Source organism: Isoptericola sp. NPDC056573 (assembly GCF_042793335.1).
GTDB lineage: Bacteria > Actinomycetota > Actinomycetes > Actinomycetales > Cellulomonadaceae > Isoptericola.
On the sequence record NZ_JBHTUY010000002.1, the window covers coordinates 294,744 to 406,315 of the forward strand.

Sequence of the window (111,572 nt, forward strand, 5' to 3'; positions counted from 1 at the left end):
GGGGTCGAGGTCGAGGCGCACCTCGCGCAGCATGCCCAGGTCGGGCCGGAAGCCGGTCGCGTCGACGATCGCGTGCACCTCGAGGGCCAGGGGCTCGTCCTTGGCGGTGCCGAGCACCTGCACGGCGTCCGCCCCGGGGACCAGCTGCTCGATCGACACCCGGGTCAGCAGGCGCAACCGGCCGGCGTCGACGGCCTCGCGCAGCCGGGTGCCGAGGAGCCCGCGGGCGGGCAGCTCGTCGTCGGCGCCGCCGCCGAACAGACGGCGCGCGGAGCCGCCGCGGATCGCCCACGTGACGGTCGTCCCGGGCTCGGACTCGGAGAGCTCCACGAGGCTCAGCAGGGTGTTCGCCGCGGAGTGGCCCATCCCGACGACCAGCGCGTGCCGCCCGGCGAAGCGGGCGCGGTCGGCGCCCAGGACGTCGGGCAGCGGACCGGTGACGAACGGCGCGGCGTCGGCCTCGCCGGCCGCGGGCAGGCCGCTGACGCCGAGCGGGTTCGACGTCGAGAAGGTGCCGGAGGCGTCGACGACGGCGCGGGCCAGGACGTCGGCGACGCGGCCCGTGGCGTCCACGGTCCGCACCCGGTAGCCGCGGCGCTCACGGCCGAGCGAGCGGGTCTTGTCCGCCCCGTCCCGGGCGACGGCGAGCACGCGCGTGCCGGTGCGCAGCCGGGACGCGATCTGCGGGGTCGCGGCCAGCGGGGCGAGGTAGCCCTCGACGAGCTCGCCGCCGGTCGGCAGGGCGTCGGGGTCGGGCGAGGTCCACCCGGTGGGCTCCAGGAGCCGCCGGGCCGCGGCGTCGACGTCGTACCGCCACGGCGAGAAGAGCCGCACGTGCCCCCACGAGGCGACGGCCGCGCCGGCGCTCTCGCCGGACTCCAGCACCAGGGGTTCGAGGCCGCGCTCCAGCAGGTGCGCCGCCGCCGCCAGGCCCACCGGGCCCGCGCCGATCACGACCACCGGGAGCTCGCTCCGCACCGTCTCGACCATCTCGCACTCCCTCGTATCGATGAACTTCGATGACTGAACGGGGACAACGTATCCACATTCTTCGATGCGTGGCAAGATGGAGGCATGACGACGATCGACCTGCCGCTGACGCCCGTGTCCACCGACGGCGGCTGCTGCGGCACGGCCGCTCCCCCGGTGGACGTCGCCGAGGCGCGCGACCTCGCCCGCACGTTCAAGGCGCTCGCCGACCCGACGCGCGTGCAGCTGCTGTCGATCGTGACCGCCCACGAGGGCCACGAGGCGTGCGTCTGCGACCTCACCGAGCCGGTCGGCCTGGCGCAGCCGACCGTCAGCCACCACCTCAAGATCCTCGTCGAGGCGGGCCTGCTCGAGCGCGAGCAGCGCGGGCGCTGGGCGTACTACCGCGCGGTGCCGGGCGCCGTCGCGGGCCTCGCCGGCTCGCTCTCCGCGCTCACGCCGACGCCCGCGACGGCCTCCGCGTGAGGAACAGCACCGGGATCAGCAGCAGCGACAGGACGCCGCCGCCGAGGGCCAGCGTGGCGTAGCTCGATCCGGCCATCACGACCCCTGACATCGCACCCCCGCCGGCTCCGGCGAGGGCGATGAGCACGTCGACCGTGCCCTGGGTACGGGCCCGGGTGGCGGGCGTCGTCGCGTCGACGATGAGCGCCGTGCCCGCGATGAGGCCGAAGTTCCACCCCAGCCCGAGCAGCGCGAGCGACAGCACGAGCAGTGCCATCGAGTCACCCGGCGCCACGGCTCCGGTGATCCCCGCGAGCAGCAGGGTCACGCCCGACGCGACCGCCATCGGCAACCGCCCGACCTTGTCGACCAGCACTCCCGTGACCAGCGACGGCAGGAACATCGCGGCCACGTGGATGCCGATGACGAGGCCGACGTCGCTCAGGTCGTGGCCGTGACCGCGCATGTGCACGGGAGTCATCGTCATGATCGCGACCATCGCGATCTGCGTCAGCACCATGACCGTGGCACCCACGACGACGCCGGCGGGCACGCGCCGCGCGGGGCGCGGCGACCCGTCGTCCGCCCCCGCGGGCTCGGTGACGCCCGCGCGCGCCAGCGCCTTGGCGACGAGGAACGGGTCGGGCCGCAGGAAGGCGAACAGCGTGCCGCCGGCGGCGAGGAACGCGACGGCCGCGAGGAGGAACGGTCCGGCGAGCGCGGGCAGCCCCAGCGACGTCGCCAGCCCGCCCAGCGGCTCCACGAGGTTCGGCCCCGCCACCGCACCGAGCGTCGTGGACACCATCGCGACGCTCGCCGCCGTCGCGCGGCGGTCCGGTGCGGCGAGATCGGTGCCGGCGTACCGGGCCTGGAGGTTGGTGGACGTGCCCGCACCGTAGACGAACAGCGACACCAGCAGCAGCGGGACGGCGCCGAGGGCCGCCGCCACGACCACGCCGACCGCGCCCAGACCGCCGGCCGCGAAGCCCAGCCCCAGGCCGACGCGGCGGCCGGCGCGCTGGGTGATCCGCCCGACGAGGAAGGCCGCCAGCGCCGAACCGAGCGTGAACAGCATCGTGGGCACCCCGGCGAGGCGGTCCGTGCCCAGCATGTCCTGCGCGAGCAGCGCGCCGACCGTGACGCCCGCCGCCAGCCCCGCGCCACCGAGCACCTGGCTCGCGACGACGACGGTCAGCGTGCGGCGCTGCAACGTGCGCAGCTCGTCGGGCGACGGCAGCACGGGCACCTCCGGGGGCGCGAGGACGGGCAACGGCAGCGTAGCCGTCGGCGGCGGTCAGACGGCGGTGACAGCGTCCGGCGGGCGAGCGCCGTCGGCCCAGGCGATGCCGAGCCGCCGGGTGGTGCGCGGCTCCAGCGGCACGTACACCGGGTCGGCGGCGTCGGGCCGCTCGGGCCGGGGCAGCACGGCCACGCCCATCCCCGCGGCGACGAGGCCGCGGATCGTGTCGACCTCGCTGGACTCGAACGCGACCTCCACCTCGACCCCGGCGGCGCCGAGCATGCCCTCGACGACGCCGCGCAGCTCGGTCGTGCGGGAGAAGGCGACGAACCGCTCCCCCGCCAGCTCGCCGACGCCCACGCCCGTGCGCCCCGCCAGCCGGTGCCCGGGCGGGACGGCGACGCACAGCACCTGCTCGTGCAGCAGCCGCCAGCCCGTGGTGCGGGCGGGCGGCGGGGGCGTGACGAGCGCGAGGTCGAGCACGTCGTCGTCGAGCCAGCCGAACAGGTCCTGCGCGAACCCCTGGCGCAGCTCGAAGCGGCGGTCCGGGTCGTCACGACGCAGCTCGGTCACGACGCGCGGCACCAGCCACCGCGCCACGGACTGGAGGAAGCCGAGGCGCACCGTGCGCGCGCCGAGCGCCTCCTGGCGCACGTGCCGGCGCGCCACCTCGATCTCGTCGAGCACCCGCGCGGCGTCGCCGCGGAAGCTCACGCCGGCCCGGTTGAGCGCGATCCGGCGCCCGTGCCGGCGGAACAGCTCGACGCCGAGCCCCGCCTCCAGCCGGGCGAGCGTGCGCGAGACCGTCGACTGGTCCACGCGCAGCAGCGCCGCCGTGTCGCGCGTGCTCTCCGTCTCGCACAGCGACAGGAACACCCGCAGGGTCTGCTCGTCCACGTCACCTCCCGTGACTCACGTCCCGCAATCTGATGCGATTCTGTCATCACGACCAGCGTCAGGATCATTTGGCGCATCGGAACGGCGGGCGCATCGTGGACCGGTGACCACCGCCCCGCCCGCGCCGACCGCTCCGACGTCGACGCCCACCACCGCACCCCTGGAGGGCCACCGCCCCGGGTCGCGGGCGTACCGCCGCACCCTGCTGGGGCTTGCCGCGGGCGGGCTCGCGAACTTCTCCCTGCTCTACTACGTGCAGCCGCTGCTGCCGCAGGTCGCCGCCCACTACGAGGTCTCGGCGGGCGCGTCGGCCCAGGTGCTGTCGGTGACGACGGCGGCGATGGCGGTCGCCCTGCTCGCGGTCGGCCCCGTCGCGGACCGGTTCGGGCGGGCCGAGGTGATGCGCTGGTCGCTGCTCGCCTCGGGCGTGCTGGGGCTCGCGAGCGCCTTCGCCCCCACCTGGGGCAGCCTGCTGGTGCTGCGCGGCCTCGCCGGCGTGGCGCTGGCCGGCCTGCCCGCCGTCGCGCTCGCCTACCTGCGCGAGGAGATGCACCCCGGCGCGCACGCCCGCGCCAACGCCGCCTACATCGCGGGCACGGCGGTGGGCGGCGCCGTCGGCCGGCTCGTGCCCGGCCCGCTCGCCGCGCTCGGCGGGTGGCCGCTGGCCACCGAGGTGCTGAGCGTCACGACGCTCCTCGCCGCCGTCGCCCTGTGGGCGCTCGTGCCGCGCTCGGCGCGCTTCACGCCGCGCCCGCTGCGGCTCGGCAGCGTGCTGACGGGGACGGCGTCGGCTTTCCGCGACCCGGTCGTGGCGCTGCTGTGCGCCGTCGGCTTCGCGAGCATGGGGACGTTCGTCGGCGTCTACAACGCGGTCGCGTTCCGGCTGGAGGCGCCGCCGTTCTCCCTCGGGCACGCGGTGACGCTCGTGTACCTGGCGTACCCGGTCGGCATCGTCACGCCGTCCGTCGCGCAGCTCCTGGCCCGACGGCGCGGGCGCGGCCCGGCCGTCGTCGCCGGCCTCGTGCTGCTCGCCGTCGGGGTCGCGGTGACCGTGCCGCCCTCCGTCGTGGCCGTCGTCGCCGGGCTGGGGATCCTCACGGTCGGCTTCTTCTGCGCGCACTCGCTGGTCAGCGGCTGGGCCGTGGACCGGGCGCACCGCCAGGGCCGCGGCATCGCCCAGGCGTCGAGCGCGTACCTCTTCGCGTACTACGTGGGCAGCGCCGTCATGGGTGCGGTCGCGACGCACGTCTGGGAGGACGCCGGCTGGGCGGGGGTGGTCGGGCTGGCGACCGTCACCACCGCCGTCGCCGTCACCGCCGCCGCGGTCGCCGCGCGCCTCGACCGGCGCCCTACGCTGTGACCGTGCCGCACGCGATCGCCGACGACGCCGCCGAGATCGCCTATCAGGTGCGGGGCGACGGGCCGCCGCTGGTGCTGCTGGCCGGGCAGGCGAACTCGCACCGCTGGTGGGACCCGGTGCGCGCCGGGCTCGGCGCCGGGCGCCGCACGATCACCCTGGACTGGCGCGGCACCGGAGCGTCCGGCCCGACCGACCGCGAGCTCACGACCCGGCGTCTCGCGGGCGACGTCGCCGCCGTCCTCGACGACCTGCGCGTCGAGCGGGCGGACGTCTACGGCACGTCGATGGGCGGCCGCGTGGCGCAGTGGTTCGCCGTCGACCACCCACACCGGCTGGGGCGGCTCGTGCTGGGCTGCACGACGCCCGGCGGCGCGCACGCCGTCGAGCGCTCGCTCGAGGTGCGCCGCGCGATGGTGCAGCCCGACCGCCGCGCGGCCCGGCGCGCCCTGCTGGACCTCATGTACACGCCCGCATGGCTGGCCGCGCACCCCGGCCCGACGACCGTCGAGGGCGACCCCTCCATGTCGCCGCAGGCGCGGCGCGACCACCTGCGCGCCAGCGACGGCCACGACGCGTGGGAGGCCCTGCCCCGGGTGCTGGCGCCCACGCTGGTGCTGCACGGCGCGGACGACGTGCTCGCCCCCGCGGTGAACGCGGACCTGCTGGGGCAGCGGATCCCCGGCGCCCGCGTCGAGGTGCTGCCGGGCCTGCGGCACGCGTACTTCCACGAGGGCGAGGCCGTCGCGACGCCGCTGGTGCGCGAGTTCCTCGGGTGATCCCTCCGGTGAACCCCTGAGCCGGCCCTGAGCCCGCCGTCCTCCCGTGGTCGTACGCGTCGCCGGCGAGGTTCCCCTCCGAGGCCGACGACGCCGCCACCTGCGCGTTCGTAGCGTCGAGGACATGACGCAGCACGAGAACCACCACGACCACCACAGCACCCACCGCGCCGACCGCGCCGACGTCTCGGCGGTCACCACGTCCCCCGTGCGCCGCTACCGCGGCGTCGGCGTGCTGGCCCTCGCCTCCGTCGTCGCCGTCACGACGACGGCGTGCGGCGCGATCACGGAGGCCCTGAGCGAGCGCGGCTCCGGCCACACCAAGGCGTTCGCGTACGACAGCGGCGCGGACGGCAAGGCCGACGAGGGGCTGCCCTCCTGGGTGCCGGACGACGCCTCCAACGTCCAGGGCGTCTTCCGCACCACCGGCGACGAGGTGATCCTCACGATGGACGCCGACGTGACGTCCCTGCCGTCCGACTGCACGTCCGTCGACGCCGACCACCCGCTCGTCGCGAAGCCCGCGCGCGGCACCCTCACCGCCGACGACTACCGCACCGGCTCGACGCTCAAGGCGGACTGGTGGGCCACCGGCCAGGAGCAGGACGCGACGCTGCAGTGCGGCGGCTGGTGGGTGGGCACCCAGGACGGCGGCCTGTTCGCCTTCACCCCGGAGCTCAAGGCCGTGCAGATCGAGGACCAGCCCGACCCGGCGTGACGACACCCACGCCGCCCGCACCATTTCACCCGCACCATCTTGGCCGGGCAGCGGCGTGGCGCCGCCGACGGACGGATCCTGGAGGGGTCCGGCACCCTCGTGGCGGCTCCCCACGCCCGGGGACCGGCGGTCACAAGGGAGTGGATCGGCGATGGTCACGACTCGGCGCGGATTCTCCAGCTTCTCGGTGGACGACCTCGACGCGGCACGCAGCTTCTACGCGGACACCCTCGGGCTCCGCGTCACGACCCTGGACGACGGCATGGGTCTGGTGCTCCACCTCGACACGAGCTCCCCGGTGTTCGTGTACCCGAAGGAGGACCACACCCCGGCGGCGTTCACCGTCTTCCACCTGGCGGTGGACGACGTCGACCCGGTGGTGGACGACCTCGTCGCGAAGGGCGTGAGCCTGGAGCGCTACGACGGCTTCGACCAGGACGAGAAGGGCGTCGCCCGCGGCTTCATGGAGGGCGGCGACGGCGCCTGGTTCACCGACCCGGCGGGCAACGTCATCGGCCTGATGGACGGCGAGGGGGTGCGGCAGCTCCTCGACGAGGTCGGTGGCTGACCTCCAGCGCGAGCCGCCGCACCTCCCCCGCCGCCGCCGTCACTCGACGGTGACGGACTTCGCGAGGTTGCGCGGCCGGTCCACGTCCTCGCCGAGGGCGACGGCCGCGTGGTAGCCGAGCAGCTGGGTGGGGATGGTCAGCAGGATCGGGTCCAGCTCCACCTCGTTGCGCGGCACCTCGATGCGCGCGGTCGCGGCGTCGCCGAGCTCGACGCCCGGGTGCGTGATCGCGACGACGGCGCCCCCGCGGGCACGGATCTCCTGCGCGGCGGTGATGTTGCGCTCCAGCAGGTCGTCGGCGGGCATGATCGCGACGGTCGGCAGCTCGGGGCTGATGAGGGCGAGCGGGCCGTGCTTGAGCTCGCTGGTCGGGTACGCCTCGGCGTGCCGGTAGGTGATCTCCTTGAACTTCTGCGCGCCCTCGCGCGCCACGGGGTAGCCCCGCACGCGGCCGATGAAGAACAGGCTCGGCGCCTCGGAGAGCTCCTTCGCCGCCGCGGCGAGGTCCTCCTCGTCGCCCAGGATCTGCGCGATCTGCCCGGGGATCGCCCGCAGGCCGGCGATGATCCGCTTGCCGTCCGCGAAGGACAGGTCGCGCACGCGGCCCAGCGCGAGCGCGAGCAGCGCGAACCCGACGCCCATGTGCGTGAGGGCCTTGGTCGACGCGACCGCCACCTCGGGACCGGCGTGCAGGTAGATGCCGCCGTCCACCTCGCGGGCGATGGACGACCCGACGGCGTTGACGAGCCCGACGACGGTGCCGCCCTTGCGCTGCACCTCGCGGACGGCGAAGAGCGTGTCGGCGGTCTCGCCGGACTGGCTCACCACCACGTAGAGGGTGGACGGCTCGATGATCGGGTTGCGGTAGCGGAACTCGCTCGCGGGCTCGGCGTCGGCGGGGATGCGCGCCAGGTCCTCGATCATCGACGCCCCGAGCTGGCCCACGTAGTACGCGGAGCCGCAGCCGAGGATCTTCACGCGGGTGAACCGGCGCAGCTGGCGCGGGTCGAGGTTGAGGCCGTCGAGCTTGGCGGTGCCGAACCGGTCGTCGAGGCGGCCGGACAGCATCCGCTCCACCGTCTCCGGCTGCTCGTGGATCTCCTTGTGCATGAAGTGGGCGTGGCCGCCAAGCTCCAGCTCCTCGACGGTGAGGTCGATGGTGACGGCGTCGCGCGCCGTGTGCTCCTCGTCGTTCGTGAAGGTGCGGAACCCGTCGGCCGTCACGGAGGCGAAGTCGCCGTCGTCGAGCAGCACGACCTGGCTGGTGTGGCGCACGATCGCCGCGGCGTCGGAGGCCACGAACATCTCGCCGTCGCCGACGCCGAGCAGCAGCGGCGAGCCGTTGCGCGCGACGACGATCCGGTCCGGGTTCTGCACGTCGGTCACCGCGAGCGCGTAGGTGCCGTCGATCTGCGCGACGGCGGCGCGCACGGCGTCCTCGAAGGCCAGCCCGCCGGCGAGCTCGCGCGCCACGAGGTGCGCGATGACCTCGGTGTCCGTGTCGGAGGTGAGCTCGACGCCCTCGGCGGTGAGGCGCGAGCGCAGCGCGTGGAAGTTGTCGATGATGCCGTTGTGCACCACGTGCACGCGGCCGTCGTAGGAGGTGTGCGGGTGGGCGTTGCGCTCGCTCGGCTCGCCGTGGGTCGCCCAGCGCGTGTGGCCGATGCCGACCGTGCCGGCGAGACGCGCGGGCAGGGCGGCCTCGAGGTCGCGCACGCGGCCCTTGGCCCGCACGACGCGCGACGGGTGCGCGCTGGAGCGCGGGTTGAGCACGGCGATGCCGGCCGAGTCGTAGCCGCGGTACTCCAGGCGCGTGAGTCCCTCGACGAGGACGGGTGCTGCCTGCTGGGGGCCGACGTAGCCGACGATTCCGCACATGGGTCTGGTTGCTCCTTGCCGTGGGGGTCTAGCCGTAGATGGTGCGACGGACCTGGCGCTCGCTGAGTTCCGGGGCGGCCACGAGGCGCTCGCGCAGCTCGGCGGCGATCTGCGCGTAGATCTCCTCGTTGCGGCGCCCGTAGGTGCGCAGCGACGCGTGCCGGCGACGGACGTACTCCTCGACCGGTTCGCGGTACCAGGCGAGGACGTCCTCGACGACGCGCTCCGCCTCCGCCGGGGACAGGCCCGTGGAGGTCGCGATGCGGGCGACGAGATCGGCGTCGGTCACCGGGACATCATGCGCCCCTCGTTCCCGACATGCCAGATCCTGCCCGAAATCGGGCAGGATCTGGAATTGCCGGCGGCATCGGCGTCAGGGCGCCGGCACCTCGCCCGCCGACCGCACGGCCTCCTCGGGCGTCACCGACCCCGGCGGAGCGCAGACCACGCAGTACAGCCGCCGCCCCGGCAGCCGGGTCAGGGTCGGGTTGCCCGGCGTCTGTTCGTGCATCACGGCCGCGCCGACCCTCGTGTGCTCCAGGCAGGCCGCGGCCCCGCACGTGGAGCAGCTCGCCAGCGCCACCCTCTCCCGCCGGTCGCGCGTGGCGCACTCGTAGCAGTTCATCGCATCCTCCTTCCCCACGGGTCACGGCCTGCCCTGCGGGCGCCGGTCGAGGAGGCTCGGCGGGCGTCGGCGCCGGGCCGTCGTCGGCCCCGCGGTGATCCATCCGTCGCCTCCAACGTAGGACGGCACCCGCTCGCTCGCGGTGACGTGGGTCACACCCTGGCGCCCGGCGCTACGGCTCGCGGACCGCGTCGCCATAGGCGTCCGCGAACCGGGCGAACAGCTCGAGGAAGGTGTCGACGTCGTCACCGAGGGCGGCGAGACCGTCGGCGTACGCGCCGAGCGCCTGGCTCGTCGCCTCCTCGAATCGCGCGCGACCCTCCTCGGTCGGCTCGACGAGCCGCGCGGACCGGCCGGCCTCGGTGAACCGGCGCAGGAGACCGGCCGCGAGCGCCCCGTTGACCTGGCGGTTCACCGTGGACTGCTCGAGCCGGAGCGCCTCGGCGATCTCCCGCAGGGTGCGCGGACGACCGTCGGAGAGCAGCCACAGCAGCCGCCCGTCCGCGACGCCGATCGCGCTGCGGTGCTCGGCGAGGCGCCGGTAGACGTCGAGGCGCGCGAGGAGCGACGCGACGCGCCGGTCGGCGGGCAGGTCGGCACCGGACGGGACGGGGCCTTCGGGCAGGTCGGGGACGACGGGCGACGTCGCGGACGACGGTGTCACGGGCGGCATCGGATTCCCTCCAGGGTTGACGCGGGTCAATATGCAGGTAGCATACACACGGTCATATGTACTTTACACATCTCGAGGTGTGCCGTGAGTTCTTCCCCGTCCCCCGACGCCGCCACGGCGTCACGGTCCTCCGCCCGCGCGGTGGCCGTCATCGTCGTGCTGGGCTTCAGCAGCCTGTGCGCCGCCCTCATGCAGTCGCTGGTCATCCCCATCCAGAGCGAGCTGCCCGAGCTGCTCGGCACCACCGCCAGCAACGCGTCCTGGGTGGTGACCGCCACGCTCCTCGGCGGCGCCGTCGCCATGCCGGTCACCGGGCGGCTCGCCGACCTCTACGGCAAGAAGCCGGTCCTGGCCGTGTCCGCCGCGATCCTCGTCGTGGGCTCGCTGGTCTGCGCCCTGTCCGACGCCGTCGGCCCGATGATCGTGGGCCGCGTGCTCCAGGGCGTGGCCATGGGCTACATCCCCGTCGCGATCAGCATGGTGCGTGAGGCGGCGCCCGAGCACCTGCGCAACACCGCGGTCGCCGGCATCAGCGCCACGCTCGGCGTCGGCGGTGCGCTCGGCCTGCCCCTGGCCGCGTGGATCGCCCAGGACTTCGACTGGCACGTCCTGTTCTGGGTCTCGGCCGTCCTCGCCGCGGTCATGACGATCGGCACCCTCGTCGTCGTTCCGCACCTGCGCAACGCCCACCCCGGCCGCCTCGACGTGGTGGGCGCCCTCGGGCTCGCCGTCGGCCTCGTCGGCGTGCTGGTCGGCGTCTCCAAGGGCAACGACTGGGGCTGGGGCGCCGCGAGCACCCTCGGCATGATCGTGGGCGGCGTCGTCGTCCTGCTGCTGTGGGGCTGGTACGAGCTGCGCCACCACGACCCCCTGGTCGACCTGCGCACCACCGCCCGCCGGCCCGTGCTGCTCACCAACGTGGCCGCCGTCCTCATCGGCTTCGGCATGATGGCGCAGTCGATCGTGGTGCCGCAGCTGCTCCAGATGCCCACGGCCACCGGCTACGGCCTGGGCCAGACCATCCTCCAGGCGGGCCTGTGGATGGCCCCGGCCGGCCTCATGATGATGCTCTTCACGCCGGTCTCGTCCCGGCTGCTCACCCGGCTCGGCGGTCGCACCACCCTGGCGATCGGCGCGGGCGTCCTCGCGCTCGGCTACGTGGTGGCGGTCTTCCTCATGGACGCGCCGTGGCAGCTCATGCTCGCCTCGTGCGTGGCGTCCGCGGGCGTCGGGATCGGCTACGCCGCGATGCCCACCCTCATCCTCACCAACGTGCCCGCCGCCGAGTCCGCGGCGAGCGTGGGGCTGAACAGCCTCATGCGCTCCATGGGCACCACGGTGGCGGGGGCGGTCATGGCCATCGTGCTGACCAGCCACACCACCGTGCTGGCCCCGGGCACCCCGGCCGTCCCGACGGGGGGCGCGTTCCAGCTCTGCTTCGTCATCGGCGCCGCCGCCGCGGCCGTCGGCGCGGCGATCGTCCTGTGCATCCCGCGGCAGCGCGCCGGGCAGGAGGAGGGCCGGCACCTGGCCGCCGTCCCCGACGCCGACGACGAGCCGGCTCTCGTGGGCTGACACCGCGCGTCGGCCGGCTCGTCCGGACGGCGGGCCGGCACGAGCACCGCCCGGGCCTCCTCGAGCGCCCGGGCGGTGAGCGGCGCGGGGAGCGCGTCCGGCGTTGTTGACTTTGAGGTACAAAACGGGGGTAGAGTGTCGCCCATGGCACGACCCAGGACGTTCGACCCGGACACCGCCGTCGACCAGGCGATGGAGGTGTTCTGGCGCCAGGGATACGGCGCCACGACCCCTCAGGACCTGGTGGACGCGATCGGCATCGGGAAGGGGAGCCTCTACCACGCGTTCGGCAGCAAGCACGCGCTCTTCGAGCGGGCGCTCCGCCGGTACCGAGACACGCAGACGGCGGCGCTCGTGGAGGCCCTCGAGAGGCCCGGGCCCGTGCGGGAGCGGCTCGGCAGCGCCCTGCGGGCCCTGGCCGCCATGGACCTGGCCGACCCTGACCACCGCGGCTGCATGGCGGTGAACGCCGCCGCGGAGCTCGCCGGCGTCGACCCCGAGGCCGTGGCGCACGTGCGCCGCATGCTCGATCGCACGGAGCTCGCGTTCCGCGCCCTGATCGAGGAGGGTCAGCGAACCGGCGAGGTCGCCGCGGACAGGGACCCTGCGGCGCTCGGCAGCCTGCTCATGAACACCGTCGTGGGGATGCGGGTCGTCGCTCGCGTCTCCGACGGACCCGACCGGCTCGACCGCGTGATCGACGCGACCCTCGCCATCATCTGAGTCCCCGCCCGGGGATGTCGAGCCGCTCGTCCTACCTCAGTTGTGTACCTACAGTTCAAGAAAGGTCATCGTCATGGAGCTCAACCTCACCCACAAGACGGCCGTCGTCACCGGCGCGAGCCGGGGAGTCGGACTGGCGACCGTGCGTGCCCTCGTCGCCGAGGGCGTGCGCGTCGCCGGCGCGGCCCGCACCATCACGCCCGAGCTCAAGGAGACCGGGGCCGTCGCCGTCGCTGCCGACCTGAGCACGGCGGACGGAGTCGACGCCTTCATGCGCGAGGCCTCCCTCGCGCTGGGCGGCATCGACCTCCTCGTCAACAACGTCGGGGCCGGCGACGACGTCCACCTGGGCGACTTCCTCGACACCGACGACGCCCGGTGGACGAGGGTCTTCGACCTCAACCTCCTGAGCGCGGTCCGTGCCACCCGGGCCGCGCTACCGAGCCTCGTCGAGCGACGCGGGGCGATCGTCAACGTCTCCTCCATGAACTCCAAGCTGCCGGCCGCCGCTCCCGTCGCCTACAGCGCGGCCAAGGCCGCCCTGACGGCGGTCGGCAAGTCCCTGGCGGAGGAGTTCGGGCCCCAGGGCGTGCGCGTCAACACCGTCTCGCCCGGGGTCGTGCGCACGGCGATCTGGGAGGACCCCGAGGGGTTCGGCGGGACGGTCGCCGCCGCGTCGGGCGTGGACCACGCCACGTTCCTGCAGGCGATCCCCGAGGCCTTCGGCATCACCACCGGGCGCATGACCGAACCGCACGAGGTCGCGGCGCTGATCGCCTTCCTCCTGTCCGACGCGGCGGGCAACATCACCGGCGCCGACTACTTCATCGACGGAGGCTCGGTGAAGGCGCTCTGACCCGGCCGGCGGACCGGATCGACCGTCGCGTCGGACCCGCCTAGAGGCCCGCCACCGCGACGACGGTCACCAGGACCACCACGAGGGCGATGCCCGCCGCCGCCACGACGTGCACCGCGGGGCGGCGGCGGAGCACCGCGACGAACTCGCGCAGGTACGCGCTGGGGAAGAAGTAGCCCGCCGTCGGGGCGCCCACCGCGTGCACGTCGAGGCCGAGGTCCATCGCCTCCATGGCGGCGCGCGGCGCGTGGTAGTTGTTCGTCGCGACGAGGTACGGGCCCGGCGTGCCGTGCTCCCGCAGGACGGCGACGCCGAGGGTGAGGTTCTCCCGGGTGGTGCGCGCCCGGTCCTCCACGAGCACGCGGTCGGCGGGCACGCCGTGGTCGACGAGCCACTCCCCCATCGCGACGCCCTCCGGTCGGTCCTCGTCCGCGCCCTGCCCGCCGGACGGGACGATCGGCACCGGGACGCCGTCGGACCCCAGCCGGTCCGCGGCGTCCCGCCCCGCCGTGAGGCGGGCCGCGAGGAGCGGCGGCACCCGGCCGCCCACCACCTTGGAGCCCAGCACGACGACGCCGTGCGCGGGCACCCGGGCCGCGTACCGACGGTAGAGCAGCGTCTGGGTCACGAAGCCCAGGAAGACGAAGCCGAGCCACGCCGTGCCCATCAGCAGGCCCACCACCAGCCCCATGGTCCAGGGCACCTGCAGCACGAACGGCGCGACGACGACGAACGGCGCGGCGAGCATCGCCACCCCGACCAGCAGCGACAGGAGGTTGCCGAGGCTGCGGCGCTCGCGGCGCACCATCGTCAGCCCGTTGACCACGAGGAAGACCGGCAGCGCGAGCAGACCCAGGCCGAGGACGCCGAAGAGCAGGAACGTGAGCCACCCCATGGCGGTCGTGCCGCCGGGCACCAGCGCGACGAGCTGCCCCACCAGCCCCACGCCCGTGTAGACGACGGCGAGGGCGAGGAACCCGTTGCGCAGGCGGCGGCGGTCCACCCGCAGCGAGTGCACCAACCAGGCCACCCACAGGCCGCAGATCACCGCCGAGACGACGACGGACCAGACGGTGGCGTTGACCTCGGCACTCACGCCCGCAGGATAGGTGGGCGCGGACGAAAATGCCGGGACCGCCGGGCGTCGTCGTGGTGCGATGCGGGGATGACCTCACGCATCTCGCACACGACGTTCGACTGCCGCGACGCCTATGCGCAGTCCGAGTGGTGGAAGCAGGTGCTCGGCTACGTCGACGTGCCGGGCGACCCCAACCTCCCCGGCCACGAGGAGTGCATGATCGTGCCGCCGGCCGGCCACGACGCGCCCGCCGAGAGCCACGGCCGGCTGCTGTTCATCGAGGTGACCGAGCCCAAGACGGTGAAGAACCGCGGGCACCTCGACCTGCGCCCCACGGACCGCACGCAGGCGGAGGAGGTGGAGCGCCTGCTCGCGCTCGGCGCCACGCAGGTGGCCGACCTGCGCAGCCCGGACGGCCAGGGCGGCTGGGTGGTGCTCGCCGACCCGGAGGGCAACGAGTTCTGCATCCTGCTCAGCGACGCCGAGCGGGCTGCGGTGCTCGCTGCTCGGGAGGCGTGACCCGGGGGCGGGGCGCGGCCGCGCGGGCCGCGAAGACCGCCACGACGAGCAGCACGACGACGGCGAGCATCGCGAGCCGCAGCCCCAGGTGCTCGCCGAGGAAGCCGAGCAGCGGCGGGCCCACCAGGAACGCGAGGTACCCGCTGGTGGCGACGGCGCTCACCCGCTCGGCGCCGCGCTCCGGGTCGTCGCCCGCCGCCGAGATGGCGACCGGGAACCCGAGCGACGCGCCCAGGCCCCACAGCGCGACCGCGACGCCGGCCACCACCGGGCTCGGCGCGAACACCACGGCGAGGATGCCGGCGATGGCGCACACGGCGCTCACGGACAGCACCGCGGCGCGCCCGAACCGCTCGACCACCGGCCCGCCGGAGAACCGGCCCACCGTCATCGCCGCGGCGAAGCCGGCGTAGACCAGCGAGCCGTGCGTGGCCGACATCCCGTGGCCGTCGACCATGAGCAGGGGCAGCCAGTCGTTCGCGGCGCCCTCGGCGAACGCCATCGCGAGCACGACGACGCCGATGAGCACGAGGCGCCCGTCGCGCCACACGCTGGGGCGGCGCTCGCGCGGGGCGCCGGCCTCCGGCGCCTCCCGCGCCTCCTCCCGGCCCGTGCCCGCCGGGATCCCGGGCATCGCCCAGGCCACGAGCGCGGCCATGACGGCCGCCATGGCGAGGAGGTGCCAGACGACGGGGAAGTCGAGCGCCGTGAGCGCGATGCCCACGAGGGCGCCGACGACGGTGCCGAGGCTGAAGCTGCCGTGCAGCGCGGGCAGCACCGGCCGCCCGGACTCGACCTCCAGGGCCGCGCCCTCGATGTTGAGGCCGATCTCGCCGAGCCCGCCGCCCAGCCCGACGAGCAGCAGCCCCGCGAACGCCCCCGCCGCGAGGCCCGCGGCCGCGGCCAGGCCGATGACCCCGACGCCGGCCACCACCAGCAGGGAGCCGACCAGGATCACCGGGCGGGCTCCCCGGCGGCGCACGATCGGCCCCGCCGACAGCACGCCGGTCATCGAACCGACGGACAGCCCGAAGAGGACGAGCCCCATCCCCGCGGTGGACGCGCCGAGCGCGTCCCGGACGTCGGGCGTGCGGGTGATCCACGACGACATGCCGAGCCCCACGAGCAGCGTCAGCGAGAAGAGCGACAGGCGTCGGCGGAACTGGTCGGGCATGCGGTGCATCGTATCCGCGATTCTCGTATCGATTCGACGCGCCGATTCGACGCGCCGCTCAGGCGCCGTCCTCCGCGATGCTGCGCACCACCCGGGCGGGGTTGCCGACGGCGATCACGTTCGCGGGCACGTCGCGCGTGACGACGGAGCCGGCACCGATCACGGAGTTGTCACCGATCGTGACGCCGGGGCAGACGATGACACCGCCGCCCAGCCACACGTTGTCGCCGAGCGTGATGGGCTTCGCGGCCTCGAGCTTGTCGCGCCGCGGGGTCGGCTCGACCGGGTGGGTGGGGGTCAGGAGCTGCACGTTCGGGCCGATCTGGCAGTCCGCGCCGATGACGATCGGCGCCACGTCCAGCGCGGTGAGGTGGTAGTTGACGAACGTCCGCGGCCCGACGTGCAGGTTCTCGCCGTAGTCGACGTACAGCGGCGGCCGGATCGCCGCGCCCTCACCGAGGGTGCCGAGCAGCTCCTCGAGCACCGGGCGGGCGCCCGCCGGGTCGTGGGGCGCCGTGCGCGCGTACTCGTCCTGCAGCCGCGCGGCCCGCAGGGCGCGGCGCTCGATCTCCGGGTCGTCCGCGATGTACAGGTCGCCCGCGAGCATCCGCTCGTGGTTCGTGCGCGGGTCTCCGGCGAAGTGGTCCGTGGTCATGCCGAGGAGCGTAGCGGGCATGTGTACGGACGTACATATCGCGCGCGGCCCCACCGGACTGCTCCCCGACCCCCGTTCCGCTACGTTCGGCGCATGTCTCCCACGTTCGTGCTGGTCCACGGCGCTTTCGCCAGCTCCTTCTCCTTCGCGCCGCTGCAGGCCGAGCTCGCCCTGCGCGGGCACCGGTCCCTCGCCGTCGACCTTCCCGGCCACGGGTTCGCGGCCACGTTCCCGGTGGAGTACCAGGCGCCGCAGGACCTCGCCGGGCTCGCGTCGGCACCCGGGGCGATCAAGGGCGTGACCCTCGCGGACAACGCCGCGCACGTGATCGAGGTCCTTGAGCGGGCGCGCGAGCACGGGCCGGTGGTCCTGGTCGGCCACAGCCGCGGCGGCGTCACCGTGACCGCGGTCGCGAACGCCCGCCCCGACCTCGTCGACCGCCTCGTGTACGTGTCGGCGTGGGCGCCGGTGGACCTCGACGTGGGCGACTACTACGCCGAGCCGGAGATGGCGACGTTCGACGCGACCGCGGTCGCGGGCGCCGCGGCGGCGAACCCCGCCGACGTCGGCCTGCTGCGGTGCAACTTCCGCACGGCCGACCCGGACGTGCTCGCGGGCCTCAAGGCCGCGTTCCTCGCCGACGGCACCGACGACGAGTTCCGCGGCTTCCTCAACACCTTCCAGCCCGACGAGAACCTCGACGCCGGCACCCCGGACGACCGGGCGCAGGCCGCGACCTGGGGCACGGTGCCCCGCGCCTACGTGCGGCTGAGCGAGGACGCCAGCATGCCGCTCGCGATGCAGGACCGGCTGATCCGCGAGGGCGACGCCCTCACCCCCGACAACCCCTACGCGGTGCGCACGCTCGCATCGAGCCACCTCAGCTGGCTGGTGCGCCCCGCCGCGGCCGCCGACGTGCTCGCGGAGCTCGCGGCTCGCTGAGCGGCGGGTGCAGCACCAGCACCACGACGACCGCCACCATGATCACCGCGGTGAGCGTGACGGGGACCGGGATCACCGGGTCGAGCAGCACCAGCAGCGCGCCCACCGGGACCACCGTGTCGACCACCCGGTCGGCGTTGTCGCGGATCGCGATCCACCAGACGCCCAGCACGAAGACGGCGATCGGGACGGTGACCGTGAACGACGCCCCCACGTCGGACAGCGCGGTGTGCCCGGTGATCGCGTCGACCTCCACCTCGATACCGGCGGAGAACGCGCCCGCGGCGGCGAAGACGAAGTAGTGCGCGTAGCCGTACCGCAGCGAGCGCGACAGCCGACCCTCGTGGCCGAGGGCGCGATGGTGGGGCGGCCAGAAGTAGACCCACCAGAGGGCGGCGGTCACGACGACGGTCAGCACGGCGACGGAGACCAGGGAGGCGAGGTCCTGCTCGTCGTGCAGCGCCTCGATGATGGCGTTGGACGACGCGAGGAGGCTCTCGCCGAGCAGGATCAGCGTGAACAGGCCGTACCGCTCGGTGATGTGGTGCGGGTGCCACGGCGTGCGGCCGCGGGTCTCCGCCGCCACCGGGACCGCCAGCTCGGCGGCGGCGAGGACCACCCAGGCCGCCCCCTGCACGGACTCGGGCAGCGCGAGGAGCGCGAGCCAGCACACCTGGACGACGGCGATGCCCGCCGCGTACGCCCGCGTCGCTCCGCGCGTCGGCCCGGCCGTGCCCGACGCGCGGAGCCACTGCGCGATCATCGCCACGCGCATCACGACGTACCCGGCGATGACGACGGTGAAGTCGCGCTCGGTGAACACCGACTCGATCCCCGCCGCGAGCACCAGCACGCCCGACATCTGCACGATCGTCAGCACGCGATAGAGCCAGTCGTCGGTGTCGAACGACGTGGCGAACCAGGTGAAGTTCATCCACGCCCACCAGATCGCGAAGAACACCATGCCGTACGACGCCAGCCCGCTCCCGACGTGCCCCTCGGTGAGCGCGTGGTGCAGCTGCACGGACGCGACGCTCACCGCGACCACGAACACGAGGTCGAAGAACAGCTCCAGCGTGCTCGCGGTGCGGCCGGGCTCGTGCGGGTCGCGTGCGGACATGCGCACCAGGCGCGACCGTGCGAGGTTCTCGGGCGGGCTCACGCGAGTCATCGTGCACCCGTCGCGCCCGACGGGCCACGGGTCCCGGGCCCGGGTACGCTGCCCGGGATGTTCTCGGACCGTAGACGTCGGCGCGCCGCGCGACGGATCAGGCCCGGGGACGGGCACGCCCTCCAGCGCTTCCGGTGGTGGCAGCCCCTGTCGCGGGCACTGTTCCACCTGGACCTCGTGCACGGCGGCGCACCTGAGCGGTGGTCGGTCGACGTGCGGCTCTGGGGCGACTCCGACGACGGCGACGTGCGGGCGCGGCTCTACCGCGACGGCGTGCACCTCGCGACGTCGAAGCTCCCGGCCGAGCTCCCCGTCACCGGCGGCGCCGTCCAGGTGGCCACCAGCAGCTACGGGCTGCGCCGCTGCCATTACGTCACCCCGGACGGGCACGAGCGCCAGCTCGAGCCCGACCCCGCGTCCGCCGAGGGGCGCCGCGCCCGGCTGGAGCGTGAGCGCCCCGGCCTGAGCCGCGGGATCGGGGCGGTCTCCTGGGTCGTGCTCGCCGTCGCGCTGGTGCTCGGCGCCCCGCAGATCGTCGAGCAGATCTCCCAGATCCCGCCCGTCGCCGAGCACCTCGGCACGTTCACGTCGCCGGTCCGGCTGCCCGCGGGCCTCAACGTCGCCCTCGTCGTCGCCGCCGCGCTGGCCAGCACCGAGCGCGCGCTGCGCCTGCGCTACCACTGGCTGCTCGACGGCGGGCTGTTCGAGGGCGACGACTAGAACCCGCCCGGCCGGTCGCAAGGACCACACCTGTCTGACCTGTGACTATGGTGCCACCATGCTCGCCAGGACCCCCGGGATCACCCCTCGCGTCGCGCTGGTCTGCGGGGCGTTCATCGCCATGACCGCGGTGTCCGGATGCTCGACCGCCGAACCGCCCATTCGCGTCGCCATCGTGGACTCCGGGGTTGCGGCAGACCTGGACGCCTTCAAGGCCTACACCATCGCCTCGCCCACGGAAACCGTCATCGGCGGGCACGGCACGATGATGGCCTCCGTCGCCTTGGGTACGAACGGCAACGGCGCGGAGCCCGTGGACCCCGAGCTGGTCGAAGTTCTGAGCATCAATATCGACGGGCGCTCCGGTGACGGCGAGGCACTGGCCGAGGGGATCGTCGCCGCAGTCGACGACGGCGCTGACATCATCCTGGTGAGTCGAGGAGTCCGGCGCGACACCGCAGCCCTTCGATCTGCCGTCGAGCGCGCCGGCGACGCCGGCTCGGTCGTCGTGGCGGCGGCCGGGAACGTGCGCTTCTTGCCGGCCGACTATCCAGCACGCTATCCCGATGTCATCTCCGTCGGGGCTGCCACGAGGGACGGGCAACCCTGGTCCCACTCCGCGAAGGAGCCGGTGGATACCTTTGCGCTGGGCGTCGACGTCTCGGTGCTTGATGAGCATGGCGCCGAACGAGTCGAGTCGGGCACCTCGGTGGCTGCCGCACTCGTCGTCCGCGACCTTCTGGGCCGGCTCGCTGACGAGACGATCCCAGACCCCTCGCGATACGAACCACCGAAGGTCGTCCAACCTGCAACATGACCCCCACGACTGGGCGCTCGCGGCCAGACCGAAGGCGTCAGCGCGCGCCTGACCTGCACAGAGGATCGTTTGATGTCATAGTTCCGCAGTACGAACCCGATAGCCAGCAAGTTCCCAGTCAACATCCGGTCTCATGCGCGCCCTTGCGGCAGCGGTGGCTGGGGCCATGCTCGTCACCACGGCCGTCGGCACCTCTGCTTCCGCCGCCTCGGAGGCCACCACGGGGGCGGACGTCGCCCCCGGCGCGCCCGTGGCACACGACGCCCTGGGGTTCGACCCGGAGAACATGACCGGCGAGGAGGTCGTCACCAAGGGCCTTGAGCAGTACGGGCTCGACGTCGATGCGGTCGAGGTCGATCTCGACCAGATCCAGATCGGCGCCGAGGCCGAGAGCCCCCAGGGCCAGTTCGCCTTCGTGCTCCAGCTCGACACCGACACCGCTACGGGTACCTACACCGTCACCGACGAGATCCAGGGCGAGACCGTCGCCACCGCGTACGACGTAGCGGTGCAGACCTCGACCCCCGAACGCGCGGTCTTCACCCTCACCAACCCCGTCACGGAGGAGACGTACCACTACGACTCGACCACGGCGAACGAGTCGGTGGCGTTCGTGATCCCCGTTGCGTTCGCCGCCATCTCGCTCAGCACCGCGCTGTACTACCTCGCTATCGGCGCCGCGATCGTCATCGGTGGCGTCCTCGCCGTCGAAGCGGCGAAGTCGATCAGCAAGATCATTGCCGAGAACAACAAGCGCCCGAAAAGCAAGAAGCGCTATCACTATCCGGCAGACGTGAAGGGTGACAAGGTCTACATCAGCCCCAAGGGCCTGACGTCCTCCGCAGCCGTCACCCGCGGAAAGAAGGGTCACGACGTCTGGTCGACCAGCAAGGCCGGCGCCAAGACCATCGCGACCAAGATCAAGGGCAGCAAGAAGCCTGTCGGCCCGGAGATCCACGGCGGCGGCAAGCCTGGGTACATGTGGCACTATCACCCGTACAACCGGACCCCGAAGATGCACTCGTTCTACGGCCACGCCCGCACGTAGCGATGCTGAGGAGCGCAGCGATCTTGACCTCATCCCGCTACACGGAACTCCTTGCCCAGGCACGCCAGGAGCTCGGAGTACCCGAGGCCGCGGGCATCACGGATGTCGTTGCACTCCTCGGTGCATGGGGCGCGACACCCATGCCCGTGGGCTCCTTCGACACGAACCTCTGCGACGAGTACGTCGACGAGGCACTCGTCGTGTACCAGGCGAGCATCGACGACGTGCACCTGATCGCGGAGCATCTCACCGACGACGAGCGCGAGGGTTTCTCACCGGACGACTCCGACGAGGGCTCGGACGACCTGGAGGCCACCAACACCGGCGCGACGGACGACTGGTCGGAGGTCTCGGACGATCTCGATGCCGGCCGGCGGGTCATTGTTCTCCTCGAACGGGACCGCGCGGACTCGACGCAGGTCGGAAACTTCAGGGTCCATGGCGCAGGCCAATGGATCCGCGAGCGCCTGTGGGCGGCGACGGGTGTGCTGCCCCGCGACCCAGGGAGCAGCGGCTCCGACTTCTATTCCCAGGCGCTCGACCTTGCACGCCCCGGGCGTCCCGACGTACCAACGGCTCTTTACGACAGGCTGCCCGGTTGGCTTTGGAGCGCCTACGTGGCGTTCATGCGTCCCCGCTGGCGTCGGGCCCGCGACCGACGCCTCGGGGCCGACGTTGAGGATTGACACCTCGACCCCGGGTGAGAACGCCGCGACGCGCACGAGAACGACGCCCCGTCGCACAGTGAGGGCGGACCTGGCCACCGCGCTTGCCACCAAGGAGGTCCACGTCGCGTCACTGGGTGAAGCCTGGCTGGCGCTGGTGTGGTGGGTTCCGTTCCACCTCGTTCGACAGCCCGCCCTCTGGGTGTTGGTGGCGGGCGGCGGGCTCCTCGTCTGGGCGGCCGACGCACTGATCGTTTCGCAGGTCCTTCCGGAACTGAGCGCCTGGCCAGCTCTCGGCTGGACAGCCCTCGGCGCCGCGGTTGCCTACCTCCTCCTCACGACCGTGGCTTCGTTCGTCGTCACCGGTGCCCGTCACTGGGTCCTCTTTTCAGACGCCGAGCGCACCGCTGTCATCGGTGCGCGAGTGCGACAGGACGCCGGTCGCACGTCGGTGATCGTGAACAACCATGTCGCTCGCCGCATCGGCGCCGGGACCGGACGTCGCCTACGGATCGAGATGAGGCAGGGACTGCGCGAGTTCATGGTCAGCCACCCTGACGCATCGCTCCGGTTCACCGCCCAGAACGACCGCCTGGCACGGGCCTATCTGGTTGACCTCGGCGAGGCACTGCCGGTGAGCGAGGGGTGGCACCACCACGTCGTAGGGCGTCGGGCATCGATCAGTCGCGAACCAAGCCGACATCGAGCCGAGACTCGCCGCGAAGGTTCTGCGAAGACGTCGTGACACGATGGATATCTATTGACTTTCGATAGGTGAGGCACCACGCTCGTCGGCATGTCCCGCACCCAGCGCCTCGTCGGACCGCTCCGCGGCCTGCTCGTCGCCGTCTTCGCCGCCCTCGTCGCCACCCAGGCCGCCGTGCTGCCCGCCGCGTTCGCGCGGATGGCCGACGAGTCCCCCGACCTGGCACCGCTGCGCTGGCCGCTCCTCGTGCTCGCCGTCGTCGGCCTGGTCTGCGTCGAGGCGGTCATCGTGTGCACCTGGCGGCTGCTGACGATGGTGCGCGACGACCGGATCTTCTCCGACCACGCCCTCGTGTGGGTCAACGGCATCGTGGCAGCCGTCGCGGGCGCGTGGCTGCTCGTGCTCGTCGCGTTCGCGATGCTCGTCGCCGCCGAAGGGCTCGTCGGACTCGCCGCGCTGCTCCTGCTGGTGCTGCTCGTGGGGGCCGCCGTCGGGCTGCTGATGGTGGTGCTGCGCGCGCTGCTGCGGCAGGCCACCGAGCTGCGCACCGACCTCGACGGGGTGATCTGATGCCGATCGTCGTCCGCCTCGACGTGGAGCTCGCCCGGCGCAAGATGAGCGTCGGCGAGTTCGCCGAGCGCGTGGGGCTCACGCCCGCCAACGTCGCCGTCCTCAAGAACGGCCGGGCCAAGGCCGTCCGCTTCGCGACCCTCGAGGCCATGTGCCGCGTGCTCGGCTGCCAGCCCGGCGACCTGCTGGAGTGGGTCGACGACGCCGACGGGAGCGCCGGCGATGAGGGCTGACGTGCTCGTCGTCGGTGCCGGCCTCGCCGGGCTGTGGACGGCGACGGAGCTCGCGTGGCGCGGGCACGACGTCGTCCTCGCGGACCGGCGCAGCCGCCTCGACACCACCGTGCGCACCACCGGCATCTTCGTGCGGCGCACGCTGGAGGACTTCGACCTGCCGCCCGAGCACCTCGGCCCGCCGATCCGGCGGATGGTGCTGTACCCGCCGTCGCACCGGGACCCGGTCACGCTCGACAGCAGGCACGACGAGTTCCGCGTGGGCGACATGGCCGCGCTGTACCTGGAGCTGGCCACGCGCGCCGGGACCGCGGGCGTGCGGCTCGAGCTCGGCACCCGCTACCTCGGCTCGCGCGGCGGCGTGCACCAGCTGCACGGTCCCGGGGGCCCGGTCGAGGCGCGCGCGACCTTCGTCGTCGGGGCCGACGGCGCCCGGTCCGCCGTCGCACGGGAGCTGGGCCTCGACCGCAACCGCGAGCTCCTGGTCGGCGCCGAGGAGGTCTTCGAGGTGCCGCGGCGCGACAGCCGGCCCGACACCGTGCCGGCCTTCCACTGCGTGCTCGACCCGCGCCTCGCGCCCGGCTACCTGGCCTGGGTGCTCGACGACGGGCAGCACGCGCACGTGGGGGTCGCCGGGTACCCCGACCGGTACCCGCACGGCCTGCGCGACGCGCTGCGGCGATTCGCCGCCACCGCGCCCGGCCTCGCGGGCGTGCCCGTGCCGGACGCCGTCGAGAGGCGCGCCGGCCCCATCCCCGTCGGCGGGCTGCTGCGCCGCGTCGCCGGGCCGCGCGGCCTGCTCGTAGGCGACGCCGCGGGCGCCGTCTCGCCCCTCACCGCGGGCGGGCTCGACCCGTGCCTGCGGCTGTCCGCCCACGCGGCCGACGTCCTCGACCGCGCCCTGCGCACCGGCGACCGGCGCGAGCTCGCCGCGTACGACGGCGCGGCCCTGCGCGCCCGGTTCCGCGGGCGGCTCGCCCTGCGCCGCGGCCTGTCGCAGGTGCGCACACCTGCCGTGGCGGCCGCCGGCGTCGCCGCGCTGCGCACGCCGCCCGGTCGTGTCGCCGCCCGGCGCATCCTCTTCGGGCACGGGTCGTTCCCGGACCCCCGCCCCGGCAACTCGAGCCGCGACCGACCGCGACCGGCCGCGACGTTCGTGTGACCACCGACGAGCCGGCCACAGCGCCGCCAGCCACTCCGCGCGTGGTCGCCGGCACGGGGCTTCTCCTCGTGGGCCTCGTCGCGGGAGCCGCGGCGCTCGCACTCGCCTCCGCCGCACCGCGCACGCTGGTGCTGCTGGGCGACGTCGTCCTGAGCCGCCGGCCGGCGTTGTGGGTCGCGCTGCCCCTCTCGGCGGCCGTCGCCGCCGCGGGCTGGGTGGTACGACGTCGCCGGACCAGGCCGGGGGCGGCCGAGCGGGGTGTCCTCGTGGGCCTGCTGCTGACCCCGGTCCTGGGCGCCCTGCTCGCCCCCTTCGCGTTCGTCGCCGTCCTGGCCGTCGCCGGCGTGCAGCGCGCCGTGGCGGCCTCACCGTCCGCGCAGGTGGCGCTGCTGCTCCTCGGTGCCGTGGCGGTATCGGCTCACCGGGGATCGACCCGTGGACGCAGCGAGCGGCTCCGCCGGGCCTGTGCCCGGCTGACGTCCGGTCTCGCGGCGGTCGTCACCGTCGTCGCGCTCGTGAGCGTCGTCGCGGCAGGCGTCCTCGCCGAGGCGACCGACGTCGTCGTGCGCCCGTCGGCGGGCTGCGTGGTCCTCCTGCACGAGGAACAGTTCTTCTTTGCCGGCTCGCTCACCGTCTTCACCGGTCAGGGTGGTGACGGGCCCCTGCTCGTCCGTGCCGGTGCGCAGTTCCCCCTGGAGGAGAACTTTCCCGTCCGCGCCGGGGAGTACGCGGTCGAGGCCTCGTCCACGGCCGTCCGCATCAGGTTCGACGACGGGCTCGGCGGGGTGGACAGCGCCGTGCCCTGCGCGTGACACCCGACCGGGTACGGCAGGCGGGGGTTCTCGGCGCCCCGGTGCAGGGCTAGATTTCCCCTGTGCCGCCAGTGGACTCGCTCCTCGCCTTCACCCTCGCCTCGGTCGTGCTCATCGCGATCCCGGGGCCGAGCGTGCTGTTCGTCGTCGGCCGGTCGCTGTCGCTCGGTCGGCGGGGCGGGCTGCTGAGCGTCGTCGGCAACGAGCTCGGGTCCCTGGTGCCGATCACCCTGGTGGCCCTCGGCGTCGGCTCGCTCGTGGCGCAGTCGGTCGCCGTGTTCACCGTGGTCAAGCTGCTCGGCGCCGCCTACCTGGGGTATCTCGGGATCCAGGCGATCCGGCACCGCCGCGAGGGCACCGACGTCCCCGCCGACCCGCGGGCGCGCCCCGCGTCGTCGTGGACCACGCTGCGGCAGGGCTTCGTCGTCGGAGCGACCAACCCCAAGACGATCGTGTTCTTCGTGGCCGCGCTCCCCCAGTTCGTCGACTTCCACGCCGGCGCCGTGCCGCTGCAGATGCTCGTGCTGGGCCTGGTGTTCACGCTGATCGCGCTGGTGCTCGACGGCACCTGGGCGGTCCTGGCCGGCACGGCGCGCGCGTGGTTCGCGCGGTCGCCGCGCCGGCTGTCCGCCGTCCGCGCCACCGGCGGCGGGATGATGCTCGGCCTCGCCGGCACGCTGGTGCTCACGCCCGCGAAGGCCTGAGCGCCGGCCGGCTCAGACGGTGAGCAGCACCTTGGTGGCGCGTCGCTCGTCCATCGCCCGGTAGCCCTCCGCCGCCTTCTCGAGGGGCAGCGTGAGGTCGAAGACCTGGCCCGGGTCGATCTCCCGGTCCCAGACGAGCCGGATCAGCTCGGGAAGGAAGCGGCGCACGGGGGCGGGGCCGCCGTGCAGGTGGATGCCGGCCATGAACAGGTCGTCGCCGGGCAGGGCGACGTCGTGCGAGACGCCGACGAAGCCCACGTGGCCGCCGGGCCGGGCGGAGTGCACGGCCTGCATCATCGACTCCTGCGTGCCGACGGCCTCGATCACCGAGTGCGCGCCGAACCCGCCGGTCAGCTCCTTGATGCGGGCCACGCCCGCGTCGCCCCGCTCCTCGACGATGTCGGTGGCGCCGAACCGGCGGGCCAGCGCCTGCCGGTCGGCGTGCCGGGACATCGCGATGATGCGCTCGGCGCCGAGCTGCTTCGCGGCGAGGACGCCGAGCAGCCCGACCGCGCCGTCGCCCACCACGGCGACCGTCTTGCCGGGGCCTGCCTCGGCGGCGACGGCGGCGAACCAGCCGGTGCCCAGGACGTCCGAGGCGGCGAGCAGCGACGGCACGAGGTCGTCGTCGGGCATGCCGGGCGTCGCGACGAGCGTGCCGTCGGCCAGCGGGATGCGCGCCCGCTCCGACTGGGTGCCGAGGGTGCCCATGAGCACCCGGTGCACGCAGTAGGCCTGGTAGCCGGACGCGCAGATCTCGCAGGTGTTGTCCGACGCCCAGAACGAGCCGACGACGAAGTCGCCGACCTTGACGGTCCGCACGTCGGCGCCGATCTCCTCGACGACGCCCACGTACTCGTGGCCCATGACGGCGTCGTGGACGTCCTCGACGCCGCGGTACGGCCAGAGGTCGGACCCGCAGATGCAGGTGGCGGTGACCCGGATGATCGCGTCGGTGGGCTGGATGATCCGGGGGTCCTCGCGCTCGATGACGCGCACGTCGCCGGGGGCGTGCAGGACGACTCCACGCATGGTGGTGCTCCGTTCGTTGGTGTTCTCAGTAGCGGATCGGGGTGCGCCGACGGACGGCGGTGGCGGCGACGGCCGCGGCGAGCGCGACGGCGACGACGGTGACGAGGCCCAGGGGCAGGATCGTCGCCGCGCCGGCGAGGCCGACCAGCGGCGCGGCCACGCCGCCGAAGCCGAAGCGGACCATCCCGAGCAGGGACGACGCCGTGCCCGCGAGCCGCGGGTAGCCGACGAGGGCGAGCGTCGTCGCGGGCGGGGACGTGGTGGCCACGCCGCTCGCCAGGGCCAGCAGCGACACGACGACGACCCACAGCGGCGTCGTCGCCAGCCCGGACACCAGCAGCCCGACGGCACCCAGCCCCGCGAGGCCGGTGCCGACGGCGAGGGTGCCGGGCACGCTCCAGCGCTCCGCGGCCCGGCCGGCGAGGAACCCGCAGACCATGAAACCGGCGGAGTTCAGGCCGAAGGCGAGCGCGTACCCCTGCGGGGACAGGCCGTAGACGCCCTGGAGCACGAACGTCGCGCCGGACAGGTACGCGAACAGCGCGGCGTACATGAACCCCTGGTGCAGGATCGCGCCGACGAAGACCCGGTCGGACAAGAGCACGCGGAGGTCGCGACCCGTCTGGGCGAAGCCGCCGGCGGTGCGGCGGTCGGCGGGCAGCGTCTCGGGGAACGCGACGAGCGCGGCGACGAGGATGGCCGCGCCCGCGGCCGCGAGGAAGACGAAGAGGCCGCGCCAGTCGGTGACCGCGCTCAGCTGCCCGCCGAGCAGCGGCCCGACGATCGCCGCGAGCCCGCCGACCACGGTGAGGCGGCCGTAGAAGCGAATGAGGGCGCCGCCGTCGTAGACGTCACGCCCCGCGGCCTGCGCGATGACGATGCCGACGCCGCCCGCGAGGCCCTGCACGAAGCGGGCGCCGACCAGCAGCTCCACGGTGGGGCTGATCGCGCACAGGGCCGACGTCGCGACGTAGGCCACGACGCCGACCAGCAGGACGCCGCGCCGCCCGTACCGGTCGGACAGCGGGCCCGCGACCAGCTGCCCGACGGCGAGCCCCACGAGGCAGGCCGTGACGGTGAGCTGCGCGACCGACGTCGCCGCCCCGAGGTCCGCGGTGAGCGCGGGCAGCGCCGGGAGGTACAGGTCCATCGAGATCGGGCCGAACACGGTGAGCAGGAGCAGCAGCGCCGGCAGCAGCCGGGCGAACCGGTGCGACGCGGGAACGTCCGTGGCGGGCAGGGCAGGGGCGGGCATGTCATCCAGCGTCCGTCCCGCGGCCGCGCGGCGGGAGTCCCTGACGAACCGTGTACCGCCAGTACACCCCTCGCGGGCGCCGCCGCGTCGGTGCCGTGCCTAGCCTGGACGGCATGGACAACCGAGCCGAGGTGCGCGAATTCCTCATGTCGCGACGCGCCAAGGTCACCCCCGACGAGGCCGGACTGCCCGGGGGGTCGAACCGCCGGGTGCCCGGCCTGCGGCGCAGCGAGGTCGCGATGCTGGCCGGGGTGAGCGTCGAGTACTACGCGAAGCTCGAGCGGGGCGCGATCGCCGGCGCGAGCGCGTCGGTGCTCGACGCCGTGTCCCGCGCCCTCCGGCTGGACGACGCCGAGCGCTCGCACCTCCTCGACCTCGCACGGGCGGCGGACGGCATCCCCACGTCGGGGCGCTCGCGCGGCCGCGCCGCCCGGCCCGCGGAGCCGCGCCCGAGCCTGCAGTGGGCGCTGGAGGCGGTCACCGACGCCGTCGCGTTCGTCCGCGACCCGCGGCAGAACCTGCTCGCGACCAACGCGCTGGGCCGCGCGTTCTACGCCCCCGTCATCGGCGACGGCGGTCGCACCCCCAACCTCGCGCGCTTCCAGTTCCTCGACCCGGCGGCCCGGGACTTCTACCCCGAGTGGGACGTCATGGCGGAGATGTGCGTGGGCGTGATGCGCGCCGAGGCAGGGCGCAACCCTCATGACAAGGCCTTCCAGGACCTGGTGGGCGAGCTGTCCACGCGCAGCGAGACCTTCCGCACGCTCTGGGCCGCGCACGACGTCCGCATCCACGGCACCGGCACCAAGCACTTCCGCCACCCCGTGGTCGGCGACCTGACCCTCGCCTACGAGGAGCTCGCCATCACCGCCGAGCCCGGGCAGGTGCTGCTCGTGTACACCGCGGAGCCCGGTTCGCCGTCGGCCGAGCGGCTGCGGCTGCTGGCGTCGTGGGGTGCCGACGAGGACGCCCGCGGCGTCGCGGCGGGCCGGGCGGGCTGAGTTCACCCGGCCCCGCCCGTGGTGACGGCGACGGTGCGGGATACCTTCCCGCCATGCGCATGAATGCCGTCTGGGCGCCGGTGATGGAACCCGTGCGGGGGCGTGCGGTGGCCCCCGTCGCGTGGACGCTGGCCTGGACGAACGCTCCCGCCCGGGCCCGCAGGGCCGGGGCGGCGGTGACGTGGCCGCTGTGGGTGGCGATCGTCGTGGTCCTCGACGGGTTCGTGCACCACGACGGCACGGTCGTGGTGCGCCTGACGCGCACGAACCCGTGGCCGGCGACGGGGATGTTCGCCCGCGGGACGGGGTCGGCCCTCCTGGTGGGCGCCGTGCTCGGCACGACCGCGGGTCAGGCGTCGTTCGCGCCGACCGTCGCGTCCGTCGGTGTCGCCGTGGTGATCCACGGGTGGTGCGCCGCGGCGGTCCTGCTCCTCGCGGTCGCGGCGGCCCGCACGGGGCTCGCCGTGGCCCGCGCCCAGCGCACCGCCCTGAGGGCCGCGTCGCGGGAGCAGCGCCGCGCCGACGTCGCGAGGTTCCGGGCGGCGGACTGGACGGTCGACTCCGTCGCGTCGCGGGAGCGCGGCGGCGCGCTCGCGCTGATCTCCCGGCACGTCGGCGAGGTGGTCGGCCCGCACGAGACGGTGCGGACCCTGGCCGCCACGACCCGGCACGCCGCGGTCTACCGGCGCTTCGGCCTCGAGCCGCTGCCGAGCCGGCCCCTGATGCTCGTGGGGGCCGCGCCCGCACACTGACGCGTCCCCGCCCGCGTGGCCTGGCAGGATGGCCGGCACTCCCCACGAAGGACGGACATCCGATGGCCTACTTCCGCCGCACCGGCGCGACGACGTTCCAGCCCACCGAGCACGTCGGCGGCGCCTGGAGGACCGACGAGCAGCACGTGGCCCCCACGCTCGGGCTGCTCACCCACCTGGTGGAGCAGGACCGCGAGAAGCGGGGCCGCGAGGACCTGGCCGCCACACGGCTGACGTTCGACATCTGGGGCCCCTACCGCCTGGAGGAGATGACCACCGACGTCCGCGTGCTGCGGCCCGGGCGCGGCGTCGAGCTGGTCGAGGCGTCCGTGGCCTGCGCCGGCCGCACGGTGGTGACGCTGCGCGCCTGGCTCACCGCCGTCGGCGACACGCGCCCGCTCGCGGGCGGCGCGCCCACGCCGCTGCCCGGGCCCGACGCGACCCCGGCCTGGGACCCCGCGGCGGACTGGCCGGGCGGGTTCGTCGAGTCGATCGACGTCCGCCGCGACCTGGCCGGGCCGGGCCGCGGGCACGTCTGGGTGCGCACCGGCCACCCGCTCGTCGAGGACGAGGACGTGAGCGGCCTCGCCCGCACCGTCGGGCTGTTCGACCTCGCGAACGGGATGACGGTGCGCGCCGACCCGCGACGCGTCGCCTTCCCCAACGTCGACCTCTCGGCGCACCTGCACCGCGCGCCCCAGGGCGAGTGGCTGGGCCTGGACACGACCGTCGTCTTCGGCGCGACCGGCGCCGGCCTCACCTCCAGCGTGCTGCACGACGAGCGCGGCGCTTTCGGCGCGCTCGCGCAGGGGCTGGTGGTCCGGGCCTTCGACGCGCCGTGACCCCCGACAACCTGCGGAACGCGGCGGCCCGACCGGCAGCCGGGTCCTACCAGTCGTGCACCGTGCCGTCGTGCAGGCGGTTGGTGGGCAGGTAGGCCGGCACGTACGGGTGCGCCGCGGCGAGGTCCTCGTCGAGCTCCACCCCGATGCCGGGCGCCTCGCCCGGGTGCAGGTAGCCGTCGTCGAAGGTGTACGCGTGGCGGAACACCTCGTTCGTCAGCGCCGTGTGGCCCGAGTACTCCTGGATGCCGAAGTTGTGGATCGCGAGGTCGAGGTGCACGGCGGCGGCCATGCCCACCGGGGAGATGTCCTCGGGTCCGTGGATGGCGCTCTTGATCTGGCGCTGCGCGGCATAGTCGAACAGCTTGCGCATCGGCGTCACGCCGCCGAAGTGCGTGACGGCCGAGCGGACGTAGTCGATGAGCTGCTCGTCGATCAGCGTCTGGTAGTCGAAGACGGTGTTGAACACCTCGCCGATCGCCAGGGGCGTCGTGGTGTGCTCGCGCACGAGCCGCAGGCCCTGCTGGTTCTCCGCCGGGGTGCAGTCCTCGAGCCAGAAGAGGTCGTACTGCTCGATCTCCCGCCCGAGCCGGGCCGCCTGCTGGGGCGTGAGCCGGTGGTGGGCGTCGTGGAGGAGCGGCAGGTCCGGACCGAACTCGTTGCGCACGGCCTCGAGCACCTTCGGCAGATGCCTCAGGTAGGCGCCCGTGTCCCAGTCCTCGACGACCGGGAGGGTGCGCTGGTCGAGCCGCGTGCCCGCGGCGTCCGGAGCGATCGCCGTGCCGGCGTGCACGCCGTACACGGCTTGCAGGCCCGGGACGCCCGTCTGCACGCGGACGCTCTTGTAGCCCTCGTCGAGCCGGGCGCGCACGGAGTCCAGCAGCTCCGGGATGTCGCGCCCGTTGGCGTGCCCGTAGGTGCGGACGCGGTCGCGGGACGCCCCGCCGAGGAGCTGGTACAACGGCAGCCCGGCCACCTTGGCCTTGATGTCCCACAGCGCGACGTCGACCGCGGCGATCGCCGCCATCGTGACGGGCCCGCGCCGCCAGTAGGCGCCGCGGTACAGCGACTGCCAGGTGTCCTCGATCCGGTGCGGGTCGCTGCCGAGCAGCAGCGGCGCGACGTGTTCGCGCAGGTAGGACACGACGGCGAGCTCCCGACCGTTCAGCGTCGCGTCGCCGAGGCCGGTCACGCCCTCGTCGGTGGTGAGCTTGAGCGTGACGAAGTTGCGGCCCGGGCTGGTCACGATGACCTGGGCGTCGATGATCTTCATGTCTGCTTCCTGTAGGTGGTGCGTACCGTGCGGGCGGAGGGTGTCGAGAGGTCAGCCCTTGGTCGCGCCCGCGGTGAGCCCGGCGACCAGGTACTTCTGCCCCAGCACGGCGGCGAGGAGCACCGGGATCGTCATGAGCGTGGCGGCGGCCATGAGCCCGCCCCAGTCGGTGCTCGCGTAAGAGATGAAGTTGAACAGCGTGACCGGCATCGTCTTGGTCGACTCGTCCGAGAGGATCAGCGCGAACATGAAGTTGTTCCAGCTGAAGATGAATGCCAGCACGCACGCCGTCGCGGTGCCGGGCGCCGCGAGCGGGAGCGCGATCTTGCGGAACGCGCCGAAGGCGCTTAGGCCGTCGGTCCGGGCCGCCTCCTCGAGCTCGACGGGCAGCCCCTCGAAGAAGCCGATCATGATCCACAGGATCAGCGGCACCGAGACGAACATGTGGCTCAGGACGAGCACCGTGTACGAGCCGACGAGGCCGAGCTGCGCGAAGAGGTAGTACCAGGGCACGAGGAGCGAGATCGCCGGCACGATGCGCGCCACCAGCACGAGCGACCCGGTGCGGTGCATCCGGAACCGGCCCACGGCCCACGCCGCCGGCACGGCGATGACCGCTGACAGGATCGTCGACACGACACCCACGTAGGCCGAGTTGCCCAGCGAGCGCACGATCTCGCCGTCCGCGAGCACATTGCGGAAGTTCTCGAGCGTCGGCGAGAAGATCAGCCCGACGGTCGGGTCGGTCACCTGCACGTTGGTCTTGAACGCGGCGGCGATCATCCACACCACCGGCATCGCGATGACGAGGCAGACCACCACGATGGCGAGCGCTCGCAGCCAGGCCCAGCCCGACCGACGAGGCCGCCGCCGGACGGCAGGGGGCCGGGGCGAGGGCCGGACCCCTGGGCCCGCCGCGGTGGTGAGGCTCATGCGGAGTTCCTTCCCGAACGGCGCCGCAGCAGCACGACGACGCCGATGATGAACAGGGTGAACAGGACGAGGACGGCGGACGCGAGGCCGTACTCCTGGTAGTCGAAGGTGAGCCCGTAGGCGTAGACGTTCAGCGTTTCCACCTCGAAGTCGGACCCCCCGCCCGGGCCCTTGGTGGCGTAGAGGATGTCGAACGTCTTGAGGGCGTCGACGGCGCGGAGCACCAGGGCGGTGAGGATCGTCGTGGCCAGCATCGGCAGGACGATGTGCCGGAATCGCTGCCACGCGTTGGCGCCGTCGACCCGGGCCGCCTCCTCCGGCTCCTCCGGCAGCGTCGACAGGCCGGCCAGGAGCAGCAGGGTCATCATCGGCGTCCACTGCCACACATCGATCAGCATGAGGAGCGGCAGCGACTGCGAGACGGAGCCCAGGAACTCCTGCGGCGGGATCCCGACCATGCCCAGCAGGTGGTTGGCGATGCCGTTCGTCGGGTCGAGGATGAGCAGCCACAGGATGCCGATGGCGACCGGCGTCGCCAGCAGCGGGACCATGAGGATCGACCGCACGACGCGCATCCCGCGGAAGGCCTGGCGCAGGAGCATCGCGATCGCGAGCCCGAGGACGGTCTCGAGGACGACGGCGCCGACGGTGAAGTACACGGTGCGCCAGACCGCCGGCCAGAAGCGCCGGGTGTCGGTGACGGCGTCGAGGTAGTTCTGACCGCCGTTGTACTGGTGGCCCGCGTTGACGGCGCCGAACGCGTCCGTGAAGGACAGGTTCACCGTGAACAGCAGCGGGAACACGATCATCAGGCCGACGAAGCCGAGCGCGGGCGCGAGCATCATCCAGCGCAGGCGGCGGTTCGACTGCTCGAACGTCAGCTGCTTCGCCCCGGGCCGCGGGCGGCGGGCCGGGGAACCGTGGGCCTGCCGGCCGGCCGGGACGGCGACCGGGGGTGCGTCCGTGCGCGTCATCAGAACTCCTGCTGGCGGTTGTCGCGGACGAGGAAGTCGGTGAACTCGGCATGCGCGTCCTGCGCGACCGGGGGCACAGGCTGCCCGAGGATCCCCGCCACGAGCGGGCGCCCGACGATGTCGCGCGCCCTCCCCACCTGGATCACCTCCGGCCGGTCGTGGCCCAGGCCGTTCTCCGCGTTCACGCGCATCGCTTCCGCCAGGTCCTCCGGGAAGGCGGCGAGCGTCGTCGGGTCCTCCCACGCGGAGGTACGCGCGCCGGGGATCCCGTCGGCCTGGAGCTGCGTCACCATCTCGGTGCCGGACACCCAGCGGATGAAGGCCCAGGCGTCGTCCTGCAGCCGCGAGAACTTGTTGATCCCCACGCTCCACGACGGGATGTTGTGCGGCCGGGACCCCGCCGGCCCCTCGGGGAACGGAGCGAAGCCCACGGTGTCCTGCACCGTCGAGATCGAGGGGTCGAGGAAGTTCGAGTAGATGGCGTCGGCGTCGATGTAGAACGCCGCCTTGCCCTGCGCGAAGATCGGCATCGCCTGCTCGAGGCTCATGTTCGTCACGCCGGGCGGACCGGTGCGGTCCAGCAGCTTCCCGTAGTACTCGTACGCCGCGACGGCCTCGGGCGTCCCGATCCCGGACCCGCCCTCGGGCGTCGTGAAGTCGCCGCCGAAGGAGTAGAGGAAGCTCGACCACTGGCTGACGGCCCCGTTGCGCTGCCCTCGTCCGACGTAGCCGAAGCGGCCCGCCGACGCGTCGGTCAGCTCCTGCGCGACCGCGTACAGGTCGTCGAGCGTGCGCGGTGCGCCGCCGTGGTCCTCGACCAGGTCCTTGCGGTAGTAGAGCGCGGGGCGCTCGGTGACGACCGGGACGCTCAGCACGCGGCCGTGCGTCACGGACCGCTCGCGCGGCGCGTCCTGGAAGTCCGCCCAGGCGAACTCCGGGTCCTCGACGAGGCCGCTCAGGTCGGCCAGCCAGTCGTTGCGCGCGAAGAGCAGCTGCTCCTGCAGCGCGCGGACCATCATCACGTCCACGTCCGAGGAGGAGGCGTTGAGCTTGACGTTGTAGCTGTTCGACAGCTGGTCCGACGTCAGGAGCTGCATCGCCACCCGGCGGCCGATCAGGTCCTCGAACTCCCCGATCCGCTCACGCACCGCCTGCGACCAGACGTGGTTCACGGCGGCCACCCGCAACGGTGCGCTCGCGCTGCTGGTCCCCGTGCTGCGTGGCGAGCACGCCGCGAGGACGGCCGCGCCTGCTCCTGCCGCCAGGAGGCCGCCGAAGGCACGCCTCGTCAGCCCTTCCCTGGCCCGTGATCCGCCGGACTTCATCGTCTTCGTGCCTCCATGGTCGCGACGCCGCGCTGGTCCAACTGGTAGGACCAGTTGGACCGTAGCAGGCGGAGATGGCGGGACCAAATGCTTCTAGCCGGCCACGGACTGGCGCAGGAGGGTGTCGAGATGGCGCGTCGCCATGACGTCCAGCCGCTCGTCCAGGTCGGCGCCGTAGGTGCGCAGGCCGAGCGCGAGGTGCTCACGCATCCGCGATCGCGCCAGCTCGACGTCGTGCTGCTGGAGCGCCTCGAGGATCTCGGCGTGGTGCGGGACGCCGGGCTCGCCGATCGCCGGGTCGGAGTTCGAGCGCAGCATCATCTCGAACATCATCCCGCCGATGGACGAGAGCATGACGCGCAGCACGGGGTTGCCGCTGGCCGCGGCGATGGCGTCGTGGAAGTCGAGGTCGGCCCGAGCCTTGACCACGACGTCGGGCGCCTCGAGCACCCGGACGTGCGCGTGCTCGATCACGGCAAGCTCCGTGTCGTCCGCACGCTCGGCCGCCAGCCCCGCGATCTCGACCTCGAGGGACATGCGCGCCTCGATGAGCTGGCGCACGGTCGGCCGGCCCGCGCGATAGACGGCGTCGTAGCCGCGCACGCTCCCGGACGAGCGCTCGCTGACGAACGACCCACGCCCCGGCTCGACGTCGATGAGATCCTGCGCCTCCAGGCGCCGCAGCACCTCCCGGACCACGTTGCGGCTCGCACCGAACTGCTGGGCGAGCTCGCGCTCGGAAGGCAGCTTGGCGCCGACGGCGAGCGCCCCCTTGCGGATGTCGCCCTCGAGCTGGCGTGCGAGCCGTTCCGTCAGGAGCCCGCGCACCGCCGGGCGCGCCCGGCCCTCCGGGGGTGTGCCGGGCTGGGCGTCGGAGGTCGCAGCAGACATGCCACGAGGATACGAGCACGCACCTCCCCGGCGTCGCCCCGTCAGGCCGGGGCGTCCTCGCGGGCGTCGTCGACCTTGCGCCGCACGAGCTCGACGATGCGCCCGACGTTGACCGTCCAGCCCACACCGAAGACGTGCGGGCTCAGCAGGTGCGCGCCCTCCGGGTCCCAGACGCGCTCGCGGACGCGCTCGACGGTCGGGATGCGGAACTCGTAGGGGACGAACCCGGCGACGGTGCCGTGCCAGGTACGGTCCTCCTTGTCCTTCTGGAGCTCCTTGGTGACGGCCGCGACGACCAGGCCCACCATGATCAGCTGGAACAGGCCCGGCCCCCGCTTCCGGCCGCCGCTCGCCTTCCCGTGCTGGATCTCCTGCTTCGTGCCCATCTCGGCCTCCGCTCGTCGGGTGTCGGTGTCCCCACCATCGTGCACCAGGTGCGCGCCCCAGGTCAGCGGGAGGGCCGGGTGACCAGGACGGCGGCCGCCGCGACCACGCACACGACGGCCGTGGTCAGCAGCCCCACGGAGAACGACGTGCCCGCCGCGATGAACCCGACGACGAGGGACCCGAGCCCGGTGCCGGCGTCGAACCCGATGTTCCACACGGCGCTGGCGGTGCTGTGCTGCCGCGCGGGCACGGCCGCGAACGCGGCGACGAGGGTGAGGTTCTGCAGGCTGCCGTAGGAGACGCCGACCATCGTCATCCCCAGCACGAGGAGCACCGGCCGGGGGCCGCCGTCGGCGATCGCCCCGGCGCACACCGCCAGGCCGGCGGCGCAGAACGCGAGCAGCGGAGCGAGGAAGACGCGCGGCCCGAACCGGTCGGCGAGACCGCCCACGCCCCAGCGGGACAGCGCCGTCGCGGCCGTGAAGCCGAGCAGCCCCGCCACCGCCGCGCCTGCTCCCCCGGCGAACTGCGGCGCGAACGTCAGCAGCGCGCCGCCCGGCGTCGTCACCGCGAGCAGCACGAGCGACGGCATCACCAGCGCGAGCAGGACGCGACCGCGCCCCGGACCGCCGGCGTCGACGGGCTGTCCGGCGCGGTCGTCGACGGCGTCGAGGCACCGGCCGAGCAGGACGGCGAACGGCACCGCGAGCACGGGCAGCGCGCCGAGCGCGAAGACCACGCGGAAGTCGAGCGTCTCGGCGATCCACGCGGCGCTGGGGACCAGCACCAGCTGCGGGAACGCGATCGACAGCCCGTACAGCCCGATCGCGCGGCCGTGCCGCGGCCCGTCCACGAGGGCGGCCACGGCGCTCGACCCGCACACGGTCAGCACGGCGAACCCCATGCCTCGCACCGCCGAGAGCGCGAGCAGCCACCCGAGCTGGTCCGTGGCCATGAACAGCAGCGACGGCGCGCCGAGCAGCACCACGCCCACCGTCATCGTGAGCCGCCAGCCCACCCGGCGCAGCAGCCACGGCACGGTGGTCTGCGTGAGCACGGTGGCGAGCATGAGCACCGCGTTGACGAGCCCGGCGCCGCCCTCGCTCGCGCCGCCGTGCACGGCCCACAGGGGCGCCGCCGGCAGCAGCAGCGCGTACCCCGAGAAGCCCAGCGCCGACATCGCCAGCAGCGGCCGGAACCCCGGCACGCGCGCGAGGGACGACGAGGGCTGGGGAGCGGGACGACGCATCGTGCGAACCTATCGCGCCTTGGCCCTCCTGGGATATCCTGGCGATATATACAAGGAGGCACGCATGCGCACGACCGTCTTCCGCAACAACCGCACGCAGGCCGTCCGGCTCCCGAAGGCGGTCGCGCTCCCGGACGACGTCCACGAGGTCACCATCCGGGTCGTCGGGCGCGCGCGCGTGATCGAGCCGGTCGGGTCGGGGTGGGACACCTGGTTCGAGCACGGGTTGCGCGCCGAGCCGGACTTCCTGGAAGAGCGCGACCAGGGTGTCGCCGACGAGCGGAAGAGCCTGTGAGCAGCCTCTACATGCTCGACACGAACATCCTCATCGCGTTGCTCCGCGACGAGGGCGACACGGCACGGCCGCGACTTCGGGACGCCGAGGGGCGCATCGCCGTGTCGGCGATCAGCGAGATGGAGCTGGAGTACGGGATCGAGCGGTCCCGGGATCCCGGACGCAACCGTCAGGCCGTCGACGAGCTCCTGTCCCTCGTCGAGGTCGTACCCTTCGAGACCACCGCTGCCATGCACGCCGGGCGGATCCGCGCCGTGCTCGCCGGCCGAGGCACGCCCATCGGCCCCTACGACGCCCTCCTCGCGGGCCACGCCCGCTCCCTCGGGATGGTCGTCGTCACCCACAACGTGCGCGAGTTCGCCCGCGTGCCGGGCCTGGAGGTCGAAGACTGGCTCTCCACGACCCACTGACCTCGGGCGCCGTCAGCCCCCGACCAGCGCCTCGCCCAGCGGCGTGCGCTCGTGCAGCACGCGCGGGCCGTCGCGGCGCGAGTCGACGAGCCGCGACGCGCGCAGCAGCGCCAGGTGGTGCGACGCCGTCGACACGGCGAGCCCGCCCGCCGCGGCGACCTCGCTCGTGGACAGCGGGCCGCGCAGCGCGAGCAGCACGCCCGCCCGTCCCGCCCCGAGCAGGTCCGCGAGCGCCCCGGACGCGTCGGGGACGTCGTCGGCCCAGCGCTCGGAGATCCCCAGCGCCGGGTAGAAGAGCGTGGGCTGCGCGGGCGGCTCGGTCACTACCGAGCAGCGCGGCGCCATCACGGACGGCACCAGCACCAGGCCGCTGCCCGCGCAGTTGAGCACCTCGCCGTGCAGCCGCAGTCGCACGTGCACCGCGTCGGGGGCCCAGGCCACGGCCTCGTGCAGGGTCTCGACCATCGTGCCCAGGCCGTGCGTCGTGACGCGGCGGGAGCGGGCCCCGATGTCGGCGCGCAGGATCCGCTCGAGCTGCGGCCACGACGGCGCGAGCACCGCGTCCCACACCTGCCGCCATGCGTCGACGGCGAGGTCGCGGGCGTGCGGCGGGTCGTCGGCGAGGGCCTGCAGCAGCCGCCGGTCGGCGCCGGCGGTGCGGTCCACCCGCTTGAGCAGGTCGACCCGCAGCGGGCCGAGGTCCGCCTCCCGCAGGCGCTCGAGCTCCTCGTCCGGCCCGAGGTCCCAGCCGGGCGTGGAGGTGAGGAAGTCCGGGAGGTATCCGTCCGCGCCGACCAGCAGGGTCAGCAGCGCGAGGGGACGCGCCGGGGCGCGGCCCCGCGCCGCGCGGAGCCACCCCCACTGCAGCGGGTGGTACGCCGGCTGGGCGAGCACGCGCACCGCGTGCGCCAGCTCGTGGCCCGGCGAGACGCCGAACCGGATCGCCGAGACGTCGTCGGGGGCGAGGCGGAACTCCACGGTGCGGTCACGGCGGGGGCGGGGCACGACGCCACGGTAGCCGCGTGCCCCGCCGCCCCTTACTTCAGCAGGCCGTTGATCCGGTCGTTCACCTCCGTGAGCGTGGAAGCGTCCCGGTCGCCGATGTAGATCTCGTCCATCATCGGCGTCATGAGGGCGTCGATCGCGCCGAACTCCTCGGTCACCGGGAAGAAGAGGGTCTGCTTCTTCTCCACCATGTCCGTGAAGACGGAGGCGTCCAGGCCCCGGTCGCCGAAGGCCTCGACCGCCGCCTCCGTGCCCGCGGGCCGGGCCGGGAAGACCACGCCGGCCTCGCCCACGATGCGCTGGCAGTCGTCCGACCCGAGGAACTCGACCCACCGGGCCGCCTCCTCCGGGTCCGGGGACTGCGCGCTGATCGAGTCCGCGAGGCCGTTGTACATCGACACCGGGTGCCCGACGGGCCCGCTGGGCGGGGGTGCGATGCCCAGGTCCACGCCCGCCAGGTTGGCGTAGGTGCCGAGCATCCAGGAACCGTTCGCCGAGAGCGCCGCGCGACCCGAGCCGAGGGCCTGCTGCGGGTTCGGCTCGGTGCCGACCTCCTCGTACGGGGCCATGTAGCCCTTGTCGACGAGGCCGAACAGCCAGTCCAGGGTGTCCTGCACCCGCGGGTCGTCGAAGTGGTACTCCGTGCCCCACACGTCCTTGTCGGTGAACGTCCAGCCGGTCGTCCCCGCCAGCCAGGACCACGTCGTCTGGCCGGACATGCCGCCCGAGCCGTTCGACGCCAGGCCGTAGACGGCCACGTTCTCGGGGTCGAAGCCGTCCTCGTCGCCGCGGACGCCGTTCTCGTCCACGGTGAGGTGCGCGATCGCCTCCTCGAAGCTGCCGCCGTCGTCCGGGTTCCAGTCGAGGTCCGCGAGGTCGTCCGGGGTCAGGCCGGCCTCGGCGACCATGTTCTGGTCGTAGAACAGCGCGACGGTGTCGAAGTCCTTGGGCATGCCGTACTGGGCGCCCTCCTGGCCCACCCACAGGTCCGCCAGGCCCTCCTGGAACCCGCCGTAGTCGACGTCGGCCGTCGCCTCGAGGTCGTTCAGGTCCAGCAGCAGGCCCCGCTGTGCGAAGCCGGGGTACTGGGTGAGGTGGTCGGTGAACACGTCCGGCCCGGCGCCCGCCACGAACCCGGCGGTGAGCTTGCGCCAGTAGTCGTTCCAGCCGTACTGGCTGACGCGCACCTGCAGGTCGGGGTTCTGCCGCTCGAACTCGTCCGCGCAGCGCTGGTACGCGGGCAGCTGGTTCGCGTCCCAGAGCCAGTAGTCCAGGACGACGGAGTCGTCCGCCGACGCGGTGCCCGGCCCGGCGCAGCCCGCCAGGGCGAGGGTGCCGGCGGCCACGGCCGCGGCGAGGGTCGCTGTCGTACGACGTGCGTGGTGCACGGTCCGCCTCCTCACTTGATCCCGCTGAAGCCGATGGAGTTGACGATCCGCCTCGCGAAGACGACGAAGAGCAGGATCATCGGCAGCGCGGCCACCAGGGTCGCGGCCATCAGCCCCGCCCAGTCCGGCCCCGTCTGCGGCGTCTGCGCGTTGAAGTTCCCCAGCGCCACGGTGAGCACCCGCGAGTCGTCGGTGTAGGACACCATCAACGGCCAGAAGTAGTCGTTCCACGACCCGATGTACGTGAGGATCGAGATCGTCGCGATCGGCCCCACCGACATCGGGATGATGATCGAGAAGAACACCCGGACCTTGCTGGCGCCGTCGATCAGCGCGGCCTCCTCCACCTCGGTGGAGACGTTCATGAAGAACTGCCGCAGGAAGAAGATCGCGAACGGTGTCATGAACAGCCCCGGCAGCATGATGCCGAGCAGCGTGTCGATCAGCCCGAGCTCCCGGACCAGCACGAAGTTCGGCAGCAGCGTGAAGATCACCGGCACCATCAGCGACAGCAGGAAGACGGCGAACACGGCGTTGCGCCACCGCCAGCGCAGCCGCGAGAACGCGTATGCGGCCATCGCGGAGAAGAACACCTGGCACGCCGTGACGACCGTGGCCACCACCACGGAGTTGCGCAGGTAGAGCCAGAAGTCGATGGAGGCCCCGGAGCCGCCCTGGGCGATGGCCTCCTCCGTGGACTGCAGCCCGAAGACGCGCTCGAACCCGCCCCAGCTGAAGTCGACCGGCAGCAGGGACGTCGAGTTGGCGTAGAGGGCCCCGTTGCTGGACAGCGCCGTGCGCAGCATCCAGTAGAAGGGGAACAGCGTGACGAGCAGGACGAGGATCATCACCGCCCAGGCCAGCACGCGGCCGGGGGTGACCCGTCGTCGACGACGCGGGGGCGCCGCGCGGTGCGCGTCAGGGGCGGGGGCGGTCGTGGGTGCGGCAGGTGCCGTCGTGGTCTCGATCATGGTCGCCTCCTCCTAGTTCAGGTCCGTCTGGCCGGCCCGCGTCATGCGGTACTGGAAGAAGGTGACGACCACCAGGATCAGCAGCATGGCCACGCTCAGCGCCGACGCGTAGCCGAAGTCGAACTGCCCGAACGCCTTGTCGTAGATGTAGAGCTGCAGCACGCGGCTGGCGTCCACGGGGCCGCCGTTCGTGGTGACCGCGACGGTGTCGAACACCTGGAACGAGCCGATCACCGAGATGATCAGCACGAGGCCGAGGATGGGGCGCAGCAGCGGCAGCGTGATGCCGAAGAACGTGCGCACCTCCGACGCGCCGTCGACCCGCGCCGCCTCGTACGTGGTGGGCGGGATGGCCTGCAAGCCCGCGAAGATCAGCAGCGCCGTGTAGCCCATGTGCCGCCAGACGTTGACCATCGCGATGGTGGGGATGGCCCAGGCCTCGGAGGTGAAGAACCCGATCCGTTCCAGGCCGACCCACTCCAGCACCTGGTTCCCGATCCCCAGCTGGAAGTCGAGGATCCACAGGAACACCAGGGCCGCGACCACGTTCGAGACGAGGTACGGGGCGAGCACCAGCGAGCGCAGCAGCGTCGACCGGCTGAGCCGCTGCATCAGCACCGCGATCACCAGGGCCACGACGGTCTGCAGGCCGATGTTGATCACGACGTAGAGCAGCGTGACCCGGACGGCGTTCCAGAACACCGGGTCGGCCACCATCGCGCGGTAGTTGTCGAGGCCCACGAACTGCGCCGGGCTGAGCAGGTCCCAGGACGTGAAGCTCAGCCAGATGCCGCGGACCAGCGGCCAGAAGTAGAAGACGACCAGCCCGATGCTGGCCGGCAGGATGAAGAGCAGGGCGAGCCGGGTGTCGTCCCGGCGGCCCGACCGTCGTCCACGGACGGTCGGTACGGGTGGAGCGGTCGGTGCAGCCATCAGGTTCCTCCTTGCGTCGTTGCAAGCAGTGCTCGGACAGTGCGGCGCGGTGCGGCCCGGCGTCGTGGACGACGCCGGGCCGCGTGCGCGGGCGGTGGTGCTCAGTCGTGCGCGGGCCGGCTCCCGAAGTCCGGGATCGGCAGCCGCTCGCCGCCGGCCAGCGCCGAGGCGTGCGCCACGATGCCGGGCGCGGTGAACTTCGCGGAGAGCCAGGCGTCCACGGGCGCGTGCTCGCCCGTGACCACGGCGCGCACGAAGTCGTCGGCGAGGAAGTGGTGGGAGCCCTCGTGCCCGTTCGGCGCGTCGGCGTAGGTGGCGGGCAGCCGCGTCCGGTCGTGGACCGGCGCCGAGCCGGAGGTGAACGCCTCGCGCAGCGCCGGGTCGACGTCGGCGAGGTCGGCGTCGTCGCCCCCGCCCCGGACCGGGACGAAGTCGGCGGAGACGTCCGTGGACGTCTCCTTGTCGTTCCACACGCTCTGGTGGGCGAGCTGCTCGAAGCTGGCCTCGGTGCCAAAGAAGCGGAACCGCGACTCGCGGATGTGCGAGGGGTAGCCCACCCGGCGCATCTCGTTGGTGCGCATCGCGCCGCCGTCGGCCAGCTCGAACAGCGCCGTCGCGTTCGAGAAGCTGTTACCGAACTGGCTGACCTCCCGGTCGAAGACGCCGTCGCCGCGCCGGTCCTCCACGCCGAGGCAGCTCACGCTCACCGCCCGGGTCGGCAGCGCGCCGAGCACGCCCCCGATCGCGTGCGTCGGGTAGAGCATGGGCGGGTAGCTCGCCGTGGCCTTCCAGTTCTCCCCGCCGCTGTACTGGTACGCGGCGTAGAAGCCGAGGTCCATGTCGTGCACGTAGTCGCCCTCGGCGTAGAAGACCTGGCCGAGCGCGCCCTCACGGACCTTCTCGCGGACGAAGACGGTGGCCGGGTTGTAGTAGCTCGTCTCGCCCATCATGTAGGTAAGCCCGGTGCGCCGGACGGCGGCGATGATCTCCTCGATGTCGGTGAGCTCGGTGGCCATCGGCACCGCCGAGTACACGTGCTTGCCGGCCTCCAGCGCCGCCAGCACCAGCGGCGCGTGGGTCCACCGCTGGGTGAAGATCGCGACGGCGTCGACGTCCGAGTCGAGCATCTCCTCGAAGCTGTCGACAACGGTGGCCCGGTCGTAACGGTCCGCCAGCGCCTTGGCGCGCTCCGGGACGAGGTCGGTGATCGTGAGCCGGTCGACGTTCGGGTGCCGGTCCCAGAGCGTCGCGAAGCTGCGCGAGAACTGGCCTGCGCCGACGATGCCGACGCTGATCGAGCCGGCGTCCTCGGCGAGCGGGGCGGTCGGGTCGAGGGGAAGTGCGGACAACGGTGCCTCCTGCGGGTGTGTCGGGTCAGGCCGGGTCGGTGCGGTGCGGCGGCGGGTCGACGAGCATCCACTGGCACGCGACGACCGCCGCGCCGCGCGCCCACTCGTCGAAGCCGGAGGAGAACGCCACCACGGTGGGCCGGGTGGCGTGGGGGTCGAGGTGGTCGGCGAGCGCGGCGTCGAGCGCCGGCCGCCCGTGGGCGAGCATGCCGAGGCCGTCGCCGGCGAGGATCACGGCGGGCAGGCCGAGCGTGTTCGCGAGCTGGGCGATCAGCACGCCAAGGGCGTGGCCGGCGTCGGCGAACACGCGCAGCGCGACCGGGTCGCCGTCGGCCGCCAGCGCGAGGGCGGCGTCCAGGTCCAGGTCGGCCCGCCCGCGCGGCACCCCGATGCCCTGGGTGATGGCCGCCGTGGTGAGGAACGCCGACGCGCAGCCGCGGTGCCCGCGCTCGCACGCCGGGCCGGAGTCCGCGACCCGCATGTGCCCGATCCGGCCGACCCGGCCCGACGGGCCGGCGAGCACCCGGTCCTCGATGACGATGCCCAGCCCGACGCCGACGCCGACCGTCAGCACTGCGAGGTCGCTCATGCCGCGGCCGGGACCGGACCACTGCACCCCGGCGGTCAGCGCGCGGGCGTCCTCGCTGAGGACGGTGGGGATGCCGGTCGCCTGCTCCAGCACCCGTGCCAGGGGGACCTGGTCCCAGCCGAGGAACGGGTTGGCGCGCACGGTGTCGTCGAAGCGGGACATCCGCCCGGCCAGGCCGACGCCGAGCGCCTGGATCTCGCCTGCGCCCCGTAGTTCATTCACCAGTTCAAGGATCTGCGCGACGACGGTCGACTCCTCGACGTCGGGCAGGCGCCGGTGCCCGGCGGCCTCCACCTGGCCGGCGGCGTCCGTCCGGACCGCGTAGACCTCGTCGGCGGTGACCTTGACCCCGATGAACCGGTGCAGGGCCGCCTGCAGCACGAGCGGGGCGCCGGGACGACCCCGGCTCTCGGCCGACTGGGCCACATCTTCCCTGATCAGGCCGGAGGTGACCAAGGGCTGGGTGGTCTTGGTGATGCTCGCCGGCGAGCGCTCCAGGCGCCGGGCGAGCTCCGCCCGGGACAGCGGCCCCGCGAGCAGCAGCGTGCGGACCACCGCTCGGGCGGAGGGCCCGAGCGAACCGAGGCGGGGAACGTCTGCGCGTCGTTGCACCCCGACACTCTGATCCCCTTTCCTTCAGCGTGTCAACGAAAGACGCGAAACTCGTCGGGCCGTCGGCGCTGCGCGACCACCTTTCGACCAGGACCGAAACCCTCGTGGACCCGGAAGCGGCGCCCCAGGCTGGGGACACGTCGCCGGCACCGGGTCCGACGACGCCCCGACCTCACGAAGGAGCCACCATGGCCGCCGTCGTCCCCGCCGACACCCTCCGCCTCCCCGGCTCGCGCACGCTGCGCTTCGAGGGCCACCACCACGGCTCCGGCGTGTCGTTCTTCCTCGTCACGAACGACCCCGGCCAGGGCCCGGAACTGCACCGTCACCCCTACACGGAGACCTGGTCGGTGCTGGAGGGCGAGGCGACGATCCGCGTCGGCGCCGAGACCGTCGTCGCCCGTGCCGGGGACACCGCGGTCGTCGGGCCCGACGTCTGGCACGGGTTCACCAACACCGGCACCGGCGTGCTGCGCATGATGTGCATCCACGCCTCCGCCACGATGATCCAGGAGAACAAGAGCGAGGAGCACCGCTGATGTCGTTCCAGGCCTACCTCGACACCGTCGAGACGAAGACCGGGCTCACGCCCCGCCAGATCGTCGCCGCCGCCGCGGAGCAGGGCTTCGGCCCCGAGAGCAGGACCACGCCCGTCGTCGCGTGGCTCAAGGAGACGTACGGGATCGGCCACGGGCACGCCCAGGCGGTGGCGCACGTGATCGTCAAGGGCGACCGGATCAGCACCAAGCACGTCGGCACGACCGGCACGCACCGCGACTCCAGCGACCGGCTGTGGCTCGACGGCAAGGACTCCCGGCCCGCGGACTGGTGAGGGGCGGGCCGGGCGCAGGTCAGCCGTCGGGCTCCAGGAGACGTTCCGTGGCGACGCACGACACGAGGCACCGTTCCTTGCGGTCGCCGAGCAGCCGCGCGGTCCAGGTGGTGAGGCCGCCGTCGCCGAGCTCGGCCGCGTCGTCGGTGGTGAGGCGCAGGGCGACGCCCTCGTAGTACGACCGGCCGCGCTCCCGGGCCTGGTCCACCACCACGGGCACGACGTCGTCCCGGACCGCGGGCAGCACCGTGTCCGCGACGCGCTCGGCCACCCCGCCGTCGTCCCACACCGTGAGCGCGACCCGTGGCCGCCGGTGCGGGACCGTGGCGCTCAGCAGACGCTGCCACGCGCGCACGTGGGTGACGAGCAGGCCCGCCTCGGTCCGCCCGGAGCCGGTCGCTCGGGCGCTCGACACCAGCACGAGGAGGCGGAAGTGCGCGGCCGCGCCCGGGCCGAACACCTGGGCCCGCAGCTGGCGCTGGACCGCGGCGACGTGCACGGGCTCGTCGCGGGGGCGGGACGAACGGCGGTCCGCCGCCTCGACGGCGAGCACGTTGCTGGAGTCGCTCACCACCTCGGTGAGCCGCGTCGTCGTGACGACGCGCTGCTGGCTCACCCCGCCGAGCGCCGCGGCCGTGGCGAGCGGCGCGACGGGCGCGGGCTCGACGGCGGCGAACTCTTCCGGCAGCTCCGCCCACAGGCGCGCCTCCAGCGGCCAGAGGCGCCGCGGGTCGACGTCCGTCGGCCGCACCATGCGGTCACGACGCCACTGCGCGAGGACGTCGGCGGGCCGCGTCGCGGCGGCGCGCGCGGCCGCGACGTCGAGCAGCAGGGTGCGCAGGTCGGCCCCGGGCAGGCCGGTCTCGAGCAGCGGCCTCGCCTCGTGGGGCAGCCGCCGCCACACCCGGTCGGCGGGGCGGGGCCCGTCGGTGGTCATCGGGTCAGTCGCCCGGCCACTCCCCGGTCCAGCGCTCGAACGCCCGGGCGCCGCCACGGTCGATGGCCGCCTTCACGACGGCGAAGATCGCGCCCTGCAGCAGCGACGCGAGCAGGATCTCCCGCATCCGGTACTCGGACTGCAGGGGCGTGGGCGCGTCGTCCGGGTGCCCGGGCGCGACCCGCTTGTAGACCTGCTTGAAGACCTGCCCCGCCACGATGCCGCCGACGATCGAGCTGACGATCCCCACCGGCCGGTACAGGATCTTCGCGGCCTTGCCGCCCGACTTCTCGGTCCGGTCCACGTCGTTGTCCTCGCTCATCCCCCGACGCTAGGCCGGGCCCGGGCGTCCCGCACGGGGCACCGCGCCCGCGCGGTGGTTACAGTGCCAGGGTCGCCCGCCGGCACCCGCCGCGAACACCCCCGAAGGAGGACGCATGATCCGCACCGTGCGCCCCCTGCTGACGGGCCGTCGCGGGCGCCTGGCCGGGGTGCTGCTCGTGCTCGCGGTCGTCGTGGGCGTCGTCCTCATGCACGCCATGAGCGGCTCCGCGACCCGGCACGCCGAGCACCACGCCCCCGTCGCCGTCGTGGCCCAGGCGCAGAGCGACCCGGGCACGACGTCGCACGCCGACGCCCCGGTCGTCCACGACGCCGGCACCCCCTCCGGCTGTGGCGCCGACGGCTGCGGCGGCCACGAGATGGTCACGGCGATGTGCCTCATGATCCTCGCGGTGCTGCTCTCGCTCGCCGGGCCGGGGGCACGCGCCCTGCTGCGGGCCGAGGGCCCGCGCGTCGCGGCGTGGCTCCCGCTCCCGGTCGCCGCCCGCCCGGCGGCCGGTCCCCGCCTGCACACCCTCGGGATCTCTCGGACGTAGGACCGCACGGGCCCGCCCCCGTCCGGGGGCGCCGGCCCGCCGCGGATCCCACCGAGAACCTCGAGAAAGGCCCCATCCTCATGACGCACCGATTCCTGACGCGCGCCCGCGTGCCCGCGCTCGTCCTCGCCGTCGGCCTCGCGCTCGCCGCGTGCGCCGCGGACGACGCCGGCCACGACATGGACGGCACGACCGGCACGGGCGGCTCCTCGCCGTCGTCCGACGCACCGTCGGGCACCGCGACCGACGCCCCGTTCAACGCCGCCGACGTGATGTTCGCGCAGATGATGCTCCCCCACCACGAGCAGGCGATCGAGATGTCGGACGCCCTGCTCGCCAAGGACGGCGTCAGCCCCGAGCTCGTCGACCTGGCGGAGCAGGTCAAGGCCGCCCAGGGGCCCGAGATCGACACCCTCACCGGCTGGCTGGACGACTGGGGCGCCGACGCCGGGGCCGGAGCCGACGCGGGCCACGGCGATCACGGCGATCACGGCATGGCCGGCATGATGTCGGCCGAGGACCTGCAGGCCCTCGAGGACGCGACCGGGACGGATGCCGAGCGGTTGTTCCTCGAGCAGATGGTCGCGCACCACGAGGGCGCGGTCGAGATGGCGCAGGCCGAGGTGTCCGCCGGCGAGCACGCCGGCGCCGTCGAGATGGCGCGGTCCGTCGTCGACTCCCAGACGGCCGAGATCCAGCAGATGCGGGACCTCCTGGCGTCCCGGTGACGCTCCGGTGACGCTCCGGTGACCCGGGTCCCCGCGGCCCGGGTCGCCGCCGCCATACCACCTCGTGATCGTTTCGTGACATTCCACCCGCCGGTGCGGTACGTTCCTCCGGGCCGGTGGTTCAGGCAGCAGGAGAGGTCGCATGACAACGCACGTTCACAGGAGCACCGCGCACCGCGGCGCATCCGCTCTGCCCGACGCCTCGGCGCTGGCCGCCCGATGACGCAGACGCAGCCCGCACCGGCCCCCACCCGCACCTACCCGAGCCGACGCGACCCCGGCCGTGGCGGGCGCAGCCGTCCCGCCACCGCCGTGCGGCACGTCCCGGAGCCCGTCCACCAGGCCGACGCGGCGCCGGCCGCACCCGCGGCTCCCGTGCACGTCCACGCTCCGACGCCGGCCGCACCCGCGGCTCGCGTGCACGTCCACGCTCCGGCGCCTGCGGCGCCCGCCGTCGTGCACGTGCACGTGTTCGACCCCGTCCGCCCGGCCGCCGGGCACGAGACGCCCCGCAGCCAGAAGCCCCGCTCCGAGACCGCCCGCCCCGAGACGACCCGCTCCGAGACGACCCGCTCCGAGCGCCGTCCGGTGCGCAAGTCGGCACGCAAGCGCGTCCCCGGCCGCCTGGCGGGACTGGGCGTCGGGCTGACCGTCGCCGTCGCCACCACCACGACGCTCACCGCCATCGCACCCCAGGCCGCGGCACCGGAGCCCGACGACCAGCCGACGACCGGGTCGCTCGAGTCGATCACGGCCGCGGCCGCCGCCGCCGTCGACGACCGCGCCGGCGGTGCCTCGCGCAGCGGCGCCCGGGCGGGGGTCGCGCAGGCCTCGGCCGTGAAGCAGACCGCGGGCGGCGCGACCGTCACGGTGTCGAACAAGGCGAAGATGTCGGTCGAGACGCTCGACCGGGGCGAGATCGAGGCCGCGCCGCCGGTGCTCCCCGGGTGCGAGGGGTTCGCCTCCGGGAGCGGGTCCAACGGGCAGATCCCGTCGAGCGAGCTGTGCACGCTGTGGGACGGGCGCACGCAGGTCCGCGCCGACGCGGCCGTGAAGCTCGCCGAGCTCAACGAGGCGTACAAGGCCGCGTGGGGCGAGTCGATGTGCATCACCGACGGCTTCCGCAGCTACGCGCAGCAGGTCGCGACCAAGGCCGCCAAGGGGTACCTCGCGGCCGTGCCCGGCACGTCGAACCACGGCTGGGGCCTCGCCGTCGACATCTGCCCCGACACGTACTCCGGTTCCCGGTGGGCCTGGCTCGCCGCGAACGCCCCGGCCTACGGCTGGGACAACCCCGACTGGGCCCGGCCCGGCGGCTCCAAGTACGAGCCGTGGCACTGGGAGTACACCGCGGGCGTCACGCAGATGGGCGGCTACTGACCGGTCCCGGCCTCCGCACCTGAGCCCGGGCCCGCGAGCCGGCGCACCGCGTCGAGCACGTCCACCCCGTCCGGCGGTTCGGTGTCGAGGGCGCGGTGGATGGTCATGCCCTCCACGAACGCGTCGAGCACGCGGCAGGTCGCCGGGTCGAAGTGCCGGCCGAGGGCCGCGCGGCTGCGGCGCATCCAGTCGTTCGTCAGGTCGCGGAACGCGGGGTCGCGCGCGGCGAGCGTGTAGAGCTCGTGGGACAGCACGAGGTCGCGCTGGGTGGCGAAGACGTCGAGCGTGATGAGCCGGACGACGGCGCGCAGCGCGGCGTCACGGTCCGGCGCCTCGGCCATGCGCCGGTCGAACTGCGCGGACGCCTGACGGGTGAAGCGTCCGAACGCCTCCCGCAGCAGCTCGTCCCGCCCGGCGAAGTGGTAGGTCATGGAGCCCAGCGGCACGTCCGCGGCCGCGGCGACGCGGCGCTGCGAGGTGCCCGCGACGCCGTGGGCGGCGACGACGTCGAGGCAGGCGTCGATGATGCGGTCGCGGCGCTCGGGGTCGTAGCGGCGCGGTCGGGTGCCGTCGGTCATGACCCCATGATGGCGTCCGCGGGCTGCGGGGCGGCTGTCGCGGGCCGGGCCGGGCGACGACCGGAGAGGACTCCCGCGGCGAGCACGACGACCACGCCGGCGAGCGGCAGCACCAGGAGACCGGTGCGCAGGCTCGTGGCGTCGGCGACCAGCCCGACGACCGGGGGCGAGAGCAGGAACCCGAGGCGCATCAGCCACGACACGACGGTGAGCCCGGTGCCGGCCCGCAGGCCCGGCAGCTCGTCGGCCTCGTGCATCGCCGCGGGCACGAGCGTCGCGACGCCGAAGCCGGCGCAGGCGAACCCGGCGATCGTCCCCGGGACCGACGGGAACGCCAGCGCGAGGCCGGTGCCCACCGCGACGAGCAGGCCGCCCGCACGCGCCACCGCCCGCTGGCCGAACCGGTCCACGAACCGGTCGCCGAGCATCCGCCCGACGAACTGCGCCCCGGTGAGCGCGATGTAGCCGGTCGCCGCCACGGCCGCGGCCGCGCCCAGGCTGCCCGACAGGTACACGGCGGCCCAGGAGTTCCCGGCGTCCTCCACGAGGGTGCCCGCGAACGCGACCAGCACCAGGGCCGCGAGCACCAGCACCGTGCGGCCCCGCGACCGCGAGGCGGCGCCGGCGTCCGCGGCGGGTGCGGGGTCGCCGTCCTGCACGGCGCCGTCGAGCCCGGGCAGGCAGAACCGCAGCGCGACGAGCGCGACGGCGGAGAACAGGACGGCCGACACCCCCAGGTGGACGCCGCGGGGCACGTCGAGCGCGATCGCCACGGCGGCCATCGAGCCGCCGAGCACGGCGCCGATCGACCACACCGCGTGGAACGAGTTGAGGATCGAGCGCCCGTACCGGCGCTGCACCCGCAGGCCGTGCGCGTTCTGGGCCACGTCGGTGCAGGCGTCCATCGCGCCGCCGAGGAAGAGGGCCGCGACGAGCAGCCCGAGGCCGGGCGCGACGCCGGCCGCGAGCACCCCCAGGCTCGTGAGGACGGTGCCGGCCACGGCCACGCGCGCGGACCCGAACCGCCGGACCAGGAGCCCGGCGGCCAGGCCCGCGGCGATGGCGCCCGCGGGGAACGCGGCGACGGCGAGGCCGTAGGTCGCGTTGCTGATCTGCAGGTCGGCCTTGATCTCCGGGTAGCGCGGGATGAGGTTGGCGAACAGCGCCCCGTTGGTGAGGAACAGCGCCGCGACGGCGGCGCGGGCACGGCGGTCGGCGAGGGCGGGGCCGAGGTCGGGACGGGGCATGCGTACGATCGTACATAGCGATCAGCCGATTGCCTACCGGATGGTAGTCATTTGTCGAGGACTCGGTTAACCTCCTGGGCAGACCGCGTGGGAGCGTTCCCACGGATGACCGACCGATGATGACGGACCAGCGGCGACCGAGGAGCGACGACACGTGGAGAGCATCACCAAGAACCGGCAGTCGACGGCGACGCTGCGGGCGATGATCGAGCGGGCCTACGGGCCGCAGCAGGTGCCGGACGGCGAGGACTTCGCGACCGAGCTGTCCTACGGGTTCTTCAACGCCCTGTACCGGCTCCGGCTGCGCGACGGGCAGCAGGTCGTGCTCAAGATCGCGCCGCCGGCGGACGTGGCCCTGATGGCCCGCGAGCACGGGATGATGCGCAACGAGCTCGCCGCCATGGAGCTGGTCCGCGAGCGCTCGGACGTGCCCGTCCCGCGGCTCGACTTCGTCGACCTGACGGGCGGGCTGATCGACGCCGACTGGTTCGTCATGGAGTACGTCGACGCCCCGTGCTTCGGCATCGCCGCCGAGGCGGGCGAGCTCACCCCCGAGGAGGTCGAGGTCGGGTTCGAGGCCCTCGGCGCCGCGAACCGGCGGCTCACCGAGATCGTCGGCCCGCACTTCGGCCCGCTCGAGGGTCCCGGGTTCGCCACCTGGCGCGACGCCGCGACCGCGTGGTTCGAGGACGTCCTCGCCGACGGCGAGCGGGCCGCCGTCGACCTGGGGTGGAAGTACGACGACGTCCGGGAGGCCTGGGCCGGGCACGCCGGCGTGCTCGACGACGTCACCGAGCCGCGGTTCGTCGAGGTGGACCTGTGGGCCAAGAACTCGATGCTCCGCGACGGCCGCGTCGTCGCCGTCATCGACCACGAGCGGGCGATGTACGGCGACCCGCTCATCGAGGCCGGGCTCACCGGCCTGGACCTGACCGTCTTCCCCGACCCCGCGCCGTTCCTGCGCGGCTTCGGGCTGGGCGAGCTCACGGCCTCCCAGCGCTCGCGCCGGCGCCTGTACACGCTCTGGCTCGCCGTGACGATGCTCGTCGAGACCACCTACCGCGGACAGACGGCCGAGCAGTACCGGTGGGCGTGCGAGCAGCTCGACGTCGCGATGGGCCTGCTCGGCCGCACGAGGTGACGGTGGCACGGAGGACGGCGCCCGACACCACGGCGCAGGCCGACCGGCTCGGCTCCCGCCCGGTCGGGCGGCTGCTGTGGCACACCTGCTCCCAGACCACCCTGTCCGTCGGGGTGTACGGCATCTACGCCCTGACCAACGCCTGGTTCGTCGCGCGCGGCGTCGGGCCGACGGCGATGGCGGGCGTCAACCTCGTCGCGCCGGTGCTGCTCGGCCTGGGCGCCGTGTCCACCACGGTCGGCGTGGGCGGGGCGTCGCTGGTGTCCCGCAGCCTCGGCACCGGCGACCCGGCGCGGGCGGCCCGCGCGGCCGGGAACGCGTTCGTCGTGTTCTGGGCGGCCGCCGTCGTCACCACCGTGGCCGGGCTCGTGTTCCTCGGGCCGCTCCTGACGGCGCTCGGCGCCACCGGCGCGACGCTCGGGTACGCCCGCGACTACGCCGTGGTCATCCTGGCGGGCGCGCTGGTGTCCACCGGCTTCTCGGCGCTCGTGCGCGCCGAGGGCCGGATGCTCTTCTCCACGATGCTCTGGCTCGTACCGGTCCTGGTGCAGATCACGCTCGACCCGATCCTCATCTTCGGTCTCGACCTGGGCGTGCGCGGCGCGGCGCTCGGCACCGTCGGCGGGCAGGCCGTGTCGGCCGCCATGAGCATCTGGTTCTTCTTCGTGCAGCGCCGCCGGCCCTACCGCATCGGCTGGGCCGACCTGCGGCCGCGCGCGCGGACGGTCGGCGCCCTGATCGGGATCGGCGCGCCGTCGTTCCTCGCGGGGCTCGGCACCACCGTGCTCGCCGTGCTCGTCAACCTGTCCCTCGCGCGCGACGACGCCGCGGGCGCCGGAGCCGCGGCCGGCGGGGCCGTCGCCCTCGCGGCCTACGCCATCTGCGCCCGCGTCCAGACGTTCGTCACCATGCCCCAGACCGGCATCAGCCAGGGCCTCCAGCCGATCGTCGGGTACAACGCCGGGGCGCGGCTCGACGAGCGCGTGGCCCGCGCCCGGACCCTCGCGCTGCGCGCCACCGTCGCGTACGGGATCGGGGCCGCGACCGTGGTCGCGCTGCTCGCGGAGCCGCTCGTGCGCCTCTTCGTCGACGAGCCGGACGTCGTGCGGACCGCCACCGACGCGCTGCGCATCATCGCGGTCGGCGTCGCCCTGGCCGGCGTGACGCCCCTGGTCTCGGCGTACTTCCAGGCCCTGGGCCGGGCGCGGCCGTCCTACGTGCTCTCCGTCGGCACGCTGCTCGTGCTCAAGGTGCCGCTGGTGCTCGCCCTCGGGCCGCAGGGACCGACGGGCACCTGGGTCGCCCTCGCCGCCGGCGAGGTCCTCTCGGCCGCCTGCGCCTTCGTGGTGCTGCACCGTGCCGGCCGGGCCGAGCCCGCACCCGGGCGTACAGTCGGCCGGGACCGTCCCGGCCAGCGAGGACGTCGACGACGTCGACGACGATGGAGGAACCCATGACCTTCACGCACCCCCAGGGCACGCGCGGGGCGCGGCAGCCGCGCGGCCCGCTCCTCGCGTGGATCAACCGGCGGATGGCGCACCGGATCCGGCGGAGGAGCGGCCGGACCGGGGCGGGGGACACGATCGTGCTGACCACGCTCGGCCGCAGGAGCGGCGAGGAGCGGCCGGTGCCGGTCGCGTCGTTCCCGGGCGGCGACGGGTCCTGGTACGTCGTCGCCTCCGCCGCCGGCGCGGCGAAGAACCCGGCCTGGTACCTGAACCTGGCCGCCGCGCCCGACCGCGCGACCGTCGAGACGGGCGGCGAGAAGATCCCCGTCTCCGCCACCGAGCTGCACGGCGACGAGCGGGCCGAGGTGTGGCGGACCATCACCGCCACCGCGCCCGGGTTCGCGCGGTACGGGGAGCGGACGGACCGCGAGCTCCCGGTCATCCGCCTGACGCGGCGCTGACCGTCGTGCCTGCCGCCGAGGGGCCCGGCCCGCCGGCACGCGGCAGTCGACCGTGGCTGCGCCGCACGGGACGCGCGGTCACGGCCGTCGTGGTCGGCGCGCTCCTCGCGCTGGGCTGGTACCAGGTCTCCGTGCAGCCGGGCGCGGCGATGCTGCGGGCGCTGTTCGACTCCGGTCCCGGCGTCACGGCACCGCCGGACGTCGAGGCCGCGCGGGCGGCGGTCGCGGCCCCGCGGACCGTGCCGGTCCCGACCCCGGACGCCCCCGACGCGAGCGCCGTCGTGTACATGCCACGGTCCGAGGGGCCGCACCCCGTGGTGCTGTGGGTGCACGGCGGCGGCTACGTCTCGGGCTCCCCGGCCACCGTCGAGGACTTCTCCTTCCTGCTCGCGAGCCGCGGCTACACGGTCGTCAGCCTGGACTACACCCTGGCCCCGGAGGCCCGGTACCCCGTGCCGGTGCGGCAGGGCAACGCCGCGCTCGCCGTCGTCCAGAAGCGGATCGCGGAGCTCGGCGGCGACCCCGCGCGCATCGTCCTGGGCGGCGACTCCGCCGGGGCGCAGATCGCGAGCCAGCTCGCCGCCGTCCAGACGAACCCGCGGCTCGCGGACGACCTCGGCCTCACGCCGGGCGTCCCGGCGGACCGCCTGCGCGCCGTCGTCCTGTACTGCGGCGCGTACGACCTGGACACCCTGGCCGCGACCGGGTTCCCGGGCCTGCAGACGTTCCTCTGGGCGTACACCGGCCACCGCGACTGGGCGGACGCCCCGTTCGCCGACGAGCTCTCCACGACCGAGCAGGCGACGGCGGACTACCCGCCGACGTACCTCACCGTCGGCGACGCGGACCCGTTCGAGAGCCAGAGCCGGGAGCTGGCGGCGGCGCTCGAGGAGCGCGGCGTCCCTACCGAGACGCTGTTCTGGGACGGCGACGACCTGCCCCACGAGTACCAGTTCCACTTCGACCGCCCGCAGGCCGCCCGGTCCTTCGACGCCACGCTCGACTTCCTCGAGGACCGGACCGGATGACGGCGCACGCGCCCCGCCCCGGGCGCGCCCGACGCGCCGTGGGCTGGACCGCCCTGGCCCTGCTGACGGCGGCGTCGGCCGTCGTCGCCTACGCCGTCCTCGTCCTGCTCGGGCGCTGATCGCCGCGACGCCGGGCGTCGCGGTGGTCGGCCTCCCGGACCGGCCCTAGGGTGGCGAGCGCGATCCAGCACCCGTCGGGAGAGGGCGAGGCACGGTGACCGGTGACGGCGGCGACGAGGCACCGCGGGCGGCCCCGCCGGCGCGACGGTGGCCCCGGCACCTGCACCTGGGCCAGTTCTCCCTGCGGCGCCGGTCGCTCGAGGCGGAGCCGGTGGTGGACGAGGCGTCCGAGCGGCTGCAGGAGTTCCTGGTGCTGCTCGGCGGCGCGCTGCTCACCGTCGGCACGGCCGCCACCGACATCCAGCACACGCTCAAGCGGGTGGCCGTCGCGCTCGGGTCGCCGCAGACCACGCTGTTCGTGTTCCCGACGCTGATCCTCATCCGGATGCCCGGCGACACGGAGACGCGGTTCGACGTCGCGGAGTCGGCCGGCGGCGAGGTCCGCTTCGACCGCGCCGCGCAGGTCTACGCCATCGTCGACGACGCCGTCGCGGGCCGGGTCGACGCGTCCGAGGGGGTCGAGCGGCTGCGGGAGGTCCGGGACGCGCACCCGCGGTTCCCGGTCTGGGTGCGCACCGCCGGCCACGGGCTGGCGGCGGCGGGCCTCGGGCTCGTGCTGCTCGGCGGCAACCCCCTCAGCCTGCTGTACGCGTTCGTGCTCGGCGTGCTGGTGGGCGCCGTCAAGCTGACCGTGCGGCCCGGCACGTACGCCGCGACCCTGCTGCCCGTCGTCACCGCGTTCGTGCTGGCGCTGCTCGTCTTCGGGCTCGCGGACACCGCCGTCGTGAGCGAGCCGCTGCAGGTGCTGGTACCCCCGCTGGTCACGCTGCTGCCGGGGGCCGCGCTGACCACCGGCGTGCAGGAGCTCGCCGCCGGCGACATGGTCGCCGGGGCCAGCCGGCTCGTGTCCGGCATGGCGCAGCTGCTGTTCCTCGCGTTCGGGATCCTCGCGGCCCTGGCGATCACCGCCGTGCCCAGCGCCGACGCGCTGGCCTCCTCCCCCACGACGCTCGGCGCGTTCCAGCCGTGGATCGGCGTGCTCCTCTTCTCGCTCGGCATCTTCCTGTACCACTGCGGGCCGCCCCGGTCGCTCTTCTTCCTCACGGTCGTCCTGCTGGTGGCGTACGGCGGTCAGGTCGTCGGAGCGACCGTCACCAGCGGCATCTACAGCGGCTTCCTCGGCGCCGCGGCACTGACGCTGTGCGCGTATCTCGTGCAGACCGTCCGAGGCGCCCCGCCCGCCGTCGTGTGCTTCCTGCCCGCGTTCTGGCTGCTCGTGCCGGGCGCGACCGGGCTGATCGGGCTCACCCAGACCGCCAGCGGCGACGCCGTCAGCTCCACGAACCTGCCGACCATCGCGGGGTCGATCGTCGCCATCGCGCTCGGCGTCCTCGTCGGCACCGCGCTGTACCGGCAGATCTACACGATGGCGCCCGCACGCTGGGGCCTGCGCCCGACCTGACGCGCCGGCGCGTCAGAGCAGCAGGAGGTTGAGGGCCGCGAGCGCCACGAGCACGGTGACGAGTCGCTCGAAGAGCTGCTGGTCCACGTGTCCGATGACGCGCCGGCCGATCCAGGTCCCGACCAGCACGACCGGCGCGAGGACGGCCCACAGCCCGACGGTGTCGGCGCCGACGATCCCGACGCCGACGGCGACCGGCAGCTTGATGACGTTCACCGTGAAGAAGAACCACGCCGTCGTGCCGAGGAACCGCCACTTCTCGTAGCGCGCGGCGAGCAGGTAGAGGCTCATCGGCGGACCGCCGGCGTTCGCGACCATCGTCGTGAAGCCGGCCAGGCCGCCGTATCCGAGCGTCGCGGCGCGCGTGTCCACGCGCAGCCGGTCGCGCCAGAGGTTCAGCACCAGCAGCGCCAGCAGGATGCCGCCGATCGTGCGGCGCATGACGTCGTCGCTGACGACGGTGAGGAAGGCCGCGCCGAGCGCCACGCCCGCGAGCACCGGTGCGAGCAGGCGCCCGATCACCCGGAAGTCCGCGTACCTGCGGTAGGCCCAGATGGCGACCAGGTCGCCCGTGATCAGGAGCAGCAGCACCGCGCCGGTCGACTCCTTGGCCGGGACGACGAGCGCCATCAGCGCCGCGGCGATCATCCCCAGCCCGCCCAGCGCCGTCTTGGAGAAGCCCACGAGCAGCGCGACGAGGACGACGACGGCCCACCCGGTCCACGGCAGTCCGGCGATCAGCGGGGCGGGTTCGAGCACCGGGGCAGCGTAGTGGCGGGCGGGCCGTCGTCGCGTGCGGGTCCGTCAGGTGTCAGCGCGAGGCGCGGAAGCTCAGGCCGTCGAAGTCCACGAAGCTGTGGATGTCGTTGGCCGGGAAGTGCAGCGCGTGCCCGCTGCAGTCGGGGGTGGCGTAGACGTCGATGCCCACCGAGCCCGCGTTGTACTCGGCGTGGGCGACGAACGGGAGCGTGGTGCAGTCGTCCGTGACCGGGAGCGTGGCCGACTCCCCCGTGAACCACTCGCTCGCCCAGAAGGTGACGTCGCCGGCCGGCTCCGCGGCCACCGCGGACGACGCGGAGGCCACGAGCCCGGCGGCGAGCCCGAGACCGGCGGCGGCGGTGAGGATCTTCCTGGTGGTGCCCATGGGCGGTGCTCTCCTTCGAGTCCGGGACGGCGCCCGGCGGCGCCGGTCGTGCCGTCACCGTACCCGGTCGTAGACCGCGGCAACCTCCCCCTGCGCGCCCACGACCTGCGAGGACAGCGTCCAGGTGGAGCCCGGCGAGCCGTCGTCGAACAGTTGCGGCCCGCCGCCGACGACCACGGGGACGATCAGCAGGTACAGGCGGTCGACCAGGTCCGCGGCGAGCAGCGCCTTGATGACGCTCGCGCTGCTGTTGACGAGGATCTCTCCCGCGCCGGAGCCCCGGAGGCTGCGCACGACGTCGCTCGCGGGGGCGTTCACCACGCGGGTCCCCGGCCACGACGCCGTGGTGAGGGTGCGCGAGAGCACCACCTTCTCCTGTCTCCGTCGGTCTCGTGGCGTGCCGTCCGTCGGCACGCACCCCGGGGACGGAGCCGCGGGCGGGTTCTCGACATCCGCCCGCGGCGACGACGCCGACCGCGGTGCTCAGGCCCCCGGCGCTCAGGCCCCCGCGGCCACGCGCTCGGGCTCGCCGGTCCGCGTCTTGACGCCGTCGTACCGGCCCTCCACGACGTCCGCGACCCGCACGGGCTCGCCGAGAGTCGCGGACAGATAGACCGCCCGGACGGTCGCCAGCGCCCGCAGGCCGTCGTCCAGCGTCACCCAGGGCGATCGGCCCTCGCGGACGGCGCCGACGACGTCGGCCCACTGGGCGCCGTGCGAGCTGCCGTACTGCGCGACGTGCGACTCCTGCGGGTCGAGGGCGCCGCGGGCTCCGCCGGACGCGGCCTCGACCTGGTTCGCCGACCACTCGCCGCCCTCCGCGTCCCGGGCGTGGAAGTACGTGAGCTCGTCGGCCTCGATGACCGCCGACCCGTCCGTGCCGTGGACCTGCAGCCGCACCCCGAGGTCGGGGTACGCCGTGGTGGTGGCGTGCACGGTGGCGAGCGCGCCGGAGGCGAAGCGGACGATCGCGACGGCGACGTCCTCCACCTCGATCCGCTCGTGGCCGAGGCGCGCGGTGTAGGCGACGACCTCGACCGGCTCGCCGAGGTACCAGAGCAGCAGGTCGAGGGTGTGCACACCCTGGTTCATCAGAGCACCGCCTCCGTCGAGGGCCCAGGTGCCGCGCCACGCTCCGGAGTCGTAGTACTCCTGCGTGCGGTACCAGTCGACGTTCGCGACGGCGGAGGTCACCCGGCCGAGGCGGCCCGCGTCGAGCGCGCGGCGGACGCCGAGCGCCGACTCGTCGTGCCGGTGCTGGGAGATGACGGCGACGACCTGGTCCGGGCGCGCCGCCGCGGCGTCCCGCAACCGGCGCGCGGGCTCGATCGCGACGTCGAGCGGCTTCTCGACGACCACGTGCGTCCCGGCCTCCAGGGCCTGGACCGCGAGGCCGGCGTGCTCGCCGCTGGGCGTGCAGACGCTCACGACGTCGATGCCGCCTACGGCGAGGGCTTCCCCGAGGGCGGCGTACACCTCGGGCGCGGGCCGGCCCGCGGTCACGAGCTGCTCGGACACGACCGCCGCACGGTCGGTGCGCGGGTCGACGAGGGCGACGACGGCGAGGTCGGGGCTCGCGGCCGCGACCTCCGCGTGCAGGCGGCCGATGACGCCGCAGCCGACGATGGCGAGGCGCAGCGGTGCGCCGGTGCTGTTGGTCATGGCGGCGATGGTAGGCACGTGATCGCCCAGGTGAACAGAGGTCTTGACTAATTAACACTCATGGTTTTAATGTCTCGACCGCAGGCTCGGTCCCACCACCCGAGCCCCGACCCGAGGAGTTTCAATGAGGAAACTGTCGCTGCGGCTCGCCGTCGCAGTCGGAACGACCGGAGCCCTCGTCGCGCTGACGGCGTGCTCCAACGGCGGCGGAACCGCCGGGGGCCAGGACGCCGCGCTCGACCCCGAGGCCGACGTGACCATCTCCGTGGGGGACCAGCCCACGGCGGACAAGCCCGAGGAGCAGGCCGCCTTCCAGAAGCGGATCGACGAGTTCGAGTCGGAGAACCCGAACATCACCATCGAGCCCACCACGGAGGTGTGGGACGCGCAGACGTTCCAGGCCAAGCTCGCGGGTGGCACGCTGCCCACCGTGATGGGTGTCTCGCTCACCTACAGCCACGAGCTGATCGCGAACGGGCAGCTGCCCGACATGACTCCGTACCTCGAAGAGCTCGACATGGTCGACGACCTGAACCCGCTCGCGCTCGACAAGGTCAAGGACGACGAGGGGCACATCTACACGATCCCCACCGGCCTGTTCTCCGTGGGCCTGGCCTACAACCGCGACGTCTTCGAGCAGGCGGGCCTCGACCCCGACAAGCCGCCGGCCGACTGGGACGAGGTGCGCGAGTACGCCAAGACCATCGCCGAGAAGGTGCCCGGGGTCGCCGGCTACGCCCAGATGACGACCAACAACACCGGCGGCTGGATGCTCACCACGATGACCTACAGCAAGGGCGGCGAGGTCCAGGACGCCGGCGGCACGAAGGCCACCATGGGCGACGCCACCGCCGACTCGCTCCAGGCGCTGCACGACATGCGCTGGGAGGACGACTCGATGGGCAAGGAGTTCCTCTACGACCAGGAGTCCGTCCGCCAGGCGTTCGCGGCCGGGAAGATCGGCATGGTGCTCCAGGCGCCGGACGCGTACGACACGGTCGTGAAGACGTACGGCTTCGACCCCGAGGCCTTCGGCATCACGGCGCTGCCGCAGACCGGCGGCGACCACGGCACGCTCACCGGCGGCTCCCTCAAGCTGTTCAACGCCAAGGCCACCCCGAACGAGCTGCTCGCCGCCGCCAAGTGGGTCAAGTATTACGAGTTCGACAAGTACTACGACGAGGACGTCGCAGTCGACGAGGCCAAGACCAACGCCGGCGAGGACAAGCCCGTCGGCCTGCCCGGGCTGCCGCCCGTGTCCCAGGAGGTCTACGACCGGTATCTCGGCTGGATCGAGCCCTACATCAACGTGCCGCTGGAGAACTTCTCGGGCTACACCGACTCCGGGCTCCAGCTCGTCCCCGAGCCGCCGACGGGCACCCAGCAGACGTACGCCGCGCTCGACCCGGTCGTGCAGAAGGTGCTCACCGACAAGAACGCCGACATCGGCTCCACCGTCGACGAGGCGAACAAGACCGTCGACGGCATCATCGCGCAGGCCGCGCGCTAGCCGAACGTCGACCGGCCGGGCGCGCGACGCGCCCGGCCGGTCCCCCGAAGGGAGGCATCGCCTTGTCCAAGACCCTCGCGGCGCCGGCCGCCGTGCCGCGCGTGCGACCGCGCCCCGGCATCACCCGCTGGTACCGGGGCGGCGGTCTGCACGCCGTGCTGTTCGCGATCCCTGTCGTCCTCGTCTTCGCGTACTTCAGCTGGGGCCCGGTCATCCAGGGCCTGGTGCTGAGCCTGCAGAAGACCAACCTCATCGCCCCCGCCCAGTGGGTGGGGCTCAGCAACTTCGAGTACGTGCTGTCCGACCCAGGGTTGGCGCAGGCCGCGCTCAACACGGCCTACTTCGCGCTGCTCGCGATGGTGATCGGCTTCCCGATCCCGATCTTTCTCGCCGTGATGATCAACGAGCTGCGCAAGCACGACGGCCTGTACAACGCGCTGGCATATCTGCCCGCCATCGTGCCGCCCGTGGCCGCGATCCTGCTGTGGAAGTTCTTCTTCGACCCGTCGTCCGCCGGCATGTTCAACACCATGCTCGGGTGGATCGGACTGGGCCCGTACCCCTGGCTGAACTCCGAGGCGATGGCCATGCCGTCGATCGTCCTCTACGCCACCTGGGCGGGCGCCGGCTCGACGGCGATCATCTACATCGCCGCGCTGGCCACCGTGCAGACCGAGCTGTACGAGGCCGCCGAGATCGACGGTGCCGGTATCTGGCGCCGCGTCTGGCACATCACGATCCCCCAGCTGCGCGGCGTCATCCTCGTGATGCTCCTGCTGCAGCTCATCGGCACCTTCCAGATCTTCACGGAGCCGTTCCTGTTCACCGGCGGGGGACCCAACAACGCCACCCAGACCATCCTGCTGAAGATCTACAACTACGCCTTCGTCAACGGGGACTTCGGCGCCGCGACGGCCCTGAGCGTGCTCCTGGCCGCCTTCCTCGGCCTGCTCTCCGTCGTCTACTACTACGCGACCAAGAGGTGGAGCCAGTCATGAGCGTCGTCGACGCCTCGCGGGCCACGACCACCGTGCCCGCCCCCGATCCCGCGGCCGCGCCGCCGCCCCGGGCATCCCGCCGCCGACGGCGGGCCCCGGAGGAGCCCAAGACCCGCGGCCTCATCTCTGCCGGCGACCGCAAGCGCCGCAGCGTCCGGTTCTGGCTCACGCTCATCCAGGGCGTGCTGCTGGTCGGCCTGATCGTCGCCTGCCTCGGCCCCCTCCTGTGGTCCGCCAAGGCGTCCGTCTCCAGCAGCCAGGCGATCGTGTCCGACCCGATGGGGATCTGGTTCACGCCGAACGAGTGGGGCAACCTCGCCCTCGCCTGGAAGGGCGCCCAGATCGGGCAGTCCCTCGGCAACACCGTCATGCTCGCGGTGGGCTCGACCGTCGCGACCCTGGTCGTCAGCGTCGCGGCCGCGTTCCTGCTCAGCGTGCTGCGACCGAAGTGGGGCCCGTGGCTCACCGGCGCCATCCTGGCCACGCTGTTCCTGCCCGGCGTCATCTCGCTCGTGCCGCTGTACCTCACCGTGCTCGACATGCCGCTGCTGCACATCCGGCTCCAGGACACGTTCTGGGCCGTGTGGCTGCCGTCCGCCGCGAGCGCCTTCAACGTCATCGTGCTCAAGCGGTTCTTCGACTCGATCCCCCGGGAGTACCTCGAGGCCGCCAAGATCGACGGCGCCGGACCGCTGCGGATCCTGTCCATGGTCATCCTGCCGCTGTCGCGGCCCATCATCGGCGTGGTCGCGCTGCTGTCCGTCGTCGGCGCGTGGAAGGAGTTCCTGTGGCCGATGCTGGTGCTGTCCAACCCCGACCTGCAGCCGGTGTCGGTGATGCTGCCGAAGCTGGCCGCCGGGACGGCGCCCCTGTCGGTGCAGATGGCGGCCGTCTTCCTCACGATCATCATCCCCGTCGTGCTGTTCGTGATCTTCCAGAAGCAGTTCCTGCGCGGGGTCGGCACGGCTGGAGGGATCAAGGGATGAGCACGGTCGAAGGCACGAAGATCCTCGTCACCGGCGCGTCGGGGCGGATCGGCAGCGTCGTCACCCGGCGGCTGCGGGCCGCCGGGGCGTGGGTGACGGCGCTGTCCATCGACGACGCGCCGTCGCTCGAGGCGGACCGGGTCCTGGTCGGCGACACCACCTCGCAGGACGACGTCGCAGACGCGCTCGACGGCGTCTCCGCGGTGGTGCACCTCGCCGCCCTCGCGCACCGGGACATCGCCCCGCCGTACGACGTCTACTCGACGAACGTGGTCTCCACGTTCAACGTGCTCGCCCAGGCGGGGGCGCTCGGTATCTCCCGGGCCGTCGTCGCCGGCAGCATCAACGCGTGCGGGCTGCCGCAGAACGTGCACGAGGTGTGGCCGGCGTACGTCCCGTACGACACCCACCTGCCCGTCGACATCGCCGACTGGTACTCGCTGTCCAAGCACCAGGACGAGAGCACGGCCCGGATGGCGTGGCGGCACTGGGGCATCGACGTCGTCACGCTGCGCTTCCCGCACGTGAACTCCGCGGAGGCGCTTCGCGCCCAGGCCCGCCAGCTCACCGACGACCCGCGCCCCGGCGTGCTCGAGGGCTGGTCGTACCTCACCACCGACGACGCCGCGCGCGCGGTCGAGCTGTCCCTCACGGCGGCCACCACCGGCGCGCACGCGTTCTTCCTCGCCGCCGACCGCACCCTCGCGCCGTACCGGACGGAGGACCTGCTCGACGCGTACGCGCCCCAGGTCCCCCGCACCCGCAGGTTCGTCGGGCGCGAGGTGCCGATCGACCTCACCCCTGCTCGCGAGCTCATCGGCTTCCGCGCGGAACAGGAGATCGACCTCCCCACGCTCGACCTGCCCGGCACCGCCCCTCGCACGACCTCCGGCACCATCGCCAGCAAGGAGCACTGATCCCCGCCATGCCGCACGACCTGCCGCTCGACACCTTCGCCAACCCCTGGCCGCCCCGGGAGGACATCCGGATCACGTCCGTCCGCGCCATCACGACCGCCCCCGAGGGCACGGCGCTGGTCGTGGTGCGGATCGACACGAACGTGCCCGGCCTGTACGGCCTGGGATGCGCCACGTTCACGCAGCGCTGGAAGGCGGTGCGCACGTTCGTCGACGAGCACCTGGCGCGGCTGCTCGTGGGCCGCTACCCCGGCGACATCGGCGACCTCACCCGGCTCGCCGCGTTCTCCGGCTACTGGCGCGGCGGCCCGGTGACGAACAACGCGATCTCCGGCGTCGACCAGGCCCTGTGGGACATCGCCGGCAAGCGGGCAGGCATGCCGGTGCACGAGCTGCTGGGCGGGAAGGTCCGCGCGGCGGCCGACACCTACATCCACGCGGCGGGGCGCACGGCGGCGGAGGTCGTCGAGCAGGCGCAGGGCTTCGTGGAGGCCGGGTGGCGGCACGTGCGCATCCAGCTCTCGACGCCGGGCGGTGGCGGGTACGGGGCGCCCGCGGTGCCGACCGAGTACCCGGACGCCCCGTACCCGAACGGCTGGAGCGCGCGGGACTACCTGCGGCGCGTGCCCGGCCTGTTCGAGGCGGTGCGCGAGGCCCTCGACGACCGCGTCGAGCTGCTGCACGACGTGCACTCGCGCCTCACCCCGAAGGACGCCGTCTGGCTGGCGCGCGCCGTCGAGCCGTACCGCCCGTACTTCCTCGAGGACGTGCTGCCGCCCGAGCACTGGGACCGGCTGCCCGAGGTGCGGGCCGCCAGCCCGGTGCCGATCGCGGTCGGCGAGCTCACGACGTCCCTGACGGACGCCGTCAGGCTCGTGCGCGACGGCGGGGTGGACTTCATCCGCTCGCACGTCTCCGACATCGGCGGCCTGACGCCGGCGCGCAAGCTCGCGGACCTCGCCGAGCTCTGCGGGGTGAAGACGGCGTGGCACGGCCCGGGCGACACGTCGCCGATCGGCGCGGCCGCCAACGTGGCCCTCGACGTGACCTCCGCGGCCTTCGGCATCCAGGAGGGCCACCTCTACAATGAGGCGACCCACGAGGTCTTCCCGGGGACCCTGCGTATCCAGGACGGCTGGCTGGTCCCGAACGACGCGCCGGGCTGGGGGATCGACGTCGACGAGGAGGCGGCGGCCCGTTTTCCCGCCGAGCTCTCCGGACACGACGCCTGGGCCGCGGGCGTCCGCCGACCCGACGGAGCGCTGGAGGCGCCGTGACCGAGCTGACCGACCGTTCGAGGCAGCGCCAGGGCGACGTCCGGCCCTACGCCTCGCGCCGCCCGCGGCCGGCGGGCGACCGGAGCCAGCCGGGCGCCAACCAGTACGACCTCGGGTCCTTCAACGAGGCGACGATCATCGAGACCATCCGGATCGCGGGCACCATCTCGCGGACGGAGATCGCGCAGCAGACCGGCCTCACGCAGCAGTCCGTGTCCCGGATCCTGCGCGGGCTGCTGGAGCGCGGCCTGCTCGCCGAGGGCGCCGCCGAGCGGACCGAGCGGCTCGGCAAGCCGCGCACCCCCGTGCGGCTGCGGGCCGAGGCAGCGCACGCGGCGGGCGTGCTCGTCGACCCGGAGCTGGTGTCGGTCGTGCTGACCGACCTGGACGGGGCGGTGCTCGAGCGTCGCACGGTCCCGTTGGACGCCGAGGTCGCGCCCGAGACGCTCGTGGAGATCGTCGCGGACGCCGTCGACGACGTCGTGGTCGCGTCCGGGATCGACGCAGCGACGTTCCTCGGTGTCGGCGTCGCCGCGCCCGGGCCGATCACGATCGACGGCCAGCTGCTCGACCTGCCCCTGTCGCACGCCTGGCGCAACGTGCCGCTGCGCAGCATGCTCGCGGAGCGGCTCGACTGCCCCGTCGTCCTCGAGAAGGACGGCGCGGCGGCCGCCGTGGGCGAGCGGTGGATCGGCCGGACGGAGCGCGCCGGCGACTTCGTCTACCTCTACGTGGGCACCGGCATGGGCTCGGGTCTCGTCCTCAACGGCGAGACCTATCGGGGCGGCAGCGCGAACGCCGGCGAGTTCGGCCAGCTGTGCGCGATCCGGCTCGGGCTCGTCGACGAGGACGGCGGCCCGCAGCTCGTCCGCGAGTGCAACCCGACCGTCGCGCTGCCCGAGATCGCCCGCGAGCTCGGGTACGCGGGCGCGGCGCGCAGCTTCCGCGAGATGTGCGCGGAGGTCGGCGCGGGCGACCCCGCCGCCGTCGCGGCCGCGCAGCAGATCGCGGACGTCATCGCCCTCGGCGCCGTGGCGCTCATCGACCTGCTCGACCTGCCGCTGCTGGTGGTGGGCGGCCCGGCGTTCGCGCCCGAGCTGCAGCCGTTCCTCGTGGACACCATCGACCGCGCCGTGAACAGCCTCCCGACGGCGCACCACGCGCGGCACGTCGTCGTCGAGCGGTCTCTCGTCCAGGACGAGGCGGGCGCCGTGGGCGCCGCCTCGACGATCTTCCACGCCTCGTTCGCCCCTTCGGTGCGGCGCACGCGGCAGTACTCGATCTCGTGACGGCGGTCGCCACGACCGGGGGACGCCTGCGACTGCGCTCCCCCGGCGGCGAGCACGCCGTCGAGGTCGAGCCGACCGGGGCGCGCGTCGCGTCCCTCGTGCACACGCCCACCGGCACGGAGCTGCTGCTGCGGCTGCCCTGGGAGGGCGAGGACTGGTCGGGCGCGTTCCCGTCGGCGAGCTCGAACGAGGAGTGGCACCGCCGGTACGCGGGCGGCTGGCACACGCTCGTGCCGCACGCTGGCGACGCCCGCACCGTCGACGGGGTGCAGCACCCGTTCCACGGCGAGGCCGCGTGGCGGCGCTGGCGGGTGCTGGCGCACGACGCCGGCTCCTGCACGCTCGAGGTCGTGCTGCGCACCGTCCCGCTGACCGTGCGGCGCACGGTGCGCGCCACCGCGGCCGGCCTCGAGGTGGAGCAGCGCGTCGCCAACCACGCGCCTCGGCCCGTCGCCTTCACCTGGACGGAGCACCCGGCGTTCGGCGGCGCCCTCGCGGGCCCCGGCTCGACCGTGACCCTCGGCGGCGACCCGGTCGAGGCCGCGTTCCCGCGCGACGGAGAGCCCTCGGCCGGCTTCCAGTCCCTGCGTGCCAAGGGGCGCGGCGACGTCGAGCTGCGCAACGACGCCGCCGGGGTCGCCGTCGTGCTCCGCTTCGACCCCGACCTGTTCCCCCACGTGCACGTGTGGCAGGAGCACCGCGCAACCGCCGGCTTCCCCTGGTGGGGCGCGGTCGACGCCGTCGCGCTCGAGCCCGCGTGCCGCCCCTACGACCCCGACGACGACGCGCTCGGGCCGCTCGTGCTCGCGGGCGGCGCAGAGCTCGCCGCCCGGTTCGAGATCGCGGCCACGGTGCGCGGCACCCACCCCACCCCCCACCCCATGGCGAAGGAGCCCCGGTGACCAGGATCGGCGTCCAGACGATGATGCTGCGCGACGAGTTCGCGAAGCGCGGCATCCTCGAGACCTTCCGCGAGGTGCGCGACCTCGGGTACCGGGCCGCGGAGATCTCCGCGGTCGAGATGAGCCCGCAGAACGTCGCCGAGCTCGCCAAGGTCCGCGACGACCTCGGCGTGGAGATCGCGTCGATCTCGGGCGGGCTCACGGCCCCGCCGGGCGCGCCGTCTCTGAGCACGGATCTCGACGCGTTCGTGGCCGACGCGCGGATGCTCGGCGCCAGGATGATCCGCATCGGCATGCTCCCCGCCGCGGCGATGGCGACGACGGCGCGGGTCGAGGAGTTCGCCGACCGGTGCAACGACGTCGCGGCCGCGCTGGCCGAGCACGGCATCCGGCTCTACTACCACAACCACCACGTCGACTTCGCGAGGTACGACGGGCGGCACCTGCTCGACGTCGTCGCCGAGCGCTCGCCGCTCGTCGGCTTCGAGATCGACGTGCACTGGGTGCAGCGCGGCGGCCTGGAGCCCGTGCGCACGCTGCGCCGGTACGCGGGCCGGGTCGCGATGGTGCACCTCAAGGACTACCGGATCGGGCACCTCTCCCCCGCCGTGTACGAGGCGCTCGACGCCGGTGACCAGGGCCCGTGGCAGGAGGAGCTGCGGCAGATCGTGCAGTTCGCCGAGGTGGGCGAGGGGAACCTCGACTTCCCGTCGATCGTCGAGACCAGCCTGGACGTCGGGGCCGAGTACCTGCTCGTGGAGCAGGACGAGTTCTACGGCCGCACCGCGCTGGAGTGCCTGCGCACCTCCCACGACAACCTCGTCGCGATGGGGTACGGCGGCCTGTTCTGACCTACCCGGCCGACCGGTCCGGGGTCGACGTCGAGCCACGCACGACGAGCGTGGTGGCGAGCTCCTCGCGCGGCGCGTCCGTCGGCGGCTGCGCGGAGGGCTCGTCGCCGAGGCGCAGCAGCATCCGGAGCGCGGCGGCGCCCATCTGCGCGATGGGCTGGCGCACGGTCGTCAGGCCGGGGTGGACCCACTCCCCCTCGGGAAGGTCGTCGAAGCCGACGACGGCGAGGTCCTCCGGCACCCGGAGACCGGCGGCGGACGCGGCGTCGTACACCCCGAGCGCCATCGTGTCCGAGCAGGCGAAGACGGCGGTCGGGCGGCCGCGGCCGGCGAGTAACCCGCCCGCGAGCGCAGCGCTGCCGGCCCGCGTCCAGTCGCCGTGCACGACGCGGTCGTCGGGCAGCTCGGCGCCCGCCTCGGCGGCCGCGGAGCGGAAGCCGTCCACGCGGGCCTGGCTGTACAGGTGCCGGCGCCGGCCCGCGAGGACCGCGAGCCGCCGGTGGCCCAGGCCCAGCAGGTGCTCGGCGGCCGCCCGGCCGCCGGCCCAGTTGGTGGCGCCGACGCTCGCGACGGTCCGCGGCGGCTGGGTCACCGGGTCGAGCAGGACGACGGGGACGCGCGCCGCGGTGAGCGTGGCCAGCTGCTCGCGCGTCGTGTCGACGAGCGCGACGACGGCACCGCGCGAGTGGCGCGCGAGCAGCCGCGTGAGCCACGCGTCGTCCGAAGGTCGGGCCACCGAGACGACGATGTCGAGGCCGGCCGCGGTGGCCGCCTGCTCCACGCCGCTCAGGGCACGGTTGGCCCAGGTCCCGTCGACGCCGCTGAGCACGAGGTCCACCAGCGGCGGCCGCTCCCCCCGCGGCGCGACGCCCCGGCCCGCCCGGCCCCGGTAGCCGAGGTCGTCGACCGCGGCCATCACGCGGGCGCGCGTCGCGGCGGAGACGTCGGAGCGGCCGCGCAGCACCTTGGAGACCGTGGGGACGGTGGTCCCGGCGGCGGCGGCGACGTCGGCGAGCGTGGCGGGGCGGTCGGCGGGCACGTCCGGACTCTAGCGACGCCCACAGAAGTTGCGCAACTATCTGGCCCAGATGGATCGTCTCTCACCCCTTGAAGGGCGAACTTCCCTCATGGAAGACTCATCGGGCACAGTCGAGAGCCACCATGCAGTTGCGCAACAACGGGAGTTGCAGATGACAGACCGCAGACAGCGACGAGCGCTGGTCGTGAGGGGCGGGTGGGACGGGCACCAGCCGGTGGAGACCACCGACTCGTTCGTCCCGTTCCTCACCGGGCAGGGCTACGAGGTGCACGTCGAGGACGAGACCACCGTCTATGCCGACGCCGACTACATGGCCGGTGTGGACGTCGTGGTGCAGACCGTCACGATGAGCACGATCGCCGACGACGAGCTGCGCGGCCTCACCGCCGCGGTCCGGGCGGGCACCGGCCTCGCGGGCTGGCACGGCGGGATCGCCGACTCGTACCGCAACAGCTCGGACTACCTGCACCTGATCGGCGGGCAGTTCGCCACGCACCCGGCCAAGGCACCGCGCGAGGAGCTGCCGGGCGACGGCACGGACTGCTTCGTGCGGTACACGGTCGACGTCGTGCCGGAGAAGGCCGACCACCCGATCGTCGCCGGGATCTCCGACTTCGAGCTCACCACCGAGCAGTACTGGGTGCTCAGCGACGAGTACAACGACGTCCTGGCGACCACCACGATCGCCGCGCCCGACTACCACCCGTGGCACCGGCCCGTGACCTGCCCGGCCGTGTGGACCCGGCAGTGGGGCGACGGCCGAGTCTTCGTCTCGACGCCCGGGCACAACCTGGACGTCGTGAACGACCCGAACGTCCGCACCATCATCGAGAGGGGCATCCTGTGGGCCAGCCGCTGAGGATCGGCATCGTGGGCGTCGGGGCGATCTCCGGCCAGTACCTGAGCACGTTCGAGCGGCTCGGGACGCTGGGGAGCGGGGCGGTGCGGCTCGTCGCCGTCGCGGACCTCGACGCCGATCGCGCGGCCGCCGTCGCCGCCGAGCAGGGCGTCCGCGCCCTCACCGTCGACGAGCTCGTCACCGACCCCGAGGTCGACGCCGTGCTCAACCTGACGATCCCCGCCGCGCACGCCGAGGTCGCCCTCAAGGCGATCGCGGCGGGCAAGGATGTGTACGGCGAGAAGCCGCTCGCCGCCACGACCGACGACGCGCGCGCCATCGTCGAGGCCGCCCGCGCCGCCGGCGTGCGCGTGGGCTGCGCGCCGGACACCGTGCTGGGCACGGGGGTACAGACGGCGCGGAAGGCGATCGACGACGGCCTGGTCGGCACGCCCGTCGCCGCGACGGCGACGATGGTGACCCCCGGCCACGAGCGCTGGCACCCGAACCCGGACTTCTACTACCAGCCCGGTGGCGGCCCGCTGCTGGACATGGGCCCGTACTACGTGACCGCGCTGGTCACGCTGCTCGGCCCGGTGGAGTCCGTGGTCGGCAGCGCCAGCCGCGCGCGGGCCACCCGCACCATCGGCTCCGGGCCCCGCGAGGGCGATCAGGTGCCGGTCGACGTCGACACCCACGTCACGGGCGTGCTGCGGCACGAGTCCGGCGCCCTGTCGACGCTCGTCATAAGCTTCGACGCCGTCGCGACGCGCGCGTCGTGCATCGAGGTGCACGGGGACCAGGGCTCGCTCGTCGTGCCGGACCCCAACGGCTTCGACGGCACCGTCGAGCTGCACCGGCTCGGCGGCACGTGGGAGGACCTCCCCGTGAGCGCCGGGTATCGCGACGCCGGCCGCGGCTACGGTCTCGCCGACCTGGCCGCCACCCCGCCCGGCGCCACCGCCCGGGCGAACGGCGACCTGGCGTACCACGTGCTCGACGTCATGACGTCGCTGCTCACCGCCGTCGAGAAGGGGACGTCCGTCTCCGTCGCGAGCGCCTGCGAGCGACCCGCGGCCGTGCCTCTGTCCGACGCCCCGCGCATCTGACGGACGCCCGACCAGCACGGACGCCGCCCGGGACCGGGTCCTCAGGCCCGCCCCGGGCGGCGTCCACCTCGTGGGACACCCTCTGGGCGACCTCTCAACACCGGCGGGGGCGGGTGGAACGGCTCCCGGGCCGGGGTGCAGATCGGCTCGCTCGGGCCCGGCGTCCTCGTCGACCGGTACCACCACGACCTGACCTTCCGCGGCAACACCATCGAGGGACCCGCGGGCGACGGCGTCACCGTGCGGAGCGAGGTCGCCGGGACCCCCCGGATCACCCGCACCCGCCTCGACGGGCTGCGTGCCGGCCAGGTCCCGCTCCGCAACGACTCCCCGGAGACGTTCGCCGTGGTCCAGACTGGCAATTCCTGGCAGGAGTAGGCGGGGCGACGGCGCCCCTGCGGAGTTCGCCCGGTCGGGACTCGCCGCCTCCGCCACGGTGTCGTGGGCGCAGAGTCCAGTTCCGGAGCCGTCGCGGCTCAGGCGGCCCCACCGAGCGCGCGGAAGGCGACGACGAACAGCGCCGCGACCACGGCGGTGCCGGCGACGGCCGTCGCGACGGCGAGCGCGCCGCGGAGGCTGCGCGCGAGCATGCTCGCGAGCAGGACGACCGCGACGACGCCGATCGCCACCCAGTACGTCGCGCCCGTCGTGTCCGCGACGGTGGTGAGGCCGTAGACCCCGTCGCCGACGCCGACGCCCGCGAGCAGCGCCGTGCCGAGCGCGGCGCGGGTCCCCGGGCGGCGGAGCCATGCGGCGGCGACCCCGACGATCGGGCCGACGACCACCCCCACCACGCTGAACAGCAACGGCCGGTACACGAAGCCGCGCAGGTCCGCCGCGAACGTGTAGCCCAGGACGAGGAGGACGAAGCTCGCGGCCCCCAGGGCCGCGGCCTGCCACGTGCGGGCCCCTGTCGCCGCCGCCCACCAGAAGACCAGGGCCGCGGAGACCAGGGTCCAGCCGCTCGCCGAGTTCGCGACCGGGACGACCGCAGCCGGCAGGGCGCCCTGCGCGAACGACGTCAGGCCGCCGAGGAGCAGGCTCGCCACGAGGACGACGACCCCGCGCGTCCACGGCCGTCCCCACGGCGCAGGCGTCGGCGCAGGGCCGGCGGGGCGGGGTGACGACGGGGCGACCGCACGGTCGCGGGACGGTGTCGTGTCGGGCACGTCCTGAACCTAGGGGTGGTGGCGAGGCACGGGCGTCCGCCCGTGGTCGGACGCCCGTGCGCCGGTCGTCCCCCTCCGGCACGACGACGGTCCGAAGGCCGGGGTGCCGCCGACGTCCCCGCGACGGTGCACGTCGCCTGCGCACCGTGCTGCAGCAGGCGCGCGGGGAACGGCTGGACTCTCACCCCGTCCAGCTCGCCACCCGGCTGGTCGTGCGGGAGCCGACCGCAGCCCCGGCGGACCGAGCGGTCCGTCAGAGCGTCGTCGTGAGGACGCCTCCGTCGGCGCGCAGGGCGGCGCCGTTGGTGGCCGAGGAGACCGTGCCCGCCAGGTAGGCGACGAGGTGCGCGATCTCGGCCGGCTCGATGAACCGCTGCAGGAGCGACGTCCGGTTCGCCGCCTCGATCGCACTCCGCACCTGGTCCGCGGGGACGCCCTGGGCCCGAGAGAGGTCCTCGACGGCCCGGGCGACGCCGTCGGAGTACGTCGGACCGCCGAGGACCGAGTTGACCGTGACGCCCGTCCCTCGGGTGAGCTTGGCCAAGCCGTTGGCCAGGGCCAGCGCCCCGGCCTTCGTCGTCCCGTAGTGGGTCATGTCGGCGGGCACGTTCACGCCGGACTCGCTGCTCACGAAGACGACGCGGCCCCAGCCACGGCTCAGCATGCCGGGCAGCACGTGCCGGGACAGGCGGACGCCGCTCATGACGTTGATGTCGAAGTACCGCTGCCACGCGTCGTCGGTGACCTCCTGGAACGCCTGGACGTCGAAGACGCCCACGTTGTTCACCAGGACGTCCACCTCGCCCAGCGTCTCGCTCAGCCGCAGGACCTGGTCGGGCTCCGCGAAGTCCGCCGCGATCCCGGAGACCGCCGCGCCGGGCACCGTCTCCTCCAGCCTTCGCACCGCCGCCGCGACGCCGTCCTCGGTCCGCCCGTTGACGACCACCGATGCCCGTTCGGTGAGCAGCGCCTCGGCCACGGCGAAGCCGATGCCCTGCGTCGACCCGCTCACGAACGCCCTCTTGCCTGCCAGCCCCAGGTCCACCTGCTGCCCTCCCGTCGTCGTCTGCCTGGTTCACTTGCCCAGGCAAGTGCAGACTAGGCAGGGATGACTTTCCTGAGCAAGTCACTGCTGGCCGGGCCGATACCCGTACGCTGGCGGTCATGCAGGACCCTGAGACGCGCGCCGCCGCCCCCGAGGAGCTCACGGGCGAGGAGCTGGAGACCTGGGCCGCCCTGGCGACCGTGCTGGAGTGGCTGCCCCCCGCGCTGGACGCCCAGCTCCAGCGCGACGCACAGCTGTCCCACTTCGAGTACGGCGTGCTGTACGCCCTGGCCCAGGCACCCGAGGACACCCTCCGGATGAGCGTCCTGGCGGGCTACGCGAACAGCACGCTCTCGCGGCTCTCGCGGGCAGCCTCGCGGCTGGAGACGCAGGGATGGATGCGGCGCACGCCCGACCCCTCGGACGGGCGTTACACCCTGGCCGTCCTCACCGAGCCCGGACGGGCGAAGGTCCGGGACGCGACCCCCGGCCACGTGCGCCTCGTCCACCAGCTCGTGCTGGACCGACTGACGACCCCGCAGACCCGGCAGCTGCGGGAGATCAGCAGGCGGATCGGACGCGCCGTCCGGGAGGACGGCGGCTGGCAGCCGCGCTGACGCGCCCTTGCTCCGGCCCGGCGCGCCGGCGACGCTCAGCCGAGCAGGTGGCGCAGGTAGCGGCCCGGCGCGTCGAGGAACGCGCGCCAGTGCTGGACCAGCTCGAGATCGTCCCACGTCGTCGGGCGCAGGCCCCACGGCCCGACCTCCAGGATCGTCGCGCCGGGCAGCGCCGCCAGCACGGGCGAGTGCGTCGCGCAGAGGATCTGGCCACCGCGCCCGGCCAGGTCCTCGAGCACGCTCATGAGGCTCAGCGTGGAGGAGAAGCTCAGCGCCGCCTCCGGCTCGTCGAGGCAGTACAGGCCCGGCCGGTCGAACCGCGACTCGAGGACCGCGAGGAAGGACTCGCCGTGGCTCATCTCGTGGAACACCGGGTCCCTCGGCCCCGGGTGCTCCTCGAGGAACGTGTACCAGCCGTGCATCGTCTCCGCGCGCAGGAAGAAGCCCCACCGCCCCGACCCGACGCCGCGCTGCAGCCGGACGGCCCGGTGCAGCGGCGACTCGGACTCACGGGTCGAGTGCCGGCCGTACGCCGTGCCGCCCTCCGGAGACAGTCCGTAGGCGACCGCCACGGCCTCGACGAGCGTCGACTTGCCGCTGCCGTTCTCCCCCACCAGGAACGTCACGCCCGGCGCGAGCTCCAGCCCGTCGCGCAGCACCTGCTCGACGGCGGGGACGGTGCGCGGCCAGGCGCCCGCGGGAAGCGGGTGCTCGGCGTCCGGCGCGACCCGCACCACCGGCGGCTGCGAGAAGTCCACGGGGGCATCATGCCCCGGGAGACGCCCGACCAGCAGGCACGGTGGCCACGTCGATCGCGACTTCACCACCTCGTGCGACCACGGCGCCCCCGCGCGAAGATCGACGTCAGTGCGTCGCTCGCACTCCACCACCGAAGGAGACATCGTGAGCAGCTCAGAGGACTCCGATCCCGCCGCACCGACGAGTCCCGGCAATCCCACCGACCCAGTCACACGTCGCTCCGACGAGCCCCTCGACGAGCCCAAGAGCCCCGGCCCGCCGGCTCGTCGGGGGACGCCGGACTCCTCGACCGACGCCCTCGACGAGCCGAAGAGCCCCGGCCCGCCCCCGGGCTCGATCCCCGGAGAATCGGACTAGCTTGCGGTTCTGCCACGCCCACCCGGCCAGGTATCGCCCTCTGGAGCGATGCGAGGCGGGTGGCGGGGCTGTTCCGGGCCTATCCCCAGACCGGATCCTGGGCTTCCTTCCGACACTCCGACCACGGGACGGCTCGGAGCCCATGGTCGCGGAGGACGGCCTCTCACCCCCTGCGCGCGACCTGTGGTGAAAGGCCACGCGGCACGACATGACGGCGGCGGATACGGTCAGGACTGCATGTCGACAAACCGCGAGTAGTGGCCCTGGAACGCCACGGTGATGGTGTCCGTCGGGCCGTTACGGTGCTTGGCGACGATCAGGTCCGCCTCGCCGGCACGCGGCGACTCCTTCTCGTAGGCGTCCTCGCGGTGCAGCAGGATCACCATGTCGGCGTCCTGCTCGATCGAGCCTGACTCACGCAAATCAGACATAGCAGGCTTCTTGTCCTGCCGCTGCTCGGGACCACGGTTCAACTGCGACAGCGCGATGACCGGGACGCCGATCTCCTTCGCCAGGAGCTTGAGCGCACGGGAGAACTCGGAGACCTCCTGCTGTCGGGACTCGACCTTCTTGCCGGAGGTCATGAGCTGCAGGTAGTCGATCACGACGAGCTTCAGGTCGTGCTTCTGCTTGAGCCGCCGGCACTTGGCGCGGATCTCGGTGAGCGACATGTTCGGCGAGTCGTCGATGAACATCGGCGCCTCGGAGACCCGGCCCATCACCTTGGCGACCTTCTGCCAGTCGTCCTCGCCCATGGAGCCGTTGCGCAGCTTCTGCAGGTGGACCCGCGCCTCCGCGGACAGCAGACGCATCGTGATCTCGTTGCGGCTCATCTCCAGCGAGAAGACCACGGACGACTGCCCGTGCTTGATCGACGCCGCCCGCGCGATGTCGATGGCCAGGGTCGAGTTGTGCGTCGGGATCATCGCCCGGCTCGCGAGGTACAGGTGCGACGGGTGCTCGATCTCGACGCACCGCACGGGCACCGACCGGACGGCGACGACATCGACGATCTTCCACGCGGCGCCGGGGCGGGAGACGGTGTGCGCAGCCCCGGAACGCATCGAGGTCACGATGCTCTCCGTGGTCCGGATCGTGGCGTCGGCGGGGCTCCCGGACAAGCTCGTCGACCACTCGTGCTGGGCGTCGGCGACGATGGTGGTGCCGTCGTCGAAGACGACCTCGTAGCAGGGTCGGTCGGTCATGACCTCGGTCGCTCGGACGACGCGCGTGGGTGTCCCGTCCGCCGCGATGAGCTCGTCGCCCACGGCAACGTCGCCCATGGTCGTCCAGCCGTGCGGCGTGGGCAGCGGGGTGTCGAGCGCCAGGGCCTTGCCCATAGCCGGCCGGGCGGCGATGACGATCATCTGCCCAGGGTGCAGACCGTTGGTCAGCCGGTCGAGGTCGGCGAAGCCGGTGGGGACGCCGACCATGCCCTCGCCGCGGTTCCCGGCGGCCTCGATCTCGTCCATGGTGCCGCCGATGATCTCGGCGAGCGGCAGGTAGTCCTCGGAGGTCTTGCGCTCGGTGACGGCGTAGATCTCGGCCTGCGCGGTGTTGACGATGCCCTCGACGTCGCCGCCGTCGGTGGCATAGCCGAGCTGCACGATCTTGGTGCCGGCCTCGACCAGGCGGCGCAGCACGGCGCGCTCCTGCACGATGCGCGCGTAGTAGCCGGCGTTGGCGGCTGTGGGGACGCCGGCCATGAGGTCGTGGATGTACGGGGCGCCGCCGACGCGAGCGAGCTCGCCACGCTTGGTGAGCTCGGCGACGACCGTGATGGCGTCGGCGGGCTCGCCGCGGCCGTACAGGTCGATGATGGCGTCGTAGACCGCCTCGTGCGCGGGGCGGTAGAAGTCGTTGCCGCGGATCTGCTCGACGACGTCGGCGATGGCGTCCTTGGAGAGCAGCATGCCGCCCAGCACGCTCATCTCGGCGGCGACGTCCTGAGGAGGTGTGCGGTCGAAGGTGGCGCCGGGCGCCCCCTGATATCCCGCCTCGAGCTCCTCGATCGACATGCTCACCCCGCTCCCCCGCCGTCGCCGGCGTCCGGTCCGTCACCGGACATCGACTCCCGCTGTCAGGTCCACGTTCTACCGTGGCCCTCTGACACCGCGGACGACGCTAGGCGCGCCCGCGACCGTGCGCAATCGACGGTGTGGACTCAGGTGTGGACGAGCCTGTGGATATGCGCCTCAGGCTGTGCACGGGCGGTGGACAGGCATGTGCACAACTGGGGATATCGGCTGTGTACAACTTTTGGCAGGCCCGTGACCTGCGACGACATTACGCTCAGGCTGTGGAGGAGAAAAAAGTTGGGTGAGGTGCACCGCACCCCGGATCCAGACGGCGGACACCCCGGCGCCACCCCTCCTTCACCGACGCCGCCGGAGGGTCACCCGGCCGCCGCGTCCGCCCACAAGGTTGTCCACAGGGGCGACCGCCGCCGCATCGACCGCGACATCCTCGCCCTCGCGCTGCCCGCGCTGGGCGCCCTCGTCGCCGAGCCGCTGTTCGTGCTCGTCGACAGCGCCGTCGTCGGGCACCTCGGCACCGCGCAGCTCGCCGGCCTGTCCGTCGCGTCCACGCTGCTCGTCACGCTGGTCGGGCTGTGCGTGTTCCTCGCCTACGCCACCACGGCCGCCGTCGCCCGCCTGGTCGGCGCGGGCCGCACCCGCGACGCCCTGCAGTCCGGCATCGACGGCATGTGGCTCGCCCTCGGGCTGGGCGTCGTACTGGCCGCGGTGCTCGCCGTCGGGGCGCACTGGGCGGTCGGGGCGATGGGCGCCGGCGCGGACATCGCGGGCTATGCGGCCACCTACCTGCGCTGGTCGCTGCTCGGCCTGCCGGGGATGCTCGTGGTCCTGGCCTCCACGGGCGTGCTGCGCGGCCTGCAGGACACGCGCACCCCCCTGTGGGTGGCGTCGACGGGCGCCGTCGTGAACGCCATCCTGTCCGTCGTCCTGGTGTACGGCGCTGGGCTCGGGATCGCGGGCTCGGCCATCGGCACCGCCGCCACCCAGCTCGGCATGGGAGCGGTCCTCACGGTCGTCGTGGTGCGCGGCGCCCGCCGCCACCACGCGTCGCTGCGGCCGCACCACGCGGGCATCTGGGCCAACGCCCGGGCCGGCGCGCCGCTGTTCGTCCGGACGGCGTCGCTGCGACTCGCCATCCTGCTCACCGTCGCGGTCGCGACCAGCCTGGGCGCGACGGCGCTGGCCGGCTACCAGGTCGTCAACAGCCTGTGGGGGCTCGCGGCGTTCGCCCTCGACGCGCTCGCCATCGCCGGGCAGGCGCTGGTGGGCCACGGCCTCGGAGCGGGCGACGTCGGGCGGGTGCGCGCCGTGCTGCGCCGCTCGCTCCAGTGGGGCGTCGGCGCCGGCGTCGCCATCGGCGTCGTGTTCGCCGTCTCCGGGTGGTGGATCGCTCCGCTGTTCTCGTCCGACCACGACGTGCGCGTCGCGATCACCGCGGGCCTGGTCGTCACCGGCGTGCTCATGCCGATGGCGGGCTGGGTCTTCGTGCTCGACGGCGTCCTCATCGGCGCCGGGGACGGCCGCTTCCTCGCGTGGGCGGGGATGCTGACCCTCGTCGTCTACGTGCCCTTCGCCCTCGCGGTCCGCGCCTGGGCGCCCGACGGCGCGATCGGGCTGGCGTGGCTGTGGGGCGCGTTCGCGGGCGTGTTCATGCTCGCCCGCGCCCTCACGACCGGCCTGCGCGCCCGCGGCGACCGCTGGATGGTCACGGGCGCGTGACGCCGACGGACCGTCCGGTGAACGCGGTGTGACATCGGCGGCGCGGCGCCGTCACGAGGGCACCACGAGCCGGTAGCCGATGCCGCGCACCGACGACACCCGGAGCTCCGGCAGCACGCGCAGCCGCTTGCGCAGCCGCTTCACGGCGGAGACCACCGGGTCCGGGTCACCCAGGTAGCCGGTGCGCCAGACGGTGCTGGTCAGCTCGGCGAACGACCACACGCGGTCCGGCGCGGACGCGAGTGCGACCAGCAGGTCGAACTCCCGGATCGACAGGTGCACCGGCACGCCCCGCGCGGTGACCTCCCGGGCCGCGAGGTCGACCTCGAGCGCTCCGAGCACGATCCGCCGCGCCCGGACGTCGGCCGCCGCGACGGCGACGACCGGGATCTCGCCCGACGGCGCGGCGGGGGCGCGCGCGTGCACCTCGAGCGTGTGCGGGGCCTCGTCGTCGGGCACCACCGCGGGCGGGGGCTGGCCGAGGAGCGTCCGCGCGCCGTCGGTGTCCGCCGTGGCGATCACCGCCGCCCGTCCGCGGAGCAGGCGGGCGACCTCGCCCACCCGTTGCAGCGGCAGCCCGATGCAGAGCACGTAACCGCCGACCGGCTCGACCACGTTCTTGGGGGGCATCTGCCGTCCTCCGTCCGACGCGCGCTCCTGGCAGGGTCGCGGACATCGTTTACCCAGGTGCCTATCAGAGTTCAGACCGAACCGCCCGCCGACGGCGCCCGGAACCGACCCGGACCTGCCCCCGGGTTGACCGGAAACTGGCCGCCGGCCGTCCTTGTCCGCCGGAGGATCGCCGGATGGGCTGGGGGGCGGGCCCCGACCGGGCGCCCGTCACGACGCCCCCGCACCCGGGGGCTCCCTCACCTGGAGGAAGCGTGCACTCACCGATCCGCACGAGATCGATGCGAACCAAGTCGACGGGGACGTCGACCGGCCGCAGGAGGGGGTGGGTCGCGACGAGCGCGGCCGTCGCCCTCCTCGCCACGTCCGCGGTCGGGGTCGCGCCGGCGTTCGCCGCCGACGACGACCCGCCGCTCGCCCCGTCCGTCGACGTCCCCGACCCCGCGGACAAGATCGGGACCGCCGTCGAGAAGGACCTCGCCGCCGGTCCCGCCGACTTCTGGCTCGAGCTCGCCGACACGGCCGACCTGCGCGCGGCGAAGGACATCGCCGACTGGGACGACCGCGGGAAGTACGTCTACGACACCCTGACCGCCGTCGCGGGCGACGCGCAGGCCGACCTCGTGAAGGAGCTCGACGCCGCCGGCGTCGACCACGAGTCCTTCTGGATCTCCAACCGCATCCTGGTCCGCGACGGCGACGCCGCCCTCGCGACCTCGCTCGCGGCGTCCCCCGAGGTCGAGGCGATCTCCGCGCCGCAGAAGTTCGACCTGGTCGAGCCGGTCGAGCGCACCAAGTCCCCCGTCCGCGGCACGCAGGCCGTCGAGTGGGGGCTGCAGGCCATCAACGCCGACGACGCGTGGGCCCTCGGGTACACGGGCGAGGGCGTCACCGTGGCCAACATCGACTCGGGCGTGCAGGGCGACCACCCCGCGCTCGCACCGCACTACCGCGGGCTGCAGGCCGACGGCAGCATCGTGAACGACTACAACTGGTTCGACTCGTCGAACGCCTGCGCCGGTGGCTCCCCCTGCGACACCGACGGCCACGGCAGCCACACGATGGGCACCATGGTGGGCGACGACGGCGCCGGCAACCAGATCGGCGTCGCGCCCGGCGCGGACTGGATCGCGGCCAACGGCTGCTCCACCTGCTCCGACGCGGACCTGCTCGAGTCGGGGCAGTGGGTGCTCGCGCCCACCAAGGTCGACGGCAGCGACCCCGACCCGAGCAAGCGTCCCCAGGTGGTGAACAACTCGTGGGGCCTGGACGCGTCGGGCGCGATCGACGACTTCATGGCTGAGGAGATCACCGCGTGGGAGGCCGCCGGCATCTTCGGCACCTGGTCGGCGGGCAACGAGGGTCCGGGATGCCGGTCCACGTCGTCGCCGGGCGCCAACGAGGCCACGTACTCCGTCGGCGCGTTCGACTCGTCGGGCGCCATCGCGGCGTTCTCGTCGCGCGGCACCGGGGAGAACGGCGGGACCAAGCCGAACATCTCGGCCCCCGGCGTCAACGTGCGCTCGTCCGTGCCGGGCGACGGCTACGCCTCCTACAACGGCACGTCGATGGCGGCCCCGCACCTCGCGGGCGCGGTCGCGCTGCTGTGGAGCGCGGCGCCGAGCCTCGTCGGCCAGATCGAGGAGACGCAGGCCCTGCTCGACGGCGCCGCGGTCGACGTCGACGACACGACGTGCGGCGGCACCGCCGCGGACAACAACGTGTGGGGCGAGGGCAAGCTCGACGTCACGGCCCTGCTCGACGCCGCGCCCGTGGGCGACACCGGCCTCGTCACCGGCACCGTGACCGCCGCCGACGGCGCCCCCGTCGCGGGCGCCGAGGTGACGTTCGACGGGGACCGCGACCGCACCGTCGCGACCGGCGACGACGGCGCGTTCACCGCCGAGCTGGCCGTGGGCGACTACGCCGTGAGCGCGCGGGCCTTCGGGTTCCTCGCCTCGGCGCCGGCCGACGTCGCCGTCGCCGTGGACGAGACCGTCACCCTGCCGATCACGCTGGAGCGGGCACCCACCCGCACCGTCTCCGGCACGGTCACCGAGAAGGACGGGTCGCCCACCCCGGGCGCCGTCGTCACCCTCTCCGGCCCCCTGGACCCGGTCACGACCGGGGCCGACGGCACGTACGCCATCTCGGGCGTGCCGGACGGCACCTACACCCTGGGCGTCTCGGCGGGCACGTGCGCGGCGCCGTTCAGCACGGAGGTCGTGGTGGACGGCGACGAGTCCGTCGACGCCACCCTCAAGCGGCTGATCGACTCCTACGGGTACTACTGCTCCACCGGCACCGCCGGGGTCGCGACGGGCGACACGCTGCTGGCGCTCACCGGCGACGACAAGGCGGCTTCCGTCGACCTGCCGTTCGGCTTCCCGTTCTACGGCGAGACGTACGACACCGCGTACGTGTCGACCAACGGGTTCCTGAACTTCCTCACCTCGTCGACGAGCCTGACGAACGGCGCGCTCCCGAGCGCGGCCGCGCCCAACGCCGCGGTCTACCCTTTCTGGGACGACCTCAACGTCGATGCGGAGTCGTCCGTCCACACCGCCACGACGACGGTGGACGGCGTCGACGCGTTCGTCGTCGAGTGGCGCAACGTGCGCAAGTACCGGCCCGAGACCGACCGGGTCAACTTCTCCGCCACCCTCCTCGCCGACGGCCGGGTCACCCTCGGCTACGGCTCCGTCACCGACACCACCACGGCGCGCGGCGACTCCGCCACGATCGGCATCGAGGACGCGGCGGGCGCGGTCGCCTCGCAGTTCTCGTACAACGCGCCGGTCGTCGCCGACGGCCTGTCCGTCACGTACGACGTCGCGGGCATGGGCTCCGTGGCCGGCACGGTGACCGACGGGAACACGAACGAGCCGCTCGAGGACGCCACCGTCACGATCACGTCGAAGGACGACGGCGACGAGACGGTCGTGACCACCGGCGCCGACGGCGCCTACGCGGCCCGGCTCCCGCTGGAGCGGTACGGCATCACCTACGCGAAGGACGCGTACGCGGGCGCGACCCGCAACGCGGCCCTCACGGAGGACGGCCAGGTCGTGACGCGGAACGTCGCGCTCGGCGCCGGCCGGCTCGAGGTCAACAAGGAGAGCGTCTCCGCCTCGATCGGGATGGGCGCCACCGCGAGCCGCGCGTTCCGCGTGACGAACACCGGCACGGAGCCGGTGGACGTCTCCCTCGGCGCCGGCCAGGGCGGCTTCGAGCTGCTCGGTGCGAAGGGCGGCGACGGCGCGGTGATCAGCCACGTCGCCGGTGACGCCACCGTGCCGAGGTCGACGACACCGGCCGGGTCCGGGCTGGGCACGTCGGACGGGAAGAAGGGCGGCCTCGCGACGTCCGGGGCGAAGGCGGGCACCGTCTCCCCCGACCTGTCGGCCGTCCCCCTCGACGAGACGACCCTGACCCACTCGGCGTCGCAGGACGTCGTGGCCAACAACTCGGTGGCGTGCACCAACCAGGTGACCACCCAGGACAACGGCTACCTGCGCACGTTCACGCTGAGCGACTTCGGCATCGACGGCTCGTTCGACGTGAAGAGCGTGTCGTTCGCCGTCGAGGCCGCCCGGGTCGCGCAGCCGCTGACCGTGAACCTGTACACGCTGGACGGGGCACTGACCTACGCCAACATGACGAAGATCGGCAGCGCCGAGGCGACGGCCGGCACCAGCGCCGGCGGCACGGTCGTCTCGGTGCCGGTCGAGGGCGAGGTGCCGAAGGACGGCACGCTGGTCGTCGAGATCGACGTCCCGGCCGGCGGCTGGTTCTTCATCGGGTCCAACGACGCCGGCCAGACGGCGCCGTCGTACCTGCGGTCGGAGTCCTGCTCCATCCCGGAGCCGACCGACACCGCCGACATCGGCTACCCCGGCATGCACATCGTCATGAACGTGTCGGGCGAGACGTCGGGAAGCGGGGGCGGCCTCGAGTGGCTGGACGTCCAGCCGCCCGAGCTCACCCTCGCACCGGGGGCGTCCGTGCAGGCCGCGGTGACCCTCACCGCCACGGTCGAGCAGCCCGGGGCGTACTCGGCCACGATCACGGCGGCCGGGAACACCCCGTACGAGGCACCCACCGTCGCGGCGCTGATGACGGTGAAGGCGCCGACCGGCTGGGGCAAGGTCACCGGCACGGTGACCGGCGGCGGCGGCCCGCTCGACGGCGCCGTCGTGCACCTCGACGGGAAGGCGTACGACAAGACCCTCGTCACGGGGGCCGACGGCACCTACGGGTACTGGATGCCCAAGGCCAACGGGCCGCTCCAGCTCGTCGTCGCGGCGAACGGGTTCGTCCCGGCCGTCCGCACCGCCCCGATCGTGGCCGGGCAGACCACGGTCTACGACGTCGCCCTGAAGCCGCTGCCCTGATCGCCTGACAGGAGGAACGACGAAGGTCCCGGTCCCCTCGCGGGGGCCGGGACCTTCGTGCGTCAGGCGTCAGGCGTTCAGCCGGCGACGACCTTGACGGCGATCTTCGCGGAGACCTCGGGGTGCAGGCGCACCGACACGGTGTACTCACCGGTCGTCTTGATCGGCTGGCCGATCTCGATCTTGCGCTTGTCGACCTGCGGGCCCTCGGCGGCCACGACCGCGTCGGCGATGTCACCGGTGGTGACGGCACCGAACAGGCGGCCGGACTCACCGGCGTGCGCCGTGACGACGACCGTCTTGGCGGCGAGCGAGTCGGCCACCGCCTTGGCCTCGTCCAGCGTGGCGATCTCGCGGGCCTTGCGGGCCTTGCGGATCGCGGAGACCTGGGACTCGGCGCCCTTGGTCCAGGGGGTGGCCAGACGGCGCGGGATGAGGAAGTTCCGGGCGTACCCGTCCTTCACCTCGACGACGTCGCCAGGCTCACCGAGACCGGTGACCTCGTGGGTCAGGATCAGCTTCGACATGATTCAGTGATCCTTCCGGTCAGCGGGCCGAGGACGAGTACGGCAGCAGCGCCATCTCACGGGCGTTCTTCACCGCACGGGCGATCTGGCGCTGCTCCTGGACGGAGACGCCGGTCACGCGACGCGCGCGGATCTTGCCGCGGTCGGAGATGAACTTGCGCAGCAGCGCGGTGTCCTTGTAGTCGACGGACTCGATCTTGGCCGTCTTGAGCGGGTTGGCCTTCTTCTTGGGCTTGCGCACCACAGGCTTCGCCATGGTGTTGCTCCTTCACAGGTGCTGTCCTCACGAGGCGCCGGCCGGGGCCGGCGTCGGAGGACGGGTGATCTGGGGACTGGCGCCGATCAGAACGGGGGCTCGTCCGAGAACCCGCCACCGGAGGAGGCGGGACCGGCCGTGGCCCACGGGTCGTTGCTCTGACCGCCGCCGGAAGAACCGAAGCCTCCGCCGGGCTGGCCGCCACCCTGGGGGCCGCCGTAGCCGCCCCCCTGGTTGCCGCCGCCGCCGCCGAAGCCGCCACCGCCACCGGAACGCTGGGCGCGGGTGACCTTCGCCGAGGCGTACCTCAGCGACGGGCCGACCTCGTCGACCTGCAGCTCCATGACCGTGCGCTTCTCCCCCTCGCGGGTCTCGTACGAGCGCTGAGTCAGACGGCCCTGCACGACGACGCGCATGCCCTTCGTCAGCGACTCGGCGACGTTCTCCGCGGCCTCGCGCCAGACCGAGCAGGACAGGAACAGCGCTTCGCCGTCCTTCCACTCGTTGGTCTGGCGGTCGAACGTGCGCGGCGTGGACGCGATGCGGAAGTTGGCGACGGCAGCCCCTGACGGGGTGAAGCGCAGCTCCGGGTCCGCGACCAGGTTTCCGACGACCGTGATGACGGTCTCACCAGCCATGCCATGCTCCTTCGTTCGTCCGAGAGTCGTGAGGGGATCCCATCACGGGGCTGTGACATCCACGATGTCGACGTCCACAGGCTGGGCCGGGACGCCGCCCGCGACGGGGGCAGAGTTTCGGTTCAGGTCTCAGCGGGCGTCGGTGCGCAGGATCTTGGTCCGCAGCACGGCCTCGTTCAGGCCGAGCTGGCGGTCCAGCTCCTTCGCGGTGGCCGGCGTCGAGGTGAAGTCGACGACGGCGTAGATGCCCTCGGAACGCTTGGAGATCTCGTACGCCATGCGGCGACGGCCCCAGATGTCGACCTTGTCGACGGAACCACCCTCGGTCGAGATGACCGACAGGTACTTGTCCAGCGACGGGGCCACCGTGCGCTCCTCGACCTCCGGGTCCAGGATCACCATCAGCTCGTACTGACGCATGTGTTCAACCCACCTCCTCTGGTCTCAGCGGTCACGGTCGTTCCGTGACAGGAGGGTTCTTGCGTGCGTCGGCCGCGCGCCATCCCGGAACGGTCCGGGGTGGTGGGCACAGCCAGTCGACCAGGATACCCGCCGGGGCGGGTGTCCCGGAAATCGTCATTCCTCGGCGCCGTCCAGCGGCCAGTCGACGCCCGGACTCTCGCTCTCCTCCGGGTCGGGCGACGGTGAGTTGCCGTTCCCGTTGCCGTTGCCGTTCCCGTTGCCGTTGCCCGGCTCCGGACCCTTCGAGACGATCAGCGTCACGGTCGAGCCCTGATCGACGCTGCTGCCCTGGCCGGGGTCCGTGTCGATCACGATGCCGACCGGCTGGTCGCTGAACTCCTCGCGCACCGCCGGCTGGAGGGCGTCGCCGTAGATCATCTGCTCGGCCGTGGTCCGCGGCTGCCCGACGACGTTCGGCACCACGACCTGCTCGGGCTTGTCCGGCTGGCCGGTGGAGACCACGAGGGTGACGGTCGTGCCCACGGGTACCTCCTGCCCCGCTCCGGACACCTGCAGCACCGTGCCCTTGCGCTCGTCGCCGTTCTGCGCCCTCGTGCTCACCACGAGCTGCAGCTTCTCCAGCTCCCTGGTGGCCTTCGCGATGTCCCAGCCGGTGACGTCCGGCACGGTGACCGTCTCCTCCTCCGTCTCGGACGGGGTGGGCGAGGGCGAGAAGGTCGGCTGCGCCGGCACGTACTCGGGGAAGCTCTCCTCGTCCATGCCCTCGGTCGCGACCTGCATGAAGTCGGTCCACGCGCGCACCGGCCAGGTACCGCCGGTGATCTCCGGCCACTCGCCGAAGCCGTCGATGTCGTCCTGCCCGGCGATCTTGCCCGCCTCGAGGTCGAGCGTCTTGTACTGGCGCAGGCCGACGACGGTCGTGAGCTGCGGCACGAAGCCCGCGAACCACGCCGACTTGTTGTCGTTCGAGGTACCGGTCTTGCCCGCCACGGGGCGGCCCAGCTCCTGCGCGACCCGGCCGGAGCCGGTCGGGTCCTCGACGACCTTCGTCATCGCGTAGGTGGCCGCCGTGGTGACGTCCGCGTCGAACTCCTTCTCCTGCTCCTGCGGGGCCTCGTAGAGCACCGTGCCGTCGAGCGTCTCGACCTTCGACACGATGTGCGGCGTCGTGCGGTAGCCGCCCGACGCGATGGTCGAGTAGGCCCGCGCGAGGTCGATCGGTCGCACGGAGTCGACGCCGAGCACGTTCGACAGCCCCGCCGTCAGCGGGTAGTTCTCGTCCTTGCGGATCCCTGCGCGCTCGGCCACCTCACGCGTCTTCTCCGGCCCGATCTCCTCGTTGAGCTGCACGTACGCGGTGTTGACCGAGTGCGCGGTCGCCGTGGTGAGGTCGATGCTGCCGCCGTAGTTGGCGCCACCGAAGTTGGGGACCGTCCAGTCCTCGCCGTTGTTCGCCGCGGGGAAGACCTTCCCCGACTGACCGTCGAACCGGTCCTCGAGCGTGACGTCGTTCTCGAGCCCCGCCATGAGCGTGAACGGCTTGAACGTCGAGCCGGCCTGGACGACGTCCTGCGTGGCGGTGTTGAGCGACTGCTTCACGTAGTCGGGCCCGCCGTAGAGCGCCTTCACCGCGCCGGTCTTCGGGTCCATCGACACCAGCGACATGCGCACGTTCTTGTTCGCCTTGCCGTACTGGCCGTCCTCGTGCAGCGTCTTCTCGACCTCGACGGCCGCCTTCTGCAGCTTCTGGTCGATCGTCGTGGTGATCTTGAGGCCGCGCGTCTCCAGCTCCTGCTCGGACTCGAGCGGGCCGTCGGGGTTGCTGTCCGACCTGACGAGCTCCTTGCGCACCTGGGCCATGAGGTAGCCCTTCTGGCCGCCCCAGGTGTTGGTGGCTTCCTTCTTCTTCTTGAACTTCGGGAACTCCGCCTTCGCCCGCTCGTCCTTGGTGATGTACCCCTGCTGGTACATCCGGTTGATGCTGCGCTCCCAGCGCTCCTGGGCCCGCTCCGGGTTGACCGACGGATCCCAGTTGTTGGGCGACGGGATGATCCCCGACAGCATCGCGGCCTCGGACGGCGTGAGGTCCTTGGCGTCCTTGCCGAAGAACTCCTGCGACGCGGCCTGGATGCCGTAGGTGTTCCGGCCCCAGTAGATGGTGTTGAGGTAGCTCTCGAGCACCTGCTGCTTGGGCTGGCTCTGCGCCACCTTGAGCGCGATGATCGCCTCGCGGGCCTTGCCCGCGTACGAGTCCTCGGTGTTGAGGTAGTACCGCTCGACGTACTGCTGCGTCAGCGTGGACGCGCCCTGCCGGCCACCGCCCGTGACGTTGTTGTACGCCGCGCGCGCGATGCCCTTGACGTCGATGCCGTTGTTGGTCCAGAACGTGTCGTCCTCGGACGCGACGACCGCGTTCCCGACGTACGCCGGCAGGTCGTCGAGCTTGACGAGCTCCCGCTTCTGCTCGGCGAACTGGCCGATCGGCTTGCCGCTCGACCAGTAGACGGTCGTGGCCTGGTTGTTCACCTCGTCGAGGTTCTTGGGGATCGTCGTCGTGCTCCACGCGGCCACGAACAGACCGGCGCCCAGCGCCGTCCCGGTGAGCAGGGTGCCGACGACGATGCGCCAGGACGGCAGCCAGCGCTGCACCGGGCCCTTGCGCGGGCGCGGGTAGTTCCAGAAGCGACGTCTCCTCGCCACGTCAAGCCTTTCGTCGTGCGGGACCGGCGTCGTGCTCGTACAGTGCGCCGGCCTGCGGACCACAGGGAACACTAGGCGATGCGGTAGGGCCGACGGGAGCCTCGGGCGCCCAGGGCGACGGTTCGACCCCAGGCGTCCGCAGCCCTCTGGCCTGCGCTCCGCGGAACCTTCACAACTGCCCGGACGCCCGTGGCGGGCGCTTCCCGTTGCACGACCATGTCGGCGAGTCCTATTCTCGCGATGTATCGACTCGATACGTCGTGACGACGGGTCGGCAGCGACATCGGGACAGGACGGGAAGGGGAACCCTCGTGCGCAGCAGGTCTGTGGTGCTCGAGACGGCCATCCTCGGCCTGCTCAACTCCGCCCCGCTGCACGGGTACGAGCTGCGCAAGCGGCTCAACCTGCTGCTCGGCTCGTTCCGCGCGTTCTCCTACGGCACCCTCTACCCGGCCCTCAAGTCCCTCGTCGCCCGCGGCCTCATCGAGACCACGGAGCGCGAGGCCCCGGCCCCCGCGGGTCGGGCGTCGGGCACCCGCCAGGCCGGCGCCAAGCCCTCGGGCAAGGCGCCGCTGTCGGGCCGGCGCGGGCGGATCGTGTACCGGCTGACGGCGGACGGGAAGGAGCACCTCCAGACCGTCCTCGCGTCGTCCGGCCCGGCCGCCTGGGAGGACGAGAACTTCGACGTCCGCTTCGCGTTCTTCGCGCAGACGGACGCCGAGACCCGCATCCGTATCCTCGAGGGCCGGCGCACCCGGCTCACCGAGCGGCTGGAGGCGGTCCGAGAGTCTGCCGCACGCACCCGCGAGCGGCTCGACGAGTACACCCTCGAGCTGCAGCGCCACGGGCTCGAACAGGTCGAGCGCGAGGTGCGTTGGCTCGACGGACTCATCACCACGGAACGCGACCGTGCTCTCGGCCGCGCCCGCGACCACAGCGCCGGGGTGCAGGACGCCCCGGCCCAGAGAAACAAGGAGCGAGGATGACCTCCGTCCGCGTTGCCATCGTCGGTGTCGGAAACTGTGCATCGTCCCTGATCCAGGGCGTGCACTACTACCGCGACGCCGCCCCGACCGACACCGTCCCCGGCCTCATGCACGTGCAGCTCGGCGACTACCACGTGAGTGACCTGGAGTTCGTCGCGGCGTTCGACGTCGACGCGAAGAAGGTCGGCTTCGACCTCGCCGAGGCGATCCACGCGTCCGAGAACAACACGATCAAGTTCGCCGACGTGCCGCCCACCGGCGTCACCGTCCAGCGCGGCCACACCCTCGACGGCCTCGGCGACTACTACTCCGCCACGATCGACGAGTCGGACGCCGAGCCGGTCGACGTCGTGCAGGCGCTGAAGGACGCGAAGGTCGACGTCCTCGTCTCCTACCTGCCCGTCGGCTCCGAGGCGGCGGACAAGTTCTACGCGCAGGCCGCGATCGACGCGAAGGTCGCCTTCGTCAACGCGCTGCCCGTCTTCATCGCGTCCGACCCCGAGTGGGCGAAGAAGTTCGAGGACGCCGGCGTGCCGATCGTCGGCGACGACATCAAGTCGCAGGTCGGCGCCACGATCACGCACCGCGTGCTCGCCAAGCTGTTCGAGGACCGCGGCGTCGTGCTCGACCGCACGTACCAGCTCAACGTCGGCGGCAACATGGACTTCAAGAACATGCTGCAGCGCGACCGCCTCGAGTCGAAGAAGGTCTCCAAGACGCAGGCGGTGACCTCGAACCTCGAGGGCCCGCTCGGCGGCAAGAAGGAGGACCGCAACGTCCACATCGGCCCGTCGGACTACGTCGCCTGGCTCGACGACCGCAAGTGGGCGTACGTGCGCCTCGAGGGCCGCGCGTTCGGCGAGGTGCCCCTGAACCTGGAGTACAAGCTCGAGGTGTGGGACTCCCCCAACTCGGCCGGCATCATCATCGACGCGGTGCGCGCCGCCAAGATCGCGCTCGACCGCGGCATCGGCGGCCCGATCCTCTCGGCGTCGACGTACTTCATGAAGTCCCCGCCCGTGCAGATGGAGGACACCGCGGGCCGCGCCCAGCTCGAGGCGTTCATCCGCGGCGAGGTCGAGCGCTGACGACCACCGCGTGAGGACGAAGGCCGGGGCACGGACGTGCCCCGGCCTCGTCACGTCATGCCCCCGGCCGCACCACCGCACCGCCCTCGGCGGCCGAACGCTGCGCCGCGGCGACGACGCGCAGCGTGCGCAGCCCCACCTGCCCGTCCGGTCCCGGCGCCTCCCCCGTGCGGACGCACCCCAGGAAGTGCTCGAGCATCAGCGCGTCCAGGTTCTCGCCGAACCCGAGCCACGCCTGCCGCGTCCCCTGCACCACGAGCCCGCCGACGTGCGCCGCGAACGGGTCGATCTCGACCGTGCCGCCGGTGCCGACCACCTGCAGCGTGAGGCCGCCCCACGTGGGTGCGCCGTCGGGCACGGACCACGAGCAGTCGACGACGATCTCCGCGCCGCCCGCGTAGGTGAGGCTCACCAGCGCGCCGGTCTCGGCGCGCACCTGCGGGTCGTCCCCGTGCAGGACCCGGTTGCTCACGGCGCGCACCGCGACCGGCTCCTCCCCGAGCAGCGCGTCGAGCAGGTCGGCCAGGTGGACCACGTGGTCCGCGAGCGCCCCGCCCCCCGCCAGCTCGGGGTCGGTGAACCAGGCACGGCCCGCGGGCACCTTGCCGTTGTTCGTCCCCGTCCCGCCGAGCACCGTGCCGAGCGCGCCCGACGCCACCAGTCCGCGCAGCGTGCCGAACTCGGGGCTGAACCGCACCGGGTAGGCCGTCATGAGGCGCACCCCGGCGGCGTCGCACGCCGCCACCATCTCCTCCGCGTCCTCGACCCGGGTCGCGAGCGGCTTCTCGCACAGCACGTGCGCGCCGGCCGCCGCGGCGGCGAGCACGACGTCCCGGTGCCGGGAGTTCTCGCTGCACACGATGACGGCGTCGGCCCGCCAGGCGAGCGCCTCCGCATAGGTGTCCACGTAGGCGGCGCCGTGCTCCGCGGCGAACGCGGCCCCGCGCAGCTCGCCGGCGGGGGCCGTGGCGGCGTCGGGGTCGGCGGTGAGGAGCTCGACGTCGGGCCGGCCACGCAGCAGCGCGACGTACGACGCGGCATGCACGTGCGCGAACGACAGGATCGCGACCCGCAGCGGGGCCGGGGTGGGCGTCATGCTCGGCTCCCGGTGGTCTCGAGGTCGGCCAGGGCGCGGGCCCGGGCGGCCGTGTCCAGGGCGACGGGCTCCCCGGACGCGATGGAGGCGAGCGCCGCCTCGGCGATCTCGACGGCGATCACGCCGTCGACGGCGCTCACCCGCGGGTGGTGCGGGTCGTCGGGCGCCAACGACGTCGGGGACGCCGCGAACGCCCGGGCGACCTCCCGGATCTCCGTGAGGTACGGGCTCTCGCCGGCGGCGGGGGCCGGCCGGTCCTGTCCGCCGGCCGGGACCGGCGGGAGGTCCGACCGCACCCCCGCGGCCTCGGCCGAGTCGAACCGCAGCGTCCCGGCGGCCCCGGCGACGTGGAACGACGTCCGGAAGGTGGTGTGCGGCGCCCCCCACAGCCCTCGCACGTGACTGATCGCGCCGCCGGCGTGGGTGAGCACGGCGTGCGCGAGCGTGTGCGGGGCCCCGCCCTCCTCGAGGGACCGTCGGGTGGCGTGCACGCTCGTGACCTCGCCCGCGACCCACCGGGCGAGGTCGAGGTCGTGGATCATGAGGTCCAGCACCACGCCGCCCGACTGGGCGTCGTCCGCGAACCACGGGGACCAGGCGGGGAACATCCCGCCGCGCGCGAACCGCAGGACGGCCGGCGCCCCGATCTCCCCGGACCGCACGGCCCGGCGCATCAGGGCGTACTCCGGGAAGAACCGCACGACGTGCCCCGGGTAGAGCTGCCGGTCCGCGGCGCGGGCCGCCTCGAGCATCGCGACGGCGTCGCGCGACGCGCGGCCCAGCGGCTTCTCGCACAGGACGTGGCGCCCGGCCGCGAGGGCGGCCGTCGCCACCTCGAGGTGGGTGGGCGTCGGGGTCACGACGTCGACGACGTCCGCGACGTCGAGCAGCTCGTCGAGCCCGGCGACGACCCGTCCGCCGTGCGCGGCCGCGAGCTCGGCGGCGCCGTCCGTCGAGTGGACGACGAGGTCCGCGCCGAGCGCGCGCCACGCCGGCGCGTGGGCCCGGGCGATGCCGCCCGCGCCGACGAGGCCGACCGTGAGGGCGGGGGAAGGCTCTGCAGCAGTCATCGTGCTCCCTACTTGAGTCCGGAATGGGCGAGACCGTCGATCACACGGCGCTGCATGACGACGAAGAGCAGGAGGATGGGCGCCATGGCGAGCGCGCTGGCCGCCATCATCACCGTGTAGTCGGTGGTGGTGCGCCCCGCGAACGTCGCGATGCCGGCCGCGAGCGGCATGCTCTCGGCGCGGGTCGAGACGACGAGCGGCCACAGGAGGTCGTTCCAGGACCACAGGACGGTGATGATCGTCAGGGCGCCGAGGCTGGGCCCGGCGAGCGGCAGCATGACCCGCCAGAAGACCTGGAACGGGTTGGCGCCGTCGAGCCGCGCGGCCTCCTCGAGCGAGTCGGGCACGCCCCTGAAGAACTGCATCATGAGGAAGGTGCCGAACGCGCTGAAGATCCCCGGGGCGGCGATGCCGGCCACGGTGTTCAGCCAGCCGAGCCCGTTGATGATCTGGTACTGCGGGATGAGGTACACCTGCGACGGCACCATGAGGTTGGACAGCACCAGCGCGAGCAGCACGCCCCGCAGCGGGAACCGCATGCGCGCGAACGCGTAGCCGGCCATCGAGCACAGCACGAGCTGGCCCGCCGTGCGCGCCACGGTGATCGAGACCGAGACCCAGAACTCCTGGAGGAACGGGAGCTTGGAGAACACCTCGGCGTAGTTGCCCCACTGCAGCTCCCCCGGCCAGAACACCGGGGGCACGCTCATCACCTGGGCGTTCGTGGACAGCGACGTGAGCAGCTGCCACACGAACGGGAACACCATCACCACGCCGCCGACGGCGAGCACCACGTGCGCCCAGGCGTTGGACCCGTGGCGCGACGTGCGGCGGCGGGGCACCGGCGGTCGCCCGGCGAGCGCGGGAGCGGTCGTCGTGAGGGTCGCGTCAGGCATAGGTGACCCACCTCCTCTGCATGCGGAACTGGAGCAGCGTGACGGCGCCGACGATCAGCAGGATCACCATCGCGATGGCGGCGGCGAAGCCCTTGTCGTTGCGCAGGAAGGCCTCGTTGTAGAAGAGGTAGACGAGGGACTGCGTCTGCTGCATCGCCGGGTTGGCCTGGCCCATGAGGGCGTACAGCAGGTCGAACAGCTGGAAGCCGTTGATGACCGTGATGACGGTGACGAAGAAGACGCTGGGGGTCAGCAGCGGGACGGTGACGGAGCGGAACTGCCGCCAGGCCGACGCGCCGTCGAGCGACGCCGCCTCGTAGAGCTCCGGGGGGATGGTCCGCAGCCCGGCGGACAGGATGATGATCGCGAAGCCGAGCGACGTCCACAGGCCGACGACGGACACCGCGACGAGCGCGAAGCCCGGCGTCGAGGTCCACGACGGGCCGTCGATGCCGACCACGGCGAGCGCCTGGTTGAGGATCCCGAAGTCGCCGTTGAAGATCAGGCGCCACACCATCGCCACGGCCGTCGGCATCGCGACGTAGGGCATGAAGTACAGCACCCGGTAGAACGCCGTGAACCGCATCCCGGGCCGGTGCAGCAGGCTCGCGACGAACATCGCGATCGGGATGCCGAGCAGCACGATCGCCGTGTAGACCAGCGTGTTGACGACGGCGGTCCCCAGGTCGGGGTCGCGGGCGAGCCGCTGGTAGTTCTCGAGGCCCACCCACGTCTGGCCGCCGAAGGCGCCCCACTCGGTGAGGCTGAAGTAGCCCGTCTGGACGATCGGCCACAGGTAGAACAGGACGACGCCGACCATCGTGGGCAGCACGAAGAGGACGGGCCACCAGCCGTCGTACCCGTGCCGGGGCCCCCGGGGCGCGGTGCCCCCGGCCACGGTGCGCGGGGCGGAGCCCCGGGCGGGCGCGACGACGCCCGCCCGGGGGGATCGGTCGACGGAGGTCATTCCTTCGCGAGCTCCTCGTTCATGGCGTCGGCCAGCTCCTGGGCGACCTCCTCGACGGGGCGCTCCCCGGAGAGCGCCTGCGGCAGCAGCTCGGTCTCGAGCGCGTTCCACGCCGCCGTGTTCTGCGAGATCGGGTACGGGAAGGCCATGTCCTCGGCCGAGTCGATGAAGACGTCGATGCCGAAGCTCGGGACCGAGTCGACGAACGCCTGCTGCGTCCCGGAGTAGGCCGGGTTCGCCACGCCCATCTCCGCCTGCGTGCGCTGCGCCTCCTCGGAGCCGAGGTAGGCCAGGAAGGCGTTGGCGGCCGCCTTGTTCTCGCTGTCCGCGGCGACGACGTTCCCGACGCCGTGGATGACGGTGGCGCGCCGCTCGGGCCCGGCGGGGAGCCGGACGATGCCGAAGTCGTCCTTGTTCGGCGAGTCCTTCATCTCCGCGACCGACCAGTTGCCGGACCAGAACATCGCCGCCTTGCCCGAGCCGAACCACACGTTCGGCTTGGTGTCGGACATCTGCTGGAGGGTCGGCGCGGCCCCGTCGGCGATGAGGTCGACCCACAGCTGGAGCCCCTCGGCGGCCTCGGGGCTGTCGTACCCGGACGTCGTGCCGTCGTCCGAGATGATCTCTCCGCCGGCCTGGAGGATCGTGTTGTAGTAGCTGCTCTGTCCGATGCCGTTGATCTCGGAGACCACCCCGTAGACGCCCTCGTCGGAGAGCTCGTCGGAGATCTTGCCGGCCGCGTCCTGGAACTCGTCCCACGTCCAGTCGTCGGTGGGGAGGTCGACGCCGGCCTTCTCGAAGAGCGCCTTGTTGTACCAGAGGGCGACGGTGTCGAAGTCCTTGGGGACGCCGTACTGCGTGTCCTCGAACGAGTAGAGCTGGTTGAGGGCGTCGGGGTACTTCGACGGGTCGATCTCGCCGGCGTCCACGAGGCCCGTGACCGGCTGGAGCAGGTCGTTCGCGGCGTAGAGCTGGACGTTCGGGCCGTTCATCCAGAACACGTCGGGCAGCGTCCGCGACTCCCCCTGCGTCTGCAGCTTGGTGAAGTACTGCTGGAACGGGGTCAGGTCCACGGTGACCTTGATGTTCGGGTAGGTCTCGTTGAAGTCCTTGATGTTCTGGTCGATCGCGGGCTTCTGGTTCTCGTCCCAGATCGCGTACGTGATCTCGGCCTGGGCGTCGGTCGGCGCGACCTCGGCGCTGTCCTCGGCGGCGTCGCCGCCGCCCCCGCACGCGGAGAGCGTCAGTGCCACGGCCGCGACGCCCGCGAGGGACGCGCTGCGCAGGAGATGCTTCATCGGGGTGCTCCTCGGGTTGATGGGTCTCTCAGGTCCGCGGCGTCGGTGCCGCGGGGTCGACGTCGTCGTCGAAGTGGGCCGCGACCTCGGGGGCCACGGGTCGGACACGCTGCGGCGCGGACCCTGCGCGCAGCGAGACGGTGGCGGCGATGCCGGTCGCGACCGCGTCGCGGGCCATCACCGGTGAGGTGGTGATCGGGGCTCCCTCGGCCACGTGCCGCAGGAACTCGTCCACGGTGAGCCGGTCGGCGTCCTGGTGGCCCGGGCCGGCCGCGTCCACCGGGTACTCGACGTCGCCGTGCTCGGACCACGACGTGCGGCGGTTCCACACCCGGACCGAGGCGCCGTCGCCGTCCCCGACGTTCTCGAGGCGGCCGCGGGTGCCGATCACCGTGTAGTTGCGCCAGTAGTCGGGCGTGAAGTGGCACTGCTCGTAGCTCGCGAGCACACCGTTGTCGAGCCGCATGAGCATCATCGACGTGTCCTCGACGTCGACCGTCGGGTGCAGGCCCGTCTGCTCGAGCGGCGGCCAGTTGTCGTAGGAGAACCAGTCGGTCATGAGCTGCCCGGTGCGGTCCGTGCGATCCGTCACGCGCCCGTAGACCTGCAGGTCGCCCATCCCGACGACGTCCCGCGTCGTGGAGCCGGCCAGCCAGTGGATGACGTCGATGTCGTGCACGGCCTTCTGCAGCAGGAGCCCCGTGCTGCGCGCCCGGTCGGCGTGCCAGTCCTTGAAGTAGTAGTCGCCGCCGTTGCCGACGAAGTGCCGGCACCACACGGCCTGCACGTCCCCGATCTCGCCGCGGGCGACGACGTCCCGCATCGTCCGCACGACCGCCATGTGCCGCATGTTGTGGCCCACGTAGAGCTTCGTGCCGGTCTCTGCCGCCGCGGCGAGCACCCGGTCGCAGTCCTGGGTGGTCGTGGCCAGCGGCTTCTCGAGGTAGACGGCGACGCCCGCCCGCAGCAGGTCCTCGGCGACGTCGGCGTGCGTGTCGTCGGGGGTGCAGACGAAGGCCGCGTCGACGCCGTCCGCCGCGCCCGCCGGGCGACCAGCCCGCGGTGGTCGGCCGCGAACGCCGTGCCGGGGCCGAACAGCTCGTGCGCGCGGGCGCGGCCCCCGGGGTCGACGTCGACCGCCTCGACGACGCGGGCCGGGACGCCCGTGCGGCCCACCCACCGTGCCAGCCCGGCGCGCGCGCCGACTCCGACCACCGCGACCCGCAGCGGCTCGCGGACCTCCGCCGCCCGCGGCTCCCCCGGGTCCTCCACGTCGTCCGTGTCGTCCGTGTCGTTCCCCACGGCGACCGACGCCGGGGACGGCGTGGCGGCGGCGAGCGCCTCGGCGAGCGACGCCGCCGGGTCCGCCGCGCTCAGCGGCGGGGCCGCGACGTCGCTGCTGCCGAAGACGTCCCGGGAGCCGACCTCCAGGGCCCGCACGAGCGCGCCGAGGGCGGCGCCGTCCGACGCGAACGCCGACGTCACCAGCGACGCCGCGGCGCGCGGCCGCACGAGCCGGTCGACCTCCTCCTGCAGCGGCACCCGGAGCAGGTCGCCCGCGCGGGACAGACCGCCGCCGAGCACCACGCACTCCGGGTCGGCGACCATCGCGAGCGTCGCGACGCCGGGGGCGACCCGGCGCGCGTACTGCTGGAGCAGGCCGAGCGCCGCGCCGTCGCCCTCCTGGGCGCGCTGGGCGACCTGCTCGGCGCCGCCCGCCTCCTCGATCTCCCGGAGCAGGCTGCCCTCGAGCCAGCCGTCCCAGCCCATCCACTCGAAGTCCCCGACCTCGCCCGCGGCGAACCGGTTCCCGCGGTAGACCTGGCCCCCGAGCACGAGGGCGGCGCCCACGCGGTAGCCCAGCTGCACGAGGACGACGTCGTCGGCGAGCCGGGCCGCCCCCAGCGCGTGCTCGGCCAGGGCTGCCATGTTGATGTCGTTCTCGACGATCACCGGGTGCTCGCCGCCCGTCTTGAGCCGGGCCGCGAGATTGACGCCGGTCCAGTCGGGGATCGGCAGCGAGAGGCGGACCCGCTCGCCGTCCACGATGCCGGGCACCGCCGCTGCCACGGCGGCGACGCGCGACCGCGGCGCCCCGACCACGTCCAGGAGCTCGCGCTGCACGGCACGGGCCGTCTCGAGCCGCTCCACGCCGTCGACCGGGCCGTCCACGGTGCGCCGCACGACGGCGCGGACCTGGCCCGCCAGGTCGGCCAGCATCCCGGTCACGGAGTGCACGCCCAGGTCGAGGCCGACCACGTACCGCGCGTCGGCCGCGAAGGCGTACCGGCGTGCGGGCCGCCCCACCGCGCCCTCCTCCACCCCGGACACCTCGCGGGCCAGGCCGCGCTCGACGAGCTCGGCGACGATCGACTCGACGGTGGGTCGCGACAGGCCGGTGTCCTTCGCGAGCGCGGTCAGCGTCGTCGCCTGGCTGCCCCGCAGCACCTCGATGCAGCTGAGCGTGTTGCGTCGGCGCACGTCCGTGACGTGCCGGTCACCACCGCTGCGGACCATGTCTCCCCGTCCCACTCCCCGTGTTCCTCGAGCCGTCATCGCCGGGCGAACAGGCCGAGGGCGTCCCACGCCACCCAGCCACCCTCGGCGAGGACGAGCTCGAACGTGTTCGCGCCCTCGCGCAGCAGCCCGGCGGGCACCGGGAGCTCGTGGTACGAGCGGACCAGCGCCGTCCCCGGCACGGTGGCGTCCCCCTCGCGCGAGCCGCGCGTCCCGCCCGGGGGCAGGGCGACGTCGGCCAGCGCCGTGCCGTTGACGGCCACCCGGAGCGTGCCGCCCAGGCGGGTCGTGTCGACGAGCCAGAGCGCGAGGTCGTGGTCGGCCGCGGGAGCGGCGGGCAGCGGGAGGCGCCAGCGCGCGGTGTACGCCTTGCGGCCCGCCCAGGCGTCGCCGGGTCCCGGCAGCAGGTAGGGCCAGGCGTCCGCAGGGGTGTCGACGCCCTGCTCGAGCTCGATCACGGCGTCCGGGTAGGCCGCCGGGATCTGCGCGTACCCCGACGGCGCGAAGCGGTGCTCCAGCGTCCGGGCGTCGAAGTCGCCGATCGTCGCGACCGGCAGGCCGGTCCCCACGACGGACGCCACCGAGCTGGCCACGAGCACGTCGCTCGCGCGCGCGGTCCGCCCGGCGTCGGACACCGCGACGACGCGGTAGGTCCAGGTCTCGCCGCGGGGGTCGACGTGGTGCGTGAGCTGCGGGTACACCGTCTTGGCGACGAGGTTGGCCCCGTCCGGCTCGAAGCGGCCGCGGGCTCCCCGGACCGCGTGCACCCGGTAGTGGTCGATGAGCGGCTCGAAGCCGAGCGAGCGCCAGCTCAGCTCGGTGCGGGCGATCGCGGGCTCGGCGCGCAGGCCGGTGACCTGCCTGGGCCGCTGGGACGACGGGACGGGCACGATGCCTCCTTCAGGCTTCGACGAGGCGGGACGTGCCCGCGGGGGTGACGAAACGGGCGAGGACCTCGCGCGGGGCGGTGTCGTCGGCCTCCACCCACGGCACGCAGACGAAGGTCGACGTCATCGCCTGCGGGGTCAGGGTGACCGTCAGGTAGCCGCGCCGGCCGTCGTAGAGCCGCACGTAGTCGTGCTGGAGCCAGTCCGGGGCGTAGTCGTCCGTCGGAGCGCCGTCGCCGTCCGAGGCCACGGACGTGCAGACCAGCTCCACGCCCAGGTTCCCCGCCCCGGGGTCGCCGACGTCCGCGCGCAGCTCGCCGGCGACCGCGTGGTGGATGTCCCCCGAGAGGACGACGACGCCGCTGCTGCGGGCCATCGCGTCGAGCAGCCGCGCCCGCGCCGCGGGGTAGCCGTCCCACTGGTCCGTCCGGTCCTCCGTGACCGGCATGAGCACCATGCCGCTCGCCACGACGTTCCAGACCGCCGGGCTGTCGACCAGGCGCTCCTCCACCCATCGTTCCTGCGCACGGCCGAGCATGGTGCGCGCGGGGTCGGCCTGCTCCTCGGCGGTCTCCGGGACGGGGTCGCGGTGCTGCCGGGTGTCCAGCAGGGAGAACCTCGCCAGGCGGCCCACGTCGAAGCCCGTGGTGATGTCCGAGCCGGGGCCGTCGGGCAGCGCCTCGAGGTCCACCGGCAGGTGCTCGTAGAACGCCCGGTAGGCCACGGCCACGCGGTGCGCGAAGATCTCGTCGGGCAGGCCGTAGGCGGAGCGACCGCCCACGTAGTTGTTCTGCACCTCGTGGTCGTCCCAGATCGCCACGGCCGGGACGCGCGCGTGCAGCGCCTGCAGGTGCGGGTCGCTCTTGGTGAGGGCGTACCGCAGCCGGTACTGCTCCAGGGTCTGCACCTCGGCGGCGTGCTCCGGCGCGACCGACACCCCCTGACGCCACAGGTTCGCCGCCGTGATCCCGTACTCGTAGACGTAGTCGCCCCCGAAGACCACCAGGTCGAGCCCGGGCTCTGCCGCGAGGTGCCGGTGCGCCGTGAAGTGGCCGTGGTACCAGGCCTGGCACGAGACGACGCCCACCGTGAACGTGTCCGGGACGGCGGGGGCGGCCGGCAGCGTGCGGAAGCGCCCCACGGTGCTCGCGGTGGTGCCCGAGCGGAACCGGTAGAAGTACTCGGTCCCCGGTCGCAGGCCGGTGACCTTGGGGTGCACCGAGTGCGCCAGCTCCGGCTGCGCGAGCGCGTGCCCGCGCCGCACGACGTGCTCGAGGTCCGGGTCGGTCGCGACCTCCCAGTGCACGCCGTAGCTCCGCAGCGGCATGCCTGCGTGCCCGTCGGGGGCCAGCGGGTCGCGGGTGAGGCGCGTCCACAGCACCATCGAGTCCGGGCGCGGCGAGCCGCTCGCGACCCCCAGACCGAACGAGCCGTCCGACGGCGACGCCGCCCCGGCCGTCTCCGGTGCGCTGATGCCGAGCGCCAGCGTGGCGGCGCCGAGGCCACCCGCGCGGAGCACCTCCCGACGGCTGAGGGTGGGGGTCGTGCGAGGCATACGCCCTCCTGTCCGGACGCGACGTGACCTGGAGCACATCGTCGTGGAGTTATGAAAGGTACCTTTGTAAGTAGGCCTCGACAAGAGGTGTCACGGCGAAAGCTTTCCGTCGTCCGGTTGCAGAACTCACGAGCCGGCCGCGCGGGCCATCGGGGGGACCGCCCCCGGGAGGCGCGGTACGGCGAACGCCTAGGCTGTGGGCGTGGGAGCGATGAGCGAGACCTGGCACGAGCTGCGCGCGCTGCTGCGGCTGGAGGGCTTCCGCAAGCTCTTCACCGTCCGGCTGGTCTCGCAGGCCGGCGACGGCATGTTCCAGGTGGGCCTGGCGTCCCTGCTGTTCTTCTCCCCCGAGTCGCAGGGCACGGCGGCGGCCATCGCCGGCGCGTTCGCCGTCATGCTCGCGCCGTTCACGATCGTCGGCCCCTTCGCGGGCGTGCTGCTCGACCGGTGGCAACGCCGCCAGGTGCTGGTGTGGGGCAACGCGGTGCGCGTGGTCCTCACGCTCGCGATGGCGGGCGTCATGCTGGCCGGCGGCGTCGGCTGGGCCATCTACGCGATCGGCCTGGCCGCCCTGTCGGTCAACCGCTTCCTCCTCGCCGGGCTGTCCGCGGGCCTGCCGCGCGTCGTCGACGGCCCGCTGCTGCTCACCGCCAACTCGCTGTCCCCCACGCTCGGCGCGGGCGCGGCGTTCGTCGGCGGCGGCATCGGCTTCGTCCTCGGCCTGGCGTTCGAGCCCGGCCGGGTCAAGGACTCGTCCGCCCTCGTGTGCGCGGCGCTCGTCTTCGGCGTCGCGTCCCTGCTCGCCACCCGCCTGCGGCGCACCCAGCTCGGCCCCGAGCGGCCGGCGGAGGCCGACCTGCGGGGCGAGATCGCCAAGGTCGCCCGTGGGCTCGCCGACGGCGCCCGCTACCTCGTCGCGCGCCGCACTCCCGGCCAGGCGCTGCTCGCCATGGCCGTGCACCGCTTCCTCTACGGCGTCGTGTTCATCGCGTCGATCCTCATCTCGCGCAACCTGCTGGACCCCGGCAGCCAGAGCGCCGGGATGGCGACCTTCGCCGTCGTCATCGGCCTCACGGGCGTGGGCGGCGCCGTCGCGATGGTGCTGACGCCCACGCTCTCGCGCCGCACCGGACCGCAGGGCTGGATCGCCGTCATGCTGCTGCTCGCGGCCGCCAGCCAGCTGCTCCTCGTCACGACGCCGGAGCGCGCGGTCGTGTACTCCGGCGCCGCGCTGCTCGGCCTCGCGGCGCAGGGCACCAAGATCGCCGTCGACACGATCGTCCAGCGCGACGCCGAGGACGAGTTCCGCGGCCGCGCCTTCGCCTTCTACGACGTGCTCTACAACGCCGCGTTCGTCGGCGCCGCCGCCCTCGCCGCCTTCACCCTGCCGGACACCGGCTGGTCCCGCGGCGTCTTCGTCGGCCTCGCCGTCGCGTACGTCCTCGCCGCGCTGCTCATGGCGACGCGCGGCGCCCGCACCCCGGCACCGGTGCCGCCCCGTGTCCGCCGGGCCGGTGGCGCCGAGGACGCCGCCGCGCGCGCCTGACGCCCGCCCGCACGCCGCGCACGACCCCGCCCTGAGCGACCGACGAGTTCCGACCGGAAATCAGGTCGTCACGGGAAGCGGGAATATCGCAGGATGGTTCGTGGTCGTACACAGTACGGTCTCGCCCGTCCGGCGACCGCTCCGAGGGTGACCGTCCCCCGGGACCACGACCGACCACGACGACGTGCCGCGCCCACCGGCGTCGGCTCTCACCTGCCCTCCGCCGGGTTCCCCGGCACGACGCGAGCGGAGCACAGCGTGCCAGCCCCCCGACAGACCGACCCCACCGTCACACCCGACGCGCAGACCCCGGAGGCCACCCTGACGACTCCCGCCACCGCTCCCGGCACCGCCGACACGACCGCGCCGTCGCACGGCATCGTCATCGACGAGGCCGTGCCCCAGCGCCTCACGCGCCAGCAGTTCACCGTCATCGCGCTGCTCCTGGGCTCCGCGTTCGTCGTCATCCTCAACGAGACGACGATGAGCGTGGCCCTCGCCCCGCTCATGACCGACCTGGGCATCACCGCGAGCACCGGACAGTGGCTCACCACCGCGTTCATGCTCACGATGTCGGTGATCATCCCGGCGACCGGGTTCCTGCTGCAGCGCCTCGGCACGCGCGGCGCCTACCTCCTCGCGATGTCGCTGTTCAGCGCGGGCACGCTCCTCGCGGCGCTCTCCCCCGGCTTCGGCTGGCTGCTGGGCGGTCGCATCGTGCAGGCGTCGGGCACCGCGATCATGATGCCGCTGCTCATGACCACGATCATGACGGTCGTGCCCCCGGCGATCCGCGGCAAGGTGATGGGCAACATCTCCATCGTCATGGCGGCCGCCCCGGCGCTCGGCCCGGCCATCTCGGGCATCATCCTCGACGCGCTGAGCTGGCGCTGGGTCTTCGGCATCGTGCTCCCGATCGCCGTGCTCGCCCTGGTCATGGGCTTCCTGTACGTCCGGGACGTGGCCGACCGTACACACTCGCGCCTCGACCCGCTGTCGCTGTTCCTCGCCGCGGTCGCGTTCGGCGGCCTCGTGTACGGCCTGTCCAGCATCGGCGAGGCCGCGCGGCACGCGCCGCCCGTCGCGCCGTGGATCCCGATCGTCGTCGGTCTGCTGGTGCTGGGTGCGTTCGTGTGGCGCCAGCTCCTCCTGGCCCGAGACGACCGCGCGCTGCTCGACCTGAGCGTGTTCCGGTTCCGCGGGTTCTCGGTCGGCCTCGCCATCATGGCGGTCGGCATGCTCGCCATGTTCGGCTCGCTCATCCTGCTGCCGCTGTTCCTGCAGGACGCGATGGGCCTCGAGCCGCTGGCCACCGGCCTCGTCGTGCTCCCCGGCGGCCTGCTCATGGGTCTGCTCGGACCGACGGTCGGCCGCCTGTACGACCGGGTGGGCCCGCGCCCGCTGGTCACGCCCGGCCTGGTCGTCGTGACCATCGCGCTCGCCCTGTTCACGCAGGTGCACGCGGACTCGTCGCCCTGGTACATCCTGGCGCTGCACGTGACGCTCAGCCTCGGCCTGGCGTTCATGTTCACGCCGCTGTTCACCTCGGCGCTGTCGTCGCTCACCCCGCCCCTGTACTCGCACGGGTCGGCCGCCATCGGCACGGTCCAGCAGCTCGCCGGGGCCGCCGGCACCGCGATGTTCGTCGCGGTCATGACCACGCGGTCGGTCGCACTCATGGAGGACGGCGCGACGGCGCAGGTCGCGCTCGCCGAGGGCGTCGGCGACGCGTTCGTCTGGGGCGCGGCGATCATGCTCGTCGCGGTGGGGCTGTCGCTCCTGCTGCGCCGCGTGCCCGCCTCGCCCGAGGGCGAGGGTGCGCCGGCGGCGCACTGACCGGTCGGCCCCGTCACGGGCCGGGAGCGCCGCCGCGGGCGGTCACCGTCGCACGACGGTGGCCGCCCGTCGTCGTCCCCACGCCCGTCGTCAGGGCGCCGCGGCCGGGGAGGCGACGTCGTCCCGCGCCGCGACCTTGAACGCGGGCGCCAGCGCGATCACGCCGAGCGCCAGCAGCGCGGGGACGGCGAACGCGAGCCGCATGCTCAGCAGCTCGGCCACACCTCCGATCAGCCCCGCGCCCACGACGAACCCCACGTAGTTGAAGAGGTTCACGCGCGCGACGGCGATCCCCGTCCCGTCGGGGTCGAGGCGCCCCGCCACGGAGAACGACAGCGGCACCACGACGCTCAGGCCGAGCCCGGTCAGCCCGAAGCCGACGACGGCGACCCACGGCCCCGGTGCCAGCGTCACGGCGGCGAGCCCCGCCGCCCCGACGACCCCGCCGACGGCCACCGGCACCACCGGCCCGAACCGGTTGACCTGCCGGTCCGCCGCGAGCCGCCCCAGGAGCTGGCAGCCCAGGTACGCGGCGAGGCCCAGCGGCGCGACGTTCGCCGCCGCTCCCAGCGCGTCCTGGATGTACTTGGTGGACCAGTTCGACGTCGCCGAGTCGGCGACGTACACGATCGTCACCGCGAGGCCGACCAGGACCAGCGGCCCCCACGGCGGGCGGGCGGCGCGCGACGCGCCGGCGTCCTGCCGCGGGGCGACGGCGGCGGGCTGCTCCGGCAGCACCAGTCCCGGCACCGCCTGCCGCTCGGCGGGGCGGGGTGCGCCGCCACCGGACGCCGCCGTCGCGACGAGGTCGACGGCCACGCCGACCGCGGCGACGAGCCCGAGCCCGGCGGCGAGCGACCAGCCCAGCGAGTGCGCCAGCACGGCCGCCAGGGACCCGAGGATGCCGCCCACGCTCCACGCGCCGTGGAACGAGTTGAGCAGGCTGCGGCCGTACCGCTGCTCGACCTCCACGCCCTGCATGTTCATGCTCGCGTCGACCAGGCCGAGCAGGAGACCCACCGCCGCGACCACCGGGTAGAGGACCGTGACGGTCGGCGCCAGGCCCGCGCCCATGACGGCGAGCGCCACCAGCGGCCCGCACACGTGCAGCAGCCGGGCGCTGCCCACCCGCGGGGCCAGCGCGCCGGCGAGCACGCTGCCGACGCCGGCCACGACCGGGACCAGCAGCAGGATCAGCGTCAGCGTGCCGTCCGAGATGCCGAGGTCGTGCTGCAGCGTCGGCACCTGGGCGAGCAGGCCGGCGAAGCACATGCCCTGCACCAGGTAGAACGCCGTGACCACGAGGCGCGCTCGCCGGTCGGCGGCGTCGCCGCCCGCTCCGCCCCCTGCGCCGATCGGGGCGCCGACGGCCCCGCCGGACGCACCACCCGACGTCGTCCCGGACCCGCTCATGCCCAGCCTCCGCTCGTCGCGCTCCGGGGGCTCGTCGTCGGGCCCGCGCGCAAGCGTGAGGATAGACCCGTCGCGGGCCGGTGAGGGAGGGGTCGGTCAGGCCTCGCGGCCCGCCCACCAGGTGCGCAGCTCCTGCTCCGCGCGCTCCGCGCCGAGCGGCCCGTGCTCCATCCGCAGGGCGAGCAGGTGCTTGTACGCCTGCCCGACGACGGGCCCGGGCGCGACGCCGAGGACCGCCATGATCTGCGATCCGTCCAGGTCCGGGCGGATCGCGTCGATCTCCTCCTGCTCGCGCAGGACCGCGATGCGTTGCTCGAGGTCGGAGTACGAGTCGGCGAGACGCTGCGCCTTGCGCTTGTTCCTCGTGGTGGAGTCGGCGCGGGTCAGCCGGTGCAGGCGCTCCAGCAGCGGGCCCGCGTCGGTGACGTACCGGCGCACCGCGGAGTCCGTCCACTGCCCGTCGCCGTAGCCGTGGAAGCGGAGGTGCAGCTCGACGAGCCGCGCCACGTCCTTGACCACCTGCTTCTCGTACTTGAGCGCGCGCAGCCGCTTGGCCACCAGCTTCGCGCCGACCACCTCGTGGTGGTGGAAGCTCACGCCGCCGCCGGGCTCGAAGCGGCGCGTGGCCGGCTTGCCGACGTCGTGCAGCAGGGAGGCGAGGCGCAGCACGAGGTCGGGCGCGGGGACCGGGCCGTCCGGGCCGGTCTCCTGGGCGATCGCCTGCTCCAGCACGGTGAGCGAGTGCTGGTAGACGTCCTTGTGGCGGTGGTGCTCGTCGATCTCCAGGCGCAGCGCGGGCAGCTCGGGCAGCACGTGGTCGGCCAGCCCCGTGTCGACCAGCACCTCGAGGCCGGTGCGGGGGCGGTCGCTCAGGAGCAGCTTGGAGATCTCGGCCTGCACGCGCTCCGCCGAGACGATGTCGATCCGGCCCGCCATGTCGACGATCGCCTGGCGGGTCGCGGGCTCGACCTCGAACCCGAGCTGGCCGGCGAACCGCGCCGCGCGCATCATGCGCAGCGGGTCGTCGTCGAACGACCGCTCCGGCGCGATCGGGGTGCGCAGCACCCCGCGCGCCAGGTCGGACAGCCCGTCGAACGGGTCGACGAACGTGAGCTCCGGCAGCCGCACCGCCATCGCGTTCACCGTGAAGTCGCGCCGCGACAGGTCGCCGTCGAGCGTGTCCCCGAACGCCACCACCGGCTTGCGGGAGGCGGGGTCGTACTCGTCGCTGCGGTAGGTCGTGACCTCGACGACGACGTCGCCCGACGCGGACCCGGATCCCGAACCTCCCCCGGTGCGCGCGAACCGCCGCGCCCCGATCGTGCCGAACTCCTTGCCGATGTCCCAGTGGGCGTCGCCCCAGCGGGCCAGCAGGGCCTGCGTCTCGTCGGGCGACGCGGAGGTCGCGAAGTCCAGGTCGTTGCTCGCGCGGCCGAGGAAGGCGTCGCGGACGGGCCCGCCGACCAGCGCGAGCTCGTGCCCGGCGGCGCGGAACACCTCGCCCAGCTCGACCGCCGCGGGGGCCATCTCGGTCAGCACGGCGAGGGCGCGGCGCAGCAGCGCGGCGGGGGCCGGGGGTTCAGGGGTCGACACGGCGTCCCATCCTCCCAGATCCCGGGCGTCGGCGCCCCGGAGACTGGGCCGGCGGGGCGTCTCCACTCGGTAGGGTGGGGCGCATGTCATCCCCGGCCCCGGTTCCCGGCCCGCGGCGCCGGCGCCCGGCCGCGCCGGTCCCCGTGCCACCGGGAGGACACCCGCTCAAGGTCGACCCCGCGCGACTCTCCGGCCCGCGCGGCACCGCGACACCCGCCGTCGTGGGCGTCGCCCCGTCGGGCACGACGACGCACCTGCCGGTCCACGAGGAGACGTCGGCGGGAGGGCTCGTCGTCCAGGTCGCCGCCGGCGGTCCCGAGGCCGCCGTCATCGTGCGGCGCAACCGCGGCGGGCGCCTCGAGTGGTGCCTGCCCAAGGGGCACCTCGAGGGCGAGGAGACGCCGGAGCAGGCGGCCGTCCGCGAGATCCACGAGGAGACGGGCATCCTCGGCACGATCCGTACCCGCCTGGGCGTCATCGACTACTGGTTCAGCGGCGAGGACCACCGCGTCCACAAGGTGGTGCACCACTTCCTCCTGCGCGCGGAGGGCGGCATCATCACGGCGGAGGGCGATCCCGACGGCGAGGCGGAGGACGCCCTCTGGGTACCGGTCGAGCAGCTGACGGAGCGGCTCTCCTATCCCAACGAGCAGCGGCTCGCCGTCGTCGCGCAGCAGGTGCTGCGCCGCACGCCCGAGGTGCTCGGGCACCCCGGCCTCGGAGCTGTCGAGTGAGGCCCGCCGCGTGACCACCTCCCGACCCTCGGGTGCCGGCGCCGCACCCCCGCCCGCCCGCCCGGCCCGCCGCCACCGCGCGCCCTTCCTGCCCGCGCTGGCCGTGCTCGCCGTGCTCGCCGGGCTGCTCCTGACGGGTGCGCTGGTCGCGCTCCCCGGCACGTCGGCGTCGGCCCTCACCTCGCCGTCCCTCCTGCCCGCCGCCCGCGACGGGAAGGCGACGGTCGAGCTCGTGGGCTCCGCGCCCACGCTCGCCTCGCCCGGCTCCACCGTGACGCTCACCCTCCAGGTCACCAACGGCACCGACGTGGTGCTCGACGGCGCCGGGCTCGACCTCGGCGTCTCGTGGCGGCCCCTCACCTCGCGCGAGAGCCTGTCGGCCTGGGCCCAGGACGACGGCACCAGCACCGCAGGACCTCCCCAGGTCGACGAGACCGTCGAACGCCTCGCACCCGGGGACACCGCGCAGGTGACGATGGAGCTCGACGTCGACTCCCTCGGCCTCAGCGCGGAGAACCCCTGGGGGCCCCGGGAGATGTCCGTCGCGCTGACCCGCGGCGGGTCCACGCTCGACGTCGTCCACACCTTCCTGCTGTTCGCGCCGGAGGGCGACGCGCCCGACCCTGTCTCGGTGAGCGTCGCCGCGCCCGTCACGGGCCCCGCCGTCGACCCGCTCGACCCGGACGGCTACGACCTGGAGCTCGGCACCGCCACCGCGACCGGCGGACGGCTGGCCCGGCTGCTCGACGCCGCGGCCGTCAGCGGCACGTCACCCGGGTTGTCGCTCGCGGTCGACCCGGCCCTCGTCGCCGCGGCCGCCGCCTCCGGCGACGGGGACTCCCAGGCGTGGGCCACGCGGCTCACCGGAGCCCCTGTCACCGGCGACGACGCCGACACCTCGGCGAGCCTGACGAGCACCATCGGCACCGGGAGCACCACGGCGACCGGTGAACCCAGCGACGTCGCCGTGCTGCCCGGCTACGACCCCGACCTCGCGGCGGTCGCGCACGCCGACCCGACCCGGGCGGACGTCGCGGCCGCGACCGGCGGGGAGGCCGCGCTCGGGGCGGCCTGGCAGCGGCCGGAGGGCTGGGACCTCACCGTCGCGTGGCCGGAGGGCCGGCCCGACGCCGCCACCCTCGCCGCCGGCCGCGACGCGCCCGTCGACCAGGTGGTGGTGGCCGACGGCCTCGCCCCCGCCGACGGAGCCGCCGCCTCCGCACGCACCGCCGTGGACACGTCGTCGGGCAAGGTGCCCGCGCTGGTCGCCGACGACGGGCTGTCGTCCGCGTTCGCCTCCCTCACCGACGGTGACGACGCCCCGTCCGCCGCGGAGGCGTCCACCCGCGTGCTGGCCGACGCCGCGCTCGTCGCGCTCCAGCAGCAGGACTCCGGGCAGCAGGACCTGCACCTGCTCGCCGCCCTGCCCCGGGACTGGTCCCCCGACCCCGCCCTGGTGGGCACGGTGCTCGGCGCCCTCCACGACGCGTCGTGGGCCGACGTCGTGCCGCTGTCCGAGACCGTCGCCGCCCCCGCCTCCCGCGTGCCGCGCGACGAGCCCGCACGGGGCGAGCGGGCCGGTCGGTCGAAGGGCGAGCTGGCGCCCTCCTCCGTCCGCCGGCTCCTCGACTCCCACCGCGACCTCGCCGCGTTCTCGACCGTGGCCAGCGACCCCGTCGAGCTGAGCGGCGACGCCGACCAGGCGCTCGTCGCCCCGCTCGCCGTCGCCGCACGCACGGAGCGCGACGCCCGTGAGCGCGCCGTCGACCTCGCCGTGGAGCAGTCCGACGCCCTCCAGCAGGGCATCAGCGTCGCCGACCGGTCCAACGTGACGCTCGTCAGCGACACCGGCAAGCTGCCCGTGACCGTCTCGAACGAGCTGCCCGTGGACGCCACCGTCACGGTGGTGCTGCGGCCCGACGCGTCCCGGCTGGTCGTCGAGTCCCGTCCGACGGTCGTCGTCCCCGCCGGCACGTCGTCCAACGTGCACGTCCCCGTGCGCGCCATCGGCTCCGGCGACGTCAACCTGCAGGTCGAGGTGCTCGCGCCGAGCGGCACGGTCGTCGCCGGGCCCACGAGCTTCTCGCTCCGCGTCCGCGCGGGGTGGGAGACCGCGGGCACCGCCGTCGTCGCCGCCCTGGTCGCTCTCCTCTTCATCGGGGGCATCTGGCGTACGGTGCGTCGGGGGCGGTCCTCGGCCCGGACCACGGACGAGGGCGTCGCGGACGCCGCCGCCGACCCCCAGGGGCCCGACACCGCCGCACCCGAGGACAGTCCGCCACGCGACCCGCAC

General features: G+C 73.5%; 111 protein-coding genes and 1 pseudogene (2 of these 112 cut by a window edge). 56 read left to right on the forward strand and 56 right to left on the reverse strand.

Annotation, left to right across the window (positions count from 1 at the left end):
* On the reverse strand, positions 1 to 990 hold the 5' portion of the coding sequence (locus tag ACFQ8E_RS04090) for an FAD-dependent oxidoreductase (protein ID WP_430549302.1). 429 nt of this gene lie to the left of the window's left edge; 990 of the gene's 1,419 nt are visible here — the first part of the coding sequence; it begins with the start codon at positions 988 to 990; the stop codon falls past the left edge of the window.
* Between the two features lie 84 nt (positions 991 to 1,074).
* On the opposite strand from ACFQ8E_RS04090, the gene ACFQ8E_RS04095 reads away from it, so the two are divergent.
* Positions 1,075 to 1,455, forward strand: coding sequence for an ArsR/SmtB family transcription factor (locus ACFQ8E_RS04095; RefSeq protein ID WP_430549303.1), 381 nt, complete (start codon positions 1,075 to 1,077; stop codon positions 1,453 to 1,455).
* Here the strand turns inward: ACFQ8E_RS04095 and ACFQ8E_RS04100 are convergent.
* On the reverse strand, positions 1,424 to 2,704 hold the full coding sequence (locus ACFQ8E_RS04100) for an MFS transporter (RefSeq protein ID WP_430549304.1): 1,281 nt from the start codon (positions 2,702 to 2,704) through the stop codon (positions 1,424 to 1,426). The genes ACFQ8E_RS04095 and ACFQ8E_RS04100 overlap by 32 nt on opposite strands.
* Before the next feature lie 24 nt (positions 2,705 to 2,728).
* A complete protein-coding gene (locus ACFQ8E_RS04105; RefSeq protein WP_430549305.1) occupies positions 2,729 to 3,571 on the reverse strand; it encodes a LysR substrate-binding domain-containing protein in 843 nt (280 codons plus the stop codon).
* A gap of 103 nt (positions 3,572 to 3,674) precedes the next feature.
* On the opposite strand from ACFQ8E_RS04105, the gene ACFQ8E_RS04110 reads away from it, so the two are divergent.
* The 4 genes from ACFQ8E_RS04110 to ACFQ8E_RS04125 all read left to right on the forward strand — a co-directional run bounded on the left by ACFQ8E_RS04110 (position 3,675) and on the right by ACFQ8E_RS04125 (position 6,993).
* Entirely contained in the window at positions 3,675 to 4,931 is a 1,257-nt protein-coding gene (locus tag ACFQ8E_RS04110) for an MFS transporter (RefSeq protein WP_430549306.1), read from the forward strand.
* 2 nt (positions 4,932 to 4,933) lie between these two features.
* Positions 4,934 to 5,707 carry an alpha/beta fold hydrolase gene (locus tag ACFQ8E_RS04115; protein ID WP_430549307.1) on the forward strand — a complete coding sequence of 258 codons (774 nt, stop codon included), beginning with the start codon at positions 4,934 to 4,936 and terminating at the stop codon, positions 5,705 to 5,707.
* Positions 5,708 to 5,831: 124 nt separating this feature from the next.
* Complete coding sequence (locus ACFQ8E_RS04120) at positions 5,832 to 6,425, forward strand: hypothetical protein (protein WP_430549308.1); 594 nt, start codon at positions 5,832 to 5,834, stop codon at positions 6,423 to 6,425.
* 151 nt (positions 6,426 to 6,576) lie between these two features.
* Positions 6,577 to 6,993, forward strand: coding sequence for a VOC family protein (locus ACFQ8E_RS04125; protein ID WP_430549309.1), 417 nt, complete (start codon positions 6,577 to 6,579; stop codon positions 6,991 to 6,993).
* 39 nt (positions 6,994 to 7,032) lie between these two features.
* Here the strand turns inward: ACFQ8E_RS04125 and glmS are convergent, their stop codons facing one another.
* The 4 genes from glmS to ACFQ8E_RS04145 all read right to left on the reverse strand — a co-directional run bounded on the left by glmS (position 7,033) and on the right by ACFQ8E_RS04145 (position 10,160).
* Complete coding sequence (gene glmS, locus ACFQ8E_RS04130; protein ID WP_430549310.1) at positions 7,033 to 8,871, reverse strand: glutamine--fructose-6-phosphate transaminase (isomerizing); 1,839 nt, start codon at positions 8,869 to 8,871, stop codon at positions 7,033 to 7,035.
* A 28-nt stretch (positions 8,872 to 8,899) separates the two neighbouring features.
* Positions 8,900 to 9,160 (reverse strand): hypothetical protein, encoded by a 261-nt coding sequence (locus tag ACFQ8E_RS04135; protein ID WP_430549311.1) that lies wholly within the window; start codon positions 9,158 to 9,160, stop codon positions 8,900 to 8,902.
* Between the two features lie 84 nt (positions 9,161 to 9,244).
* Positions 9,245 to 9,496 carry a hypothetical protein gene (locus ACFQ8E_RS04140; protein ID WP_430549312.1) on the reverse strand — a complete coding sequence of 84 codons (252 nt, stop codon included), beginning with the start codon at positions 9,494 to 9,496 and terminating at the stop codon, positions 9,245 to 9,247.
* A gap of 172 nt (positions 9,497 to 9,668) precedes the next feature.
* On the reverse strand, positions 9,669 to 10,160 hold the full coding sequence (locus tag ACFQ8E_RS04145; protein ID WP_430549313.1) for a MarR family winged helix-turn-helix transcriptional regulator: 492 nt from the start codon (positions 10,158 to 10,160) through the stop codon (positions 9,669 to 9,671).
* Between the two features lie 93 nt (positions 10,161 to 10,253).
* Here ACFQ8E_RS04145 and ACFQ8E_RS04150 point away from each other — a divergent pair, with 93 nt between their 5' ends.
* From ACFQ8E_RS04150 to ACFQ8E_RS04160, 3 genes are all read left to right on the forward strand, one after another.
* Positions 10,254 to 11,744, forward strand: a complete 1,491-nt coding sequence (locus tag ACFQ8E_RS04150; RefSeq protein WP_430549314.1) for an MFS transporter — start codon at positions 10,254 to 10,256, stop codon at positions 11,742 to 11,744.
* Positions 11,745 to 11,888: 144 nt separating this feature from the next.
* The gene (locus ACFQ8E_RS04155) at positions 11,889 to 12,467 is read left to right on the forward strand and encodes a TetR/AcrR family transcriptional regulator (protein ID WP_430549315.1); all 579 of its coding nucleotides are present in this window, start codon (positions 11,889 to 11,891) and stop codon (positions 12,465 to 12,467) included.
* A 73-nt stretch (positions 12,468 to 12,540) separates the two neighbouring features.
* Complete coding sequence (locus tag ACFQ8E_RS04160) at positions 12,541 to 13,323, forward strand: oxidoreductase (RefSeq protein WP_430549316.1); 783 nt, start codon at positions 12,541 to 12,543, stop codon at positions 13,321 to 13,323.
* Positions 13,324 to 13,363: 40 nt separating this feature from the next.
* Here ACFQ8E_RS04160 and ACFQ8E_RS04165 read toward each other — a convergent pair whose 3' ends face one another.
* Positions 13,364 to 14,419 carry a YdcF family protein gene (locus ACFQ8E_RS04165; RefSeq protein WP_430549317.1) on the reverse strand — a complete coding sequence of 352 codons (1,056 nt, stop codon included), beginning with the start codon at positions 14,417 to 14,419 and terminating at the stop codon, positions 13,364 to 13,366.
* Positions 14,420 to 14,488: 69 nt separating this feature from the next.
* Between ACFQ8E_RS04165 and ACFQ8E_RS04170 the strand changes: the two genes are divergently transcribed.
* Entirely contained in the window at positions 14,489 to 14,920 is a 432-nt protein-coding gene (locus ACFQ8E_RS04170) for a VOC family protein (protein ID WP_430549318.1), read from the forward strand.
* Here the strand turns inward: ACFQ8E_RS04170 and ACFQ8E_RS04175 are convergent.
* Both ACFQ8E_RS04175 and ACFQ8E_RS04180 read right to left on the reverse strand, forming a co-directional pair.
* The gene (locus tag ACFQ8E_RS04175) at positions 14,874 to 16,094 is read right to left on the reverse strand and encodes an MFS transporter (protein ID WP_430549319.1); all 1,221 of its coding nucleotides are present in this window, start codon (positions 16,092 to 16,094) and stop codon (positions 14,874 to 14,876) included. The two genes, ACFQ8E_RS04170 and ACFQ8E_RS04175, sit on opposite strands and share 47 nt — an antisense overlap.
* A 58-nt stretch (positions 16,095 to 16,152) precedes the next feature.
* Positions 16,153 to 16,749, reverse strand: coding sequence for a sugar O-acetyltransferase (locus ACFQ8E_RS04180; protein ID WP_430549320.1), 597 nt, complete (start codon positions 16,747 to 16,749; stop codon positions 16,153 to 16,155).
* 93 nt (positions 16,750 to 16,842) lie between these two features.
* Here ACFQ8E_RS04180 and ACFQ8E_RS04185 point away from each other — a divergent pair, with 93 nt between their 5' ends.
* A complete protein-coding gene (locus ACFQ8E_RS04185; protein ID WP_430549321.1) occupies positions 16,843 to 17,691 on the forward strand; it encodes an alpha/beta fold hydrolase in 849 nt (282 codons plus the stop codon).
* Here ACFQ8E_RS04185 and ACFQ8E_RS04190 read toward each other — a convergent pair.
* Positions 17,630 to 18,862, reverse strand: a complete 1,233-nt coding sequence (locus ACFQ8E_RS04190) for a low temperature requirement protein A (protein WP_430549322.1) — start codon at positions 18,860 to 18,862, stop codon at positions 17,630 to 17,632. The two genes, ACFQ8E_RS04185 and ACFQ8E_RS04190, sit on opposite strands and share 62 nt — an antisense overlap.
* Before the next feature lie 57 nt (positions 18,863 to 18,919).
* Between ACFQ8E_RS04190 and ACFQ8E_RS04195 the strand changes: the two genes are divergently transcribed.
* The 10 genes from ACFQ8E_RS04195 to ACFQ8E_RS04240 all read left to right on the forward strand — a co-directional run bounded on the left by ACFQ8E_RS04195 (position 18,920) and on the right by ACFQ8E_RS04240 (position 26,299).
* Positions 18,920 to 19,582, forward strand: coding sequence for a hypothetical protein (locus tag ACFQ8E_RS04195; protein WP_430549323.1), 663 nt, complete (start codon positions 18,920 to 18,922; stop codon positions 19,580 to 19,582).
* Between the two features lie 58 nt (positions 19,583 to 19,640).
* The gene (locus ACFQ8E_RS04200) at positions 19,641 to 20,399 is read left to right on the forward strand and encodes a S8 family serine peptidase (RefSeq protein WP_430549324.1); all 759 of its coding nucleotides are present in this window, start codon (positions 19,641 to 19,643) and stop codon (positions 20,397 to 20,399) included.
* Positions 20,400 to 20,565: 166 nt separating this feature from the next.
* On the forward strand, positions 20,566 to 21,447 hold the full coding sequence (locus ACFQ8E_RS04205) for a hypothetical protein (protein ID WP_430549325.1): 882 nt from the start codon (positions 20,566 to 20,568) through the stop codon (positions 21,445 to 21,447).
* 23 nt (positions 21,448 to 21,470) lie between these two features.
* Positions 21,471 to 22,133 (forward strand): hypothetical protein, encoded by a 663-nt coding sequence (locus tag ACFQ8E_RS04210; RefSeq protein WP_430549326.1) that lies wholly within the window; start codon positions 21,471 to 21,473, stop codon positions 22,131 to 22,133.
* Positions 22,134 to 22,191: 58 nt separating this feature from the next.
* A complete protein-coding gene (locus ACFQ8E_RS04215) occupies positions 22,192 to 22,857 on the forward strand; it encodes a hypothetical protein (protein WP_430549327.1) in 666 nt (221 codons plus the stop codon).
* Positions 22,858 to 22,908: 51 nt separating this feature from the next.
* Positions 22,909 to 23,388 (forward strand): DUF2975 domain-containing protein, encoded by a 480-nt coding sequence (locus ACFQ8E_RS04220; protein WP_430549328.1) that lies wholly within the window; start codon positions 22,909 to 22,911, stop codon positions 23,386 to 23,388.
* On the forward strand, positions 23,388 to 23,621 hold the full coding sequence (locus ACFQ8E_RS04225) for a helix-turn-helix domain-containing protein (RefSeq protein ID WP_430549329.1): 234 nt from the start codon (positions 23,388 to 23,390) through the stop codon (positions 23,619 to 23,621). The genes ACFQ8E_RS04220 and ACFQ8E_RS04225 overlap by 1 nt, the downstream gene beginning before the upstream one ends.
* Complete coding sequence (locus tag ACFQ8E_RS04230) at positions 23,611 to 24,783, forward strand: FAD-dependent oxidoreductase (RefSeq protein WP_430549330.1); 1,173 nt, start codon at positions 23,611 to 23,613, stop codon at positions 24,781 to 24,783. The genes ACFQ8E_RS04225 and ACFQ8E_RS04230 overlap by 11 nt, the downstream gene beginning before the upstream one ends.
* 41 nt (positions 24,784 to 24,824) lie before the next feature.
* Complete coding sequence (locus tag ACFQ8E_RS04235; RefSeq protein ID WP_430549331.1) at positions 24,825 to 25,595, forward strand: hypothetical protein; 771 nt, start codon at positions 24,825 to 24,827, stop codon at positions 25,593 to 25,595.
* Positions 25,596 to 25,657: 62 nt separating this feature from the next.
* On the forward strand, positions 25,658 to 26,299 hold the full coding sequence (locus ACFQ8E_RS04240; protein ID WP_430549332.1) for a LysE family translocator: 642 nt from the start codon (positions 25,658 to 25,660) through the stop codon (positions 26,297 to 26,299).
* A gap of 12 nt (positions 26,300 to 26,311) precedes the next feature.
* On the opposite strand, the gene ACFQ8E_RS04245 is transcribed toward ACFQ8E_RS04240, so the two are convergent.
* Together ACFQ8E_RS04245 and ACFQ8E_RS04250 are read right to left on the reverse strand one after the other, a co-directional pair.
* On the reverse strand, positions 26,312 to 27,331 hold the full coding sequence (locus tag ACFQ8E_RS04245) for a zinc-dependent alcohol dehydrogenase family protein (RefSeq protein WP_430549333.1): 1,020 nt from the start codon (positions 27,329 to 27,331) through the stop codon (positions 26,312 to 26,314).
* A gap of 25 nt (positions 27,332 to 27,356) precedes the next feature.
* On the reverse strand, positions 27,357 to 28,586 hold the full coding sequence (locus ACFQ8E_RS04250) for a multidrug effflux MFS transporter (RefSeq protein WP_430549334.1): 1,230 nt from the start codon (positions 28,584 to 28,586) through the stop codon (positions 27,357 to 27,359).
* A 113-nt stretch (positions 28,587 to 28,699) separates the two neighbouring features.
* Between ACFQ8E_RS04250 and ACFQ8E_RS04255 the strand changes: the two genes are divergently transcribed.
* From ACFQ8E_RS04255 to ACFQ8E_RS04265, 3 genes are all read left to right on the forward strand, one after another.
* Complete coding sequence (locus ACFQ8E_RS04255; protein ID WP_430549335.1) at positions 28,700 to 29,587, forward strand: helix-turn-helix domain-containing protein; 888 nt, start codon at positions 28,700 to 28,702, stop codon at positions 29,585 to 29,587.
* A gap of 53 nt (positions 29,588 to 29,640) precedes the next feature.
* Positions 29,641 to 30,339 carry a hypothetical protein gene (locus tag ACFQ8E_RS04260; RefSeq protein ID WP_430549336.1) on the forward strand — a complete coding sequence of 233 codons (699 nt, stop codon included), beginning with the start codon at positions 29,641 to 29,643 and terminating at the stop codon, positions 30,337 to 30,339.
* A gap of 62 nt (positions 30,340 to 30,401) precedes the next feature.
* Positions 30,402 to 31,181 (forward strand): thioesterase family protein, encoded by a 780-nt coding sequence (locus tag ACFQ8E_RS04265; protein ID WP_430549337.1) that lies wholly within the window; start codon positions 30,402 to 30,404, stop codon positions 31,179 to 31,181.
* Between the two features lie 46 nt (positions 31,182 to 31,227).
* Here the strand turns inward: ACFQ8E_RS04265 and manD are convergent, their stop codons facing one another.
* The 7 genes from manD to ACFQ8E_RS04300 form a co-directional block, all read right to left on the reverse strand.
* Complete coding sequence (gene manD, locus ACFQ8E_RS04270) at positions 31,228 to 32,454, reverse strand: D-mannonate dehydratase ManD (protein WP_430549338.1); 1,227 nt, start codon at positions 32,452 to 32,454, stop codon at positions 31,228 to 31,230.
* A gap of 51 nt (positions 32,455 to 32,505) precedes the next feature.
* The gene (locus ACFQ8E_RS04275; RefSeq protein WP_430549339.1) at positions 32,506 to 33,387 is read right to left on the reverse strand and encodes a carbohydrate ABC transporter permease; all 882 of its coding nucleotides are present in this window, start codon (positions 33,385 to 33,387) and stop codon (positions 32,506 to 32,508) included.
* The gene (locus ACFQ8E_RS04280; protein ID WP_430549340.1) at positions 33,384 to 34,361 is read right to left on the reverse strand and encodes a carbohydrate ABC transporter permease; all 978 of its coding nucleotides are present in this window, start codon (positions 34,359 to 34,361) and stop codon (positions 33,384 to 33,386) included. Before ACFQ8E_RS04280 ends, ACFQ8E_RS04275 begins: the two co-directional genes overlap by 4 nt.
* The gene (locus ACFQ8E_RS04285) at positions 34,361 to 35,533 is read right to left on the reverse strand and encodes an ABC transporter substrate-binding protein (RefSeq protein WP_430549341.1); all 1,173 of its coding nucleotides are present in this window, start codon (positions 35,531 to 35,533) and stop codon (positions 34,361 to 34,363) included. Before ACFQ8E_RS04285 ends, ACFQ8E_RS04280 begins: the two co-directional genes overlap by 1 nt.
* A gap of 246 nt (positions 35,534 to 35,779) precedes the next feature.
* Entirely contained in the window at positions 35,780 to 36,577 is a 798-nt protein-coding gene (locus ACFQ8E_RS04290) for a FadR/GntR family transcriptional regulator (protein ID WP_430549342.1), read from the reverse strand.
* A 41-nt stretch (positions 36,578 to 36,618) separates the two neighbouring features.
* Complete coding sequence (locus tag ACFQ8E_RS04295) at positions 36,619 to 36,963, reverse strand: DUF5808 domain-containing protein (protein WP_430549343.1); 345 nt, start codon at positions 36,961 to 36,963, stop codon at positions 36,619 to 36,621.
* A 62-nt stretch (positions 36,964 to 37,025) separates the two neighbouring features.
* Positions 37,026 to 38,213, reverse strand: coding sequence for an MFS transporter (locus ACFQ8E_RS04300; RefSeq protein ID WP_430549344.1), 1,188 nt, complete (start codon positions 38,211 to 38,213; stop codon positions 37,026 to 37,028).
* Positions 38,214 to 38,277: 64 nt separating this feature from the next.
* On the opposite strand from ACFQ8E_RS04300, the gene vapB reads away from it, so the two are divergent.
* A complete protein-coding gene (gene vapB / locus ACFQ8E_RS04305; RefSeq protein ID WP_430549345.1) occupies positions 38,278 to 38,508 on the forward strand; it encodes a type II toxin-antitoxin system VapB family antitoxin in 231 nt (76 codons plus the stop codon).
* Complete coding sequence (locus ACFQ8E_RS04310; RefSeq protein ID WP_430549346.1) at positions 38,505 to 38,918, forward strand: type II toxin-antitoxin system VapC family toxin; 414 nt, start codon at positions 38,505 to 38,507, stop codon at positions 38,916 to 38,918. The genes vapB and ACFQ8E_RS04310 overlap by 4 nt, the downstream gene beginning before the upstream one ends.
* Before the next feature lie 12 nt (positions 38,919 to 38,930).
* Here ACFQ8E_RS04310 and ACFQ8E_RS04315 read toward each other — a convergent pair whose 3' ends face one another.
* From ACFQ8E_RS04315 to ACFQ8E_RS04340, 6 genes are all read right to left on the reverse strand, one after another.
* A complete protein-coding gene (locus tag ACFQ8E_RS04315; protein WP_430549347.1) occupies positions 38,931 to 39,923 on the reverse strand; it encodes an ArsR/SmtB family transcription factor in 993 nt (330 codons plus the stop codon).
* A gap of 32 nt (positions 39,924 to 39,955) precedes the next feature.
* Complete coding sequence (locus ACFQ8E_RS04320) at positions 39,956 to 41,311, reverse strand: ABC transporter substrate-binding protein (RefSeq protein ID WP_430549348.1); 1,356 nt, start codon at positions 41,309 to 41,311, stop codon at positions 39,956 to 39,958.
* A gap of 11 nt (positions 41,312 to 41,322) precedes the next feature.
* Complete coding sequence (locus ACFQ8E_RS04325; RefSeq protein ID WP_430549349.1) at positions 41,323 to 42,282, reverse strand: carbohydrate ABC transporter permease; 960 nt, start codon at positions 42,280 to 42,282, stop codon at positions 41,323 to 41,325.
* A gap of 12 nt (positions 42,283 to 42,294) precedes the next feature.
* On the reverse strand, positions 42,295 to 43,215 hold the full coding sequence (locus ACFQ8E_RS04330) for a carbohydrate ABC transporter permease (protein ID WP_430549350.1): 921 nt from the start codon (positions 43,213 to 43,215) through the stop codon (positions 42,295 to 42,297).
* Positions 43,216 to 43,316: 101 nt separating this feature from the next.
* A complete protein-coding gene (locus ACFQ8E_RS04335) occupies positions 43,317 to 44,564 on the reverse strand; it encodes a Gfo/Idh/MocA family protein (protein WP_430549351.1) in 1,248 nt (415 codons plus the stop codon).
* A gap of 25 nt (positions 44,565 to 44,589) precedes the next feature.
* Positions 44,590 to 45,765: an ROK family protein gene (locus ACFQ8E_RS04340; protein ID WP_430549352.1), complete on the reverse strand. Its 1,176-nt coding sequence runs from the start codon at positions 45,763 to 45,765 to the stop codon at positions 44,590 to 44,592.
* Between the two features lie 188 nt (positions 45,766 to 45,953).
* On the opposite strand from ACFQ8E_RS04340, the gene ACFQ8E_RS04345 reads away from it, so the two are divergent.
* The gene (locus ACFQ8E_RS04345; RefSeq protein WP_430549353.1) at positions 45,954 to 46,304 is read left to right on the forward strand and encodes a cupin domain-containing protein; all 351 of its coding nucleotides are present in this window, start codon (positions 45,954 to 45,956) and stop codon (positions 46,302 to 46,304) included.
* Entirely contained in the window at positions 46,304 to 46,597 is a 294-nt protein-coding gene (locus ACFQ8E_RS04350; RefSeq protein ID WP_430549354.1) for a DUF4287 domain-containing protein, read from the forward strand. The genes ACFQ8E_RS04345 and ACFQ8E_RS04350 overlap by 1 nt, the downstream gene beginning before the upstream one ends.
* A gap of 19 nt (positions 46,598 to 46,616) precedes the next feature.
* Here the strand turns inward: ACFQ8E_RS04350 and ACFQ8E_RS04355 are convergent, their stop codons facing one another.
* Complete coding sequence (locus ACFQ8E_RS04355) at positions 46,617 to 47,534, reverse strand: hypothetical protein (RefSeq protein WP_430549355.1); 918 nt, start codon at positions 47,532 to 47,534, stop codon at positions 46,617 to 46,619.
* 4 nt (positions 47,535 to 47,538) lie between these two features.
* Entirely contained in the window at positions 47,539 to 47,856 is a 318-nt protein-coding gene (locus tag ACFQ8E_RS04360) for a DUF4235 domain-containing protein (protein ID WP_430549356.1), read from the reverse strand.
* A gap of 115 nt (positions 47,857 to 47,971) precedes the next feature.
* Here ACFQ8E_RS04360 and ACFQ8E_RS04365 point away from each other — a divergent pair, with 115 nt between their 5' ends.
* The 3 genes from ACFQ8E_RS04365 (at position 47,972) to ACFQ8E_RS04375 (ending at position 50,520) form a co-directional block, all read left to right on the forward strand.
* Positions 47,972 to 48,412 (forward strand): hypothetical protein, encoded by a 441-nt coding sequence (locus tag ACFQ8E_RS04365; RefSeq protein WP_430549357.1) that lies wholly within the window; start codon positions 47,972 to 47,974, stop codon positions 48,410 to 48,412.
* An 80-nt stretch (positions 48,413 to 48,492) separates the two neighbouring features.
* A complete protein-coding gene (locus ACFQ8E_RS04370) occupies positions 48,493 to 49,140 on the forward strand; it encodes a DUF305 domain-containing protein (protein WP_430549358.1) in 648 nt (215 codons plus the stop codon).
* A 219-nt stretch (positions 49,141 to 49,359) separates the two neighbouring features.
* Positions 49,360 to 50,520: a D-alanyl-D-alanine carboxypeptidase family protein gene (locus tag ACFQ8E_RS04375; RefSeq protein WP_430549359.1), complete on the forward strand. Its 1,161-nt coding sequence runs from the start codon at positions 49,360 to 49,362 to the stop codon at positions 50,518 to 50,520.
* On the opposite strand, the gene ACFQ8E_RS04380 is transcribed toward ACFQ8E_RS04375, so the two are convergent.
* On the reverse strand, positions 50,514 to 51,098 hold the full coding sequence (locus ACFQ8E_RS04380; RefSeq protein ID WP_430549360.1) for a TetR/AcrR family transcriptional regulator: 585 nt from the start codon (positions 51,096 to 51,098) through the stop codon (positions 50,514 to 50,516). The two genes, ACFQ8E_RS04375 and ACFQ8E_RS04380, sit on opposite strands and share 7 nt — an antisense overlap.
* Complete coding sequence (locus ACFQ8E_RS04385) at positions 51,095 to 52,345, reverse strand: MFS transporter (protein WP_430549361.1); 1,251 nt, start codon at positions 52,343 to 52,345, stop codon at positions 51,095 to 51,097. The genes ACFQ8E_RS04380 and ACFQ8E_RS04385 overlap by 4 nt, the downstream gene beginning before the upstream one ends.
* 154 nt (positions 52,346 to 52,499) lie before the next feature.
* Between ACFQ8E_RS04385 and ACFQ8E_RS04390 the strand changes: the two genes are divergently transcribed.
* From ACFQ8E_RS04390 to ACFQ8E_RS04415, 6 genes are all read left to right on the forward strand, one after another.
* Complete coding sequence (locus tag ACFQ8E_RS04390) at positions 52,500 to 53,486, forward strand: phosphotransferase family protein (protein WP_430549362.1); 987 nt, start codon at positions 52,500 to 52,502, stop codon at positions 53,484 to 53,486.
* A gap of 2 nt (positions 53,487 to 53,488) precedes the next feature.
* Positions 53,489 to 54,943 (forward strand): MATE family efflux transporter, encoded by a 1,455-nt coding sequence (locus ACFQ8E_RS04395; RefSeq protein ID WP_430549363.1) that lies wholly within the window; start codon positions 53,489 to 53,491, stop codon positions 54,941 to 54,943.
* On the forward strand, positions 54,940 to 55,395 hold the full coding sequence (locus ACFQ8E_RS04400) for a nitroreductase/quinone reductase family protein (protein WP_430549364.1): 456 nt from the start codon (positions 54,940 to 54,942) through the stop codon (positions 55,393 to 55,395). Before ACFQ8E_RS04395 ends, ACFQ8E_RS04400 begins: the two co-directional genes overlap by 4 nt.
* 5 nt (positions 55,396 to 55,400) lie before the next feature.
* Positions 55,401 to 56,423 carry an alpha/beta hydrolase gene (locus ACFQ8E_RS04405; protein WP_430549365.1) on the forward strand — a complete coding sequence of 341 codons (1,023 nt, stop codon included), beginning with the start codon at positions 55,401 to 55,403 and terminating at the stop codon, positions 56,421 to 56,423.
* Positions 56,420 to 56,542, forward strand: coding sequence for a hypothetical protein (locus tag ACFQ8E_RS04410; RefSeq protein WP_430549366.1), 123 nt, complete (start codon positions 56,420 to 56,422; stop codon positions 56,540 to 56,542). The genes ACFQ8E_RS04405 and ACFQ8E_RS04410 overlap by 4 nt, the downstream gene beginning before the upstream one ends.
* 95 nt (positions 56,543 to 56,637) lie before the next feature.
* Positions 56,638 to 58,005, forward strand: a complete 1,368-nt coding sequence (locus tag ACFQ8E_RS04415; protein WP_430549367.1) for a threonine/serine exporter ThrE family protein — start codon at positions 56,638 to 56,640, stop codon at positions 58,003 to 58,005.
* Between the two features lie 12 nt (positions 58,006 to 58,017).
* Here ACFQ8E_RS04415 and ACFQ8E_RS04420 read toward each other — a convergent pair whose 3' ends face one another.
* The 4 genes from ACFQ8E_RS04420 to ACFQ8E_RS04435 form a co-directional block, all read right to left on the reverse strand.
* Positions 58,018 to 58,764 carry a sulfite exporter TauE/SafE family protein gene (locus ACFQ8E_RS04420; RefSeq protein WP_430549368.1) on the reverse strand — a complete coding sequence of 249 codons (747 nt, stop codon included), beginning with the start codon at positions 58,762 to 58,764 and terminating at the stop codon, positions 58,018 to 58,020.
* Between the two features lie 52 nt (positions 58,765 to 58,816).
* Positions 58,817 to 59,149 carry a hypothetical protein gene (locus ACFQ8E_RS04425; protein ID WP_430549369.1) on the reverse strand — a complete coding sequence of 111 codons (333 nt, stop codon included), beginning with the start codon at positions 59,147 to 59,149 and terminating at the stop codon, positions 58,817 to 58,819.
* A 54-nt stretch (positions 59,150 to 59,203) separates the two neighbouring features.
* On the reverse strand, positions 59,204 to 59,515 hold the full coding sequence (locus ACFQ8E_RS04430; RefSeq protein WP_430549370.1) for a dihydrofolate reductase family protein: 312 nt from the start codon (positions 59,513 to 59,515) through the stop codon (positions 59,204 to 59,206).
* A 132-nt stretch (positions 59,516 to 59,647) separates the two neighbouring features.
* A complete protein-coding gene (locus ACFQ8E_RS04435; RefSeq protein WP_430549371.1) occupies positions 59,648 to 60,811 on the reverse strand; it encodes a Gfo/Idh/MocA family protein in 1,164 nt (387 codons plus the stop codon).
* A gap of 124 nt (positions 60,812 to 60,935) precedes the next feature.
* Between ACFQ8E_RS04435 and ACFQ8E_RS04440 the strand changes: the two genes are divergently transcribed.
* The 8 genes from ACFQ8E_RS04440 to ACFQ8E_RS04475 all read left to right on the forward strand — a co-directional run bounded on the left by ACFQ8E_RS04440 (position 60,936) and on the right by ACFQ8E_RS04475 (position 69,541).
* Positions 60,936 to 62,321, forward strand: a complete 1,386-nt coding sequence (locus ACFQ8E_RS04440) for an extracellular solute-binding protein (protein WP_430549372.1) — start codon at positions 60,936 to 60,938, stop codon at positions 62,319 to 62,321.
* A gap of 62 nt (positions 62,322 to 62,383) precedes the next feature.
* The gene (locus ACFQ8E_RS04445) at positions 62,384 to 63,319 is read left to right on the forward strand and encodes a carbohydrate ABC transporter permease (protein ID WP_430549373.1); all 936 of its coding nucleotides are present in this window, start codon (positions 62,384 to 62,386) and stop codon (positions 63,317 to 63,319) included.
* On the forward strand, positions 63,316 to 64,305 hold the full coding sequence (locus ACFQ8E_RS04450) for a carbohydrate ABC transporter permease (RefSeq protein WP_430549374.1): 990 nt from the start codon (positions 63,316 to 63,318) through the stop codon (positions 64,303 to 64,305). Before ACFQ8E_RS04445 ends, ACFQ8E_RS04450 begins: the two co-directional genes overlap by 4 nt.
* A complete protein-coding gene (locus ACFQ8E_RS04455; RefSeq protein ID WP_430549375.1) occupies positions 64,302 to 65,222 on the forward strand; it encodes an NAD-dependent epimerase/dehydratase family protein in 921 nt (306 codons plus the stop codon). Before ACFQ8E_RS04450 ends, ACFQ8E_RS04455 begins: the two co-directional genes overlap by 4 nt.
* Positions 65,223 to 65,230: 8 nt before the next feature.
* A complete protein-coding gene (locus ACFQ8E_RS04460) occupies positions 65,231 to 66,499 on the forward strand; it encodes an enolase C-terminal domain-like protein (RefSeq protein WP_430549376.1) in 1,269 nt (422 codons plus the stop codon).
* Complete coding sequence (locus tag ACFQ8E_RS04465; protein WP_430549377.1) at positions 66,496 to 67,788, forward strand: ROK family protein; 1,293 nt, start codon at positions 66,496 to 66,498, stop codon at positions 67,786 to 67,788. Before ACFQ8E_RS04460 ends, ACFQ8E_RS04465 begins: the two co-directional genes overlap by 4 nt.
* Complete coding sequence (locus ACFQ8E_RS04470; protein ID WP_430549378.1) at positions 67,785 to 68,690, forward strand: hypothetical protein; 906 nt, start codon at positions 67,785 to 67,787, stop codon at positions 68,688 to 68,690. Before ACFQ8E_RS04465 ends, ACFQ8E_RS04470 begins: the two co-directional genes overlap by 4 nt.
* Positions 68,687 to 69,541 (forward strand): sugar phosphate isomerase/epimerase family protein, encoded by an 855-nt coding sequence (locus tag ACFQ8E_RS04475; RefSeq protein ID WP_430549379.1) that lies wholly within the window; start codon positions 68,687 to 68,689, stop codon positions 69,539 to 69,541. The genes ACFQ8E_RS04470 and ACFQ8E_RS04475 overlap by 4 nt, the downstream gene beginning before the upstream one ends.
* Position 69,542: 1 nt before the next feature.
* Here ACFQ8E_RS04475 and ACFQ8E_RS04480 read toward each other — a convergent pair whose 3' ends face one another.
* Entirely contained in the window at positions 69,543 to 70,580 is a 1,038-nt protein-coding gene (locus ACFQ8E_RS04480) for a LacI family DNA-binding transcriptional regulator (RefSeq protein ID WP_430549380.1), read from the reverse strand.
* 151 nt (positions 70,581 to 70,731) lie between these two features.
* Between ACFQ8E_RS04480 and ACFQ8E_RS04485 the strand changes: the two genes are divergently transcribed.
* The 3 genes from ACFQ8E_RS04485 to ACFQ8E_RS04495 all read left to right on the forward strand — a co-directional run bounded on the left by ACFQ8E_RS04485 (position 70,732) and on the right by ACFQ8E_RS04495 (position 72,905).
* A complete protein-coding gene (locus ACFQ8E_RS04485) occupies positions 70,732 to 71,439 on the forward strand; it encodes a ThuA domain-containing protein (RefSeq protein WP_430549381.1) in 708 nt (235 codons plus the stop codon).
* Complete coding sequence (locus tag ACFQ8E_RS04490; protein WP_430549382.1) at positions 71,424 to 72,527, forward strand: Gfo/Idh/MocA family protein; 1,104 nt, start codon at positions 71,424 to 71,426, stop codon at positions 72,525 to 72,527. Before ACFQ8E_RS04485 ends, ACFQ8E_RS04490 begins: the two co-directional genes overlap by 16 nt.
* Before the next feature lie 135 nt (positions 72,528 to 72,662).
* Positions 72,663 to 72,905, forward strand: a complete 243-nt coding sequence (locus tag ACFQ8E_RS04495; protein ID WP_430549383.1) for a hypothetical protein — start codon at positions 72,663 to 72,665, stop codon at positions 72,903 to 72,905.
* A 98-nt stretch (positions 72,906 to 73,003) separates the two neighbouring features.
* Here the strand turns inward: ACFQ8E_RS04495 and ACFQ8E_RS04500 are convergent, their stop codons facing one another.
* Both ACFQ8E_RS04500 and ACFQ8E_RS04505 read right to left on the reverse strand, forming a co-directional pair.
* Positions 73,004 to 73,696 (reverse strand): DUF6518 family protein, encoded by a 693-nt coding sequence (locus tag ACFQ8E_RS04500; RefSeq protein WP_430549384.1) that lies wholly within the window; start codon positions 73,694 to 73,696, stop codon positions 73,004 to 73,006.
* 253 nt (positions 73,697 to 73,949) lie between these two features.
* Complete coding sequence (locus tag ACFQ8E_RS04505) at positions 73,950 to 74,708, reverse strand: SDR family NAD(P)-dependent oxidoreductase (protein WP_430549385.1); 759 nt, start codon at positions 74,706 to 74,708, stop codon at positions 73,950 to 73,952.
* Positions 74,709 to 74,860: 152 nt separating this feature from the next.
* On the opposite strand from ACFQ8E_RS04505, the gene ACFQ8E_RS04510 reads away from it, so the two are divergent.
* Positions 74,861 to 75,358 carry a MarR family winged helix-turn-helix transcriptional regulator gene (locus ACFQ8E_RS04510; RefSeq protein WP_430549386.1) on the forward strand — a complete coding sequence of 166 codons (498 nt, stop codon included), beginning with the start codon at positions 74,861 to 74,863 and terminating at the stop codon, positions 75,356 to 75,358.
* 35 nt (positions 75,359 to 75,393) lie between these two features.
* Here ACFQ8E_RS04510 and ACFQ8E_RS04515 read toward each other — a convergent pair whose 3' ends face one another.
* Both ACFQ8E_RS04515 and dnaB read right to left on the reverse strand, forming a co-directional pair.
* On the reverse strand, positions 75,394 to 76,116 hold the full coding sequence (locus ACFQ8E_RS04515) for an AAA family ATPase (RefSeq protein ID WP_430549387.1): 723 nt from the start codon (positions 76,114 to 76,116) through the stop codon (positions 75,394 to 75,396).
* A 585-nt stretch (positions 76,117 to 76,701) separates the two neighbouring features.
* A complete protein-coding gene (gene dnaB / locus ACFQ8E_RS04520; protein ID WP_430549388.1) occupies positions 76,702 to 78,492 on the reverse strand; it encodes a replicative DNA helicase in 1,791 nt (596 codons plus the stop codon).
* A 432-nt stretch (positions 78,493 to 78,924) separates the two neighbouring features.
* Here dnaB and ACFQ8E_RS04525 point away from each other — a divergent pair, with 432 nt between their 5' ends.
* On the forward strand, positions 78,925 to 80,229 hold the full coding sequence (locus ACFQ8E_RS04525) for an MATE family efflux transporter (RefSeq protein WP_430549498.1): 1,305 nt from the start codon (positions 78,925 to 78,927) through the stop codon (positions 80,227 to 80,229).
* Between the two features lie 51 nt (positions 80,230 to 80,280).
* Here ACFQ8E_RS04525 and ACFQ8E_RS04530 read toward each other — a convergent pair whose 3' ends face one another.
* Entirely contained in the window at positions 80,281 to 80,859 is a 579-nt protein-coding gene (locus ACFQ8E_RS04530) for a winged helix-turn-helix domain-containing protein (RefSeq protein ID WP_430549389.1), read from the reverse strand.
* Positions 80,860 to 81,140: 281 nt separating this feature from the next.
* On the opposite strand from ACFQ8E_RS04530, the gene ACFQ8E_RS04535 reads away from it, so the two are divergent.
* Positions 81,141 to 85,253: a carboxypeptidase regulatory-like domain-containing protein gene (locus ACFQ8E_RS04535; RefSeq protein ID WP_430549390.1), complete on the forward strand. Its 4,113-nt coding sequence runs from the start codon at positions 81,141 to 81,143 to the stop codon at positions 85,251 to 85,253.
* Between the two features lie 77 nt (positions 85,254 to 85,330).
* Here the strand turns inward: ACFQ8E_RS04535 and rplI are convergent, their stop codons facing one another.
* The 5 genes from rplI to ACFQ8E_RS04560 all read right to left on the reverse strand — a co-directional run bounded on the left by rplI (position 85,331) and on the right by ACFQ8E_RS04560 (position 89,797).
* The gene (gene rplI, locus ACFQ8E_RS04540) at positions 85,331 to 85,780 is read right to left on the reverse strand and encodes a 50S ribosomal protein L9 (RefSeq protein WP_429731013.1); all 450 of its coding nucleotides are present in this window, start codon (positions 85,778 to 85,780) and stop codon (positions 85,331 to 85,333) included.
* A 19-nt stretch (positions 85,781 to 85,799) separates the two neighbouring features.
* Positions 85,800 to 86,036, reverse strand: coding sequence for a 30S ribosomal protein S18 (rpsR, locus tag ACFQ8E_RS04545; RefSeq protein WP_100422261.1), 237 nt, complete (start codon positions 86,034 to 86,036; stop codon positions 85,800 to 85,802).
* Positions 86,037 to 86,122: 86 nt separating this feature from the next.
* Positions 86,123 to 86,674, reverse strand: a complete 552-nt coding sequence (locus ACFQ8E_RS04550) for a single-stranded DNA-binding protein (RefSeq protein ID WP_430549391.1) — start codon at positions 86,672 to 86,674, stop codon at positions 86,123 to 86,125.
* 129 nt (positions 86,675 to 86,803) lie between these two features.
* Entirely contained in the window at positions 86,804 to 87,094 is a 291-nt protein-coding gene (gene rpsF / locus ACFQ8E_RS04555; protein WP_430549392.1) for a 30S ribosomal protein S6, read from the reverse strand.
* Positions 87,095 to 87,250: 156 nt separating this feature from the next.
* The gene (locus tag ACFQ8E_RS04560; RefSeq protein ID WP_430549393.1) at positions 87,251 to 89,797 is read right to left on the reverse strand and encodes a transglycosylase domain-containing protein; all 2,547 of its coding nucleotides are present in this window, start codon (positions 89,795 to 89,797) and stop codon (positions 87,251 to 87,253) included.
* 311 nt (positions 89,798 to 90,108) lie between these two features.
* Between ACFQ8E_RS04560 and ACFQ8E_RS04565 the strand changes: the two genes are divergently transcribed.
* Complete coding sequence (locus ACFQ8E_RS04565; protein ID WP_430549394.1) at positions 90,109 to 90,783, forward strand: helix-turn-helix transcriptional regulator; 675 nt, start codon at positions 90,109 to 90,111, stop codon at positions 90,781 to 90,783.
* Positions 90,780 to 91,871 carry an inositol-3-phosphate synthase gene (locus ACFQ8E_RS04570; RefSeq protein ID WP_430549395.1) on the forward strand — a complete coding sequence of 364 codons (1,092 nt, stop codon included), beginning with the start codon at positions 90,780 to 90,782 and terminating at the stop codon, positions 91,869 to 91,871. Before ACFQ8E_RS04565 ends, ACFQ8E_RS04570 begins: the two co-directional genes overlap by 4 nt.
* A gap of 55 nt (positions 91,872 to 91,926) precedes the next feature.
* Here ACFQ8E_RS04570 and ACFQ8E_RS04575 read toward each other — a convergent pair whose 3' ends face one another.
* The 9 genes and pseudogenes from ACFQ8E_RS04575 to ACFQ8E_RS04615 all read right to left on the reverse strand — a co-directional run bounded on the left by ACFQ8E_RS04575 (position 91,927) and on the right by ACFQ8E_RS04615 (position 102,157).
* The gene (locus ACFQ8E_RS04575) at positions 91,927 to 92,967 is read right to left on the reverse strand and encodes a Gfo/Idh/MocA family protein (RefSeq protein ID WP_430549396.1); all 1,041 of its coding nucleotides are present in this window, start codon (positions 92,965 to 92,967) and stop codon (positions 91,927 to 91,929) included.
* Positions 92,964 to 94,037 carry a Gfo/Idh/MocA family protein gene (locus ACFQ8E_RS04580; protein ID WP_430549397.1) on the reverse strand — a complete coding sequence of 358 codons (1,074 nt, stop codon included), beginning with the start codon at positions 94,035 to 94,037 and terminating at the stop codon, positions 92,964 to 92,966. The genes ACFQ8E_RS04575 and ACFQ8E_RS04580 overlap by 4 nt, the downstream gene beginning before the upstream one ends.
* A gap of 8 nt (positions 94,038 to 94,045) precedes the next feature.
* Complete coding sequence (locus tag ACFQ8E_RS04585) at positions 94,046 to 94,933, reverse strand: carbohydrate ABC transporter permease (RefSeq protein WP_430549398.1); 888 nt, start codon at positions 94,931 to 94,933, stop codon at positions 94,046 to 94,048.
* On the reverse strand, positions 94,926 to 95,900 hold the full coding sequence (locus tag ACFQ8E_RS04590) for a carbohydrate ABC transporter permease (RefSeq protein WP_430549399.1): 975 nt from the start codon (positions 95,898 to 95,900) through the stop codon (positions 94,926 to 94,928). The genes ACFQ8E_RS04585 and ACFQ8E_RS04590 overlap by 8 nt, the downstream gene beginning before the upstream one ends.
* Positions 95,897 to 97,198, reverse strand: a complete 1,302-nt coding sequence (locus tag ACFQ8E_RS04595) for an ABC transporter substrate-binding protein (RefSeq protein ID WP_430549400.1) — start codon at positions 97,196 to 97,198, stop codon at positions 95,897 to 95,899. The genes ACFQ8E_RS04590 and ACFQ8E_RS04595 overlap by 4 nt, the downstream gene beginning before the upstream one ends.
* Positions 97,199 to 97,226: 28 nt before the next feature.
* Positions 97,227 to 98,378 carry a Gfo/Idh/MocA family protein gene (locus tag ACFQ8E_RS04600; protein WP_430549401.1) on the reverse strand — a complete coding sequence of 384 codons (1,152 nt, stop codon included), beginning with the start codon at positions 98,376 to 98,378 and terminating at the stop codon, positions 97,227 to 97,229.
* A 272-nt stretch (positions 98,379 to 98,650) separates the two neighbouring features.
* Positions 98,651 to 99,754, reverse strand: a pseudogene (locus ACFQ8E_RS04605) (ROK family protein); the annotation flags it as partial.
* Positions 99,751 to 100,605 carry a hypothetical protein gene (locus ACFQ8E_RS04610; protein ID WP_430549402.1) on the reverse strand — a complete coding sequence of 285 codons (855 nt, stop codon included), beginning with the start codon at positions 100,603 to 100,605 and terminating at the stop codon, positions 99,751 to 99,753. The pseudogene ACFQ8E_RS04605 and the gene ACFQ8E_RS04610, both read right to left, overlap by 4 nt.
* Positions 100,606 to 100,615: 10 nt before the next feature.
* The gene (locus ACFQ8E_RS04615) at positions 100,616 to 102,157 is read right to left on the reverse strand and encodes an alkaline phosphatase D family protein (protein ID WP_430549403.1); all 1,542 of its coding nucleotides are present in this window, start codon (positions 102,155 to 102,157) and stop codon (positions 100,616 to 100,618) included.
* 211 nt (positions 102,158 to 102,368) lie between these two features.
* Here ACFQ8E_RS04615 and ACFQ8E_RS04620 point away from each other — a divergent pair, with 211 nt between their 5' ends.
* Together ACFQ8E_RS04620 and ACFQ8E_RS04625 are read left to right on the forward strand one after the other, a co-directional pair.
* The gene (locus ACFQ8E_RS04620) at positions 102,369 to 103,703 is read left to right on the forward strand and encodes an MFS transporter (protein ID WP_430549499.1); all 1,335 of its coding nucleotides are present in this window, start codon (positions 102,369 to 102,371) and stop codon (positions 103,701 to 103,703) included.
* Between the two features lie 258 nt (positions 103,704 to 103,961).
* Entirely contained in the window at positions 103,962 to 105,539 is a 1,578-nt protein-coding gene (locus ACFQ8E_RS04625) for an MDR family MFS transporter (protein ID WP_430549404.1), read from the forward strand.
* Between the two features lie 90 nt (positions 105,540 to 105,629).
* Here ACFQ8E_RS04625 and ACFQ8E_RS04630 read toward each other — a convergent pair whose 3' ends face one another.
* Complete coding sequence (locus ACFQ8E_RS04630; RefSeq protein WP_430549405.1) at positions 105,630 to 106,952, reverse strand: MFS transporter; 1,323 nt, start codon at positions 106,950 to 106,952, stop codon at positions 105,630 to 105,632.
* 96 nt (positions 106,953 to 107,048) lie between these two features.
* Positions 107,049 to 108,545 (reverse strand): CCA tRNA nucleotidyltransferase, encoded by a 1,497-nt coding sequence (locus ACFQ8E_RS04635; protein WP_430549406.1) that lies wholly within the window; start codon positions 108,543 to 108,545, stop codon positions 107,049 to 107,051.
* 83 nt (positions 108,546 to 108,628) lie between these two features.
* On the opposite strand from ACFQ8E_RS04635, the gene ACFQ8E_RS04640 reads away from it, so the two are divergent.
* Complete coding sequence (locus tag ACFQ8E_RS04640; protein WP_430549407.1) at positions 108,629 to 109,279, forward strand: NUDIX hydrolase; 651 nt, start codon at positions 108,629 to 108,631, stop codon at positions 109,277 to 109,279.
* A gap of 10 nt (positions 109,280 to 109,289) precedes the next feature.
* Positions 109,290 to 111,572 carry the 5' portion of a DUF6049 family protein gene (locus ACFQ8E_RS04645; protein WP_430549408.1) on the forward strand. Its footprint extends 87 nt past the window's final position, so 2,283 of the gene's 2,370 nt are visible here — the first part of the coding sequence; the start codon lies at positions 109,290 to 109,292; the stop codon falls past the right edge of the window.

Coding starts and splice junctions, on each gene's coding strand:
- ACFQ8E_RS04265 (WP_430549337.1), top strand. CDS start 30,402: ATGGCCTACTTCCGCCGCACCGGCGCGACGACGTTCCAGCCCACCGAG.
- ACFQ8E_RS04455 (WP_430549375.1), top strand. CDS start 64,302: ATGAGCACGGTCGAAGGCACGAAGATCCTCGTCACCGGCGCGTCGGGG.
- vapB (WP_430549345.1), top strand. CDS start 38,278: ATGCGCACGACCGTCTTCCGCAACAACCGCACGCAGGCCGTCCGGCTC.
- ACFQ8E_RS04375 (WP_430549359.1), top strand. CDS start 49,360: ATGACGCAGACGCAGCCCGCACCGGCCCCCACCCGCACCTACCCGAGC.
- ACFQ8E_RS04230 (WP_430549330.1), top strand. CDS start 23,611: ATGAGGGCTGACGTGCTCGTCGTCGGTGCCGGCCTCGCCGGGCTGTGG.
- ACFQ8E_RS04280 (WP_430549340.1), bottom strand. CDS start 34,361: ATGACGCGCACGGACGCACCCCCGGTCGCCGTCCCGGCCGGCCGGCAG.
- ACFQ8E_RS04410 (WP_430549366.1), top strand. CDS start 56,420: ATGACGGCGCACGCGCCCCGCCCCGGGCGCGCCCGACGCGCCGTGGGC.
- ACFQ8E_RS04225 (WP_430549329.1), top strand. CDS start 23,388: ATGCCGATCGTCGTCCGCCTCGACGTGGAGCTCGCCCGGCGCAAGATG.
- ACFQ8E_RS04380 (WP_430549360.1), bottom strand. CDS start 51,098: ATGACCGACGGCACCCGACCGCGCCGCTACGACCCCGAGCGCCGCGAC.
- ACFQ8E_RS04365 (WP_430549357.1), top strand. CDS start 47,972: ATGATCCGCACCGTGCGCCCCCTGCTGACGGGCCGTCGCGGGCGCCTG.
- ACFQ8E_RS04180 (WP_430549320.1), bottom strand. CDS start 16,749: ATGACCACGGACCACTTCGCCGGAGACCCGCGCACGAACCACGAGCGG.
- ACFQ8E_RS04595 (WP_430549400.1), bottom strand. CDS start 97,198: ATGAAGCATCTCCTGCGCAGCGCGTCCCTCGCGGGCGTCGCGGCCGTG.
- ACFQ8E_RS04425 (WP_430549369.1), bottom strand. CDS start 59,149: ATGGGCACCACCAGGAAGATCCTCACCGCCGCCGCCGGTCTCGGGCTC.
- ACFQ8E_RS04195 (WP_430549323.1), top strand. CDS start 18,920: ATGTTCTCGGACCGTAGACGTCGGCGCGCCGCGCGACGGATCAGGCCC.
- ACFQ8E_RS04205 (WP_430549325.1), top strand. CDS start 20,566: ATGCTCGTCACCACGGCCGTCGGCACCTCTGCTTCCGCCGCCTCGGAG.
- ACFQ8E_RS04300 (WP_430549344.1), bottom strand. CDS start 38,213: ATGCGTCGTCCCGCTCCCCAGCCCTCGTCGTCCCTCGCGCGCGTGCCG.
- glmS (WP_430549310.1), bottom strand. CDS start 8,871: ATGTGCGGAATCGTCGGCTACGTCGGCCCCCAGCAGGCAGCACCCGTC.
- rpsR (WP_100422261.1), bottom strand. CDS start 86,036: ATGGCGAAGCCTGTGGTGCGCAAGCCCAAGAAGAAGGCCAACCCGCTC.
- ACFQ8E_RS04345 (WP_430549353.1), top strand. CDS start 45,954: ATGGCCGCCGTCGTCCCCGCCGACACCCTCCGCCTCCCCGGCTCGCGC.
- ACFQ8E_RS04640 (WP_430549407.1), top strand. CDS start 108,629: ATGTCATCCCCGGCCCCGGTTCCCGGCCCGCGGCGCCGGCGCCCGGCC.
- ACFQ8E_RS04245 (WP_430549333.1), bottom strand. CDS start 27,331: ATGCGTGGAGTCGTCCTGCACGCCCCCGGCGACGTGCGCGTCATCGAG.
- ACFQ8E_RS04350 (WP_430549354.1), top strand. CDS start 46,304: ATGTCGTTCCAGGCCTACCTCGACACCGTCGAGACGAAGACCGGGCTC.
- ACFQ8E_RS04125 (WP_430549309.1), top strand. CDS start 6,577: ATGGTCACGACTCGGCGCGGATTCTCCAGCTTCTCGGTGGACGACCTC.
- ACFQ8E_RS04155 (WP_430549315.1), top strand. CDS start 11,889: ATGGCACGACCCAGGACGTTCGACCCGGACACCGCCGTCGACCAGGCG.
- ACFQ8E_RS04275 (WP_430549339.1), bottom strand. CDS start 33,387: ATGAGCCTCACCACCGCGGCGGGCCCAGGGGTCCGGCCCTCGCCCCGG.
- ACFQ8E_RS04450 (WP_430549374.1), top strand. CDS start 63,316: ATGAGCGTCGTCGACGCCTCGCGGGCCACGACCACCGTGCCCGCCCCC.
- ACFQ8E_RS04530 (WP_430549389.1), bottom strand. CDS start 80,859: ATGCCCCCCAAGAACGTGGTCGAGCCGGTCGGCGGTTACGTGCTCTGC.
- ACFQ8E_RS04370 (WP_430549358.1), top strand. CDS start 48,493: ATGACGCACCGATTCCTGACGCGCGCCCGCGTGCCCGCGCTCGTCCTC.
- ACFQ8E_RS04535 (WP_430549390.1), top strand. CDS start 81,141: ATGCGAACCAAGTCGACGGGGACGTCGACCGGCCGCAGGAGGGGGTGG.
- ACFQ8E_RS04295 (WP_430549343.1), bottom strand. CDS start 36,963: ATGGGCACGAAGCAGGAGATCCAGCACGGGAAGGCGAGCGGCGGCCGG.
- ACFQ8E_RS04440 (WP_430549372.1), top strand. CDS start 60,936: ATGAGGAAACTGTCGCTGCGGCTCGCCGTCGCAGTCGGAACGACCGGA.
- ACFQ8E_RS04580 (WP_430549397.1), bottom strand. CDS start 94,037: ATGACTGCTGCAGAGCCTTCCCCCGCCCTCACGGTCGGCCTCGTCGGC.
- ACFQ8E_RS04170 (WP_430549318.1), top strand. CDS start 14,489: ATGACCTCACGCATCTCGCACACGACGTTCGACTGCCGCGACGCCTAT.
- ACFQ8E_RS04330 (WP_430549350.1), bottom strand. CDS start 43,215: ATGGCTGCACCGACCGCTCCACCCGTACCGACCGTCCGTGGACGACGG.
- ACFQ8E_RS04485 (WP_430549381.1), top strand. CDS start 70,732: ATGACAGACCGCAGACAGCGACGAGCGCTGGTCGTGAGGGGCGGGTGG.
- ACFQ8E_RS04400 (WP_430549364.1), top strand. CDS start 54,940: ATGACCTTCACGCACCCCCAGGGCACGCGCGGGGCGCGGCAGCCGCGC.
- ACFQ8E_RS04095 (WP_430549303.1), top strand. CDS start 1,075: ATGACGACGATCGACCTGCCGCTGACGCCCGTGTCCACCGACGGCGGC.
- ACFQ8E_RS04630 (WP_430549405.1), bottom strand. CDS start 106,952: ATGAGCGGGTCCGGGACGACGTCGGGTGGTGCGTCCGGCGGGGCCGTC.
- ACFQ8E_RS04160 (WP_430549316.1), top strand. CDS start 12,541: ATGGAGCTCAACCTCACCCACAAGACGGCCGTCGTCACCGGCGCGAGC.
- ACFQ8E_RS04590 (WP_430549399.1), bottom strand. CDS start 95,900: ATGACCTCCGTCGACCGATCCCCCCGGGCGGGCGTCGTCGCGCCCGCC.
- ACFQ8E_RS04140 (WP_430549312.1), bottom strand. CDS start 9,496: ATGAACTGCTACGAGTGCGCCACGCGCGACCGGCGGGAGAGGGTGGCG.
- ACFQ8E_RS04435 (WP_430549371.1), bottom strand. CDS start 60,811: ATGACCAACAGCACCGGCGCACCGCTGCGCCTCGCCATCGTCGGCTGC.
- ACFQ8E_RS04200 (WP_430549324.1), top strand. CDS start 19,641: ATGCTCGCCAGGACCCCCGGGATCACCCCTCGCGTCGCGCTGGTCTGC.
- dnaB (WP_430549388.1), bottom strand. CDS start 78,492: ATGTCGATCGAGGAGCTCGAGGCGGGATATCAGGGGGCGCCCGGCGCC.
- ACFQ8E_RS04250 (WP_430549334.1), bottom strand. CDS start 28,586: ATGCCCGCCCCTGCCCTGCCCGCCACGGACGTTCCCGCGTCGCACCGG.
- ACFQ8E_RS04385 (WP_430549361.1), bottom strand. CDS start 52,345: ATGCCCCGTCCCGACCTCGGCCCCGCCCTCGCCGACCGCCGTGCCCGC.
- ACFQ8E_RS04190 (WP_430549322.1), bottom strand. CDS start 18,862: ATGACTCGCGTGAGCCCGCCCGAGAACCTCGCACGGTCGCGCCTGGTG.
- ACFQ8E_RS04570 (WP_430549395.1), top strand. CDS start 90,780: ATGACCTCCGTCCGCGTTGCCATCGTCGGTGTCGGAAACTGTGCATCG.
- ACFQ8E_RS04585 (WP_430549398.1), bottom strand. CDS start 94,933: ATGCCTGACGCGACCCTCACGACGACCGCTCCCGCGCTCGCCGGGCGA.
- ACFQ8E_RS04550 (WP_430549391.1), bottom strand. CDS start 86,674: ATGGCTGGTGAGACCGTCATCACGGTCGTCGGAAACCTGGTCGCGGAC.
- ACFQ8E_RS04325 (WP_430549349.1), bottom strand. CDS start 42,282: ATGATCGAGACCACGACGGCACCTGCCGCACCCACGACCGCCCCCGCC.
- ACFQ8E_RS04575 (WP_430549396.1), bottom strand. CDS start 92,967: ATGACGCCCACCCCGGCCCCGCTGCGGGTCGCGATCCTGTCGTTCGCG.
- ACFQ8E_RS04615 (WP_430549403.1), bottom strand. CDS start 102,157: ATGCCTCGCACGACCCCCACCCTCAGCCGTCGGGAGGTGCTCCGCGCG.
- ACFQ8E_RS04290 (WP_430549342.1), bottom strand. CDS start 36,577: ATGTCTGCTGCGACCTCCGACGCCCAGCCCGGCACACCCCCGGAGGGC.
- manD (WP_430549338.1), bottom strand. CDS start 32,454: ATGAAGATCATCGACGCCCAGGTCATCGTGACCAGCCCGGGCCGCAAC.
- ACFQ8E_RS04120 (WP_430549308.1), top strand. CDS start 5,832: ATGACGCAGCACGAGAACCACCACGACCACCACAGCACCCACCGCGCC.
- ACFQ8E_RS04185 (WP_430549321.1), top strand. CDS start 16,843: ATGTCTCCCACGTTCGTGCTGGTCCACGGCGCTTTCGCCAGCTCCTTC.
- ACFQ8E_RS04260 (WP_430549336.1), top strand. CDS start 29,641: ATGCGCATGAATGCCGTCTGGGCGCCGGTGATGGAACCCGTGCGGGGG.
- ACFQ8E_RS04460 (WP_430549376.1), top strand. CDS start 65,231: ATGCCGCACGACCTGCCGCTCGACACCTTCGCCAACCCCTGGCCGCCC.
- rplI (WP_429731013.1), bottom strand. CDS start 85,780: ATGTCGAAGCTGATCCTGACCCACGAGGTCACCGGTCTCGGTGAGCCT.
- ACFQ8E_RS04220 (WP_430549328.1), top strand. CDS start 22,909: ATGTCCCGCACCCAGCGCCTCGTCGGACCGCTCCGCGGCCTGCTCGTC.
- ACFQ8E_RS04620 (WP_430549499.1), top strand. CDS start 102,369: ATGAGCGAGACCTGGCACGAGCTGCGCGCGCTGCTGCGGCTGGAGGGC.
- ACFQ8E_RS04255 (WP_430549335.1), top strand. CDS start 28,700: ATGGACAACCGAGCCGAGGTGCGCGAATTCCTCATGTCGCGACGCGCC.
- ACFQ8E_RS04510 (WP_430549386.1), top strand. CDS start 74,861: ATGCAGGACCCTGAGACGCGCGCCGCCGCCCCCGAGGAGCTCACGGGC.
- ACFQ8E_RS04355 (WP_430549355.1), bottom strand. CDS start 47,534: ATGACCACCGACGGGCCCCGCCCCGCCGACCGGGTGTGGCGGCGGCTG.
- ACFQ8E_RS04360 (WP_430549356.1), bottom strand. CDS start 47,856: ATGAGCGAGGACAACGACGTGGACCGGACCGAGAAGTCGGGCGGCAAG.
- ACFQ8E_RS04175 (WP_430549319.1), bottom strand. CDS start 16,094: ATGCCCGACCAGTTCCGCCGACGCCTGTCGCTCTTCTCGCTGACGCTG.
- rpsF (WP_430549392.1), bottom strand. CDS start 87,094: ATGCGTCAGTACGAGCTGATGGTGATCCTGGACCCGGAGGTCGAGGAG.